The organism is Xenococcus sp. PCC 7305 (assembly GCF_000332055.1).
Lineage (GTDB): Bacteria > Cyanobacteriota > Cyanobacteriia > Cyanobacteriales > Xenococcaceae > Xenococcus.
In genome coordinates this window covers 1-82,758 of the sequence record NZ_ALVZ01000222.1, presented here as the reverse complement: position 1 = coordinate 82,758, position 82,758 = coordinate 1, and the positions used below count along the sequence as shown (strand labels likewise).

The following is an 82,758-nucleotide window of genomic DNA, read 5'->3' as shown; positions in this document are numbered from 1 at the left end:
ACTGATAACTGATAACTGATAACTGATAACTGTCTAATTTATGCTGCAACCTCCAGATTTTAAGTGATCATTCACCGCATTAAGGTAATCGCGATCGCTAATTGCCGATTGAGGTAATCGATTATTTGTGATCGCGCTACTGACCAAAATCTGTGCATCCACTTTTCCTGAACGAATAGCACTAATAAACCTGGCGTGACTGGGGACTCCTTGAGCTTTAAATTTTCCCTGACGTCCTAGGTTAATCAAATTCCTGGGTGTGAGATTATAAGCTGGTTCATCAATAGTTTGGGCTTGAGCTGGTGCAATGCTAGTTAAAACAATAGCCAAGCTACCAATAATAAAAGATCTGATCATTGAACTATATTTCCTGTGAAATTGGTCATAGCTCAAATCTAAATTTTCTATCTGAGGATTAATTGATCGCAATCTAAAATCTTGCTGAGAGTTTATTTACACGACTTGGCAAAATTAAGTGAATTGCGAGTAAAAGGTTTTAGGTGTTGGGTGTTAGGTGTTAGGGAAATCCCGAAAAACGATTAATCCAGCCATGATAGACATAAAAATTCTTTAGATCTAAAATATTCTCCGAGCTAAATCAAAATATGATTTTTTTGATTAAATTTCCCAAGTTGAACAACGAAGTGATGGGCTTTTTCCTAGATCCCCAAATCCCTAAATCCCCAAGTCCTTATTCAGAACTAGTAAATTTTGTAATCATCGAACTCACGTTTTTTTTCCTAAAACCTACTACCTAAAACCTAACACCAGTCCTGACTAGACCATAAAATTGCCAAGTTGTGTATTTACACTAACACCTAACACCTAAAACCCAATACCTAAGACCTTTCCCCTTATTCTTGCTCAAAAATATTAGGCTGAAAAGGTTGAACAACCAACCATTCCAAAGAATCCAGTGGTGCAGTCAATTCCACCTCTGCTTTGGGTGCTGGGCCTTCATCATAGGTAACCGAGACAATTTTTCCGATCGCCATTCCAGGCGGATATAAATTACTCAAAGGAGAGATTGAAACCGCGTCTCCAGTTTTAATGTCAGTCACTTTAGCAAAAAAATGCATAGTTGCCGTTTTGCCCTCATGGCCTTGCAGATATCCTAGATGACGAGATCTAGTGACAACCACTCCCACACGACTGCTGGGATGACTCACCAACTGGACACGACTAGTATTGGGCGTCACGGCGACAATTCTGCCGACAATACCGCCAATTCCCGTCACGACATAGCCTTCTTGGATACTGTCGTTACTCCCGCGACCAATAATAATTTGATGCCACCAGCCATCTTGATATCGGCCAATAATCGGTGCGGGAATAGCTGATGCTGATTTTGGTCCAATATAATCTAAAAGCTCTTTAAATTGAGAATTTTGATGTTCTAGCTCCTCATTTTTTTGCTCTAGCTCTAAAATACGAGCATTGGTCAACTTATCTTCCAAAAGTAGCTGTCTCTGGGATTGTAAAGGAGAGGTTGCCAAATAATAAGCCTCCAAGACTGGAGACATTTGGGTTTGCTTGAGCAACCAAGAACATCCCAAAACGACCATAGTAACGGCTATGGATAAGCTATGTTTTTCACTCCAAGAACTCATAAGAATTAATTTCAGTCCAGTATCTTACGCTAATACAGAGCGATCTCGGAAAACCCGATCCAAGGTCTTATCTTCTAAAACTTTACCTGTTCCCAAGACAACACATCTAAGGGGATCAGCGGCTATATGAGTCACAATTCCTGTTTCTTGACTGACAAGAGTATCCAACCCTCGCAGCAAAGCCCCACCACCAGCTAACATAATCCCGCGATCTATAATATCGGCAGCTAAGTCTGGAGGAGTTTGTTCTAAAGTGCTTTTAATTGTCTTAATGATTGACGCTACAGGTTCGGCCAAACATTCGCGAATTTCTACCCCAGAGATAGTTACTGTTCTGGGTAATCCTGATAAAAGATGTAAACCACTAACTTCGATCGTCTCTTGTTCAGAATCCATAGGATAGGCAGATCCTAATTGCAATTTAAGATTTTCAGCAGAATTATCTCCCACTGCTAGTTTATGTTCCCTTTTTATATATTGAATGATAGCGCCGGTCAATTCGTCCCCAGCTATTTTAATCGATTCGCTAACGACTTTGCCTTGGGAACTAATTACTGCGACTTCTGTAGTCCCGCCCCCAATATCGACAATCATATTTCCTGTTGGTTCGGCAACGGGCAATCCTGCACCGATCGCCGCAGCTAGAGGCTCGTCAATCAAATCCACTTCCCTCGCTCCGGCTTGAGATGCCGCTTCCATAACCGCTCGTCGCTCCAGCTTGGTGACTCCACTAGGAATCCCAATCACCATTCGTGGATTGACCAAGGGCTTCCCTTCATAGGCGCGCTTAATAAATTCTTGGAGCATCAATTCTGTGGCATCAAAATCGGCAATCACACCATCTTTTAGTGGGCGCACCGCCTCAACGCTCTCAGGAGATCTGCCCAGCATCAGCTTAGCCTCTGTCCCCACAGCTCTGGGCTCACCAGTGCTTTTTTCGATCGCAACAACTGATGGTTCTTCGAGAACGATGCCTTTGCCGGATATGTAGACCAAGGTATTAGCTGTGCCTAGATCTATCCCCATGTCCCTCGAAAGGTTAAAACGGTTAAAAAAGCCCACTATTATTAACGTCTCCTCACAATAAAGATTGTTTTGCTCGGTGCTAGTCAAGTCTATAATTTACCCTCAACATAATAATAATGTCGAGTTAGATTTTTTTCAGTATATTTTTATAGATTTGAATTTTGATTTCTTGTCTCTCTAGTTGATAACTTCCTGAAGCCGTTTACGGAATTCGCCTTTAGGATGTCCACCTTTAACTTCCCCAATAATTTGGAAATCACCTTCTGGAGAATCACATACTAGATAGGTCGGCCAGCCCATTTCTTCCTTGTTGGGATATTGAGTAAGTAAAATTTTGCGATATTTGCGATAAGTGGCAGTATCTTGCATTTTTACATCAATAAAATCTAACTCTAATTCTTGAGATACCTTCTTGTCATAAAAGGACATCTTGTGACAAATTCCGCAATCTTCGGAAGAAAATTTAATAACTGCTCTATTCATATTTCACTTTTAACGACGACGCACAACCAAATGGTAAATTATTAAGGCTGTAAAAATATTGTAAATAATTTTCCTACTGATCATGACTAAACAATATCGCATTACCTTACTTCCTGGTGATGGCATTGGCCCCGAGATTATCGCGGTAGCGACAGATGTCCTAAAAGTGGTAGGGCAAAAATGCGATCTTGAGTTTAGTTTTGAGGAAGCCTTAATCGGTGGTGCGGCTATTGACGCCACCGGCGAACCTCTTCCCGAGGAAACTCTAGCTACATGTCGCCAGAGTGATTCGGTCTTACTCGCGGCGATCGGTGGTTATAAATGGGACAATCTGCCCCGAGAAAAACGTCCTGAGACTGGTTTGTTAGGACTCAGAGCAGGATTGGATTTATTTGCTAATTTGCGCCCGGCAACGATTTTGCCCCAATTAATTGATGCTTCATCCCTCAAGCGAGAAATCGTTGAAGGAGTAGATATTATGGTGGTTCGAGAATTAACTGGGGGCGTTTATTTTGGCAAGCCCAAGGGGATTTTTGCGACGGAAACAGGGGAAAAACGCGGTGTCAATACTATGGCCTACAATCAATCGGAAATAGATCGCATCGCTAAACTGGGATTTGAAACAGCTCAAAAACGTCGAGGTAGATTATGTTCTGTGGATAAGGCTAATGTCCTAGATGTTTCACAACTTTGGCGCGATCGCGTTACTGCGATCGCCGAAGACTATCCCAATGTAGAATTGTCCCATCTCTATGTTGATAATGCTGCCATGCAATTAGTCCGCGCCCCGAAGCAATTTGATACTATTGTGACAGGTAATCTTTTTGGAGATATTCTTTCCGATGCTGCGGCAATGTTGACCGGGAGTATTGGCATGTTACCTTCTGCCAGCTTAAGTTCCGATGGCCCTGGAGTTTACGAGCCAGTTCATGGTTCTGCCCCAGATATTGCAGGACAAGATAAGGCCAATCCATTAGCGCAGGTTCTCAGTGCGGCCATGATGTTGCGTTATGGATTAAATGAACCATCCGCAGCAACCATGATTGAAGAAGCGGTAACTAAGGTATTAGATGCTGGTTATCGTACTGGGGATATTATGTCTGAGGGCATGACAGCTACTGGATGCCAAGGTATGGGTGAGGCATTACTCAATATTTTGTAATAGGTTTTAGGTTTTAGGTGTTAGGTGGTAGGTGGTAGGTGGTAGGTGGTAGGTTTTAGGTGGTAGGTGATAGGTTTTAGGTTCAAAAGAGTTATAAAACCTTTCTTTAAAAATCTGCTTCGGTAATGAGGCTAGCATCAACTCCTGATACTATAGCTATCACAGTATTGCTTCTCTTGTCCTCAATGATGGTGCCGGGACTAGTGGGGTCATTAAATATCTCCAAATTGCCAAAAGATAGATCTCCTGATAAAACAATGCGATCGATACCATCTTCAAAGTCTTCAATCGTATCGCGATCGCCAGTAGTAGCAGACATTATCACAAAGCGATCACTACCAGAGCCACCGGTTAAACTATTTAAGCCGAAGCCACCATAAAAACTATCATTGCCATCATTTCCTACTAGTTGGTCATTACCATTTTGACCCAAAAGGATATCATCACCAGCGCCTCCATAGAGACTGTCATTGTCATCAGCCCCAATTAACCTATCATCATCATTCTGGCCCGAAAGGATATCAGCGCCAGCTTCTCCGTAGAGAGTGTCATTGCCATCACCTCCAATTAGGCTGTCATTGTTATTCTGTCCAAAAAGGACATCAGCACCAGCTTCTCCATAGAGAGTGTCATCACCATTACCTCCCAGGAGAATATCATCACCATTACCTCCCATGAGAAGATCACGACCCTTGTCTCCAATTAGACGATCATTATCACCTTGACCGTAAAGACTATCATCTCCAGCGTTGCCACGAAGAGTGTCATTGCCGTTAGCACCAATTAAGCTATCATTATCATCTTTCCCGTAAAGAATATCATCTCCAATTCCGCCATTGAGGGTGTCATTGCCATCATTTCCCAGGAGAAAATCATGACCATCACCCCCCATGAGCATGTCATTCCCGCTAGCCCCAATTAAGCGATCATCATCATCTTTCCCGTAAAGAATATCATCTCCAGTTCCGCCATTGAGGGTGTCATTGCCATCATTTCCTAGTAGACTATCATCGCCACCTTGACCGTAAAGAATATCATCTCCAGCACCACCATAAAGAGTGTCATGACCATCACTTCCTAGGAGAATATCATTCCCCTCATCTCCTTTAAGAAGATCATGACCATCATTGCCAATTAGTTTGTCATCATTCCCCTGACCATAGAGACTGTCATCTTTAATTCCACCACGAAGTGTATCTTTATCCTGTCCGCCACGAATCAGCTCTCCATCATCTACGATAACTGGACTACTTTCTTCTGGTAATGTCCCTAGATTACTAGTATCGAGATCGAGTTTAACGTTTTGAGAATTAATTGTAATAGTATAACTATTGCCAATGATTGTGCCATTTTCAGCAAAAGTCACATCATAAGTTCCGGCGTCTAAAGCTATTTTATAACCTCCAGCATCGAGGGTATGAGTCGTAAAACTTTTATCATCAGATTGTCTGGTTGCTGTAATTTCAATGCCACTTAATCCTTCGCCAACATTATAAAAAGCATCCTCAGCTACTAAATCATCAAAAGCCACTCCAGTTAAAAAAACTGAGGAACCAGAATAGGCAAATTTTTGAGTAGTAATAACAGCGTTATAAGTTCTAACAGAAGTCGTAAAAGTATCTTGTATCACTCCAACGCCAATTTCTCGAAAACTACTCTTGAGAATATTTTTACGATGACCGTCACTAAGAAACAAGCCTTCATGTTCATCGGCAACAAAGTTGGTAATATTCGGAGTTCCTGTGGTGCCCTGCCAAGCAATATTCTCTCCCCAACTCCAAGAGCCAGTAAAATCATAACCAGCAGCCGCCATGCGGTCACCAGGACTGCTACCACCTGCTCCTGTATGGCTAAAGGTATTGGTATCACTTATCCATTGACTATGATCCCTAGCAGCATCTGTTAGTGAAAAATTGAAAGCCAAAGGTTGTTTGGGAGCGCTACTAATAGTCCCAGAAGATAATCCACGATTTAAATCACTGAGGCCATAGCGTGTCGCTTCGGCGTTGGGGTTGGCACGAGCTCGATTAATCAATTCCAACATATACTGCTCGTGAGCACTAGGTTGCAGCAGAAGATTATTGTCCATTTTTCTCTAAATTATCAATGTTTAAAATATTTTTGTATTTCTTGTATATTATTAGCGAATTATGTAGCGAATGTCAGTGAATAGAATTTAGTTTTAAAGATAAAATAAACTAATTCTAAATAATATTTTAAATTTCAGTAAAATCATTTATTCTATTAAATCATTAGCCAACATTTTTACGCGAAAATACCTAATGCAATTAACTTTTATAGTTTGACACTGAGAAACATTTGATTCATTTCGATTAGCCAAAATATAACAATGTGCGATCGCCAAATTATATAATAGATGTGAGCGTAAATAAGCTATCTATTAATAGATAGCAAAAAGCTGATAGATCAATACTTATGATCTTGATCTCACGAAGATAGGACTCATTACTTATTACTCATTACTTATTACTTATTACTTATTACTTCCGCTATACTGAGTTCTACCTTCAGTTCCTAGTGAGCAAAATTTTTCTTTAATCTTTCTTTATGGCCTACGAACCTCTTCATCATAAATATCGACCTCAAACTTTTGGGGATTTAGTCGGTCAAGAGGCGATCGCCAATACTTTGGTTAATGCAATTGAACAGGAAAAAATAGCTCCAGCATATCTTTTTACGGGGCCAAGGGGAACGGGGAAAACTTCTAGCGCGCGTATTTTGGCCAAGTCTTTAAACTGTTTGGCAGTGCCTAAACCGACAGCAACGCCTTGTGGTCAATGTGCCGTTTGTCAGGCGATCGCGGTCGGAACAGCTTTAGATGTGATTGAGATTGATGCCGCTAGCAATACGGGAGTCGATAATATCCGCGAGATTATCGAAAGAGCTAAGTTTGCACCCGTGCAATCTCGTTACAAGGTTTATGCTATTGATGAGTGTCATATGCTCAGTACAGCAGCTTTTAATGCGTTACTAAAAACATTGGAAGAGCCGCCACCTCAAGTAGTTTTTATTTTGGCAACAACCGATCCACAAAGGGTTCTTTCCACGATTATTTCTCGTTGCCAAAGATTTGATTATCGCCGTATTCCCCTGGGAGAGATGACTCGTCATCTTGAATATATTGCTGCAACAGAAAAAATCGCGATCGCGAAAGAGGCAATTACTCTTGTAGCGCAAATTGCCAATGGCGGGTTGCGAGATGCCGAAAGCTTATTAGATCAATTAAGTTTATTTCCTGACACCATAACTATCGATCAAGTTTGGGATTTGGTCGGTGCAGTTCCCGAACAAGATTTATTGGGTTTACTAAAGTCAATTAGAAGCAAAAATCTGGAGCATATTTTAGAAAAATGCCGTAATTTACTCGATCGCGGCAGAGAACCTCTAGTCGTTTTGCAAAATTTGGCAAGTTTCTATCTCAATCTTGTGATCGCCAAGACTTCTCCCCAGCGTAATGATTTGGTCGCGGTAACGGAAACCTGTTGGCAGGAATTGCAAACAGAAGCAGCTCATTGGGAAATTGCCCTGATTCTACAAGGTCAACAACAACTCAAAGATGCGGAAGTGCAACTGAAAAATACGACGCAACCTCGTTTATGGTTGGAGGTAACGTTATTGGGTTTGGTTTCAACTCAGGAAGGAGGAACGAGGAAGGAGGAACAAGGAAATAAAGAAAAGAAACAAGTAAGGAATGATGGGATAAGAGAAAATATTGTTGCTCAACAACCAAACTCTTTACCTTCTCAAGCTACTGAAAGCAAAACTGTTGCACCAAGTGCCAATTCTTCTACTATTGCCCACACTCAAGAAATTTCAGTTACTGAATCACCAGTCAAGGAACCAGTTGAAGTTGAGTCAATTAGTAATGCTGCTACTGTATTTCAACCACAAACTTCTCAACCGCTTCCAAGCAAACCAATTGAGCCGATTGCAGAAACTGAAACGACCTCTGTTGCTGCAACATCTACGACCGATATTAATCCAGACACCATTTGGCAAAAAGCGATCGCTTTAGCTCAGCCGCCCACGACTCAAACCTTACTATCGCAAAAATGCCATCTCATTAGCATCAATGGCTCAATGGTCACCATTGGCGTTGTGTCTCCTCCCCTGATTAAGTTAATTCAAGGAAAAATATCCAATATTGAAACTGCTTTTTCCCAGGCTTGCCAACGCAAAATCAAAGTAACTCTCGAAGTTGCCAAAAAGAGTTCACAACAATCTGATAATAATCATAGTTCTTCTGTTGCCAGCAAACCGCCCTCAAAACCGCATTCCAACGGTAGTGATTCTTCTGCGAAAGCGGAAATCGCAGCCATTAAGACACCAGAAAATCCCCCCAACATTCCGACTTCCAATGGTCATTCTGTTGCCTCTACACTTCCCTCATCTTCACCTGCTATCGCAGATCCGCCTCCCCAGATTGCGAAACCTGTTGTCGCTCATGAAACTTCGCGATCGCATACAGAAACTCCAAAGTCGAACCCAACTATTGCAACTTCTAAGCCCCCAGCAATTACTGACACTCAAATTCCCATAGCTAATGGACAATTAGAGCATCACAATCAAGATATCATAGCTAATCCTGATAATATGCCAGCAGTGGGAGAGTTCCAGAAAGCGGTAGAATTATTAGCCAAAAGTTTTGATGGAGAAGTTATTGACCTCGGAAACGCAGAAGAGAATTCACCATTAGACGAGACAGTAGCAGAGACAGCAATATCTAATAGCTTAAATTCTCAAAATGATCAAAACCAATCACGAGAAGAATCTACTACGACAATTCTCAATCGACCAGATTTAACTGCATATGAAGATGATGAGGACGTCCCATTTTGACAAGAGGAAGAGAATTTTATGGTTTTGCGCCCCAAGGTTCTGATAACTTTTCTTATTGACTTAAATCTAAGATCTTCCTGGTCACTGCCATACTTTCTTCATACAAAACCTCTCTTCCCCAACGCTGTAATTGTTGTCCCAAAAGGTCTTCTGTTTTTTGGTCAAATAGAGGTGCAACTTGCTGAATATAACAAGATTGGGCACCACCACCAGCTTCCATTCGCATGCATCCAGTAGTGCTAGAACATAACACAGTACAGCAATCCGCATCAAGATTAGTCGAGGATAGGCGCAAACTAATCAAGTCTCCTGGTACTTCCTGATTATCAGCGGTAGGAATAGCTGCTAATTCCGCTTCAATCTCCTGCTGATCGCGATCGCTGATAAATTTAACTCGGCGAATATCATAGTCTCCTCCTTCTTGATCATAGGAAACAGGATTCCAGTTGAGGCGAGAAGCTAGCCAACCAAGAAACATTAATGCTTGGGTTTGATTTCCCTTCTGGTAGTCGATAGTCACTTTATCCACTTCGTAAATTTCAGATCGTCTTTCAGGAGGATCAAAAGCTTCGGCAGATAATTCCTGCCAGGGAGCTAATCTTCGCCAGTTAAGATCCGCTATGGGGACATCTTGTTGAATAATTTGGCCGACGCAATCCAAATCCGATTCGGGATCATTAAAACTACTAGAGTCTAGAATTGTGCTATCACAATAACTTGTGAGACGCTTAAAAAGAGGATGGTCTCCTCTAGGAGTTGCTTTCCACCAGAGGAATGTGGGTAAATCAACAATGGTTAATTCGTTAATAATTCCGCCAATTCTTTCTAAAGCTTCTGAGGTACCACTTAGGGTGATATATTCGCAACAGATTAGGGTATCTTTACTTTTTTTATTAACAGGACAATATGCAGATACTTGGGCTTTAACCCCTTCATCCTGACCCAAGCTGGGAACCAGTGCAATGATTCGACAGGGATTGGCCGATGCGATCGCGTCGGCGATCGCGCCTTGAGAGTCAGGAGAATATTGCATTGAGGAAGTTTGATTTTCCGCTGTTAGCTGATCTTCAGCTTTGGCTTTTGCATATTCTGTTTGCAATCTAGCTAGCAGTTCAGGACTAGATTTGCCTGTGACTTCCATCTTGTAAGCTTTCTGAGCCGCAGTAATTGCCGATTCATTTCTCGGCCCGGCAATCCCATCAATAGGGCCAGTATAGAATCCCAAGGCTGCTAGTAATTGCTGTGTCCCATCGGGTTCGTATACTACTAAGGTAAACGTTGCGGCACGAGAAGCGGATGCTTCTTCTACCGATGTCCATAGTAATCTCAATTCTGCTTCAATCTCTTCGATGGAGACATCTTTGGGAGCTTGCAAGGATACTATTGGAGATGATTTTGTACTAACCATAATCTTCAGTTATAAGTTTTTAGTTATTAGTTATCAGTTATTTCAGTTATCAATTTTTTATGAGCATCAACGTTCTGATGACAAATTTGTAAGCTTTTTCATATACTAATCTGTTGCTTATCATAGAATTAATGCTCGCTGCTAAATGTTCACTGCTAACTCTTGATTGCCTACTGATTAAAGTCTTCGCCAGCGTCTTCCTTCTCGTTCTAATAGAAATTCCGCTTCTGTCGGTTGCCAAGTACCAGCTTCGTATTCAGGAATTAAACTAGGATTGCTAGGTGATTCCCAAGCATTAATCACAGGAGTCACAATCCGCCAAGCCTCTTCTACTTCATCCGCACGGGTAAATAAGGTTTGATCTCCCAACATGCAGTCTAATAACAAACGATGGTAAGCATCCGAGGTTGCCATGCCAAAAGAGGAACCATAGCTAAAGTCCATATTTACTGTGCGTGTGCGCAAATCGGGGCCAGGCATTTTGGCCTCAAAGTTTAAAGAAATACCTTCATTAGGTTGTATCCGCATTGTCAAAATATTGGGATTTGTCTGTTGGGCTGCGGATTTAAAAATTAACAGAGGAACTTCCTTGAAATGTATTGAAATTTCTGAAACCTTTTTGGGCATGCGCTTCCCAGTGCGAAGATAGAAAGGGACCCCTTTCCACCGCCAGTTGTCCACCATTAGTTTCATCGCGACAAATGTTGGCGTAGTGGATTCGGGAGCAACGCCTTCTTCTTCTCGATATCCTTTTACCGGTTTGCCTTTCATCCATCCTGCCGAATATTGACCTCTGATGGCAGATTTTTCGAGATTATTCACATCGGCAATATGAGTCGCCTGTAATACCTTGGTTTTTTCACTGCGAATACTATCAGCATCCAGGGCATTCGGTGCTTCCATTGCGGTAATGGCAAAAAGCTGCATCAAATGATTTTGCAGCATGTCTCGCAAGGCACCAGAAGTTTCATAGTAACCAGCTCGATCTTCCACTCCTACTGTTTCGGCTACAGTAATTTGGACGTGATCAACAAATTGCCGATTCCACAGAGGTTCAAATATAGCATTCCCAAAACGGAATACCAAACCATTCTGAACTGTTTCTTTGCCTAAATAATGATCGATGCGATAGACTTGTTGTTCCTGACAGACCCTCTGTACTGCGCGATTGAGAGATTTAGCCGAACTTAAGTCTTTGCCAAAGGGTTTTTCGATGACCAAACGATGCTTAATTGGGTCAGCAAGCATTCCTGCAGCACCGAGTTGAGTAAGAGCTGGCTTGAAGAATCGAGGCGAAACCGAAAGGTAGAATACTCTATTGCCACGAGTTCCCCTTCTACCATCTAATTCGGCTAAAAATGCCTTTAATTTTTCATAACTTGCGGCTTCATCCATGTTACCAGAACAATAGAATAGGCCCTCAGAGAAAGAATTCCACAATTCTTCGTTACTAATACCATCGCTAAATTTCTCAATGCCCTCTTTGAGATGGGCGCGGAAATATTCGTGACTCCAATCACGACGGGCAACACCGACAACAGTCAATTCTGGAGGTAAGCGGCGCTCTTTTTTAAGTTGATAGATTGCAGGAATTAATTTTCTTTGAGTGAGATCTCCTGATGCGCCAAAGATGATCAGGATGAGAGGTTCGGGAGTTTTTTCCTGTTGTAAGCCAACTCTTAAAGGGTTTTCTAATATTGCAGGCATACTTTTAAATGATGAGGGATGAGGGATGAGGGATGAGGAATAAGGGATGAGCGGTCAGACCCCGCGTCGAACCTCTCTAAATCTCTCCTGAAAGGAGAGACCATATTGTCCTCCTTCCTGTAGGAAGTGTTTAGGGGTAGGTGGCGCAAGGGAACGCTGACCAAGAGGGGGATGAGGATACTTGTGTAGTAACTACGAGCTACTAGTTACCATTTAGTATCTAGCAGCTTGTAGCATGTCGTCCTAGTCTTTGGTTTTTCTTAAACAGTTGCTAGTTGTTTGATTTTGGCTTCAAGAGATGCCATCAGAGATTCGAAAGGCTTGATAAATTTGTCAATCCCTTCTTCTAGCAATTCGCTCATCACTTCAGCAAGCGCGATCGCAACGTCGTCATCTTCCAAGCTACCAATAACTTGATATGCTTCATCGATATTGCTTTCAATACGATTAGCTGGATCGCAGTGATCAGCACAGGCTTCAATAGTCTTAGGAGGCAAGGTATTAACTGTATCCGTTCCTACCAAATAATCCACATACATCACATCGCTATATTCAGGATTTTTGGTACCAGTCGAAGCCCATAATAGCCTTTGTACCTTTGCGCCCTTAGCTGCCAAAGCTTGCCATCTTTCACTACCAGAGATTTCTTTGTATTTCTGATAGGCGATTTTGGCATTTGCGATCGCAACTTTACCTTTTAACCCAATGAGTTTAGCTCCAGTATCTGAGCCGACGCCCGACTTAATTTTAGCGTCGAGGCGATTATCAACATTCGTGTCAATGCGACTGAGGAAGAAACTGGCAACCGAAGCGATTTTACTCACATCTCCTCCCGAGTCGGCCAGCTTTTCTAAGCCGCGAATATATGCCCACGCCGTATCAACATAACTTTCTACCGAAAACAGCAAAGTTACATTAACATTAATTCCCGCAGCAATAGTCGCTTCCACCGCCGGCAACCCTTCGGGCGTACCAGGAATTTTGATCATCACATTTGGTCGATCTATGGCTTTGTAGTAACGCTGGGCTTCGGATATAGTACTGGCGGTATCTTTGGCGATCGTCGGTGGCACTTCTACGCTCACATAGCCATCTAAGCCATTGGTTTTTTCGTAAACAGGCAAGAAAACATCGCAAGCATCACGAATATCTTTAAAGACCAAATCCTCGTAAATCTTGTCTACTGACTTCTCGGCTTTGATCCCAGCGGTAATCTGCTCATCATAAATCTGATTTCCCGCGATCGCCTTTTCAAAAATCGCCGGATTAGAAGTAATCCCAAGAATTCCTCTAGTTTCAATCAGTTGAGCCAGTTCTCCAGACGAGATAATATCTCGACTAAGATTATCCATCCAGATACTTTGGCCATAGGTATTTTCAATTTCTTGAATAGGGGTTGCTGTCACGATTATTTACTCCTTAATTTAATTTTTAATTTTTAAACTCGCGCCTTCCCTTGCGTCACCTACCCCTAACCCCTTCCTACAGGAAGGGGAACAATATAGTCTCTCCTTTCAGGAGAGATTTAGAGAGGTTCGGCACGGGGTCGAGACCCTTCGGGTAGAGCTCCGCAAGCGTTAATTTTCAATTTTCAATTTTCAATTAACTAAGAAACTGTCACTGATTCAGTCTCTAGTTGTCTTCTAGTCCAATCTTGAATAAAAGACTCTACCAATTCCACATCTTTAGTGCTGCCGATGACTAAAGGGGTTCGCGCATGTAACTTATCGGGGATCACATCCAATATCCTTTGCTCTCCTGTACTAGCTTTCCCTCCTGCCTGTTCAGTCAAAAATGCTAGGGGGGAACTTTCGTATAGTAATCGCAACTTTCCTTCAGGCTTTTGCACTGTACCGGGATAGAGAAAAACCCCACCTTGTAGCAAAATACGATGAAAATCTCCCACTAAAGCCCCGCTATAACGAGCGGTATAACCTTCATGACGATGAACATAACGGATATATTCCCGTATCGATTCATTCCATTGCCAATAATTACCTTCATTAACACTGTAGACCGGTCCATGGTGGGGAATCTTGATATTTTCGCCAGCTAAAATAAATTCTCCCAAACTAGGATCGAGAATAAATGAATGTACTCCTTTGCCCAACGAATAAACCAATACGGTGGAAGGACCATATAAAACGTAACCTGCGGCAATTTGTCGATCTCCCGATTGCAGCAAATCCTGAGCTTCTCCATCTAAATCTTCCCCTTGTTGTTGACGCAAGGAGAAAATAGAACCGACATTGAGATTAATATCGACATTAGAAGAGCCATCAATAGGGTCGTACAGCAATGTGTAGCGTCCTACAGGGCAATTTTCAGGAATGTAATAGGGTTTTTCCATCTCTTCCGAGGCTAAGCGACAGACCAAGCCGCTTTGCTTAAATACAGAGATAAACACCTCGTTGGCATAGATATCCATCTTTTTGACAGATTCCCCTTGGACATTGGTTTCTCCGGTAAAACCTAACGCCCCGGCCATTAATCCCGCCTTACTAAGACGACGAGAAACTAGCTTCGCTGCCAAAGCAATGCGATTCATAATCGCACTAATATCTTGTGCTTCTGGATTAAAACTAGATAATTGTTGGAGTACATGCCGAGATAGGGTTGTACAATCGCGATCTAAACTATGCTCATTAACAATTGGTGGTTCTGGATGCTGCATAAATAAAAACCTCCCTAGAGGAGAGTTTTAAGGAAAGGAAATATTGGAAAATTTATAATTTATTTGTGCTACTTATTTATTTTAGAAAAAAATTTTGCTGACCCACGTCAAGCTTAAGATCCACTTAAACAATTAGTCATGAGCCTTAGCTTCAAGTATGGGATTTTGGGATTGCAATAGTTTAGTAACGAAGTCTTGCCGGTTCAACCCATTCATCCCAAGAACTATCATAGCCATCATAGGTGATTCGATAACTATTTCTACTAGCATCTAAAATGCGTCCAGGGTACCATTGGCCTTTCCACTTAATTTTGACAGCTTGACCGATGTAAAAGGTTGCACGAAAGCGAGTCAGTTCAACCCATTCATTCCAGGAACTATCATAGCCATCATAGGTGATATAACAACTATTTCCACTAGTATCTAAGACTTGCGCTGAATACCATGCGCCTTTCCAAAGAACTTCCCCTCTCTGACCTACAGAGCAAGGGATTGCTGCACTGGCATGGGAAACAAGTATACTAAGAAAAAAAGTTATAGAACTCCAAAACCAGGCTTGTTTGAGTTTCATAATTATATTTCCTCAAGATTATCGTTTTTATTCTTTAGATTTCCCAAAAACGACCAAATATTGCTTATTTACCCATACGAGCCATTTTTTCTTTAACTACTAAACTCATAAGAGACCGCATTAACAGTAAAAACCAGAGTCCTGATAAGCCGAACATGACAAAAGACAAAACCCGATAAGAATTCACAAAAAACATCGTGCCTGACAGTAGGGTAAAGCCTGTTAAGCAGGTAAAGATTAAACTTTTAATCCCTAGTTGAATTAGTTTTAAACTGCGATCGCTCTCAACAGAACGCACCCGAACTTGCAGCTCTCCTAATTCCAATCGAGATTCCAATCTTTGAATAGATAATTCAGTAGGATTAGGCTGATTAAATTTGTATTGAACTAAATCTTTAGCTTGTCTGGCTACCGCACCCAAAATATTAGTTGGTTTTTGCGAAAAAGCCATATTTTTAAAAAACGGTTGGGCGGCAGCCAACAGGTTGTATTGAGGATCGAGAACCCGCGCAATACCATCTAGAGTGGTCAGAGATTTGATGATAAAAGTCATCTGAGGCGGCAAGCGAAAAGGCTGTTGCTCGAACATCAGATAAATTTCGTCAGTTAGTTGTTCAAAGGCTCTAACATCTATTGGTTTATCTCGAAATTCGCTTAAGAGAAAAGACACCATCCTTTTAATGGGAGTCATATCGGAAACAGGTTCGATTAACCCCATATAGATTAAAGTTTGCACCACCTCATCAGCATCATTTTTGAGTACAGCAAAAAAAGTTTTGACCATCTGATCCTGCGCGATCGCCTTGACCTCGGCCATGGTCCCAAAATCATAAAAAATAATTTCACCTTGGGGGGTAACAGCCATATTCCCTGGATGAGGATCGGATTGGAAAAATCCATCTTCCAATAATTGTTTAAGATAGCAAGTAATTCCCAATTGAATTACTTCTTTAGGATTAACTTTATTCGCTTCTAAAGTTGATAGGTCATCAATTTTAATGCCAGGTAAATATTCTAAACTCAAAATTTTGCGAGTTGTATATTTCCAATATACTTTGGGTGCAATTACTTTATGATATTTTTGGAAGTTTTCCCGAAAACGTTCGGCATTTTTGCCCTCATGAATATAATCTATTTCTTGAAATAATAGTTCAAAAAATTCTTGATAAATCGCCTCCAAATTATATTTTCGTAGATTTCGCGAAAAGCGATTAATTAGCCTAACTAAACGGTGCAAAATCTCAAAATCTAGATTAAATAACTTCTCTAATCCTGGACGTTGTACCTTAACAACAATGTCTTCGCCCGTATGCAATCTGGCTTTATGTACTTGTCCTAAGCTAGCTGCGGCGATCGGTTTAGGGTCAAAATCACGAAATGTGCTATAAATCGGCTTACCTAATTCTTTTTCAATAGCTGCGATCGCTTTTTCTGAGGCGAATGGCGGTACTCGATCTTGTAATTGACTAAATTCTTGCACATATTCCAAAGGAATGAGATCCGCACGGGTTGAGAGGGCTTGACCGATTTTAATAAATGTCGGGCCTAGATTTAATAAATTGCCGACTAGCCATTTTGCTCGCCGAGTTTTTTGCTGGGAAGAATTGTTTCCCACTAAATTATCCCACCAGAGAGATAAGAAGAATTGAGAAGCAATAAAAAAAGTTTTGACTTGTCTGAAAAAGGGTGAATAGTTATTGTTGGACCAGGATAATAGACGTTTTTTTCTCATTTAGAATTCAAAATATAGAATTCAAAAATATTTTAAGCTTGTTTAATCTGAGGTAATTTTACTGTAAAAACTGTTCTAAAAATTTCTGGGTTTTCCAACGGTTCACTGGTGACAGAAATACTACCATTAAGATGTTCGACTAAATACTTCACTAAAGCTAAGCCCAAACCCGTACCGGGAACGGCGCGATCGGTTACACCTTTGCCGCGACGAAATTTATCAAAGATATGAGGCAATTCTTCTTCTGCGATTCCCGGCCCATCATTGGCGATCGCAATTTCGATTTCTTTACCCTTCATCGTAGAATGACTATTGGCAAAGAGAGTGACTGCCGTATCCGGCTCAGCATATTTACCGGCATTTAACAGCAACTCATTAAGAATATGATTGAGGCTATCTAAATCAGAATAAAAATTCAAATTAGGTTCAGAGAAATGAGTTTCCAAAGTTAGTCCGCGATCGCTATGCCATTTTTTGGAGAAAGATGCCGCCAACTCATCAGCAATTTGAATAAAATCCAACTCTTGAGGAGCAAACGTGAGCTCTCCCGATTCTACCTGTTGTAAAGTCAATAAATCTTTAATTAAATTAAATTCGCGATCCCATTCTTGTTCGAGAATATTGAGGTATTTATCTCGCATATCATCAGGTAAAGGTTGGCGTAGCATTTTAATTGCCATTTTCATGCTAGTCAAAGGAGTCTTCAACTCATGGGACATGCTACTGAGAAAATCATCTTTCAACTCATTAAGTTGTCGCAACTGCTGAATTTGCTGACGCATTTTCTCCGAGAGTTTAGCTTGAACATCCAAGCTCCATTTTAGTTGCGCGGTTCGTTCTTCGACTATTGATTGTACTTGATTAAGCGTTTGGTGATGGATCATCGCAATACTCATCTGAACTGCGATCCAGTTAACCACTTCCACTTCTTCGGTGGTCCAATCATGGTCTTGCTTGCTTTCTAAAACCAGAAAACCCAAAACCAAAGCTGGCTGCGATGGGCTCGTATTTTTGCCCATTAAAGGAACAATTAATAGAGCTGCTGACTTTTCTGGTGCTCCCCCATCAGTCAAAGACTCAGTTGCGAAATCAGGAAAATTGGCCTGCCGACTTGTCATCAAAGCTTCTGGAGCTTGGGCAAAAGCTTGGCGCAACCAACTAGAATCGGCTAATTGAAACGAAAAATCTTTCCCTAATGTCGAATCTTGTGTTTCTTTTGACCAATTATAGGCAACTTTGGCGGTGGCTTTTACTGTTTGTTGACGAGTACGATGACTAAAAAAAGGATCTTTATATTTAAGAGTCAAAACTTTGCCTCGATCAACTTGTAGCACTTGTCCAATTTCTGACAACACCAGACTGAATAAACAATCTAAGTCAGAATTGCGACTAATCTCTCGACTTAAACGACTCAGTAAATTTTGATGCTGAGTTTTAATTTGAGCTTGTTGTTGTAATTGAATATGGGAGATTGCGATCGCCATTGAGTCTGCAACTGTTTCTAATAATTGTTGTTCGGAATTAGTCCATTTGTAGCTATGGGGTTGCAGTAAGATCAGCGCTCCATTAGCTTTACCTTGAAAACTCGTCACTATATTGAGTGAGGTTTTAGCAAAACAATTCCCATTTAATATATCCGCACTAAAAGAAAAATGGGATTTTGAATGAGTTCTAGATAATACCGATTTTGAGCATACAGCTTCAGATATCACAGTTGATAGATGCTCTTTTTCCGCCGCAGTGAAAAACCCGTTCCGCCATAAGCCAAATTCTAGGTTTTTAGCAGAATCTATATCACCAGAAAGAATGCCACAAGCATCTACTTGGAACAACTCCGCCATTATTGCGGCTAGATCATTGAGAATTACTGAAGCATGAGAGTTCGAGATAACTTTCAATATCTGTTTTTCGATCTGATGAGACTTTAGTAAATGTTGCATCTTCTACGCTAAGTATTCCTGATTCATAGGCAAGGAAAGTAAGATATTGATTAACTTAAACGGATTCATCTTTGACCCAAATTAATCGACTTTTATTGTCAGTCGTGATGTTACCAATCATCTTTAATACCTGCTCCATAAAAAGGAAAGATACTAATCAGCTGTTCTAAACGACTTCCTTATAGAGTTAGCATTCCCATTTTCGTCAAATTTATACCAAAATCATCATAGTACATTTGTTTTATTGTAAACATACTAAGAGTTTCACTTTGAATATATTGTTTATGAAACATAACAAAAAATAATATATTGTTTACGAAATATAATAAATGATTAATTATTGTTCACTGTTTTCTCGATGAGATGGCAAAAGTTCAGTATTTCCTTTGGTAAATGGCAATAGTTTAGTGACTTCTTCCGCAGCTAAGGGACGACTGAACCAGAAACCTTGCATTTGTATACATTCTTGACTTCGCAAGATTTCAATTTGTTCTTCTGTTTCTACCCCTTCAGCGACAATTCTTAAATTAAAGCCTTTTCCTAAAACCACCATAGCCGAAACAATTGCTAAATCCTGAGGATTATTCGTTAGATTTTGAATAAAACCTCGATCAAGTTTTAAAGTATCAAAAGGAATTTTTCTCAATCTTTCTAGAGAGGCAAACCCAGTGGCAAAGTCATCAATAGAAATATGGAGACCAATATCTTGTAATTGAGAGAGAATACCCCGAGAATACTCGATATCTTGCATTACCGTACTAGCTGATATTTCCAATTCTAGTAACTGGGGTTCTAATTGAGTTTCATCCAAGATTTCTTTGATTACTAACGGCAAATTAGGTTGTTTAAATTGTAGAGGAGAAAGATTAACTGATATTTTTAGCGGTGGTAATCCTTCAACATGCCATTGTTTATTCTGTCGGCAAGCAGTTCTAATAACCCATTCGCCAATAGAAATAATTAATCCTGTTTGTTCTGCAATAGTAAGAAAACTGCTGGGGGAGACTAGTCCTAGTTCGGGATGCTGCCAGCGCAAAAGAGCTTCTATTCCCTGAATATTACCATTATTAACATCAACCTGAGGTTGATAATAAAGTACAAACTCTTCTTTTTCTAAAGCCTGATGTAAAAAATGCTCTAATTTTAGCTGTACCATAGCTTGCGAATTCATGTTCTCACTGTAGAATTGATAGCTAAGGTCACTAGTATTTTTAATACGAGATAAGGCAATATCCGCATTCTTGAGTAATAATTCGATATTATCTCCGTCCTGAGGGTAAATTGAAATTCCCATTTTGACGTTAATATGTAATTGATGAGCTTTCAGTTTGAAGTCTTGTGCCAAAGAGTCTAAAATTCTAATGCTAACCTTAGCAGCTTCTTCAATAGCAGTAATCGTAGGCATCAGAATAATAAAGTTATCTTCTTCCCAATGAACAAGAGTATCTCCCGAACTCAAAGCAGACTTAATTCTCTCAGAAAAACTTGCCAGCAATAAATTACTCAGCTCAATATTTAGAGAATTTTTGATAACTGGAAACTCATTTATTTTGATTGATATTACAGCAAGTAATTTGTCATGGTTTGCCGCATTTTTGATTGCATCATTTAATTGCTCCAAAAATTTTATAGGCTTGGGAACAACAGCAAAGACATTATTACTTTCTTGTAAATCTTGCTCATTACTGTTATTTTCATTAATAATAAGAAGTAAGATTGTTGGTTCATCTTGATGCTCTATTGCCTGGATATATAGACTGACTGTGACAATATCTCTATTCTTTTTACACAGGCAATATTCTTCGACAAACAATGTTTCTTTTGCAACGATATCCGATAAATTTTTTAAAATACCCGATTTGTCAAAAATCAAATTGTCAATTGAAATCGAAGTTAATTCTTCTTGGGAATAGTCTAAAATATCACAGACAGCTTCATTTACTTCTAATATTCTTTTACTGCCATAATCTACGAGGATTATTCCCTCAGTATTTTTTTGAGCAATAGTCTTATAGAGAGAGTTTTTGATGAATAATTTTCCTTCAATGCTTTTATAATCAGTTATATTCTCTATATAGCTTCTGATTAGTTTGTTTTCTGGCAAATAATGAGAAGTTTGGCGAAAATACTGATTATTTATTTTTAATTCTCTAACTAAAATATCTTGCTCCGCAGTCACCTTAGAAGTCAATTCTTCTAGTAAAGGATGTTCTTCGCGTTTTCTTGTCAAATTTTTGAAACTGTTTAAAGCTTGAGAATTTAGAAAAGTAATATTCCCATGAAGATCAATTTCAATAATAGATTGTGGGCTTAAATCAGCAACAGAAGTCAAACGAATCAACTCAGCATTGTCAAGTTTTTCAACCTGATTGGGAATTTCATCCTCAGAGGCTATTAGCGTTTCTTTATTAATTAGAGTTTGCTTGCTATAATCTTCCGATCCTGTAGCTCTAGAAGATTCAAGAATAGAATTGCCAGAGTTTTTAAGTATACCAGAATCATCATCAGTAATTTGATATTTTGCTTTTAAATCTGCACTAAACTTAATAACATCGCCATGTTTTAGCTCATGAACCAAACATTTTTTTTCATTAATAATAATTCCATTACGGCTTCTATTTCCTTGCAAGTCTCCATCTAGAATCCAGTAAGAATAACTATTATTTTTAACGTCGGTTCTTCTCAGTAAAGTAGCATGATTGCGAGATACTTTTTGAGAATTAAGAACAATATTATTGCTAGAATGTCTGCCGATAGAATAAGTTGCTTCGTTTAAAGTAATTGCCTTACTAAAAGTTGCATTGTCTATAGTTAATACATGATGCTTAATGCCTAATTCATTCATTATTCTTCATGAAATATTTAGCTATCTTTGTTGATTGACCTCGTACTGCTAATAATATTTTCTTGTAAAAATAAAAATCTAAATAGCATGCCATAAATCTCAATAAGAAAAATCGCCGAAGGTTCTAAGCGCAGGGTTTAGATCTTTAGCAGTCTCTAAAATAAGAAATAGCTTCGTTTAGAAATAGCATTGTATTAAGTACTTACTGCGTTCTAATATGCGGGCTCAGTCTATAGTTCCCCAAAATAGTTTTGAAAATATCATTATTCGGAATTAGAAAATATTCTGATAAGTCTGCTTAAGATGAAAGATAAAAAAAGAGGGGAATATAGCTTTCCTCTCTTTAGTGATCGCTTTTTGTGATGAATTTACAGATTGAGATCTGTTACGGCTCCTAAACTACTCGAAGAAACTAACTTGGCATATTTGGCTAATACTCCTCTGGTATAGCGAGGGTTTGGAGCTTGCCAATTAGCCTTGCGCTCAGTTAATTCTGCTTCAGAAACATTGAGTTGTAATAATTTTTGATGGGCATCGATAGTAATACTGTCGCCCTCTTCCACAAGGGCAATGGTGCCACCAACTGCTGCTTCTGGGGCAACATGACCGACAACTAATCCATAGGTCCCACCAGAAAACCGACCATCGGTAATTAACCCAACAGAATCTCCTAATCCCGCGCCGATAATAGCTGAGGTGGGAGCCAACATTTCCCGCATTCCCGGGCCCCCTTTGGGGCCTTCATAGCGAACTAGAATAACATCTCCTGGGTTTATTTTGCCCTGTAAAATGGCATCGAGACAGGATTCCTCGGATTCAAAAACTCTAGCGGGCCCAGTAAGTTGGGGATTTTTGACGCCACTGATTTTGGCCACAGAACCTTCGGCTGCCAGATTTCCCTTAAGTACAGCTAAATGTCCTTCCGTATATACAGGCTTACTCCAAGGACGTACTACATCTTGATTGGCTGGGGGAATATCATCCACTTCGGCTAAAACTTCGGCAATGGTTTGACCGGAGATAGTTAGAGCATCACCATGAAGCAAACCTTGTTGCAGTAACATTTTCATCACTAAGGGAATACCACCTACTTTATGTAGATCTGTGGCTACATAGCGACCAGAGGGTTTGAGATCGCAGAGCACCGGTACTCGTTGACGAATTGTTTCAAAATCATCAATGGTTAGTTTGACTCCAATGGTATTTGCGATCGCGAGTAAATGTAAAACGGCATTGGTGGAGCCGCCAACTGCCATAATCACAGAGATGGCATTCTCAAAGGCTTTACGAGTTAAAAGCTGGCTGGGAAGAATTTGCTTTCTGACCGCTTCTACAAGCACAAAAGCTGATTTTTCGGTACTCTCGGCTTTTTCTTCGTCTTCTGCTGCCATGGTTGAGGAGTAAGGTAAACTCAATCCCATTGCTTCGATCGCCGATGACATGGTATTGGCGGTAAACATCCCACCACAAGATCCGGCTCCCGGACAAGCATTCCGTTCGATCGCTGTTAATTCTGCCTCATCAATTTTTCCGGCACTAAATTGGCCTACGGCCTCAAAAGCGCTAACTACGGTTAAATCTTGACCATTGTAATGTCCAGGCTTAATCGTGCCTCCATAGACGAAAATTCCTGGAATATTCATTCTCGCGATCGCAATAATAGCCCCAGGCATATTTTTATCACAACCACCAATGGCCATCACGCCGTCCATACTTTGCCCATTACAAGCGGTTTCAATCGAGTCGGCAATCACATCGCGGGATACTAGAGAATATTTCATGCCTTCTGTGCCCATCGAGATGCCATCGCTGATGGTGATCGTGCCAAACATTTGCGGCATCGCGCCTGCTTCAGTTAGGGCAGTTTCTCCCCGTTTTGCCAGGACATTAATGCCCATGTTACAGGGGGTAATTGTACTATAACCATTAGCTAAACCAATTATGGGCTTGGTAAAGTCTTCATCTCCAAAACCCGTTGCCCTTAACATGGCACGGTTAGGTGATCTTTGATGTCCTTGGGTTACAACTTGGCTTCTGCGATTGTTTGACATAAATTTTTTCTCCTTCTGGTTCTTACCCTCTGTATATGATGAACTATTGAGTGTTCATCATTAAATAAAATTACTGGTCTTCTGCCCTCTCTCTTGGTGAGCGTTCCCTTGCGCCTGACGGCGGCGCGGGGTCTCACCGCTGCCCTCTGCCTTCCTCAAAGCCCTATCCAAATTTTTTCATAAATCAGTTAAAAGACAATCATGGCTCAACATCATGATACAAAGCAAAATTTATTGCAATTTATTGAGATAAAATCTCAAACAATTATTGTCTTGAGTAGTTTCATTATTTTGTTTGTTACTCTATTACCCTTTGATTTTAGTTATCCTGATAGTTTTTCTTGGAATGATCTTAAAACCATTGCGACAACAGTTTCTCCTCCTGGAGACATTGCGGTTAACTTGGTTTTATTTATGCCTTTCGGCTGGGGTTTAGCTACCTTATTTTCGACAAAAAGGTTTAATCTTACAAAGACTATCTTACTGACCCTAATTGTTAGTTTTAGTTTTTCGACAACAATCGAAATTTTACAAATATTTTTACTTTTGCGGAGAACAACCCCGACAGATGTTGTTAACAATAGTCTGAGTGGAGTTTTAGGGGGGGTATTTTTTTTATTAGTTCGCAATAGATTAAAAGGATGTTATTTCTCTTTCTCTAAAAAGCTTTTTTTGAAAATATTTCTGATTGTCTGGCTAATTTATTTAATAAGCATAGGTTGGGCCTTAATATCCTTGAAAGATGCCACAAAACTTAGCAATTGGGAGCCTCAGTTTCCCTTGATGATTGGTAACGAACAGACCGGTAATCGACCCTGGAAAGGTGAAATGTCATATTTCTATCTTAGCGATCGCTTCTTGCCTCAGTCAATTATCGAAAAATTTTTAACAGCTGACAACCAACCTCAACTACTTCAAGATTATTTGCTAGGATACTATAGCTTTGAGGAACCAAAATTACAATATTTTGATCAATTAGGTAATTTACCAAGTTTAATATGGCAAGAAAAAAATATCAAAAAGATAACTAAATCAGCAAGTTCAAGCATTGTTTTAGATGAAAATAATTGGTTGCAAACTGAAATTCCCCCCAAGCAATTGACCAAGAAAGTCCAAAATAATTCTCAATTTACCATTGTTACCAAAATTAAAAGTAATGATAAAAAACAACAAGGAGCTGCCAGAATTTTTTCTCTTTCAGAAAATATTTATCAGCGTAATCTTAGTTTGGAGCAATTAGGATCAGATTTGAAGTTGCGTTTGCGTACTACCTTGACAGGAAATAATGGCAGAAATCCTGAACTAATTTTAAGAAATTTTTTTGATGATCTAGCATTTCATCAAATCGCGATCGCCTATAACGCTCAACAATTAAAAATTTATCTAGATAGCGTCGAAAATATTTATACTTTAAAGCTAAATTCAGAAGCAGCTTTTTTTTGGTCAATTCTCTATTTTATGGGAAGTAAAACTCCGATCTATATGGACAAGAGTAAGTTCTACAATTTTCTTTATCATAACTTGCTGTTTATGCCGTTTGGCTTTTTACTCGCTTTAATACTGATTATGTCGCCCAAGAAAAAAATGAGTTTTCTCCTTATATTCCTTTTGGGTACAATACTGCCTAGTTTAATTATTGAGACAATCTTATTGCTTACTGATAATGCAACAGGAAATTTGTCTTATAAATTATTGGATATTCCAACAATTGCTATTACAAGCCTAATTTTTAGAGCTCTTATGACATTAAAATTCAAAAAAAACATTTCTCCTAGATTTAAGCTGTAAAATTATGACCTTAACTTATACTCGTGCCTATATTGCGATCGCGGCTCTAGATATAACCAAAACCATCGATTTTTATACTAAGTTATTGCAATTAAACCCAACCAAATATATTCCTAATACTTATGCGGAGTTCGAGTTCTCTCAATTACGATTAGCTATTTTTCAACCCAAAGGCGATAATATTGACGAGTTCAACCGTCCCCAAGGTAGTAGTATGAGCCTTTGCCTAGAAGTGATTGATCTAGAAAATGCGATCGCCTTTTTAGCAGAGATTGGCTATCCGACATCCTGTCATATTATTACTGCTTCTCATGGCCAAGAAATTTATGCTTGCGACCCGTCGGGAAATCGACTGATTTTATACCAGAAAAATTGATAATAACCAAAAAATTAGGAATATAGGCAATAGATAAGCTTTAATCTCTTCCTAATCCGGCTTATGTTGCGTATAGCCATTGCTCCGGAATATTATCCCCGAAATATTGAGCTCAAATTAGATATTTCACGATAGCCTAAATTAAAGACTTCACAGGAAAAAATTATGTGTTAGTCTATAACTCTCATAATCCCAATTTGCGAAAAGATTGGGTAAGATTAGATGGAGTCAAGCCATATTGTGGTCTCCTCCAACAGGCATTGCTCCCTTCTTTAACTATTGTGTTACTTTCATTAACCAAAAAATAAATGATATTTATTTTTTAATTTGGATTAAGAATTCACATAAATGATTTTTTGATAGAAACCGAGAGAGAACTTGTTCATTTATATAACTAAAGTAAAGCAAAACCTTGATATAAGGAGAATCCTAATTCATGATGTTACTAACTAGTCAAGATGTTAAATATTGTCAAGCAACAGCTAATATCCAAGGTCAAGTAAAAAACAAGCCTGGAATTATTTACAATAACAGCCTATTCACCCTGGTACAGAAATACGCCCTAGAAGAACTAGAAGCTGCGATCAAAGAATATAGAGAAGATTTTTTGGATAATGAAGAGGTTCAATCCGCCACCTTGATGGTCAAAGAACAGAAAGCCGTTGGTATTTGGATGCATGATGATCGTTACCAACAATCAACGAAGTCCCAAGAAAAAGTAGAAGAATCTTCAGTCACTGCTACTTCAAGTAACACAAAAGAAAATAAATCTAGACATTTAGACCTCAATTATATTGTTTCTAAAATGCGAGGAGAAGATGGCTTAAAAATCAAAACTCGTCGTCACAAATTAAAATTACATCCCCATTGTTTTTTAGGGAATGAAGCAGTAGATTGGCTAGTTGCCCACTTTAATATAACTCGACAGAAAGCAGTAACAATTGGTCAGAATCTCGTGACCAAGAAAATTATTCATCATGTTTTGGATGAACATTTTTTTAAAGATGAAGTATTACTGTACAGATTTTATCAGGATGAAGATAAGAGCATGTGGACAAGTGGTTTGTAGTTGAGGGGTCAAGCGATCAGTTGTTTAGTTATGATTAACTTTTTATACCCCGTTTCTCGGATTTATCCGACGTATTTTGTCGTTTCCTGTTCTCCGTTCCCTATTGCCCAACGTTAGTTCGACGAATTTTTTTTTGATTAAATTTACCAAGTTGAACAACGAAGTAATCGGCTTTTCCCTAAATCCCCAAATCCCCAAACCCCCAAATTCTTATTCAGAACTAGTAAATTTTGTACTCATCGAACTCACTCTGCCCAGCGCGTAGCGCTTTATTTAATTAAATTGAGACTGTTCTGGAATTTATATCCAGGGAAAACATTTGTGAGTTCTCCAGAAGAAATTGCCAGATGATTTACGAGAATTGAGGCTATGGCTTCCCTAAAATCTGTGGTAACAGGTAGATCTCGTCCCTCATACAAAATAGAGTCTCCCAAACCTTCCCATTTTCCATAGATCTGTCCCCCGCGAATGGCTCCTCCCAATAACCAGAGAACATTGCCATGTCCATGGTCAGTGCCCTGGCTCCCATTCTCTTTGACTGTGCGACCAAACTCCGAAATCACAGCGATCGCAGTATTATTATAAACAGCACCTAGTTCTTGAACTAAAGTGGCTAGACCTTTCCCTAAATGGGGTAAAGAACGGTTCAAGAGAGTTTTTTCCCTAATATGAGTGTCCCAACCTCCAATATTCATAAAGGCTAGTTGTGTTCTGGCGTCGCCGCGCATCAGTTTGCCAACCTCTTTGGCATCATCAACAAAACCATTAACTGGAGCAGCATTGCCTGAGGCTGAGAGCATCTCTTGTTCCAGCTCCTTCATAATGATCTTTCTCGCTTCCACCCCCTTTCTATAAGCTTGAGCAAGCTCACTATTATTATTGTATAGCTTATTAAAAGCTCTAGTGATGGGGGGGTTATCTATGGGCAACCTATTGACTGAATTTTTTCCTGGGCGGATACTGGCGATCGCCATTTTACCCTGTAATATTCTCGGAGTTGTTATTCCTACATTGAGGGCTTGGGTAAGTCTATCCGCTGGCAATCCCGATAATAAACGATTCATCCAACCATCTTGAGTGGACTTAACTCCTGGTGTGCCACTTTCCATATAATCTTGAGCATCAAAATGAGAACGGGTATCATTTGGCGAACCACAGTTATAGATAAATGCTAGGTTTTTCCGTTGCCAAAAAGGCATAAGATCTGACAATGCCGGATGTAGGCCAAAAAAACCATCAAGATCAATTACTCCTTCTTGCTCTCCAGGATAGGAAATAGCAATCGAGGGTCTGACTCTGTAATAATCTGGGTCTTGGTGAGGAACAACCACATTTAAGCCATCGAGCCCCCCTCGCAGAAAAATCACAACCAAGCGTTGAGGATTAGTGGCTTGAGCCGCACCTCTGGCAATCCAGCTTTGACGACCCACAGGAATCAACATTCCCCCTGTTGCCAAAGCCATCTGAGCTAAAAACTTTCTTCTCTGCATTTTGACTTCCTATTACTTATTACCTATTACCTATTACCTATTACCTATTACCTATTACCTATTACCCATTACTTATTACTCATTACCCTATTTGTTCATCATTTCTGGACTACCTAAAGCCAATGCTGAACGTAAATGAGGTGGACTTTTCGCGATCGCATTTTTCGTATGTTGAGAGAAATTGTTACCCAAAGTAACTTTGAGTCGGGGAAATTTGACCGGTTGTTTTTTATTTAATATTCCATTAGAAATTGATGTCGCAATACTAACCCGTCTTAACATCGCTTCGGGATTTAGCCAAGCCTGTTTAGTATTTTTATAACCATCGGGAGTCTCACATCTATAAATTGGCATTGATAATTGATGAAGCATCCCTTTCATTCGTCTGATATCAGGAGTAATATCGCCTGCTCTGACCAAAGAGACTAGATACTGATAAGGGGTTTTAAATTTCTGCTCATAATATTGGGGATTGTTAAATTCTTCAGAATGAAACAAAACATTAAGTACCGCTGTAATATTACCCTGACTTTCTAGGAACTTGTTCTGTAACTTTTTTACTAGGGTTTCTGGTGGTTGATCTGCGACAAAATATTGTGCCAATTTGTAGCTGATAAATCTAGCAGTTGCTGGATGATTCGCTAAGATATCTAGAGCTTGTTCTCCCTCTTCAAGACCACTGCCTTGGATCGCATTTCCTAAAAAGGTCTTGTCCTGATTATCATGCCATACTTTGAAAAATCGGAAGCCATTTTCATCAGCGTTCTTGCCAGAGTAATCCACAGACCAACCGGTAAAAATTCTGGCTAAAGTAATTACATCTTCTTGGGTATAACCGCCATTAACTCCCAACGTATGTAGCTCCATCAGCTCACGAGCATAATTCTCATTGAGCCCTTTGTTCTTTTTCTGAGCGGCAGGACTATTGGGGTTTATATTCAAATCATTATCTAGATACAATAACATTGCTGGATGATGAGCCGTAACGTCTAATAAATCACGGAAATTTCCCAAAGCATGTTCTCGAATCTCCTGTTCGTAATCTGCTAGCCAAATATAAATTATTTTTTTTTGCCCATAAACGTTAAAGTGATTGAACCAAAAATCCACCATCACTTCTTGCAATTGATTAGGAGAAAATATTCCTTTTATTAAATGAGCATCTTGCGCCTGGTGCATGGTTTTTCTTTTGAAGGAACCTAGTTTTTTTTGTAATTTTTTCTGCTCCTCTGTGGTAGGGTTGACACCGTTTCGCCTCAGAAAATTAGCATTGTATTGTTGAGATTCCTTTAATAAACTCATCGGACTTCTCTTGACGGTATCTAATTTTGCCCAATAACTTTGTATCGCAGGATTTTTTTGGCCTTTTTTAGGATGAAGTTGCGATTGCAGATAATTTTCAAAACCCATCTGCTTAACCTTTGTGATATCTCCTGGTGCTAGCCCAAAACTCAGACGTTCTACTCCATGAATGAGTCGAGTATTCTCTGTACTCCCAGTTGTTTGCTGATGGTTCAACAAACCAAACCAGAACATTACAACACAAGTCAAGATTAAAGACCAATTTAGAAGTTTTTTCTTCATGGAAGCCTGTCGGTATTTGTTCAGCCACTATTATTACTTTACAAAATTAGAAAATACATTGGCATACTTTTTTATTTCAAAATTCTAGTGTTGAATATGAACCTAGTTTATGGAACTAAACATATTTGTTAAGATTCGGTAATAATGCTGTTTTTTTGCGGCAATAAACATGGTAGAGAGCTGAAGCATTGTAGTATATGTACTTAATGTTTTAATGTTTATTTTTTATTAATCGGTTGTTTTAGTGTTTATTTTTTATTAAGCGATTTTTGAATATCTAGAAGTTAGTATTTTTACATAGAAAAAAGAATTGAGAATCCGAGGGAAGAGTGATTATTTAAGCCTGGTTAATTTTGGGGATATAAGGTTCAAATAAAATTTTTAATTACCATCTAATCGGAAGTTTACGAATCTTGGAGTCCACTGAAGCCAATCCTTATCAAGCCTGGATCTGAATTTGATTAGCAAATAGCAAAAAGAGGAAGAAGTATGATTCCTAGCGCACCAGTAATTCGTGTAGTTTTAATAGAAGAGCAGAAGGTGATTCGAGAAGGGTTGAAAATCTTACTTGAATCCAACTCGGATATTAAAATAGTTGGTAGTTTTAGTGAAGGTCGTAATGCCATTGCGAATATTCAGGAGCTTAAGCCAAATATCGTACTAATCAGCACCGCATTGTCTGAAGTTAATGGGTTTGATTTAATTAAGCAGATACAAAAAAAACTAGATCACATAAAAATAATAGTTTTTTGTAACGATATTGACGCAGCAGATTTTGTTCAATATTTGGAGTTGGGAGTAAAAGGTTGTCTTCTCAAGAATGTTTCGGCCAAAAAAATTAGGGAAATAGTCCGCTATATTGACAAAGGTTATACACATATAGAAGATAATATTTTTAAAATAGTATTACCTCATTTATCTGATGCGATTTCCACTTTAGCGATCGCGGATGCTGAATTTCAAGATTCTCTGAAAAATCAAAACTCAGAGATTATTTTTAGTGATAATTTTCTGCTATCAAATTCTTCTTTAGACGCGACCCCAACTTTTTTTACTGAAAATAAAATTGCTCCACCTTATTTGCCTTTACCAGATAATATCTCCACAGCAGATTCCTTATCGGTTTCTAGCTCGGAAACCTCTCCTCAAAAAAATTGGTGGCAACAAACTGTTTCTAAGATAACTCTAATTGGATTAGGTATGGCTGTGATCGCAGCCGGCCTGATATCCTATCGACAGGGAACTGCTATTGTCATTAAAGACGCGGTTGTCAACGGAAAAATGGTTGCCATTGAGAGTCCTGTAGCAGGAACATTGCAAGAAATAGCTTATCTTGAGGGCATGAATCTGGCAGCTGAGCAACCTTTTGCTTCTATTAAGTCCTTAGAAGATAGCAAGGTATCTGAGAAAATTTCCCAGTTAGAAAAGGATATTATTCTTAAACAAGAGCAAATTGATAATGCCCAAAAGTTCTCCTCTTTTCTAGAAAAGCAATTGGAAGTTCTACCGCAGAAAAGTATAATTGCCCTTGATATTCCCCAGATTTCTGAAAATACTACAATCTCCATCGATAATTCTCGCGAAATTGCTAATGTGGAACAGCAAATATTCAATCAAAGATCTACTATTGATTTTTTGGGTAAAGAATTAGCCAATTTGCAAGATAGCTTAAAGGAAACACAAGCAAACTTGGTTGACAATCAAATAATTTCCCTAAAAGCTCCAATATCAGGAGCAATTTATCGTATTAACCATCAAGAAGGAGAGTTAGTCTCTGCAGGACAAGAGATTGCAACTGTTCTTGATTGTCAGCAGCTTTGGGTTGAGGCGATCGTTGATGAAAAAACTGCGGCAAAAATTAATTTGCAAAATGATGTTTCTGTTCAATTGGAAAACCGAGAATCTTTGATCGTCGGCCAGGTTAGTCGTATTTCTGCCTTAAGTCAAGATAGCCCCCAAACAACAACGAATCCCCCGTCCGTTACTTGGACTACCAATGCTTCTGTTGCCAATCAGATTAAAGAAAATTCCTATCGGCTGATTATTAATGTAGATTTTGCGACTTCAGAACTGGTGCTACAGGATTTGTGTCATGTCGGATTGACTGCCCAAATATCAATTAATAATTGAATATAGGTTATAGCATTTCTCAGATTAACAAGATACAGTTCCCGATTCCCGATTCCCTAAAGCAGAGCCTTGTATATCTCACTAATTTGATAAGTGCTATATAAATTATAAAATAATAATATTTGATAAAAATGATTCGCATATTAATAGTCGACGACCAAAATTTTACTAGAGAAGCTGTCAAATCTATCTTGGAACAAGAATCAGATTTTGAGATTATTGGTCAAGCTGAAAATGGGGTCAAAGCTTTGGCCAAAATTGACGAAATGCGTCCTGATGTGGCAGTCATAGATCTAGAGATGCCTGAAATGAATGGATTTGTCCTGACTCAAAAGATTAATCAACAATTTTCTCAGACCAAAGTGGTGATTCTCAGTTCCTGTGAAGATCATGACAGCATTAATGCCGCGGTGAAAGCTGGAGCTAAAGGTTATCTCCTCAAAAGTACTTCTGGTTCGGAATTGACTGATACAATTCGCTATGTTCAACGAGGATATTTTCAGCTGGGACCAGGATTGTTTGAAAAACTATTATCGGGTTTTATTCAAGACAATAGTGACACCACAAAAAATTTATTTCAGTTAGAAAATAAAGCTCAAGATAACTTTGCTCGTTTAGAGCAAGAAATTAAATCCAAAAATGAACAAACCCGCAATGAAATGTTTCTGGAGTTGAATAAACAAATTAAACATCTCAAAAATGAATTCCGTCAGGGGTTAGGGACTTTTCAGTACCAAGTAACCAATCAAATGAGACAGGGACTGGAGTCTTTAAGCGATCGCATCAACCATAAAACTGTTGATACCAATAATTTAGAGGAAAAGATCCAAGCTTGGGATTTTGAAAGACAGCAACAAATCAATAATATGCTGACAGGAACAAAAAAAACAGTTAGTAGTTTGGAGAAACAAGTTACGATTTTGCGTTATTGTCTAATTTTCCTGGCTATGAGCTTTTTCGTCGAGAAACTCGCCGTGTTTGTATTTTGAAGGCAGAGGGCAGAAAGATCGGTCTTTGTTGAAGCTATTGAGCGAAATATTAGCCATTTTTGTAAGATCGCTTTAGGATTAATAAAGATTTGTTACTGCTCATTTGTTTACTGTTGACTGAATTTGATGAATCAAGCTGATCTGCCCAAGACTTCCATGACAGAGTTAAACGGTGACTTAGCGGTTGCTCAGGCGATCGCGTTGATTAAAAGTTATAGCTTTGAGACCAATGGCAATTCTGTGGAAAATTTGGTTCAAAAATGGCTTCACGATTATCAGGGAAATTGGGTTCGTTTGGCTGCGATAGAAGCTTTATATTTGGGAAGGTATAAGTCTGTCTCGATTGAGCAAATTATGGCAGTCTGGTTGCGTATTGGCACTCCAAACATTCATTTCAAAGGGGAGTTTGAAAGATTAATCTGTCGTAAATTGCCCAAATATCTCATACCGAATCCTTTTTGGCTTGAAACAGAAAATTCTCTTTTCCCAGATAGGACAGAGGTTAAGGTCAATTCGGGTTCTAATTATTTGCCGTCTTCCCAGACTAGTTATTCTTCTTCCGAAACATATTTCAATACAGAATCTTCATCCATACATTCTCAATATTCTTCGTTAAGTCTCTCTGAAAAGGAGCAGCAACCAAAGACCAAATTTGGGGACAATCATCAATCTTCCAATCAATCCGCAACAATTACGAACTTTAATCCTATTTTTGATGACTCTGCTTTCTTTGACAAACTAAAATCTTTAGCATTGGCTGGAATTTCCCCAGAAGATAATGAAAAATAGGGCAAAATCAAGATATCTCAATGGTTTACTGTTGATTGCTCTCTGTGCAGTAGGAGGCTGTAGTCTTAATTCTCTGAGCTCTAGTTCTGCTTCTTCTGATAATCAAACTGTTTCCTCGACAGAGAAATCGCAATTTGCTCAATCACAACTTACTAAGGTAGATGTGGTGATCGCGAAGTTAGGGACTCTTCGTGATGCTAGAGAGTATATTGGCACCAGCGAAGCGATCAGAGAAACTTTATTGCGATCGCAAGTTGAGGGGAAGTTATTAGATTTAACCGTAGAAGTAGGACAGAGAGTTACCAAAGGCCAAGTAATCGGCAGACTAGATAGTAGTTTATTGACTGCGGCGGTCAATCGAGAAAAAGCAGAGCTTGCCAGTCTAGAATCGGAATTAGCCAGTGCCAAAATTAGAGTGAAAAACTCAGAAATCGCCTTAGAAGAATCTTTGCTGAGATTAGAACAGGCAAAAAACGATGCTCAGCGATATAGTAACTTGGCAAGTCAAGGACTCATCTCATCCCAGGAAGCCGAATCTTTTCAAACCACCGCCGAACTTGCTCAGAAAACGGTTTTAGTTGCCACCGAGTCAATTAAAATTGCCCAGCAAGCAGTCACAACCAGTATGGGGCAAGTAGCTTCCCAAATGGAGGCGATCGCCGAGGCTACTCAACGTCAGTCCTATAGCCAATTAATTGCCCCCGCAACGGGAATTGTGATCACAAAAATCAATGAACCAGGTAATTTAATCAGACAAGGGGAAGAAATTATTGAGATTGGCGACTTTAGCCAGATTAAAGTAGTTGTTCCACTCTCTGAATTGGATTTGGGACAAATTAGGTTAGGAAAATCTGTTACTGTCACCTTTGATGCTTTTGGCGATCGCAAATTCACTGGCAGAATTAGTCGGATAGCGCCTGCTGCTGATTCTAGTACTCGCAAAATCCCTATAGAAGTAATAGTTTCTAATCCCCAAAGCCAAATAAAAGGGGGGCTTCTTGCTAGAGTCACTCTAGTTGCCAATATTGCTACTGACGTTATTATCCCTGAGTTCGCCATTGTCGAAGAAGCGGAAAAAAACTATATTTTTGTTGTGAGCCAAGAAGAGCTTGCCGTTAATCAAGGAGTTGTCAGTAAAAGAGAAATTCGTATTCGCGATCGCTCGAAGGGAAAAGTTGCGATTAAAACAGGAATCAAATCCCAGGAAAAATTCGTTCTTCGTGCAGGCGAAACTCTGACCGATGGAGAAACAGTTTCTCTCAGTATTCTCTCAGAATAAACTGAATTGGCACAACAACAAACCGGTCGCTATTGATCGTTAATCTGTTCGGCTTCAGGGCAATCTTCAGACACCGTAATTTCCGTGCCATCTTTGGGGACAGAAGCTAGTTTTCGGGTGACAGCACCAATACTATCCAGTCTTACCATTTCTTCCCAGGAACTAACTTCATCATCATCATCGATTTCATAGCGGATGGTAACAAGATCGCCCTCGAAATCAACAATTGTGCCGTTTTCAATCCATCTTTGTTGATCCCGCAAAAAAAGACAAACCTCACGACCATCTTGATAAAGTTGATAAATCTTGCGATGCAGCATGGGTTCTCCTATAAAAAATGACTCCTCTAAGTTGGGAATTCAACTTCAAATATACTTATATTATTGTGACATAATTCTGTGAGCAAATTATTCACAATTGATTGGATGACAATAGTATAACTAGGATTTTAAATTATGCAGCTTCCGCGAGATCTGCTTCTGCTGTTCGGGCAAAGCAACTTGCCATTTTTTTTCCAATTCAAATCTAAATTAGTTATCGGGTCAGATATATATATAATTGACTACGGTTTGTATAGAAAAAAGTAACATAATTTTTATAGTTAAATGATTTACCAACCCCCAGCAGGAGCAAGGGATTTACTTCCTTTAGAGGTAGCCCAAAAGGCTTGGATCAATGATCATATACAGCAGGTGTTTCAAAAATGGGGCTATCAAAGAATAGTTACTTCTACTCTAGAATTGCTTGACACTTTGACTGCTGGTGGTGCAATTGATCCTGCCAATGTCATTCAGTTAAGAGATAATTCTCAGGGAACTTTAGGCTTAAGACCGGAAGTGACTGCCTCCATTGCCCGTGCAGCAGTCACTCGGATGGCAGGAAATACTTATCCGCAAAGACTTTGCTATCGAGCTAATATATTCCGCAATCTCACCCAAGCCCATCATGGTGGGCAAATGGAATATTATCAAGCAGGTGTTGAGCTCCTATTTGCCGGAGGAGTTTTAGCTGATGCGGAAATGATTCTCCTCTTGGCCGATTGCTTACAAGAGTTGGGTGTGCCCAATTGGCAAATTTTGATGGGTCAAGCTGAATTAACACGCTCTCTTTTGGCTATATTCCCCCAAGAAATTCTACCCCAGATACATCATTGTATTGCCAATTTAGATCGCATTACTTTAGAAAGCTTGGCTCTAGAGCCACAATTACAACAAAGAGCATTCTTTCTCTTCGATCTTCGCGGCCAGCCGGAAACAGTCCTCACTAAAGTTGCAACTCTTGATTTAGATGTAGCGACGATGAATACTGTCAATAATCTTAAATCTTTAGTCGATTTGATTAAACGCAGTTCGACTCATCCGATTCCCCTAACTCTTGATCTTAGCTTGTTACAAACTTTTGACTATTATACAGGGATGGTTTTTGAGGCTGTGAGTTTTGAGCAGAATCAATCTTATCTGTTAGGACAAGGTGGACGCTATGATCAATTATTGGGATTGTATAGTCCCCAAAATGAAACTGCCCCTGGCATTGGGTTCTCCCTTAATATTGAAGATATTCATGCTTCTTTGGCCTCCACTAATAAATTACCCCAACAAGTGAAGGCTAGTGATTGGCTAGTAATTCCCGAAACTGCTGCTGCGGCAATAGCGGCCTTTGATTATGCAGATAAGTTACGCAATTCTCAACCGGGAATTCGAGTCGAGACCGAGTTAGGCGATCGCAGCCCCGAAGAAATCCGTAATTATGCCAAAACCTGTCGGATTGAGAACCTAGTCTGGGTAAAACCTGATGGGACTGTGGTCAAAGAGCAAAAAACCTAAAACCTAAAAACTTCAATCTGATTCAACAACCTTTGTTGCTGGGGTTGCTTCTTGGAGGATATTGGGATCTTCGATCAAAGAGGCTGTTTGGGAAATAACATCTTGATCCATCTTGAGATAGGGTTTTATAAATGCCATAATGCCCTTCTCATAGTTCGATGCGATCGCGAGAAAAGCCCCACCCAAAATATAAACAGGTAAAGGTAAAATGAAGTTTTTTATCCATAAAACAGCTTCTGCAATGACAAACAAAATCCCAACAATAATCAACCAAGACTTCATAATCTAATTTTCAATTTTTAATTAATTACCATCCCCAAGTTCCTGGTGCGCCCTTAAATGGCCCAGTAATATCTTTAGTAATCCAACCACCATAAAAGTTACCTGGTTGGGGTGTTACTTTTTCTCCATCAACATAACAAGCATCCATGGGACTTGCATCAAAAGCAACATAATTTTTAATTGGAGCAAAATCAGGAGTGGAATTATGATAAAACCAACCAACATTGGCAACCTGTTTATTTTAACTGAATAACTGATAACTGAAATAAAGGTATAATTATTGAACTTGAATTAATAGTTAAAGTTGACTTACAGTAACTCTTCTCTCCCGCAATTTTTCAAAGGCATTGTCTTATTTACTCCAGGAGGCGATCTTGTCTACGGAATAGATGCCGACAAAAAAGCCCGCTGGCATTTGCATCTTTGTCTCGCCTTACAAGAAGCTTTTGGACTCTTAGAACCTCCCTATTTTTTATTGCCAGGACATACCGCTACTATTGATCGTTGGCAAAACCAACAAACAGGTGAGATCGAGGTCTGTGCGGAAGTTTATCCCGCAGTCACCCGTTATTTACCTTTGTTGCAAGTTTTATTTGACACCGAAGTTTCTTGGCAAGTTGTGCCTTGGAGAGAAGAATATTGTAATCCGGCCATATTAGAAACTTACCGTCAAGAATTTCCTCAATTATGGGAAGAAAGAGATTTAATTATTCGCTTAGATTCTGATAATCCCTATCGTGATGTCAGGAATTTTGCCCCAGATTTAGTGCCCTTACCTTCTCCAAAGAGAGCACGCGGATCAAATCAGAATGATCGTGGTTATGTCTTACGTTTGTTTATCGCGAGCAATAATATAAATACCAATCAAACCTTAGATCATATTCACTATATTCTTGAAAAGGGTTTATCCACTTCCTATACCCTCAAAATCATTGATATTACTAAAAATCCTGAGCAAGCAGAGATGAATCAAGTCTCGGCAACTCCTACGTTAATCAGAACTTGGCCCAAGCCTGTTAAAAGAATAGTCGGCGAATTGACAGATGTAGAAAGAATTATCAAAATTATCTCCAGTTAGCGATCGTGAAAAGCGCAGCAAAAGTCCAGAACCCAAAGCTAAATCCTCATCTTAGAGTTGCGAGAACTGTCTTTTCTCCCCATAATTCAATAAACGCTCCAAAGTCTTTAACCGATTATTCCATACGTCTATTTGATAGTCACTAACTGCCTGATTATCATCTATCCAACGGGGGAATCCACGGCGAAAAGAGCTTAAACTCATTTGAGCCAACGATAAATTTTTTTGTGATGGCTTTTGGGCAAGTTTTTCTAAATTACGAGCCAACTCATCAGCCCTCTTTCCCCATTCTTTGAGGTCATCATCATTTATTTCCCCTTGATTACTTGTAATGAAAAAATTCCATTCTTTTTGTAAACTCTGGTAGCGAGATGCCGTTGCCAGAAAGGGTTGGCGATAAGGTAAGGGTTTTGTGGTTGGAGCCAAACTATTATGAGTACGACTCAAAATCTTTTCTAAATTGAGATTTAAGTTTTCCGCGGCGAATAAAGCGAAACCTTCTGTCGACATTCCTCGCAAGAGTTGCATTTGATCCACCGCAACAATATCAGGAATATTCAAAAGACGAATGCCAGGCAAAAGCAAGGCTTTTTCTTCAATAAAACTATCGAATAAAGGACGAGTTAATTGATACAATCCTTCAGTATCCTCAGCATAGGTCATCGGCACCAATAAATCGATTGAGCCTTCACGAACCCATTTTTCCCAATGCTGTTGTATTGTGTTAAGTCTTTCCTGGCGGGGCATCGGAAATACCGCCGTAGATAAAATTAGATCTGGATGTTTTGCCTTCAATCTTTGGGAAACAGCAGCCACAAAATCATCTATTTGTGTCAGACGAAATCCCGTCCATTGTGACCATAGTTCTCCTCCTACATGAAGCTCTATAGGATCTATTCCCGTCATTTGCTTAAATTTATATCGAGACGACTTCCCATAACCGTAGTTATATTCTCCTGTGGAGTTTTGGAAAGGATAACGAATATAGTCGAGATGAATGCCATCTACGTCATAGTTGGTCGCAATTTCTTCTAGTAGTAAAGATAAATAGCGTCGTACCCCTGGATTTGCCGGATCGAGGAAAGCTTTTCCTGAACTGTGGTGGAAAGAATTGCCTTCTTGGTCGGTAGTTCCCCAATCAGGATAGCGAGACAAAACGGGGCCAGGATATTCCTTAGGAAGATTGAGGATTTCATTGTGCCGTTGATTTACCACGGCAAAAGTCCACACCCAAGCATGTAACTCCATATCCCGCTCTTTCGCCAATTTGACTGCTGCTTTGAGGGGGTCCCAGCCCCTAGCCAAGGGGTTTTGTTGGGGGGCAACTCGACTAGGATAGATAGGATATCCTGAATTAATAGTTTCAAAAAATACCGTATTAATTCCAGCTTTGGCCATTCGATCAAAGGTTGGGATTAAATCAGCTTCTGAGCGAGCTTTCACAATTGTTCCGCGATCAAACCAGATGGCTCGTACTTCTGAGGATGCAACGGGACGGTCTATTGGGTAGCTATCCCAAAGGCTACGCTTGGTTTCTAGCCATTTGGTTTGTGCTTGAGTGTAACGACCTTGTTTGACTAATCCTAAAAAACTAACTAATTCAGTTTTAGCCTTTTGTAATACTTGATGGGAATTATGGTTGATTAATTTGCTTAACTTTTGAGGAGATTTTTTATTACCTTGTGCTCTTTGAGAGATTGATTGCTCAATAACCTGACTGGTCGAAAGCTCTATGTTGCTTTCTTGAGCATCTGCAGTGAGTAAGGTACTTTCGAAACGGCTAATAAGACCCTGAAATTCCCGAGTCATATCCTGAATATCTTCAGTGGTTAATATCGGTTCAAAGATTCTATTTCTTTGCTCTAGAGGAGATTCTTGACGCTCAAATCGCCAAAGAGGTAGTAAGGGTTGGGAATTGTCTATCGGAGCTAAATTTTCCTGGAGGTTGTTCCGATCAGCAATCCAGGTTTTGATATTATCTCGATTGATCGCAGCTTCCTCCATTTCTTTGGTTGCATTAGCTGGATTAACAACAAGGATCATGAAACCCAGACAGGACAGAAGAGAAAGTAAATATTTTTCGGGTTTAAAACTAGGTAATATGCTAAGTTTTAAAAATATGTGTTTCCCATTACTAGCATTCACCAAGGTTCGATTCTCCTGTATATTCCCTAAATTATATTCCCTAAATTCTTGTTTATTCTGCTAACAATATTTAGCCGTTAAAACCACAAACTCATTATAGTCCTCGACGGTTATGATCGTAATCAGTAACTTTAATGAGATTATTTTGCTAGTATAACTAAGGAAATTCACTGTTTGTATTGTAATCGTTAAGTTAAGCAAGGTTTAGATATCAAGTGCCGTCGATTGCATCAGGAATGATTAATTATTGCCTAATGAAGCCACCAAAATCAAGAAAGAAATTGCTTTTAAAAACTACTATAGTGACAAGTTTAATCCTCAATGCCCTGGGCTATTCAGGAGCTTATTTTTTAACTCATAATCTCAATCCTGATGAATTTGGGATTGGGCTTCCACGATCTCAGATTTACAGTGTTCCAACAGAAGTGGGCTTAAAATATACCAAGCAAAAGATTGCAATTAATAACAATGAATGGTTATCAACTTGGCTGATTAAGGCTGACAATCCGCAAGGAACAGTTATCTTATTTCATGGGAAAGAAAGTAGTAAAAGCAGCTTGCTTGCCCCAGCCAAAATATTTAACGATCTCAATTATAATGCTCTCTTGGTAGATTTTCGCGGTGCGGGGAATTCTAGTGGAAACACTAGTACGGTGGGATTTCAAGAGGGAGAAGATGTTGCCGTAGCTTTCAAATATATTAAGGAATTAAATATTAATCAGCCCATAATTCTCTATGGAATTTCCATGGGAAGTGCCTCCATTTTACAAGCGATCGCAGATAGACAAGTCAAGCCAAATGGTATTATTTTGGAACTCCCCTTTGCTCGCCTTTTAGATGCAGTCAGAAACAGACTGGGGACTCTGAATCTACCTTCTTTTATTTTGGGGGAATTGATAGTTTTGTGGGGTGGCATTCAACATGGTTTTAATGGTTTTACTCATAATCCGATTGAATACGTAAAAGCCGTAAATTGTCCGACTTTAATCTTTGCTGGAGATCGCGATCCTTTGGTTGAGGTATCTGATGTTAAGCAAATGCACAATAACTTAAATGTTCAGAAAAAATTAGTGTTTTTTCCCGATGCAGGACATCAGTTATTGGTCAAAGTAGATCCTAAACTTTGGCAAGAAAATGTCAAAAATCTGATGGATTCTCTTTAATGAAGGCAGAAGGTATTATGCCCCTGCAAGCTAAACATCTAAGCTCAACTGTAAAAAGTTATTATCAATTTCTGGAGCTGAATTTCTTTTAGCTTTAAATTTGTCTTGTTCCCAAAATAAGGAACTACCAGGAACGGCTTGATCTCTTTTAATCCAATGAGCAAAAACTTGTTGCCGGGCATCTTCTGGCGACATTATTTGATAGATACGAATTCTCTTTCTGCCTTTATCTTGACTTTCACAACGCAGATATTTAAGTCCATAATTAATTTTTTCTAAGAAGCGCCGCAAAATTAGAATCGGACTGGAATTTTTGGCCAATCCAATATCCATCACAGTTTTGATTTCTTTTCTATTCGCGATCGCGATCGCGGCCATTTCCTGAAGATCGAGATCCGTATTACGTAATTCCCGCGTCTGATCTTCCAGTAGAGTCGTAATTCCCAGGATCTCCATGGTGCCGACAACTGCACCTAATTGAGAAATATTAAAGTCTGGAATAAAGAGACTCCCATTGCCATTTTGAATGAGTTTTTGGGCAACTTGGGTATCTCGATCAGCAAGAAAAGAACGACCGATTGTCAAGAAATAATGTAGTTGGATTTTTTCATACCAACCATCATCATCGAGGGTCACCAGTTGAGGCGTAACTGGCAGATGGTAGCGTTGCCGCAGTTCGTATTTTCGAATACTACGTCTTTGGGCAATATTTTTTACCAGACGTTTTTTGAGTTTTTGATATTTATCTTTAGTTAATAAGGTCGCATTTGCGATCGCATCACATTCTGAGTGATAATTTTGCTGTCGAATTTCAGTGATAGCTTCTAATAGACAATGGTTTTCTGCTTTTTCCTGCTGACTGCTTTTTGGCTGATCAAGCTGAAAATTAATAGTATTGGCATCAAGTATTTCATGCCCTTCTTCTTTGAGGGCCGCTAAAATGGATTCACGATATTTAATAGTACTAGCATTGTAGCGAACAGCCATTTTTGCCCAACATAAAAGCGATTCTGCCTGGAAACCAGTATCGATATCGTCTAGGGTTTCTAGGTCAGACTGTTGCAGAAGACGAATATTTAATTGAGTTAAACGATGTCCCGAGGTAATTAAATTGGGAATAGAAGTGGACCCATTGCCAATTTTGAGAAAACTATAACTAGCACACCAAAGATGACGAGGCACATTGGTCCGTAAACGGGCTAGGGTTTGCCTGACTGTATTTTCCCCTTGAATTCCCTGGGCGATCGCCCAGACAGAGGTAAAATGATTTTCGAGTTCAATGGAAATTCCCGTTTCAATCGAAGGACTCGCTAGGACAATATCGAAATTAACTAAAATGCGATCGAGATTGCTCATGCAATCGTAGGCGGGGTGGGCAGGATCAACTAAGGATTCAGAATCAATACGGAGAATCCTTTTATCAGGAAATTTCTGACATAGATAGGATTCTAAAGTTTGTGTGCCCCATTTGCTAGTAAGCTTTTGCGCGGAAAGACAAACTAAAGGCTTCCCCCCTTGTTGAATATGGGTTTCTAAATTATTAACTAATTTCTTAGGACTTTTACCATCGTAGTTATATACCGGCCAAGATGATTCGTGATCGGGCTTCCATTTATTTTCAATAATGAAAGGTTGAACCTCAATACCCGTTAAAGCAATTAAATAATCGATCGCAATATTACTTAAATCAGCATCGGCAACATATACCTGTCCCGAGCCTAAGATGACATTTTGCATCAAGGCTTTTAGTGATTTCAAAATTGCGACTCTTTGATCTTTACAAGTTGCCGAATTCAAACCATGCCATAATACTTGCTCGACTTCATCGATAATGACAATACTATCGGACCAGTCATCAGGATTAAATTCTGCTTGGGAATTACCATGGAGTGAATCAATACATAAACCATATCCGAGATGACCAAGTTCTGGATTATCTCGCACCTGCGTCACATAGGGCAACCCAAAACGGTGGCACAAAGCTTTTACTAACTGAACTCGATGACCAATAACTAGGATTTTCTGTGACTTTTCTAAAGCTTTACTGACAAAATTCTCTAGAAGCTTAGTTTTACCTGTTCCTTTAGGTGATTTGATCCCGATTAATTTATGTTCTGATTCAACATCAATATTTAATAGGTAGGGAGAATTGACTCTCACATTAGGAGCGTAGGTTAATTGAGTCCAGGCTTTGGCTTGCCAAATTTCTAAGGAAAGGGCATTTTTGTATGCTTGGGCAAAACCTTCTTGTCCCTGATGGATAATTAGATCATCAACGCCTTTACCTAATTGACTATCCCAAGTGACAACTTTAACTTCGCATTCCCGTTGCTGAAATAGATATCCAATTTTCTTGGTCGCAGCATTCACAGCTTTGATGCTATGGGGTTTCGTATCGCAATCAAAAACAATATAGATTTCTCTTTTAGTCTCCCCGATCTCTCTACCACCTGAGCTTGCCGTGAAAATCTCTAATTGAGGAATCAAGCAAGACTTGCCAATTCTTTTTCCTGTTTCGTCTTTTGGCGTCCGATAACCATTATTAATTCCTGGAAGTGCGATCGCAGCGTAGCCAGCAGACAATAAAGCTCCTGCTTTTTTTGCCCCTTCTGTCAAGCATAAGGGGATTTCTGAATGATTCAACACCCATCGCCAAAAACCCAAATCTGGTAGACTATGGTCTGGATCTGTTTCTGAAAAACCTATTCCATAACGACTAGCAATTTTAGCCCAAATACTAGTTGTTACCTTAAGGGCAAATACCCCTGTGTTTGTTTTCGGTGGATGTTCGTATTTAATTGGTTTTGGTCGATCTTTGCTCTGACGGGGATGGTTGGGTTTAAAACAACCCCAAATATCTTCTGCTCCCGTAAGCAGATCAATCCCTGAGCACCACCAACCACCCTGTCCTGTGTGGGAATAAAGTTGTAGAAACCCTTCACTAATTCTCCCGTCATTACGTCTGGGAATGGCGTCGGAATATAGCAGGTATTCTGAGGCAGCGCTCCCTTCTAGAGGAACTACATTTAAACGGGTCAACCCTTCATCTACTCCACTAGCCGACCATTCTTCCAGACAATTCATACTTACACCATTTCATCTTCGGGTCTGTATGATAACACTAGATATAGCGTAATGTAACGTAAATTTAAACAAAAAACACTATTTATGGATTTTGGGAACTAGGGAACGGGGAACGGGGAACAGGGAATAGGGAACGGGGAACAGGGGACAGTAAAGTCATCATAACCCTTAAGAACTTTATACTTGATCGATCAATTGCAATTGGTCAATCTCAAAATATTGGTGGAATTTATCGGTAACTTCCAGCCAATATGACCGGCCATCGGCCTGGGGTTTTTTACTGATAAAGTCTTGTTCCACTAATTCTGCTACTTGTTGGTAAGCACTACTACCTCTTAATTCGATTAATTCATTTTGCAGAATAGGATTTTTTAATGCGATCGCGGCTAAAGTTCGTAAGGCACCTTTTCCCAATTCTGTGGGGATTAATGCCTGAAGCAAAGTACTATAGCTCGATTTTAGCTGCAAGCTATAGCCTAGGTTAGTTTCCAAGATTTCTAGCGCCGTATCTCGATGGGCATAGTCATTCATTAAATCAATCAGACCATCTTCAACTTCTGCCCGTTCACATTCTAAACAAGCAGCAAGCTCATCTAAAGATAGAGGTTGTCCTTTGATATAGAGAATTGCCTCGATTTTCGTTGCTAGTTTCATGGAAAAAAAGGTTTTAGGTTTTAGGTGTTAGGTTTTAGGTTAAATTTGGATGTTCCTAGTCCCCAACGCCTAAATACTAATTACTTATTACTCATTACTTATTACTCATTACAGCGGCACTAGTTTTTGGGAAAACGTCTTTTTTGCAAAAAGTCAGGAATTTCAATGCGATTATTATCCCGCCGCGGTTCAGGTTTTTTGCTCTCCTCACGACGTTCTGTAATCCTAACCCCAGAATTGCGCTTGACTTGATTCCGCTTGGCTGACTCGGCAAATACTTGGGGTCCATCCTCCAGACCAGGAATCTCCTCTTCTTCTGAATCTCCCGTAAATCCAGTCGCAATCACAGTAATTCGTATTTCACCGTCCATACTGTCATCGATCACTGCACCGAAGATAATATTGGCATCTTGATCAACTACCTCATAAACACTATCTGCTGCGGCATTAACCTCATGGAGAGTCAAATCATAACCACCAGTAATATTTAAGACAACTCCTCTAGCCCCATAAATCGAAGATTCTAATAAAGGAGAAGAAACTGCTGCGATCGCAGCTTCGCGAGCGCGAGATTTACCCGATGCTACCCCAATTCCCATCAGAGCTGAACCGGCATCAGCCATAATAGCTCTCACATCAGCAAAATCAACATTAATTAAGCCAGGAATTGTAATAATATCGGAAATCCCCTGGACGCCCTGTCTTAAAACATCATCAGCCACCTGGAAAGCCTGCTGAACTGGTGTCTCTGGAGAAATCACTGTTAACAATTGATTGTTGGGAATTACAATCATCGTGTCAACTCGACTCCGCAGAGCATTAATTCCCTCTTCTGCCTGATTGGTTCGTCTTCGGCCTTCAAAGGAAAAAGGACGAGTTACCACTCCCACAGTCAAACAACCCATTTCTTTGGCAACTTCTGCGGCAATGGGAGCGGCTCCGGTTCCAGTTCCTCCGCCCATTCCTGCGGTGATAAAGACCAAATCTGTATTTTCTAAAGCATGGGCAATCTCATCCCGTGACTCCTCGGCTGCTTTTTGCCCAATTGCGGGATTTCCCCCCGCACCCAATCCCCTGGTGATTTTATGTCCAATTTGCAATTTCTGCTCAGCATCAGACTTTTCTAGGGCCTGGGCATCAGTGTTAATCGCCCAAAACTCAATGCCTGAAATTTGGCTCTCAATCATGCGATTAACAGCGTTACAGCCGCCACCGCCTACTCCCATTACTTTGATATTGGCAACATTACTAGGCACAATTTTATTCCTCCTTACTTCCTCTTTGGCGGAAAATTTATTATTTTGAACTGGAAAAGGAGCTGGAGAACTGACTTTACCATAGGAACTATTAACAGGTTTTAAAGATGATTCTGTCGTTTGGCGATCGCTTTCTGACTTTGGGGGGTATTCAAAATTATGCCTAGAAGTCATGGGAATAAATATTTTTAGATGTTTATGATGTTTATAAGGTTTCTACTATAAGAAATCACACCCAATTATGGTCGATACTTTCAAAAACCCCCAGAAACCTTTAAAGTTTTGTAACTATTGGACACATAAGTTTGGTGTATGGTCTTACAAGGAATCATTTCACCCGAGTATCTTGTTGAATAAACGGAATTTTGGGATTACTTAAATCAAGATAATCGATATCTGTTAAATTGTCCTGTGTTGATAATTTAGGGAAACGAGCCAAAGCTTGAAATTGTTCAGTCAGAATAGAGCGATCCGAACCTAGATAAACCCGCCCAATATTGGTTTTGAGGTACAACTGGTCAATTTCATTCCAGCGCAATTCTAAAAGTTTAATGCCTGGATACATAGCCGATAAACGATAAATTTCTGCCCAGGTCTCACTATATTTAGGTTGAAAATTAATGACCTTGATTTGAGGAAGCGAAAAGTTCGAGTTCTCTTCGCTATTTTCTTCACTATGGCTATAGTAAATAGGGTCTAACCAAACACCATCAGCATCCAAAAATCCAATTTTTCCTTGAGTTGAAACCGTGGCAACAGGAACTCTTTCTTGCAACCTCACCTTCACTTGGGGGGGGAAGAGTTGTTTTGTGACGACAGCATCGACAATAGGGGAAATTGATTTGAGCTTGTTACTTAATTGATGACCGGAAATTGTCCAGAGCGATTGAGGGTAATTCAGCTTCAACAATGAATATATCGTAGACTTCGTGACCATGATTTCTTCTTCAAGGCTAATCTGAGCAGAGTTTTTGATCTGCCAGTAGGGTGAAAGTATCATGGCTATAGCAGTTGCAATTAAGCTACTAACCAACAAACAGCGCCAGATGGCAATTTGCACTCGTTTGCGGTTTTGTCGTTGTAATAAGATTATTCTTTGTTGCAGTTTTGGGTCGTAAAATGCAGACATAAATATTACTTCACCTTAATTTTGTGTGTTACCTTTGTGGTAATTCTTAAATCTTATTAATTACTAGAGAAAACACATATGCTAGAGTAGGCTCTATCATTACAATAGAATAAGCAAATATTCTTGAATCGGCACTATATATTCACATTATTCGCAATTATGGTAATTACAAAAAGCAGAATTTTCCTTGGAGCAACTGCGTTGGCCTTATCTACAGTGGCAGTTACCGCAGCCGGAATTCATTTTTCCCGAAGTCAAGCCCATATCCAGAATAGTCCCAAAGAATTGGTTGATGAGGTTTGGCAAATTATTAATCATCAATATGTGGATACTAATTTTAACAATCTCAACTGGCAAGAAGTTCGCCAAGAATATTTGGAGCGCTCTTATACTGACCAGGAGCAGGTATACGATGCCGTTAGGGAAATGTTGGAGCAGCTAGGCGATCCCTACACCAGATTTATGGACCCCGAAGAATTTCAAAATATGCAAATTGATACTTCTGGCGAATTAACTGGCGTTGGTATTCAAATTGCCAAAGATGAAGAGAGCGATCGCTTGATTGTGGTTTCGCCTATCGAAGATACCCCTGCCTTTGCTGCGGGTATTCTAGCTCAAGATATTATCCAGGAAATTGACGGTACTGACACCAAAGGCATGGACGTTAATGAAGCCGTTAAGTTGATAAGAGGCAAGCCGGGTAGTAGTGTAATCTTAACCATCGATAGACAGGGTACAGCTAAAGATTACGAGATCGTGAGGGCCAGAATACAAATTCATCCTGTCCGTGCGCGAGTTTCTAGCACTCCCATTGGAGATGTAGGTTATATTAGGCTAACTCAATTTAGTGCCCAGGCTTCCAAGGAAATGCGAGATGCGATTAAAGATCTCGAAAAAGAGGATATAACCGGCTATGTGCTGGATTTGCGTTCTAATCCCGGAGGATTGCTCTATTCAAGTATTGATATTGCGCGTATGTGGCTAGAAGAGGGGACAATTGTCTCTACTGTTGATCGGGTAGGAGAACAAGAGCGAAAATCTGCTAACAATAGTTCTTTAACTGACAAACCATTGACTATTTTGGTCGATGGCGGTTCAGCTAGCGCCAGTGAAATTTTGTCGGGAGCCTTGCAGGATAATGACAGAGCAATTTTAATTGGCACCCAAACCTTTGGTAAGGGTTTGGTTCAGTCGGTACGTCGTTTAGGAAATGGTTCTGGTTTGGCCGTAACGATCGCCAAATATTTAACCCCCAGTGGTCGGGATATTAATAAAGAAGGGATTTCTCCAGATTTCGTAGTGGAATTAGAGGAAACAGAAAGAAAGAAATTGCAGAGCGATCGCGATTTGATTGGAACTCTTGACGATCCTCAATTTTCTAAGGCAATAGAAATTTTGGGACAGGAAGTTCGAGCCCAGAAAAGCTTGGTTAAATAATTGGTTCACTAAAACAGGAAGTGTCTAGTAAGCGTAATGTTTTATTTTTAACAACAGTGCACCTGTCAAAAACATTTGAGAGAATCGGAACTGAGCCCTTAGAGAGCGTCTCTTTGGCGATCGCTAGTTCGGTTGGGTATTTGTGCAGCCAACTGTTTTGAGCCAATTCATCTAGAGTAAAAGCGGATTCACCAATTAACCAAAAATCAATTTCATATTCCTCTACAAAATCAGTCACGGTTCGCCAATCAGTGCTGTACTGAGCATGGATTAATGCTGCGGTGCGTTGCTTGAGTTCTTGGTAATAGCCCTGATGATAGGGCAATAAATAACCTTCCCCACCAACAAATATTGATCGCTGAGCGAAGGTGGGTAAATTATTCGCTTCCCTATTTAAAGAAGCAATCAAAATATCTTTGGGCTGTTCCTGTAAAAATTCATAGATGTGAGGGGCTTCCCCAATTACATAGCCTGTTTTCAAGTAAAAATTATTGCGCAAAGTAATCGGGTAGATCAACAGGCATAAAAGCATGACAATTCCCAGTCCTTTGGCAAATAGGGAAAAACGAGGAATCCTGGCACAATGAATGAGTCCATCAAGAACAATAGTTAGAGCAATCGCTCCTGCGATCGCTGCAATAAGTCGCCAGGAATTGGCAGTGTAACGATTGGGCAGATGCAATGCAAAAATCAGAGCATGGGAGATGCCAAACCAGATCACAGAAACCAACAACCATTGCCATAAAATATTGATTTTAGAGTTAACAAAACGAACTAAGGGTAAACGCTGGGGGAATTTCATCAACAGCGGCAGCGAAAGGCCAAACCAAATTTGCGGAGGAAAAAGCCAGAAGTCTCGCTTAAGCAAGATTTTGCACCATTCACCAGGTAACATACCACTCCGTTTGCCGCAAAACCAAAAATACCAGGGATTCGGGTCGAAAAAATGCGACCAGCCATGAACGGAGAATGCTGCCAAATTTCTGGCTTCACTAGCAGTGACCACTGGCCCAAAAGCAGAATTGCGCCCCAGATAGGGTAGAAGGACTAGAACTAAAACCCCCAACACAGACCCCACTTGAGCATAATTATGAACGTTGCGCAATTTTTTTGTTGATAAATCAACCAGACTAGCCACAGCTAATCCCCCAGCGACTAGTGCTGATTGAGGATAAAAACTGCCCAACAATGCGATCGCAAGTAGACTGGGAATTAGCGATCGCTTTAGCCAATAATAGACGAATGCCAGCAGCAAGGGATAGGCAAATGCCACAGGAGTTGCGGATACCACATCATCCCGCATCCATAGGCTAATATTCAGTAGCATTGCTGCGAGAAATCCGGCAAAAGGAACCCGCAACAATTGCCAACAAATCTCAAAAACATAGGCAGTAGATAGGAGCATCAGCGGTAGAGGCAGCAGTTTATGGAGTAATATTGGGTCTACTCCCAGTCCAGCAAAGCCCTGATAAAGCCAGCTATAGCCAGTCGGCGCCACTGATTGAAAGTAATTTGCCAGCAAATCATGGGGAAATAGCTCCGGATCAATAAACCGCTGCATCCAAAATATATGCTGTCGGGCATCATCTTGCACTAGATACTCATGGCTTAGTGCTTTTTGTAGAGGAGCCCAGGCCATATAGACAGCAAACAATAGACTGAGATAGAACCAACGCCATAATCGATTATCCGATTTTTCAGGTAGGGGACTAACTAAGAGGGAACGGATTCGCGATCTAAGCATTATTATTGGTTAAAGTATGAGAAATAATTTACTAGTGTAAGGGGTTTGATGACTCAGGAAAATATGAGCGATATTAAGGCAATACTCTGTGGTTATTATGGCAAGGGCAATGGTGGAGATGAAGCGTTGTTGGTGTCTCTGCTGCAAATGTTACCAAGCCAAATCAAACCGATAGTGCTCTCCGGCAATCCCGCTCAAACTAGTAAATTATATGGTGTGACTAGCTGCGATCGCAAGTCAGCTTTTCCCATTCTCAAGGCACTGCGCGCTTCTGACCTTTTTATTTGGGGTGGCGGCAGCTTGATGCAAGATGCTACTAGTATGCTGAGTCCGCTCTATTATGCGGGATTGATGGCCTTGGCACAGCAACAAGGATTAAAAACTATTGCCTGGGCTCAGGGGATTGGTCCGTTACGAAGATCTTGGAACCGAAAAATCACCAAGCAAGTTTTATATGGTTGTGAGGGTATTAGTGTGCGGGATTATCGTTCGGCGAAGATGCTAGAGGAATGGCAGATTGCGCCTTTGATTGCCCCCGATCCAGTATGGTCTTTAGAGGGAACAGAAGTTGCCGCGCTCCAGGATTTACCCGAATCAAGAGTTGCTGTTGTGTTACGCTCCCATACTCTATTAACGAAACCAAGACTGGAAATCTTAACGGGTGCCCTGCAAGATTTTCAAAAGGCAACAGGTTCTTATATTGTGATTGTGCCGTTTCAGCCGCTTCAAGATCTCGCGATCGCAGAATCCTTACAAAAAAAGCTGGGAGACCAAAGCCAAATCCTATCTTTGTCCGATCCTAGAGAGTTAAAAGGACTATTTAGGAATATCAAAATGACAATTGGCATGCGTCTACATAGTTTGATCATGGCAGCAGCTGAAGGTTGTCCTTGTTTTGCCCTCAGTTATGATCCTAAAGTTAGTCAATTAATGACAGAATTAAATTTATCTGGTTGGGAATTAGAAAATCTACCAACAAGTTCGCAGACGATTAGTGAAACTTGGCAACAATTCTATCATCATGGTCAAGCATTGAATCCTGACACTATTAAATCACTCCAAGATCGCTCCTTAATGCATCGAGATATTATTCTCAATTGCCTTTAATGACTACTTAAACCGCGTCTAGTTTGAACCCTGTAGTTTTTGTAATTGTTTCGGGAACAGGGAATAGGGAATGGGGAATAGGGAATGGGGAATAGGGTTTGAGATATCTGTCACTTTATTTCAAAACTCCAGTTCTGAATGTGGACGCGGTTTAGTTATTGAGATTTTGAGAATCAATAGTAATAAAAGGCAATGCCCCTTCTCCTGTCAATACTTGGGGAAACTTCCCATCCCATTTTTCAATAGCTTGTTTTTGGAGTAACTCTGGGGTTAAGGTTGCTCGCTGAAGTCTTTGGGCTTCTGCTGAACCCTTAGCTCGGTTAATCTCCGCTTGAGCCTGTTGTTCGGCTCTTTGGGCTTCAAACTTTGCTCGTTTAGCTTCTTGTTCTGCGATTTGTTTAGCTTCGATCGCCTTAGCAAATTCATCACTAAAAGAGATATTAACTAAAGAAACATCATCAACCACTACACCATAGCTACCAAGTCTTTCTCGGAGTTGATTATCAATTTCTTGTTTCAGCTCAGTCCGTTTGGCAATGATTTCTTCAGCCGTTTTCTTGGCTGTTGCGGCTTTGACTACTTCTGACACCGCAGGAGAAATAATCCGAAAGACGATTTGTTCTTCATCACCAACTTCCTGGTAAATTCTATTTACTGTAGTCGGTTCAATATGCCAATTGACCGCAATATCAGTTTGAATATCTTGTAAATCTCGGGAAAAAGCATCTGCTTGGATAGAATCTTTCTGAATTCGCACTGTGATTCTTTTAACTGTAGTGATGATTGGCATGATGGGATGAATGCCTTCGTCGAATACTTTGTCCTGGACTTTCCCAAAACGCATGACAACACCCCGTTCCCCTGCATTTATGATCGTAAATGGTCTGAGGAAAGCCAAAATAATTAACAGAACCAGACCTCCGATAAAGTAGTATCCTAGCTTGTTAAATTGGTTAAATTGATTAAATTGATTATTTGAGCGCATGATCTTTGGATGAGCAATCGAGCCTTTAACAAATGTTTGCCCCATTAATTATGCAGACTGCTGTCGCAGACGGCTACTTCCATTTTAGAAAACCCAGAAAATTTATTTACAACTCATTGCCAAATCTTTGTACGGGGGTAAATTCAAACGGCCCGGCGACTGAACCCCAAACCAATTCATCGGTTTCAGGATCTCGACCGCGATCATAGCTAATCAGTTTTTCTTGATCAATTTCAAAACTATTGTCTAGATAGGTGATTTTGCCTTTGCGCTCAACAATGCAGGCTTTTCCGGGTTTGATTTTGCCCTGAAAATGATTGCCCATCCAGTTTACGGTCATATCGCAGCCAGGCATTTTTTCGAGTAGCTCAGGAGTTAATTTTTGTAACTGTTCGCGATCGCGAGATGCCCCAAAGAATTGTTCTTGTTCTTGAACCTTGTAATTTTCTAGTTCTATATGATCATCTAAGATACTGAACTTTAATACCCTGACCCGATAGGGATTAGTAAGCATAAAATCATAGGCCTGTTCTAAGAATAAACTGGGGCTCCCCAAAAGTTCGTCGGGCAAAGGACGCATACAGACGCGGATACTGGCGAAAAATGGGGGATTGGCGTAAGCCTGAGCTTGATTGCTAAAATCGGCCGCCATCCAATTTACTAGAGTTTTAATATCTTGAGAATCAGTCATGAGTATTTTTTGTAAAAAATCAATTGCTTAGTCAAAATCAGTCATAGCGCTATGAAAATCGGGAGCAGTAAAGGGAAAACCTGCTAACTCTTCGCTCTAAAAACCAGGCATTGCTATAAAATAACATAGTAAAAAGATACTAAAAAATAATGTCCGATTTAATTTTATTCTGGCATCGACGAGATCTTCGGCTTACTGATAATCTGGGTTTAGCCGCAGCAAAAGAACAAACCGTTAAAGTTGTAGGAGTATTCTGCCTTGATCGCGACATTTTAACTAGAGATGACATCGCACCTGCCAGAGTAAAATATATGATGGGCTGTTTGCAAGAACTTAGCCAAAGCTATGGGCAAATTGGCAGTCAATTATTAATCACTCAAGGAACACCCTCTCAAGTAATTCCCCAACTTGCTAGTACATTAAGCGCTAAAGCTGTGTATTGGAATTTGGATGTCGAACCCTATGCTCGAAAGCGCGATCGCGAAGTAACCATCGCGTTACAGGATAAAGACATTACTGTGCAAAATTTCTGGGATCAGCTCTTACATCCGCCAGGAGCAGTTTTAACCCAATCGGAACAACCCTACAAAGTTTATACTCCCTTTTGGCGTAACTGGAGTCTGCAAGACAAACCTACAATTTCTCCGCAGATAAAAAATTTACAAGGCTTAACAGCAACAGAACTCGCCACAGTAGACCAAATTTATGTAAGTGAGCTGCCAACAGCCGAGGATCTCGGCTATAGCTGGGAAACCCCTTTATTACTGGCTCCTGGGGAAACCGCAGCTCAGGCACGACTCGAAGAATTTTCCCACTCCGCTATTTATCAATATGATGAGCAGAGAAACTTTCCCTTTAATCAAGGAACATCCCTTCTTAGTGCCGCTCTCAAGTTTGGCGTAATTTCCCTTCGTGCTATCTGGCAAACTACCGTCGAAGCTCTGGAAAATTGTCGCAGTGAAGAAGCGAGAGTGAATGTGATTACTTGGCAAAAAGAACTGGCCTGGCGGGAATTTTACCAACATTGTCTCTACTTTTTCCCCGAACTAGAGCAAGGGCCCTATCGCCCAGCATTTAAAAACTTTCCTTGGGACAACAACCCCGAACATTTTCAAGCTTGGTGTCAAGGCAAAACTGGCTACCCTATCGTAGATGCCGCTATGAGACAGTTGCAGAGCACTGGCTGGATGCATAATCGTTGTCGGATGATCGTTGCAAGTTTTTTAACTAAAGACTTGATTATCGATTGGCGCTGGGGAGAGAAATACTTTATGCAAACCCTGTTCGATGGAGATCTCGCCTCAAATAATGGGGGTTGGCAATGGAGTGCGTCTAGTGGCATGGACCCCAAGCCTTTACGGATTTTTAATCCTGCTTCCCAAGCTCAAAAATTTGACTCAGAAGCTGAATATATTCGGCAATGGTTGCCCGAAATAAGTTCTATTGATACTGAATATTTAGTGACAGGTAAAATACCCGAGCTGGAAAGATATCGTTGTAATTATCCTCAGCAAATTGTTGACCATAAAATCCAACAACGGAAATTTAAAGCATTGTACGCCCAGTGCAAGTAATACTAAGTTGCACTTCATAGCGTAACTTTCAATTGAGTCGATTGGGGAGATGGGGAAGTTTAGGGATTTGGGGATATTTAGGAAAATTCTCACTCCGCAATCTACAACTACCTCATTTGAGAATTATAGTTTAGAACGCAAGTTGGGGTAAGAAATTATGAAATGGAAATTGACGATTAGCAAAAGACAGAGGGCGCAGCTTTATTGGATCTTAACCGCGATCGCCGTTTGCCTGACAATAGTTTTTACCCATCCCAATTTGCGACCAGAACCAAGGGCTAATGTTCAACTGGCACAACTTGATTCGCCAACTAAGCCTAGTGAAATAGCCCAAAAAGTCGAAGACTTGCTCGCCCAAATGACCTTGCCAGAAAAAGTTGGGCAAATGACTCAAATAACGCTGCAAGCTGTTTCTAAAACTGAGGGTAAACTTGACCAAAAGTATGAAGTAGATCTCAAAAAATTACGCGAAGCAATTGTCAAATATCATGTTGGCTCGATTCTCAATGTTCATAGTAGCGCCTTAACCCTAGGGGAATGGCAGCAGTTAATTACGCAAATCCAAAATCTCGCAACCCAAGAAACCCGTACTGGCATCCCGATTCTCTACGGCATTGATGCTATTCATGGCGCGAATTATACTCTAGAGGCAACCTTATTTCCCCAGAATCTGGCGATCGCAGCAACTCGTAATCTCTCACTAGCAAGGGAATCTGCGGCTATTACTGCCTACGAAATGCGAGCTTCGGGAATTCCTTGGAATTTTAATCCTGTATTGGATGTGGGACGCCATCCTTTATGGCCCAGGCTCTATGAAACCTATGGGGAAGATCCCTATTTAGTATCAAATATGGGCGTAGCTTATATTCAAGGTCTATCGGGAGAAAAGCAACAGATTATTGCCGCAGATAAAGTTGCGGGTTGTGCTAAACATTATCTGGGCTACAGCTTTCCGTTGTCGGGTAAGGATCGCACCCCGGCCTGGATACCAGAAAGAATGCTGCGGGACTATTTTTTGCCGCCCTTTGCTGAAGCGATCGCAGCAGGAGTTCCGACTGTGATGGTCAATTCTTCCGAGATTAATGGCATTCCTGTCCATAGCGATCGCAATTTGCTGACAGATGTTTTACGAGGAGAACTAGGTTTTCAAGGCTTTGTGGTTAGTGATTGGGAAGATGTGAAAAATCTCTATCAGCGCGATCGCGTTGCTTCTTCCCCCAAGGAGGCTGTCTATCTAGCAGTGATGGCAGGACTCGATATGAGCATGGTTCCCTACGATTTTAGTTTCTATAATTATTTAATTGAATTGGTTCAAGAAGGAAGAATTGCTGAATCGCGCATTGATGAGTCGGTACGCCGAATTTTGCATGTTAAATTTATGCTCAATCTTTTTGCCAATCCCTATCCCGATCTGGCAATGACAAGTCAAGTGGGCAGTCCTGAGTTTGCTCAAGTGAGTTTGCAAGCAGCCCGAGAATCTTTGACGCTACTGAAAAATGATCAGGATCTATTGCCCCTCAATAAAAATCAAAAAATCCTAGTTACAGGGCCCAATGCCAATTTACGTTCTGTGCTCAATGGGGGTTGGACTTATACTTGGCAAGGCAATGAAGAGTCTCTTTATCCCACAAGTCAAAACACAATCTTATCGGCATTACAGGAAAAATTAGACGCAGCCAATATAACTTACATCCCAGGGACTAAATTTGACGAAGCGGTAAATATTCCCGAGGCAGTGACCGCTGCTCGCAATGTTGATGTGGCAGTTGTTGTGCTGGGAGAGAAGACCTATACTGAGACCCCAGGAAATATCGACGATTTGGCATTGCCTGCTGCCCAATTACAATTAGCTTCTGCGATCGCAAATACGGGAACTCCTGTGGTCTTGGTTTTAGTCGAAGGCCGACCGCGTCTGATTACGCCTATTGTCGAGGATGCTGAGGCAATTTTGATGGCCTATTTACCAGGTGCTTTTGGGGGAGATGCGATCGCAGATGTGCTATTCGGCGACTATAATCCTTCAGGAAAGCTACCGATGACCTATCCTCGTAGTCCCAATGATTTGGTTACCTACGACCATAAACCAATAGAAACAGACACCCCTAATAAACTCAATCCCCTATTTTCCTTTGGTTTCGGCTTAAGTTACACGTATTTTAAATATAGTAATTTGCAGGTAAATCCGCAGCAAATTCGTCCTGGCGAATCTACAAATATTAACGTGACTGTAAAAAACACTGGCAAAAGAACTGGCAAAGAAATTGTCGAGCTATATCTCAGTGATTTGTACCGTTCTGTGTCTCCTCCAGTAAGGCAGTTAAGAAGATTTCGAGGTGTAACTCTAGAGCCTGGGGAAAGTCAAACTATTGAGTTTACTCTTGAGCAAGATGATTTTGCTTTTCATGGTCGTGACAATCAGCGCATTGTTGAGCCTGGAGAATTTAAAGTTGCGATTAGCAATTTAGCCAATGTATTTACACTTCTTGCAGATTGACTAGGAAAGATATATAGCGATTCTTCTGTTCGTGAGTTACAGCAAATCCAGGCTTTTAGGTAATAGGAAAATGTGTCTCATGACTTTAAGAGCTGCTATAAACTATTTGTTTTTTGTCAACTGTATTTTTTCTAGCATCATTCAATTTTCATCCAAGATTTAAATAATTATCTAAATAGCTCATAAGTATATGAAATTTTGACTAGTTTGCTCTTTTAAAAGAGACATTCAGATAAAGGAAAAATATATTTGAAATATACTTTTCAGCGGTCAGATACTATGAGTAATTTCGATGATTTTTTAGGAAATGAAACAATTTTTGGCTCGGATATTTTAGAAACTAATCTCGGAGAAGAGGATACAAATATTGGGATTAACTCAAAGGATGGAACTTTTAATGATCCCTTTGGTAATGAATTAGAATTTCTATCGATTGTCGAAAAAGAAGTTCAGTCTGAGCAAGCAGGAAATAATAACAGTAGTAATAATGATTTTTCTCCTGTAGACACAGGAATTGATCTCCTAACTGGAAATAATACTGATAATGCTAGTGAATCTAATAAAGAATCTGAAATAGCTAATCTAGAACTGGATGATACTTCTTTTGCTCCTCCTAAAGATGAATTGCAATTTGCGGGAGAGTTTGGTGATTTTGAGGGTGGTGATGATGTCACTTTAGAAATTAAAAACACTGATGAAAACGTCGTAGAAACCTATTGTTTAACAGGAAAAGGACAAGCCAGCTTATATAGAGATGATGAGGATGGGAAAGCTTATATTTTCTTTTCTGGGACAGATGAAACAACTTCTGTAAAAATATTTGCTAAAAGTAATATCCAATTTAGTAGCTATATTGGTGACTCATTAAAAATAGAAACTACAGGAAGTATTGATGCAGGAAGTGTAACTCTTAGCAATCCCGATGAAACTGGATTGGTTCTTAAATCAGGTATTCAAGGAGAAGATGAAACCTTAGAAGTTCTTGGTTATGATGCAATACATTTGGGGGAAGGTGTAGCAAAAGGAATTAATAATAAAGGTGAAGTAGTAGTTGACGGAGATGGTGCATCTCTTTCATATATATATAGTGATGGAGAAATAAATTATTTAGGTTCTGATAATAGCATTACTCCTAATGACATTAATGATTCAGGGCAAGTAGTAGGATATTTTGTTAATTCTGATAATAATCAGCACGCTTTTGTTTCCAGTGGGGGGGCGATTAGCGATTTGGGAGTTTTACCAGAAGCTGAAACATACATAACTCGTGATGATTCTGGTGATTTGGTGGAAGTACCATACGATCATGCTCGTAGCCTTGGTTATGCAATTAATAACAATGGGCAAATAGTCGGTCTATCTAGCTCCAAATATTCCCGTGGGTACGATCAATTCCGTTGGCGCGCATTTATTTCAGACGGAGGTTCAATGACCGAATTTCATAATGATTTGAATAGTTTGTTTGGCTATGAATGGGACTTTGCTGAAAACCCTGATGCCTACTGGGCTACTGACAGTCGTGCATATGGAATCAACGATTTAGGACAGGTAGTAGGTTCAATTTTTGATGGTTTTAATAAAGCATTTGTTTATGATGGTGGTCAAAATATAAATTTACATGCTCTATTACATAGTTCATCAGAATATAAGGTAAATAGTAGTATTGCTCGTCATATTAATAATGAAGGTCAGATAATTATTACAAGCGGAGGAAGTACGTTTGCCTACAACAATGGCGAAATAAATACCGTGAGTGGTTCTGTATTCGATCTTAATAACAACGGTATTACTGTAGGTTCATCAAGTGCATATGGTGGGACAGCTACATTATACGACATTGAAAATAATACAATTATAAATCTCAATATTGATAGCAACATTGATTCTGAGGAAGCTATTTTGCTAAGTTCAGCACGAGGAATTAATGACAAAGGACAAATAGCAGCTACTGGTTATTTTACAGAAGATACTGAGCGTACTAACCATGCTTTTCTCCTCAATCCTCAATTTGCCGAACCCGAACTAGATGATTACATAAGTATCGGCAACATCTCCACATTTGGTGATACTGTTCTCTTACAAGGTAATGAAATAACCTTGGCTGGAAGTGCCATGACTACGACTGGTGGTGAGATAAAGATTGATGGTGCAGCGAAAGTCAATAGTAATCTCACTATTGATACTTCTGTGATTGATGATGAAACTGTTGGCGGAGATATTACTTTTTCTGAGACTCTTGATGGTGTTGATGCTGGTAGTCAAAGTATCGCAATAAGGGCGGGGAAAGGGAATCTATTATTTGAGCAAGCAGTTGGTGGCGAAAATCCTTTTCTGGATCTCAAAGTTGAAGGCGCTAATACTGTTAAAGCTAGTGAAGATATCACTATAAATGGCAACCTAGATCTAGAAGTCATCGACGATATTGCCACAGCGAACATCACTGCTGATGGTCTAACAACTATTAACCTTGGCAAAGTTGGCGAGCAAATTTACGATTCTACAGGGAATGTCATCACAGGAAATATAACTACTCAAGGATTAGATGTATCAAACAATGGGAATTTCTTAGCCACAGAAATTACAACTACAGATGGTGACATTGAAATTATTTCCCTTAACAATCTTACTCTTGATAAATTAACAGCCGTAAATGGAGAAATTACTCTAATTAGCGGGACTGGAGAAATTGCTGTCAACAACTCAATTCAAGGAGACAAAGGATTGGTCGCTTTAGCTCAACTTGATATCATTACCAATGAGATTCAGTCTAGTCAAGGTGCTGTCATTCTCAAGTCTGGTGGTGTAGTAACTGTTAATGGTTCAGTTATTGCTGATGATGATATTTCTTTAGCTGGGGTCAACAATGTATCAGTAGGGGCTGTTACTTCTAATGATAGTGGTGTTGCTTTAATCAGTGCTACTGGGATAGTTAATCTTGGTGGGGCAATTTCTAGCATGGAGGATGTTACTCTGGCTTCAGCATTAAGCCTGATAGTCAATCAAGAAATCACTGCTAAATTAGGCTCAGTGGCTTTGGTCAGTACTGAAGGCTCAGTGAGTACTTCCGCAGCTATTGATAGTGGGATAGAGGCGGTTATTGCCGCCAAACAGAATGTTGCCACAAAGAAAATCCGTACTCACGGAGGCGCTATCCTTATCGATGCTGAACAGGGCACTGCTACTGTAGGCGGTAAAGTTAGAAGTGATGGCGGAGATATTTACATCTCTGCTTTAAGCAAAGCTAAAACCAAAAAGATTATTTCTAAAGGCGGGGATGTTTACGTTACGAGTGAACAAGGATTAGTAAGAACAGGATATATTCGCACCGATCAAGGAAATAGTGGCGGTAAAGTTTATCTACAAGCAGCTAAAAAAATTAAGGTTGCTGGTTCGGTAAATATTGATGGGAATGACTACAGTATCTATACAGGGGTAAATGAAACAGATTGGGTGAATATTGGTTATGAACTCAATAAGAGTGAAGCTAAGAAAAATGAGTTTGTTATAGGTGACCTTACAAAAAGTGGGACTAAAGCAGAAATCTATGGCGAATATGCTTTCTTAGACGGTGACAAACCTAAATCGCCAATCCCATTATTCCCGATTATAGAGTTTATAAGAGGTCTTATTGAGTCTCTACAAGGCCCACCTGAAATTGAACCACCTCACGCTGATGATATTAATCCAGTTACAGGAAATCCTTACCGCAATCCTCAAGATCGTGAATTAGTAGAGCAAATGACAAATCCTCAAAGAAGAAAAATCAGAGATTGGATTGTTAATGCAGAGCGAAAGGTATTACTGGAGGAAAATGAGGTTTTTGACAATGGAAAGATTGATGATGATGGTTGCTTTACAGCAGAGCTAGGTCTTCATTACGGTGATCGCTATGACCAAAGTATTGGAGAAGTAGACATAACTCATAGCGTGTATGCTACACAAATAACTGGTGCACTTGGAGATTATTTTGTTGTGACTCCTTCAGAAGGACTGGCTGCTTTATTTGATGGATTAGTTAACGAATCTGGACGGATTGTTATAGAAAATTTGGAAGTAGCTGGTTCGGTTGCAGAAGTAAAAACTGGAAAGCAATATTTTCTGAGAAAAGCACTAAATCCCGATCATCCATCTTATTTAGGCTGGAAAATAACTCTTGAAGATCAACGAAATCTTAAAAGATTTGAGAATCAGCTTAAAAGAGAATACGATGTGGCTACAATTTGTAATTTAGATTATTTTATGTCTTTTAGTAATATTGATGCTGGGCTGGCTGCTATTGAGCTTTATGGCGATAAGTACAATATAAATATATACACAATTCCGATCAAAGTTTCTTAGAGCTCAATCAAAATTTTTGTTCAAGATTAAGGAGAGTAAATAAGAAGTGGATGGTTACTATTGTAATTTTGCTTACTGTATAAATTCTAGCGATACAATCGCTATTGCCAATGCAATATCCAAATTATTAAGGCAAGAGCAGGGTATTACTCAAATACCTCAACTTCCTTATTTAATCTTTAACTTCCAAGAATTAAGACAGATTAGGTTTTGGGAACGACCGCCATTAGCGATTGTGGGGATTGGTTCAGGAAATAACGGTTGGTCAATAATAAAGTCTTATCCTAACGAATGGCTAATTCTTCGAGCGTTAAATAACAATCGTCTGAGGTTATGGAACCTGGCTACAGAATTAAAATCTGATGCTTTTTTCTATCGTGTCATTGATGATATCGATGGCTTTCTTCTAGAAATTTCTCGAGGAAGAATCCATTACAACTTTTATTCTGAACCAAAGTTTTCTCTAATCAAAGTCCCTGAATCCTTTCGACGAGCGATAAAAGTTAATCCAGAATTCGCTAGACGAATCAGTGAATTATATAAAGATCTTGATCAGCAAGAAAAAGACGGGGAAGAGTATTTTTCCGTCTTAACAAAAATAGTGATTGAAGAAAGAGAAGGTGATGCTGAAAGAAGCAATAGAGCTTTGGGTAAATTAATTGATCCCTCACAATATTTTTGGGGATGTTGCGATTTTTTTAGTCGAGTATATATTGACTTTGATTTGTTAAATAGCATGGATATTAAGCTTCTATACTTTCAGCTTCCTGATAATTATTCTGAGTATATTCGTTTATTCATCAAAAACCGACAAGAATATTTTGATAATGAAAGTTTTTAAGACCTAATGTAAATATCTAATTACTAAATCTGGTAATAAACTAATGTAAAACAAATTTAGAAAGTTTATTATGGCTAACTTAGATTATCGGTTTGAAAAACCGAGTTATAATAATAGTACAGCCTGTATTCGAACAGATAACCTTGATGTGATTGAGCAGGCTTTGACTCTTGTGTTGGAGAAAGAAGGTTGTCGTCTCATATCTAAAACACCTCTACCTCAAAACCCCAAACCACTTATTCAACAACGCAGAATTTTATTGAAGCAGAATTTTTTGGCATAACTTCATACTTTTTTGGCAAATATATGAAGTTTCTTTATCAAAATTTCATCTAGTTGAAAAAGATCACGGATATGATGATACAGAATCTTCGTAAATTAACTGAATTTAAAGATTATGAAACCAATGCCATTAACCATTACTTATCTCAAAAAAATTGGCAAACAAATCTTGGTTGTTTTCTACGATTTGACAGAAAAATGGCAGTTTCGTGTCATCGACAATAATAGAGAAGTCTCTGGTCAATTTCTGAATTTTAGTTCTTTTGAATCTGCCCTAACAGAAGCTGTTGAGTGGCTGGAATGCCCGACAGCTAATATTTTTCCCCTGGAACAGCATCAAGAATTGGCGGTGGCGAAACTACTCCTCGCAGAAAGTAAGTTAGCTGTTTCCAATTGGTTTGATGCCAATATCCAGGTTAGTCGCAAATATCAAGTTGAAGCTGAGCTAGCACGATCTCTTTAATTAAGAACTGGAGAGAGTTCCAGTTCTGGAACTAGCTTGTCTGAAACCACCACAGTTTCTGTTGCAACGGTGCGAGAACGTTGGGTTTTTAGCAAAGAAACATTGTTTGTTAACAAGAGACTAGTAAAACTCGCGATCGCAACTATCGGTAAAATCGACGTATCGGTCAGTACCCCAAGAATAATTGAAGTACTAATGGGAGTCTTGGTGATTGCCACATTAATCGCCGCCATACAACATAACATTGCAATTGTGGGGTGAATATCAGGGCGCGCTAAAGAAATCGCCAACCCCAAATTAGCCCCTGTGAAAAAGAGGGGAAAAATGAAACCGCCGCGAAATCCACCATGAATCGTAAAACTAATAGCGAACATCTTCGCTAAGGTAATACAAAGTAAGGTAACAACACCCAAGGCAGCTCCAGCCTCAATTACCTCTGTTTGGATTTGTTGTTCACTAAAGAAGAGAGTTTGGGGAAACAATACAGCTATCCAACCAATACCTAAACCGCCTAACACTGCCAGCAGAATATGGTTATCTTCCAGCTTGGCAATTAACCAGCCCATGCAGCGAAAAATCCCCACAAATAGAACCCCCGCAGCAGCCCCAATAGCACCTAAAGCTAAACCCTGCAACATATTGATATAGGTTAAAGGTGGCAGAGTATCAAACAACTCGAAACGGTAGATACCTCCCACTTCTAAGCCAGTACCAAAACGGAACATAGCAAAGCTAAAGATAGAAGCAATAACCGCAGGAACAATCGCCTCATAATATTCAAGACTACGACGATGGGGAATTTCTAAGGCAAATAAAGCCCCTCCGATAGGAGCACCAAAAAATGCACCCAAAGCCGCACTCATCCCACAAAAGGTCAGGATACGAATTGACTTCATGGAAAGATTCAAGCGATCGCCCAACCAACTTCCCAAGCTACCATTAACCTGTACTAACGGTGCTTCTGGGCCCAAGCTGCCCCCTGCGGTAATGGAAACCAAAGAGGTGATAATCATCCCAGGGGTTTGACGAGGTTCCAGACGACCAGGATCATGAACTTTATCAATTACCATCGCCATTTCTCCAGGTAAACCCAGAAAGTATAGGCATAAACCTACCAATAGACCGCCGATAGTTGCAATAATCCAGGTATAGTTCCAAGCTGGCAGCCAAGTGGGAAATAAGGGTAACCAAAATTCTTTGCCTTCTTCCCAAACAATATCTAAGAGATTTTCTAAGACAAAGTAATAGATAGTCGCCACTAAACCGCCAATCGTCCCAATTAGAATTCCATATAGGATCGTTTGAAAGTAAGTTAAATCTGACTTTTTATCGGAGATAGGAGGTGAGGCCAATCCGTCTTTCTGATTGATAGTTGTCATTAAATCTCATAGAGGTAAATTGATTCACGAAGTCAGAGGAAGCCTCGTCGTTTTACGGCAGGGTCTCCCTGACAAAGCTTGACACCCAAAACATTACTTCTTTTCTAGTTCTCAAAAAATATGTCTTGAGGATGAATAAGGCTTCTGAATTATCAATTTATAAATTTACCTTGGGAAAAAATGTGACTATAAATACTGTTGCTAAAGTTGGAGCATTATTTTTACATTAAATAAATGCAGTTTTTTCATCCCGCAATTATTCACGATAATATTCAGGATCAAATACGGAAGCGATCGCCCAGGTAATATTGTCTAACCAAAGAATTATCATAAAGTTCTTCAGAAGTTCCTGAAGCTAAAATCTGACCATCTCGCATAATGTAGGAACGATTAGTAATTGCTAGGGTCTCTCGAACATTGTGATCAGTAATTAAAATACCAATTTGGCGATCGCGTAAACGAGCAATCATTTCTTGGATTTCCGCCACTGCGATCGGATCAACCCCCGCAAAAGGCTCATCTAACAGTAAAAACTTAGGACCATCCATCCCGACAGCCAAAGCTCTAGCTAATTCGGTACGTCGTCGTTCCCCACCAGAAACTTGATAGCCCAAAGTATTCGCTGCTTTTTCTAGACGAAATTCCTGCAAAAGTTGATTGAGGCGAATTGGTCTTACGGGACGAGGTATTTTGGTTTGCTCTAATACTAATTGAATATTCTCCCGAACGGTAAGATTGCGAAAGATACTTGCCTGTTGCGTGAGATAACCAACTCCCATTCGGGCTCTTTCATGAAGCGGAACAGAAGTAATATCTTTACCATTAAACAAAACTTGACCCTGGTTGGGCTTAACTAAACCAGTAGCGATATAGAAAGTAGTCGTCTTGCCCGCACCATTAGGCCCCAGTAAACCAACAATTTCTCCTGGCAATACTCTGATATTAACTCTACTAACAATATTTTTTTTGCCGTAGGATTTATGAATATTGTCTAAAATTAAACTCATACACTTAAACGATGAATTATCCCCATTCGAGGACAAGCTAAGGATAAATCATGAGGATAACAATTTCTCACTTTACTTTTAAGATTATGATCTCTTTTCTTCACTATGGCATCACAATTTATAATTCCTCATCTTTTATCCCTCATCCTTTATCCTTTAAAAATCACTGTTCAGAGATTGGTTCTGTGACAATGTAATTTGATTCTACCTGACGATCTGATCGAGGAGTGGCAATAAAGCGACCTTCATCAATTAAATAAGTCATACTTTCTGCTCGCATACTATTTCCTTGCTGGATCACATACACATTGCCATTGAGAACCAAACGACGTTCCCGACTATAGTATTGCGCTTGAGCTGAGGTCGCTTGGATTTGTCTACTAGGATAATTTATCTGGACATTTCCTTGCGCCGTAATCACCCCTGTTTCAGAATTAGCCTCTTGGGAATCAGAACGGATCGTAATTGAACCATTATCCGAAAGATTTTGTGCGGTTAGGTTTTGAGGACTTGCCAGAATAGAGAGCGCGCTGATCAAAGTGGCAGAAAAAATAGGAATAAATTTTAGGCGTAAAACCGAATCAAACGCAGAAAAAATATGAGGCATAATTAAAATACTTGTGCGAGGTCAAATGGGTTTTAGGAGTTAGGTTTTTCAGTATATCCACATTATCTGAAAGTCAGAAGTTGGGAAATATCCTCATAATGTTAGACGACACTTATCGAAACAAGTTTCAAAATAAAATTATATTATACTTGTAACTATTTTTAACCATCGTTAAATCCGTTACTGACTCGTAAAGTCGGATAAATCAGAGCTTTCGGGAATGGGGAACGGGGAACGGGGAACGGGGAGAAAAACTAGAGGTGACGAGGCTATAATAATTTAAAATAGGTTGTTAGGGGAATTTTAAAACCCATAATCTGCGGATAACTGAGATTTAGAAGGCTCTTGAATATTGATTTCGGTTGCTGCCCATTCCTGATAGTCTTGCAGCAATTGAGTTACAAGTCTTTGCTTGATTCTCCCCAAAATGCTCTTGAGCAGACCATTCCCAGTCATTTCAACTAGAGCCTTGGGGGTAAATACCAAAGCAGCAGGAACATCTACTCCTACTTCGAGATCTGCTTGACCATGTAGCATGGTTTTGTTTTCTATAGTTTTCGGATAGAGAATCCCTTTGAGCTTGAGGGAAAAACGACGATTAATATAATCTATACCTTCAATATGACATTCTTGGGAACTCAAGAACACTGTGCCTTTGGCGTCGGATTTGACTTTCAGTTTGACTGTTGGTTGAAAATGATAAATCTCCATAAAGTTAATGGGACGCATTTTAAGGTTGTATAAATTCTCAGCTTCTTTGGTCATGAGCTGGGGGTTTGTGATGGCAGTGACCAAGCGATGGGGCTGGCGCAGATAATGTTGGATCGGAATTTGAGCTTCTGGTGCTAGTATCTTTACTAATTCTGTGGCCTTAAAACGAGCGTACATAAGTGAGATTACTTAAAATTTGGAGATCTTTATCAATTTTAGGTTACATTTCTTCAAAAACGATTATGTACACAGAACTTTATAGTTTGTATCTTTAAAGTAAAGATTTTTTTTCTATGACAATTTCTATTGCCCATCTTGGCCCTACTGGAACTTATTCGGAAACCGCAGCTTTAGCCTATGCAAAATGGTTACGAGATAATCAAGGCCAGGAAGTTAGCTTTAAGCTTCACCCTAGTATTGCTGTTGCCCTAAAAGCCGTGGCCAATCAAGAATGTGATTGTGCGGTGGTGCCCATAGAAAATTCTGTTGAGGGCAGTGTAACCATGACATTAGACAGTTTGTGGCAAAGGACAAATCTCAAGATTTTACGGGGTTTTACCATTCCCATTTGTCATATGTTGTTGTCTCGCAATAATTCCCTCGAAGAGCTCACCACAGTTTATTCCCATCCTCAAGCCTTGGGTCAATGTCAAAAATGGTTAGAAACCAATGTACCTCAGGTCAAATTAATGCCGACTAATTCAACGGCAGAAGCTTTAAAATTTCCCCAACAGGATTCACAGGTTGCCGCGATCGCATCTGCTAGAGCAGCCCAGCTATATCAAGTCCCTATTGTGAAATCCCAGATTAACGATCGCCCTGATAATTGCACGCGTTTTTTGGTTGTTGGGGTGGAAAATATTAATCAAGGTAATTGTCTTTCTCTAGCTTTTAGTTTGCCGCAAAATGTTCCTGGTGCTCTAGTAAAGCCATTACAAATTTTCGCCGAAAGGAATATTAATCTGAGTAAAATTGAATCTCGACCGACAAAAAGGTCTTTGGGGGAATATCTTTTTTATATGGATTTGGAAGGAAACGTGGGAGATCCTAAAGTTGAATCAGCATTACAAGAATTACAAGGATATACAGAAGTTTTAAATATCTTTGGTAATTATGATTTTATAACTGTTGATACAAGTTTAAATAATTGATTGTTTATCTCAGGGGACAGCCTATAGGGAAACAAGGACAGTGAACAAGAAAATATAAGTTATGATTCCGAGAAACGCTACAAATTATGATCGAACCCCAGTGAATCAAAAATAATATTAACAGTAATATGTAATATAGGAATATAAGAATATAGGAAAAAGAAAAGCAAAACATGACCAATCCCACAATTGAGACTGACTTAGCCGACATACTCAGAGAAATAAAGTCGGATCAAAGAGAAATCTTAAAAGAAATTTCTAATTTTAAAAGAGAAGTTGACTCTGATCAAAAAGCAATATTAAAAGAAATCTCTGATTTTAAAAAAGAAGTTGACTCTGATCAAAAAGCAATATTAAAAGAAATCTCTGATGTAAAAGTAGAATTGGCCGAAGTTAGAGGTGACATTAAATCATTGGATACCAAAGTAGAACAGCTCGATAAAAGAATAGCTAATCAAGAATTTATTAATCGTGGTGTTTTAGTAGGTCTGATTTTAGTTATGCTGGGAGGATTGGCGAAAATATTTGAATTGGGAATCTTTAAGTAGTTGCAAAGGATTAATGCCTTTATTTTTAACCTAACATCTAAAACCTAACACCATTTTTGACTAGAACATAAGCTACCAAGTTGTGTAACTAATCGCACAAACAATGCCTAACGGCGGGACTGAGTTCTGATTAAAATACGAACAACATAATAAAAAAGCAACATCACAGAAGAAAATAGGGAAAAAGCCGCTGCAACATATTGATGGGTTTGATATCTGTGAATCACCTTAGAAGTGTCCCGCAAAATAGCAGCAGAAGCAAAAATAATCATGCTCGCAGAGAACCAAATTCCCAAACTAAAGCCAAAGAGTAAACTACAAATAATCAAACCTAAAGCGACAAAACCACCAACTTTTAAAATACTATTTAAAAAAGAAAAATCTTGGCGAGAAGTAAAAGCAATGGTTGTCAAACCAGCAAACAAAAATAAGGTGAGAATAGTTGCGGTGGGAATCAAATTGGAGTCTCCGGTATAGTTGGCCGCAATATAGAGTATGGGAGCAAAAATAATCGCCTTACCGATGATATATATTCCAAAGGCTTTGTATTGAGTTTCCCGATCATCATTCTGCGAAAGCAACTCCCGAGCAAACCACCCGAGCAAGGACATGCCACCCAAAATTGCAAACCAAGCCATTCTGGTGGAAAAAATAAAATCGGCAATAGCTCTGGCTAATCCAATCTGAAAAAAAATAAACTCAACAATAATAAAAGCAATGATCGCACCAGCTAAGTGAGTATAGGTCTGCTGGATAAATTTAGCGCGCTCATCAACACTGGCATAGGCAACACTAACCATAGATAATACTCCGATAGATTTCGCCCCCAGCTTAGCCAAGTTTTAGCTAAATTAGGTAATACTCTTAATGTCGCTTCGCATAATTGCATAAGGTTTAGCTTTACTTCTAACTTCTGCCCTCTGCCCTCTGCCTTCTGCCTTCGGTGTAATGTAAACAAAAGTAAAAAAGTAACAAATTATACATTTTCTTGATCTTTAATGGAGATATGAGTCTCATTCGCATCGGGAGCTGTCGTGATGGCTAAACTAATTCAAGAAAATGATCTTAATAATTCTGCGGTTGATGATACCCAATCCCCACCATTAGCTAGCAAGAACGCCTCTCTACTATCTGATGCCGGGAAAAGATTAGAAAAAGCCTTAAAACATATCGATATCTCGGAAGATGCGATCGCGCGATTACGCTATCCCAAGGCAACTCTTTCGGTTCATATTCCCGTGAGAATGGATGATGGCTCCTTAAAAGTATTCGCTGGTTACCGAGTCCGCTACGACGATACAAGAGGGCCTGGCAAAGGCGGAGTTCGCTATCATCCTGGAGTTAACCTCGATGAAGTCCAATCCTTGGCATTTTGGATGACTTTTAAATGTGCTTTATTAGATTTGCCCTTTGGTGGGGCGAAAGGTGGCATTACGGTTAATCCCAAGGAATTATCCAAATCAGAATTGGAAAGATTGAGTCGCGGTTATGTAGATGCGATCGCAGGTTTCATTGGCCCCAATATTGATATTCTGGCTCCCGATGTTTATACCAACTCCACCATTATGGGTTGGATGATGGATCAATATAGTATCATTAATCGGCAACTCGTTAGAGGTGTTGTCACAGGAAAACCCCTAACTTTAGGCGGAAGCCAGGGAAGAAATGAAGCTACTGCCACAGGAGCTTTTTACGTAATCGAAGCTATTTTACCCAAATTCGACATCAAGCCAGAACAGACCACCGTAGCAGTTCAAGGTTTTGGAAATGCAGGAGCAATTATTGCCGAACTATTATTTAAGGCTGGTTATAAAGTAGTAGCGGTTAGTGATTCTCAAGGGGGGATCTATGCACCTCAAGGTCTAGATATCCCCAGTATTCGACATCATAAAGCCCAAAGTCGTCGCATCAAAGCTGTTTACTGCGATGACAGTGTTTGCAGCATTGTGGAACATCAAAACATTAGCAACGCAGAATTACTGGCGTTAGATGTTGACATTCTCGTTCCCGCGGCTTTGGAAAATCAGATTACCGCGGCTAATGCTTCAGACATTAAAGCAAAATTTATCTTTGAAGTTGCCAATGGCCCGATTGATTCAGCGGCGGATGAAATATTGTTAGCCAAGGGCATCAAGATCTTTCCTGATATTTTGGTTAATGCAGGAGGAGTAACCGTTAGTTATTTTGAATGGGTACAAAATCGTAATGGCTGGTATTGGGAGCTCGAAGAAATAAATCAACGCCTGAAAACTAAAATGGAAACAGAAGTTGAGAAGACCTGGGCGATCGCCCAAAAGCTGGAAGTAGATATGCGTACAGCTGCTTATATTCATGGTTTGAACCGTCTGGGAGAAGCCCTAGATGCCAAGGGAACAAGAGATTATTTTAAACAGTAGAAAAAAGTTTTAGCTTTTATGCAAAAAGTATGGGGTTTAGGGCAATAAAATTAGGATAGTTGAGCAAAACTTGAGCGATTTTATGACTAACACTGAATCTAAAATACTTGATGGAAAAACTTTAGCGAAAAAAATTCAAGCCCGGCTGAAAGAGCAAATTGCCGTCTTGGAGCCAAAAATTGGTCGTCCTCCAGGGTTGGCAGTGCTCATGGTGGGAGATAATCCAGCTAGTGCTGTTTATGTTCGGAACAAAGAAAAATCCTGTGCCAGAGTAGGAATTGCTTCCTTTGGTCGACATTTTCCTGAAAATACAACTCAAGAAATTTTAGAACAGGAAATCCTCAAATTAAATCAGGACGATCGCGTAGATGGCATTCTCGTACAGTTACCCTTGCCAAAACACCTTGATTCAGTAGGTTTGTTGCTGAAAATAGACCCAGATAAAGATGCTGATGGCTTGCACCCGACTAATTTAGGTAGACTAGTGCGATCGGAAACAGGATTGCGAAGTTGTACCCCCGCAGGCGTCATGAGACTTTTGGAAGAATATAATATCGCGATCGCAGGAAAGAAAGCAGTGGTAGTAGGCAGAAGCATTTTAGTTGGCAAGCCCTTAGCGCTCATGTTATTAGAACAAAATGCCACGGTAACCATTGCCCATTCTCGGACTCAAGACCTAGGCGCAGTTTGTCGAGAAGCCGATATTTTGGTTGCAGCAGTTGGGAAACCAGAGTTTATAACCGCGGAGATGGTGAAACCCAATGCTGTAGTTATTGATGTAGGCATCAACCGCATCGAAGCCGAAGGCAAATCTCGTCTGGTGGGAGATGTTGATTTTGAGTCTGTCTCCCAGGTTGCCAGCTATATCACCCCCGTTCCCGGAGGCATTGGCCCCATGACAGTGGCCATGTTATTACATAATACTGTTTTAAGCTATAGTTAGGTTTTAGATGTTAGGTGTTAGGTGTTAGGTTTTAGGTTTTAGGTTAAAGACAAAACTACCATCTGCCCTCTGCCATCTGCCCTCTGCCTTCATTTCGCCCTCTGCCTTCGAAATTATGAAACAATCACTTGATCCTAAAAAGATTAATAGTCTGCGTCGTCTTTCTCAGATTCTCGACAATGCGATCGCAATTCCTGGAACTAAATATCGTCTAGGTTTAGATCCTATTTTAGGATTAATTCCTGGGGGTGGAGATACGATCGCGGGGGCGCTAGGTGCTTACATTATCATCGAAGCGGCGAGAATGGGCATTTCCCGTGAAATCCTCTGGCAAATGGTGGCCAATCTCTTGTTTGATTCTGTTGCGGGGACTGTTCCTGTTGTCGGGGATGTATTCGATGTTGCTTGGAAAGCCAATGTCAGGAATATGGATCTTTTAGAAAGTCAGGTGTCAGTGCCCCAAGATGAGTCGAATCGCCAGAACAGTCTGTTATTTTTAATTGGTCTAACAATTCTACTATTGCTGATGGTTGTCGGATTTGCCACCCTGACATTTTTTATATTTCGCTGGGTTTGGAGCCTGTTTAATTAGAGCCCGTAAGTCTAAAACAACCAAGGATGGATAACATCTATAACATTGATGGGGGCTGGAATCATGGCACCTCTTGAATCCAATATTTGCACCAAAATCAGATAGGCGATCGCGATCGCAATTGAGATTGCTCCAGTAATAATTGCCACAATTTTGCCTCGGTCCATATTGTTAACCCTTAATCTTTTGTAATATTCTCTTCATATTATGCAACAAAAAACCCCAATCTCAGAATAATGCGATCGGGGATTTTAAGATATTAAAGAGTAAATTTAATTGTGGTAAAAACTACAATCTACCAACCAGCTTCTGCTTGGGATAGAACATATGCTGCGACCTCTTCAATTTGCGCATCAGTCAATCTGCCGCCAAAGGCAGGCATCGGTGCTTTACCATAGGTCACTTGAGTGACAATGGCCTCAAGGGAGTCTTTTCCATTCTTCTGCAAATCAGCTAAGCTAAGAGTCGCTGTAGGGTTGATAACATTACCCCCACCAGAATGACAAGCAGCACAATTAGCACTGAAAGTTGCTGCACCATCAGCTAAAGCAGGATTAGCGAAACCAAGAGTGGCCACAGTGATGATAGCAAAAGCCATTGCCAATAATTTCTTAAACATTGATTCTCCTTCTCAATTTGTTGAATAAACCCAATCGCTATCTTATCCTGCATTAGTTTTCCAAGACAAGTCAAGACCCGACTTGGCAAAATTAAGTTAATTGCGAGCAAAAGGTTTTAGGTGTTGGGTGTTAGGTGTTAGGGAAATCCCGAAAGACGAACCGTAAAACTCTTGTAGTAAGATCCTTTGTAACAAAGATTAACCGCATAACAAATAATGCGCGTTTGGCAATTCTATAACCGATGATAAAAAAACTAACTTTACTCCTCTCTACTGCATTGCTAGTGCTTACTAGTTTCTTGATAAATATCAATCCGGTCTTAGCCGCTACTTACAAAGTTAAGATGGGAACAGATAATGGCTTGTTACAATTTGACCCCAACTCGATAACCATCAACGTGGGGGATACTGTGGAATGGGTCAACAACAAAATGTACCCTCACAACGTGGTTTTTTCTGATAGCGATATCGAATCCCATAAACAAATGGTATTTTCGCCAGGAAATACCTATGAAACAACCTTTACGAGTCCTGGGATCTATCCTTATTACTGTCAACCTCATCGTGGAGCCGGCATGCTCGGAGAGGTTATTGTGGAATAAAACAAAAGCTCCAGTTCAGATTCCTGTTCTTCAAATGCGATCGCTCGGGGTCAGAGCTCTTGCGATCGCGTTTAGATGGAAGATATGACAAAAAATCTAATCAGTTAGGTTTATATATTTTGCTGTAGTTATGATTTTTATCAATTTTGATCACTAAGTCGACGACATCAGGTTGTCGAATCAAAATTTTAATAAATAGTTCCGGGTGCAAGGATCGCCAAAAATAATCAACGAAATTCTCAATTTCTTGATCGCTCATGCCAGTTTTTCCTTCAGCAATCATTTGATGTTCCGCTTCTTTGCGCCATTGTTTGCTATAACGATAGTCTTCAGGGTAAAGCACAAAAAGACTGTCCAATTTTTCCCATAAAATGGCGTAGGTTTTGAGTCTTTCATTATTATCCTTGGCAAATCGAACATCTTTCTGACTGATAATAGGCGGCAAAGGATGCTCAGCCAGATTGTCGAAAATACTCTCGTTTATCGGCCTAAGCCCCACAAACCAACCTTCAAACAAAACAATATCTACTTGGGCAACAGTTTCTGGTTTTCCCCTATCTCCTTCTCCATTGTGGGCAGATTTATCAAACCGAGGAATCTCAATTGGTTCCCCATAGTCTTCTTGTAGACAATTTTCCAGAGTCTTTAGGCCTAAATAAATATCGTGAGTACCTGGAGGACCTCGCCAAATTAGCCGAGGATCTGTTTTTTGTAAACGAAAGCGTTCTGTATGGGTTTTATAAAGATCGTCAAGAGACAGATTGACAGTTGTGTAACCAAGGTGATTCAGGAGCAGACGTAAAATCGACGTCAAAAAACTTTTTCCTGTTCCCTGACCACCTAAGATGCCTTGAATAGGAGTACGACCTAATTTTTGACGCAGCTCTGCTAAATTGACCGCCAAAGGCAGCCAAAGATTCCACATCAAATTGAGAATCTTATTACCCGTATCTTTTATGCCATGAAGATGACACCATTCTATGACATTAGAATGAGCCGAACAGAAAAGCTGTGCCCTAGCTTCAATCAACTGTTGAGCATTATCTTGATTGACTCCAAATGCTTGGGCTTTCTCTGTATTTGCTAATTCTTTTTTGATGAGTTCTTCTAGCTCAATTGCGTTAGGCTGTTTTCCATGAGCCCAATTCAGCAAGATACTGGTAGTGGTCAAATCAAGTTTTTGCATCATACTACGAGTTTAGTTTGAATGCCTCTAAGAATAGGCTATAAGTAATGCCGATCTTAAATTTATTTAAAATATCCAGGAAAAGAGATTGCCTGATGATAGCAGAGGATTTTTTATTTTGCCCATAAATCCACCTACTTGACAATTCTGCGAAAATTAAGAGGACAGCTGCGCCGGTAATATCCCAGACGGCATCCTGACCTGCACTAGATACGATCGCCGATCCCATAAAAAAGCCCATCAATAGAGCAATGATATTCAGAGAAATTCTGCGCCAAGGATTATTGAACAGCAGTTCTATTTGACCAGCTGCGGTATCGACTAATTCATTTAAACGAGTTTGTTGCATCTTAGTCAATTGAAAATTGAAAAAATTATGAGGCTTTTTATTCTATTTATTGATGCGTTCGAGTAGGATTAATCCAAGAGTTATCCCGGCGAAATGGGAGAATATAGTATGAATATTGGCAAGTAGAGCCATAATCTCCACGGAATTAATTAATTGACTAGGTTGAAAAATAGTAGTTGAACCAGTGGGGATTAAAGAAGCTTTCTGATATAGCAAACCAGCAAAAGCTTCTGCTCCAATAATTGCAATGAACATTCCCGCGAGATTAGAGGTTAGTCCCAATCTAATTAATCTAATAGTAAATTTCTTGTTTGGGCGATCGCTACTAGAACGGGCATTCTTCAAAGATTTGCCAATAGAAATATAACGGCGGAAAAAGAAAAATATACTTAGAGCTAGAGTTAAAACACCGATCGTGGCACAAAAAAGAGCCAGATTTTCGTTGCCACTGGTTTTGCTATTACTACCCAATAGAGGGGTAGAAAATAAGAGCAACATCAAAGAGACAATCCCTAACAGCAACTGCAACCAAAATCCGAGGTTTCCCAACAAGATTAAAGTTGAGGCAACTTTTTTGACTGCAGGAGAGCTTGGGGAAAAGGAAGTAATTTCAGAATCTTTGTTCATGAATAATTTTGTCGTGGGGGAAACCCCTAATGTTCCGGTTGGATATGATTACTCCATATTAAAATAAACTAGAGATAGAGAGAGTAGGTGAGGTGGTTGCACTTTTTGTCACAAAAATTGTCAATGAGTGAGGAAAGTCCGGACTCCCGAAAGACCAAACTTGCTGGGTAACTCCCAGTGCAGGCGACTGTGAGGATAGTGCCACAGAAAAATACCGCCTTTTTCAGTGAACAGAAGTGCGACCCTGCTGATGTCTCATCAGCTAAGGAACGCGCACTTCCCGAAGGGTTAACAGTTAACAGTGAACAGTAAATGAAAACTGATAACTGATGACTGATAATTGATTGAGGTAAGGGTGCAAAGGTGCGGTAAGAGCGCACCAGCAGTATCGAGAGGTGCTGGCTAGGTAAACCCCGGTTGGGAGCAAGGCCGAAGGGATTAGGGTTGGTCTTTTTCCAATCCCGCTAAAGGTGAGCCGCAAGAGGTGGTTGGTAACAGCCATCCCAGATAGATAACCGCCCTTAGAAGAATGTGTAGTACACTTATACATCCTCATCTAAGAACAGAATCCGGCTTATGTGCCGACTCTCTCTATTTTTTTTAGAAAATTTTAATGTTTGAAGATCCTCGACGCCAAAGACAATTACAACAACTTACTCAGAAGTTAGGGTTACCTGCCAATGCTCCTGTTGATTGGTCTTTGCTAGATTTAGCTCTTATTCATCCTAGTGCTTCTGAGCAGAGAAATTATGAACAGTTAGAGTTTGTGGGCGATGCCGTAGTCAGATTGATTTCTGCTGAGATTTTGTTGGAAACCTATCCCGAAGAGACTGTAGGAGAATTTGCGGCTGTTCGTTCCATCGTGGTCAGCGATCGCGTTTTAGCAGAGTTAGCAATATATTATGGAATTGAACCTTACTTAATTATTGGCCCTAATGCCAAAGGGAACAGCACGGGTAGGCAGTCTTGGTTGGCAGATGCTTTTGAGGCCATCCTGGGCGCTCTATACTTGAGTACTCATAATATGGATTTGATTCGACCTTGGTTGGATGAAGCTTTGCAAAAACAATCGGCCAAGGTGAGAAGCGATCCAGCAAGGGGAAATTATAAAGATGCACTCCAAGAATGGACTCAGGGAAAATATAAAATCCTACCGAAATATAAGGTCTCAGAAAATACAAAATCCGCGACCAGAGACAAGCGTTTTGTTGCAGAAGTATGGTTGCCTAAAGTTGGGGCACAGGAAGCCAGTCTTCTAGGAAAGGGTGTCGGGCGCTCCAAAAAATCAGCAGAGCAAGCAGCAGCCAAAGCAGCCTTCTATTCAGTTGTTACTTAAGATTTTCTTGACAAATTGCCAGAGTTTGACAAATTGTTTTTCGAGCCACCAGGTTATTTTATCGAGAAATTCTAAGATTTTTTCCAGAATGCTTTTAGCATAGCCAACGCTAATCACTTCAGCTTCCCAGAAATCTGAGGAAAATTCTAAGGGAATATTGGCCAAATTTTCTTGGGGTGTTTGATTGATAGATAAGGTACTTTCTGAGCAGATATTAAGAGAAACTGTTGCGGCTCCCATCAATTTACGATCAATTATGGGTAAATTATTCACCGAATCATCAGACAAAAGTAAATTCTTTTGGAGAGAACTAGGTAATCTTAAGTTCCATGACGTAAAAGGTAAACTAACAGATAGAGTATTCGATTCTGACGCTAGACTAAAAGTTGAAAAAGGTAAGGCCACCGAATAATTGCGCTTCAAGCCAGGAGAGCTAGATATAACTCCTTGAGTTTTGCCAGATATTGATTTTTGCTTATTACCAAAGAAATGTGCGATCGCACGACGAATTAACACTTGCACAGCAAAAGAGTCTGGTTCTGATGATTCAATATCGGAACGAGAAGAATCATTCAGAGTTGATTTTATTTTTTCAAGCCAAATATTGACTTTGGAGAAAAAAGTCAGTTTAGATTCTGTCGTCTCAGGAGAAGCAATAACAGAAAGGTTGACTGGCCTTGATTGAATTATTGCTGTTTCTGGAGATTGAGAACTGGGTAAAGCTTCTTTCGTTTCGCCAGATATTGATTTTCGTTTGTTGCCAAAGAAGTACGCGATCGCCCTATGAATTAACTCTTGAATGGCAGAAGATTCTTTTTCCGACGAGAGAGAAGAAGATAGTAGTAGGCTCAAGGAATTGTCAGAAGTGCTAGTTGGCGATGAAATAGTAGGGTTCGCGGCAACAATATTCGCCCTACCGAAAAGGTTAAGCTTAGTTGCAACAGGAGTAGTTTTTGCCCAATTCCACATTTTGCGGAAAAATCTGATGGGGGCAGTTGCCGGGGAATTCCTCGAATCATCTTGTCCTTGTTGAGATAATCGAGAACTCATTCGATCTGCTTTCGTGGAGGCCAGAACAGCATTGGCTCGATCTGTCTTGCTTACTAGATTATCCTCTTCATTGTCCGCCCAAAGATCATCCCCTAACATGGGAATTCCTGAGTTACGTTTGACTTGAGTTTTTGACGGTCTAGAATCCGACTCAAGTTGCTGTCGCTTAGACATCCCAGTCCTAGTAATTAAATAAACAGGATACAGTAATATGTTTACTCCCGTTTCCGCAGCCAATTGAAAGTTCCGTAATGCGATACCAAATTGATTGCTAAAACGAATCTTTTGGCGATTGAGAAAATTAAACAATCGGCTTTTATAAATACCAGACATTTTTTTAGGGATGAGGGATGAGGGATGAGGGATGAGGAATGAGGGATGAGGGATGAGGGATGAGGAGGCAACAAGATACTTTTGCTGACTTCATAACTCCTAATTTCCTAAATATTATCCCGATCTGGCTGAGAGATAACACAACATGTACTGCAAATGTTAACTAATTTAAAACTTCTGCCCTCTGACCTCTACCATCTACCGTCAAGGGCGAAGCCCAATAATTTTTAGTTTGCTTAAGTTAGAGGAAATTGATTAATATAAGTTAACAAGTAAAGTTTTGTAAAAATAATTTAATTAATTCAATTTATAGACCAATGACTCAAATTCAACCAACAGTTACTCCAAAATTGGAAGATCCTAAATTTGGTTTTAACAAATATGCCGAACGTCTTAATGGTAGAGCAGCGATGATTGGTTTTACTTTAGCCATCGTAATCGAGTATCTTACAGGGAAAGGCTTACTTGCTTGGCTCGGCCTTCAATAAATAACATTTAAATCATTACAAACCATGTTTTCTCCTACTATCCAATGGTATCCAGGTCATATTGCCAAGGCAGAAAGGCAACTGAAAGAGCAATTAAAAAGGGTGGATGTGGTCTTGGAGGTGAGAGATGCGCGGATTCCTTTAGCATCCCATCATCCGCAAGTGGCCGATTGGATTGGGGAGAAACCCAAGGTTTCTATTCTCAACCGCATGGATATGATCCCCGAGTCGGTTCAGAAACAATGGTTGGAATGGTTTAAAGCTCAAGAAACCAAAACTTATTTTACTAATGCCAAAAAAGGTAAAGGTATTAAGGCGGTCAAAACTGCTGCTCAAGCTGCCGGGGTAGCCATGAATCAGCGGCGGCGCGATCGCGGAATGCGTCCTCGTCCTGTGCGAGCGGTAGTTATTGGGTTTCCCAATGTAGGGAAATCAGCGTTAATCAATCGTTTGGTAGGAAAAAAAGCTGTAGTTAGTGAACGCAGAGCAGGGGTCACTCGCCAGTTGCGATGGGTGCGAATGTCCCAAGAAATTGAACTTTTAGACGCGCCTGGAGTGATCCCCTGGAAATTATATAATCAGGAAAATGCCGTCAAATTGGCGATTTGCGAAGATATTGGCCAGGCTTCCTATGATAATCAATTAGTTGCTGCGGCAATGGTTGATTTGATCATGAAATTAGATTTTGGCAAGATTCTACAATCCCGTTATGGTGTAGAGCCAGAAGCTCTCACTGGAGAGTCTTATTTGCATACCGTGGCCCAAAAGCGCTATCAAGGCGATAAAGAACGAGTAGCGCGTCAATTTCTACAGGATTTTCGGACAGGTGCTATTGGTTCAATTCCTCTAGAATTACCTAGTTTATGAGATTTGGGCTGACTTAATACCGAATAATTGTCTGAAAATGCCAAATATTTTTGATTTCCCCCCATCTTTGCCTAATAAAGAATTATTTGAGACTTTAGCCTCTACCGATAATATTTTAGTTGAACGGATTATCTCCACCGGACAAACGACACCATCTAGGCAATGGTATGACCAGGATAGAGATGAATGGGTCATGTTGTTGCAGGGAAAGGCCATTTTGGCTTATGTTGACGGTTCTCAAATTCGATTAAAAGCAGGGGATTATTTGTTGATCCCGGCCCATCAAAAGCATCGCGTTGTCTATACCAGTTCGGAACCTCCCTGTATCTGGTTAGCGATACATGCCAATCTGGCAAAATAGTTGATTTGCCTACTCTAACCTAAAAACTACCACCTAAAAACCAACGCCAGTCATGATTGGAGCAGAAAGTTTTAAGTCGTGTAATTTATCTAGGTTCCCTGACATGCGTAGTATTTCTTCTCAAGATCTTCAATTTAGTAATTATTTTTTAAGGTTTCCTCCCGTCAAAAAAATAGAACATGCATTTTAATAATAGGGAGGCCCCCTCTACAGAAAAATAAGGAAGTAAAAATATAACAGTTTCCATAAGAGTATTTGCAAACATTATAAATAGGGAGTAATAACTATGCCGCCAATTAAAGTAGCAATTAATGGTTTCGGTCGCATTGGTAGATTGGTATTTCGCGCGGGAATTAATAATCCCAATCTAGAATTCGTTTGTATTAACGATCTCGTCGCAGCGAAAGCGATCGCGTATTTGCTCAAATACGATTCGACTCATGGTCGTTTTCCTGGCATTATCGAGGCGACAGAAGAAGCAATTATCGTCAACGGCAAGACTATTCCTTGTGTCTCCATCAAAAACCCTGAAGAGTTACCTTGGAAACAATATGATGTGGACTTTGTGGTCGAAGCAACAGGACTATTTACGAACTACGAAGGTGCCGCCAAACATCTCACCGCAGGAGCGAAAAGAGTTGTCATCTCCGCACCCACCAAAGATCCCGAGAAAGTAAAAACTCTTTTAGTGGGAGTAAACCATCATAGCTACGATCCCCGTAAAGATGAGATCGTCTCGAATGCCAGTTGCACAACAAACTGCTTGGCGCCGATCGCCAAGGTAATTAATGACAACTTTGGTTTGAGCGAAGGTCTGATGACCACGATCCATGCGATGACAGCAACCCAACCTACAGTAGATGGCCCCAGCAAAAAAGCGTTGAGAGCAGGCCGTAGTGCCACCCAAAATATTATTCCTGCTTCGACCGGTGCGGCTAAGGCTGTGGCCCTAGTGTTACCAGAATTAAAAGGCCGACTCACAGGCATGGCAATGCGAGTTCCGACCCCTGATGTGTCTGTCGTTGATCTGACGTTCCGTACCGAAAAGGCTACCAGCTATCAAGAAATCTGTGCAGCAATGAAACGGGCCGCAGAAGGCGAAATGAGAGGTGTTCTTGGCTATACAGATGATCCCGTGGTTTCGACCGACTTCACTAGCGATGCCCATTCTAGTATTTTCGATGCCGAGGCAGGCATGGAATTGAATGGTAACTTCTTTAAAGTTGTCGCTTGGTACGACAATGAATGGGGTTATTCCAATCGCGCGATCGATTTAATTTTATCCATGGCCCAGAAAGAAGCCGAAATGACTGTTGGGGTTTAAATAAGGTTAATGGGTAATGGGTCAATACTTCTCGCTTAGGGAAATAGGGGTGTAGGGAATTAGGGAAATCTAGCTATTATTATTCCCCAAACCCCTAAAACCCCAAATCCCAAATCGTTAGGTTTTTAAAGTCAATCTTTAAACGAGAA

68 protein-coding genes, 1 other RNA gene and 1 pseudogene are annotated in these 82,758 nt (G+C 40.0%); 32 read left to right on the top strand and 38 right to left on the bottom strand.

Annotated elements, in window-relative coordinates:
- Positions 1 to 33: 33 nt before the first annotated feature.
- The 4 genes from XEN7305_RS20900 to XEN7305_RS20885 all read right to left on the bottom strand — a co-directional run bounded on the left by XEN7305_RS20900 (position 34) and on the right by XEN7305_RS20885 (position 3,119).
- Positions 34 to 357, bottom strand: coding sequence for a hypothetical protein (locus XEN7305_RS20900; protein WP_006511510.1), 324 nt, complete (start codon positions 355 to 357; stop codon positions 34 to 36).
- A gap of 497 nt (positions 358 to 854) precedes the next feature.
- Complete coding sequence (gene mreC / locus XEN7305_RS20895; protein WP_006511509.1) at positions 855 to 1,610, bottom strand: rod shape-determining protein MreC; 756 nt, start codon at positions 1,608 to 1,610, stop codon at positions 855 to 857.
- Positions 1,611 to 1,634: 24 nt separating this feature from the next.
- On the bottom strand, positions 1,635 to 2,672 hold the full coding sequence (locus XEN7305_RS20890) for a rod shape-determining protein (RefSeq protein WP_071591377.1): 1,038 nt from the start codon (positions 2,670 to 2,672) through the stop codon (positions 1,635 to 1,637).
- Positions 2,673 to 2,813: 141 nt separating this feature from the next.
- Positions 2,814 to 3,119 carry a hypothetical protein gene (locus XEN7305_RS20885; RefSeq protein ID WP_006511507.1) on the bottom strand — a complete coding sequence of 102 codons (306 nt, stop codon included), beginning with the start codon at positions 3,117 to 3,119 and terminating at the stop codon, positions 2,814 to 2,816.
- Positions 3,120 to 3,201: 82 nt separating this feature from the next.
- Between XEN7305_RS20885 and leuB the strand changes: the two genes are divergently transcribed.
- Entirely contained in the window at positions 3,202 to 4,281 is a 1,080-nt protein-coding gene (gene leuB / locus XEN7305_RS20880) for a 3-isopropylmalate dehydrogenase (RefSeq protein ID WP_006511506.1), read from the top strand.
- 106 nt (positions 4,282 to 4,387) lie between these two features.
- Here leuB and XEN7305_RS26975 read toward each other — a convergent pair whose 3' ends face one another.
- A complete protein-coding gene (locus XEN7305_RS26975; RefSeq protein ID WP_006511505.1) occupies positions 4,388 to 6,370 on the bottom strand; it encodes a CAP domain-containing protein in 1,983 nt (660 codons plus the stop codon).
- 479 nt (positions 6,371 to 6,849) lie between these two features.
- Here XEN7305_RS26975 and XEN7305_RS20870 point away from each other — a divergent pair, with 479 nt between their 5' ends.
- Positions 6,850 to 9,141 (top strand): DNA polymerase III subunit gamma/tau, encoded by a 2,292-nt coding sequence (locus XEN7305_RS20870; protein WP_006511504.1) that lies wholly within the window; start codon positions 6,850 to 6,852, stop codon positions 9,139 to 9,141.
- Positions 9,142 to 9,193: 52 nt separating this feature from the next.
- Here XEN7305_RS20870 and opcA read toward each other — a convergent pair whose 3' ends face one another.
- The 9 genes from opcA to ilvD form a co-directional block, all read right to left on the bottom strand.
- The gene (gene opcA / locus XEN7305_RS20865) at positions 9,194 to 10,549 is read right to left on the bottom strand and encodes a glucose-6-phosphate dehydrogenase assembly protein OpcA (protein ID WP_006511503.1); all 1,356 of its coding nucleotides are present in this window, start codon (positions 10,547 to 10,549) and stop codon (positions 9,194 to 9,196) included.
- 177 nt (positions 10,550 to 10,726) lie between these two features.
- Complete coding sequence (zwf, locus tag XEN7305_RS20860) at positions 10,727 to 12,256, bottom strand: glucose-6-phosphate dehydrogenase (RefSeq protein WP_006511502.1); 1,530 nt, start codon at positions 12,254 to 12,256, stop codon at positions 10,727 to 10,729.
- 260 nt (positions 12,257 to 12,516) lie between these two features.
- Entirely contained in the window at positions 12,517 to 13,665 is a 1,149-nt protein-coding gene (gene tal / locus XEN7305_RS20855; RefSeq protein ID WP_040898908.1) for a transaldolase, read from the bottom strand.
- 197 nt (positions 13,666 to 13,862) lie between these two features.
- Positions 13,863 to 14,930: a class 1 fructose-bisphosphatase gene (gene fbp / locus XEN7305_RS20850; RefSeq protein WP_006511500.1), complete on the bottom strand. Its 1,068-nt coding sequence runs from the start codon at positions 14,928 to 14,930 to the stop codon at positions 13,863 to 13,865.
- 181 nt (positions 14,931 to 15,111) lie between these two features.
- On the bottom strand, positions 15,112 to 15,501 hold the full coding sequence (locus XEN7305_RS20845; RefSeq protein WP_006511499.1) for an agenet domain-containing protein: 390 nt from the start codon (positions 15,499 to 15,501) through the stop codon (positions 15,112 to 15,114).
- A gap of 64 nt (positions 15,502 to 15,565) precedes the next feature.
- Positions 15,566 to 17,233: an AarF/ABC1/UbiB kinase family protein gene (locus XEN7305_RS20840; protein ID WP_006511498.1), complete on the bottom strand. Its 1,668-nt coding sequence runs from the start codon at positions 17,231 to 17,233 to the stop codon at positions 15,566 to 15,568.
- Positions 17,234 to 17,265: 32 nt separating this feature from the next.
- On the bottom strand, positions 17,266 to 19,173 hold the full coding sequence (locus XEN7305_RS20835) for an ATP-binding protein (protein ID WP_006511497.1): 1,908 nt from the start codon (positions 19,171 to 19,173) through the stop codon (positions 17,266 to 17,268).
- 337 nt (positions 19,174 to 19,510) lie between these two features.
- Positions 19,511 to 22,018, bottom strand: a complete 2,508-nt coding sequence (locus tag XEN7305_RS20830; protein ID WP_006511495.1) for an EAL domain-containing protein — start codon at positions 22,016 to 22,018, stop codon at positions 19,511 to 19,513.
- Between the two features lie 368 nt (positions 22,019 to 22,386).
- Positions 22,387 to 24,069, bottom strand: coding sequence for a dihydroxy-acid dehydratase (gene ilvD / locus XEN7305_RS20825; protein WP_006511494.1), 1,683 nt, complete (start codon positions 24,067 to 24,069; stop codon positions 22,387 to 22,389).
- 201 nt (positions 24,070 to 24,270) lie between these two features.
- On the opposite strand from ilvD, the gene XEN7305_RS20820 reads away from it, so the two are divergent.
- The 3 genes from XEN7305_RS20820 (at position 24,271) to XEN7305_RS26970 (ending at position 27,302) form a co-directional block, all read left to right on the top strand.
- Positions 24,271 to 25,857 (top strand): VanZ family protein, encoded by a 1,587-nt coding sequence (locus XEN7305_RS20820; RefSeq protein ID WP_006511493.1) that lies wholly within the window; start codon positions 24,271 to 24,273, stop codon positions 25,855 to 25,857.
- 4 nt (positions 25,858 to 25,861) lie between these two features.
- Complete coding sequence (locus XEN7305_RS20815) at positions 25,862 to 26,233, top strand: VOC family protein (protein ID WP_006511492.1); 372 nt, start codon at positions 25,862 to 25,864, stop codon at positions 26,231 to 26,233.
- Between the two features lie 436 nt (positions 26,234 to 26,669).
- Positions 26,670 to 27,302 carry a DEP domain-containing protein gene (locus XEN7305_RS26970; protein WP_006511491.1) on the top strand — a complete coding sequence of 211 codons (633 nt, stop codon included), beginning with the start codon at positions 26,670 to 26,672 and terminating at the stop codon, positions 27,300 to 27,302.
- Between the two features lie 269 nt (positions 27,303 to 27,571).
- Here the strand turns inward: XEN7305_RS26970 and XEN7305_RS20805 are convergent, their stop codons facing one another.
- Together XEN7305_RS20805 and XEN7305_RS20800 are read right to left on the bottom strand one after the other, a co-directional pair.
- Positions 27,572 to 28,792, bottom strand: a complete 1,221-nt coding sequence (locus tag XEN7305_RS20805; RefSeq protein ID WP_006511490.1) for a DUF1501 domain-containing protein — start codon at positions 28,790 to 28,792, stop codon at positions 27,572 to 27,574.
- Positions 28,793 to 28,879: 87 nt separating this feature from the next.
- Positions 28,880 to 30,376: a DUF1800 domain-containing protein gene (locus tag XEN7305_RS20800; protein WP_006511489.1), complete on the bottom strand. Its 1,497-nt coding sequence runs from the start codon at positions 30,374 to 30,376 to the stop codon at positions 28,880 to 28,882.
- A gap of 489 nt (positions 30,377 to 30,865) precedes the next feature.
- Between XEN7305_RS20800 and XEN7305_RS20795 the strand changes: the two genes are divergently transcribed.
- The 4 genes from XEN7305_RS20795 (at position 30,866) to XEN7305_RS20780 (ending at position 35,563) form a co-directional block, all read left to right on the top strand.
- On the top strand, positions 30,866 to 32,506 hold the full coding sequence (locus XEN7305_RS20795) for a response regulator (RefSeq protein WP_006511488.1): 1,641 nt from the start codon (positions 30,866 to 30,868) through the stop codon (positions 32,504 to 32,506).
- A 131-nt stretch (positions 32,507 to 32,637) separates the two neighbouring features.
- Positions 32,638 to 33,495: a response regulator transcription factor gene (locus XEN7305_RS20790; protein ID WP_006511487.1), complete on the top strand. Its 858-nt coding sequence runs from the start codon at positions 32,638 to 32,640 to the stop codon at positions 33,493 to 33,495.
- 126 nt (positions 33,496 to 33,621) lie between these two features.
- Positions 33,622 to 34,284, top strand: coding sequence for a hypothetical protein (locus tag XEN7305_RS26965; RefSeq protein ID WP_006511486.1), 663 nt, complete (start codon positions 33,622 to 33,624; stop codon positions 34,282 to 34,284).
- On the top strand, positions 34,274 to 35,563 hold the full coding sequence (locus tag XEN7305_RS20780; protein ID WP_006511485.1) for an efflux RND transporter periplasmic adaptor subunit: 1,290 nt from the start codon (positions 34,274 to 34,276) through the stop codon (positions 35,561 to 35,563). The genes XEN7305_RS26965 and XEN7305_RS20780 overlap by 11 nt, the downstream gene beginning before the upstream one ends.
- A gap of 29 nt (positions 35,564 to 35,592) precedes the next feature.
- Here XEN7305_RS20780 and XEN7305_RS20775 read toward each other — a convergent pair whose 3' ends face one another.
- Positions 35,593 to 35,883 (bottom strand): DUF6679 family protein, encoded by a 291-nt coding sequence (locus XEN7305_RS20775; protein ID WP_006511484.1) that lies wholly within the window; start codon positions 35,881 to 35,883, stop codon positions 35,593 to 35,595.
- A gap of 285 nt (positions 35,884 to 36,168) precedes the next feature.
- Between XEN7305_RS20775 and XEN7305_RS20770 the strand changes: the two genes are divergently transcribed.
- Entirely contained in the window at positions 36,169 to 37,386 is a 1,218-nt protein-coding gene (locus XEN7305_RS20770; RefSeq protein ID WP_006511483.1) for an ATP phosphoribosyltransferase regulatory subunit, read from the top strand.
- Between the two features lie 12 nt (positions 37,387 to 37,398).
- On the opposite strand, the gene XEN7305_RS20765 is transcribed toward XEN7305_RS20770, so the two are convergent.
- Together XEN7305_RS20765 and XEN7305_RS30400 are read right to left on the bottom strand one after the other, a co-directional pair.
- Positions 37,399 to 37,668: a hypothetical protein gene (locus tag XEN7305_RS20765; RefSeq protein ID WP_006511482.1), complete on the bottom strand. Its 270-nt coding sequence runs from the start codon at positions 37,666 to 37,668 to the stop codon at positions 37,399 to 37,401.
- A 25-nt stretch (positions 37,669 to 37,693) separates the two neighbouring features.
- Positions 37,694 to 37,894, bottom strand: a pseudogene (locus tag XEN7305_RS30400) (hypothetical protein); the annotation flags it as partial.
- 78 nt (positions 37,895 to 37,972) lie between these two features.
- On the opposite strand from XEN7305_RS30400, the gene XEN7305_RS20755 reads away from it, so the two are divergent.
- A complete protein-coding gene (locus XEN7305_RS20755) occupies positions 37,973 to 38,746 on the top strand; it encodes a circadian clock KaiB family protein (RefSeq protein ID WP_006511480.1) in 774 nt (257 codons plus the stop codon).
- Positions 38,747 to 38,797: 51 nt separating this feature from the next.
- Here XEN7305_RS20755 and XEN7305_RS20750 read toward each other — a convergent pair whose 3' ends face one another.
- A complete protein-coding gene (locus XEN7305_RS20750; protein WP_144053335.1) occupies positions 38,798 to 40,789 on the bottom strand; it encodes a glycoside hydrolase family 10 protein in 1,992 nt (663 codons plus the stop codon).
- Positions 40,790 to 41,193: 404 nt separating this feature from the next.
- Here XEN7305_RS20750 and XEN7305_RS20745 point away from each other — a divergent pair, with 404 nt between their 5' ends.
- Positions 41,194 to 42,054 carry an alpha/beta hydrolase gene (locus XEN7305_RS20745; RefSeq protein ID WP_202951309.1) on the top strand — a complete coding sequence of 287 codons (861 nt, stop codon included), beginning with the start codon at positions 41,194 to 41,196 and terminating at the stop codon, positions 42,052 to 42,054.
- Positions 42,055 to 42,084: 30 nt separating this feature from the next.
- On the opposite strand, the gene XEN7305_RS20740 is transcribed toward XEN7305_RS20745, so the two are convergent.
- The 4 genes from XEN7305_RS20740 to XEN7305_RS20725 all read right to left on the bottom strand — a co-directional run bounded on the left by XEN7305_RS20740 (position 42,085) and on the right by XEN7305_RS20725 (position 48,177).
- On the bottom strand, positions 42,085 to 45,138 hold the full coding sequence (locus XEN7305_RS20740; protein WP_006511477.1) for a plasmid replication protein, CyRepA1 family: 3,054 nt from the start codon (positions 45,136 to 45,138) through the stop codon (positions 42,085 to 42,087).
- A gap of 177 nt (positions 45,139 to 45,315) precedes the next feature.
- Positions 45,316 to 45,792, bottom strand: a complete 477-nt coding sequence (scpB, locus tag XEN7305_RS20735; RefSeq protein WP_006511476.1) for an SMC-Scp complex subunit ScpB — start codon at positions 45,790 to 45,792, stop codon at positions 45,316 to 45,318.
- A 119-nt stretch (positions 45,793 to 45,911) separates the two neighbouring features.
- Positions 45,912 to 47,222: a cell division protein FtsZ gene (ftsZ, locus tag XEN7305_RS20730; RefSeq protein ID WP_006511475.1), complete on the bottom strand. Its 1,311-nt coding sequence runs from the start codon at positions 47,220 to 47,222 to the stop codon at positions 45,912 to 45,914.
- Positions 47,223 to 47,376: 154 nt separating this feature from the next.
- Positions 47,377 to 48,177: a cell division protein FtsQ/DivIB gene (locus XEN7305_RS20725; protein WP_006511474.1), complete on the bottom strand. Its 801-nt coding sequence runs from the start codon at positions 48,175 to 48,177 to the stop codon at positions 47,377 to 47,379.
- A 159-nt stretch (positions 48,178 to 48,336) separates the two neighbouring features.
- On the opposite strand from XEN7305_RS20725, the gene ctpC reads away from it, so the two are divergent.
- Complete coding sequence (ctpC, locus tag XEN7305_RS20720) at positions 48,337 to 49,614, top strand: carboxyl-terminal processing protease CtpC (RefSeq protein ID WP_006511473.1); 1,278 nt, start codon at positions 48,337 to 48,339, stop codon at positions 49,612 to 49,614.
- Here the strand turns inward: ctpC and XEN7305_RS20715 are convergent.
- A complete protein-coding gene (locus XEN7305_RS20715) occupies positions 49,607 to 51,358 on the bottom strand; it encodes a hypothetical protein (RefSeq protein WP_006511472.1) in 1,752 nt (583 codons plus the stop codon). The genes ctpC and XEN7305_RS20715 overlap by 8 nt on opposite strands.
- Before the next feature lie 48 nt (positions 51,359 to 51,406).
- On the opposite strand from XEN7305_RS20715, the gene csaB reads away from it, so the two are divergent.
- Positions 51,407 to 52,465 carry a polysaccharide pyruvyl transferase CsaB gene (gene csaB, locus XEN7305_RS20710; protein WP_006511471.1) on the top strand — a complete coding sequence of 353 codons (1,059 nt, stop codon included), beginning with the start codon at positions 51,407 to 51,409 and terminating at the stop codon, positions 52,463 to 52,465.
- A gap of 151 nt (positions 52,466 to 52,616) precedes the next feature.
- Here the strand turns inward: csaB and XEN7305_RS20705 are convergent, their stop codons facing one another.
- Both XEN7305_RS20705 and XEN7305_RS20700 read right to left on the bottom strand, forming a co-directional pair.
- Positions 52,617 to 53,495, bottom strand: coding sequence for a prohibitin family protein (locus XEN7305_RS20705; protein WP_006511470.1), 879 nt, complete (start codon positions 53,493 to 53,495; stop codon positions 52,617 to 52,619).
- A 61-nt stretch (positions 53,496 to 53,556) separates the two neighbouring features.
- Positions 53,557 to 54,141 carry a chromophore lyase CpcT/CpeT gene (locus XEN7305_RS20700; protein ID WP_006511469.1) on the bottom strand — a complete coding sequence of 195 codons (585 nt, stop codon included), beginning with the start codon at positions 54,139 to 54,141 and terminating at the stop codon, positions 53,557 to 53,559.
- Between the two features lie 149 nt (positions 54,142 to 54,290).
- Between XEN7305_RS20700 and XEN7305_RS20695 the strand changes: the two genes are divergently transcribed.
- The 6 genes from XEN7305_RS20695 (at position 54,291) to XEN7305_RS20670 (ending at position 64,133) form a co-directional block, all read left to right on the top strand.
- Positions 54,291 to 55,715: an FAD-binding domain-containing protein gene (locus XEN7305_RS20695; RefSeq protein ID WP_006511468.1), complete on the top strand. Its 1,425-nt coding sequence runs from the start codon at positions 54,291 to 54,293 to the stop codon at positions 55,713 to 55,715.
- A gap of 157 nt (positions 55,716 to 55,872) precedes the next feature.
- Positions 55,873 to 58,209, top strand: coding sequence for a glycoside hydrolase family 3 N-terminal domain-containing protein (locus XEN7305_RS20690; protein ID WP_006511467.1), 2,337 nt, complete (start codon positions 55,873 to 55,875; stop codon positions 58,207 to 58,209).
- 279 nt (positions 58,210 to 58,488) lie between these two features.
- Positions 58,489 to 62,547, top strand: a complete 4,059-nt coding sequence (locus tag XEN7305_RS20685; protein ID WP_006511466.1) for a hypothetical protein — start codon at positions 58,489 to 58,491, stop codon at positions 62,545 to 62,547.
- Positions 62,548 to 62,593: 46 nt separating this feature from the next.
- Positions 62,594 to 63,388, top strand: coding sequence for a hypothetical protein (locus tag XEN7305_RS20680; RefSeq protein WP_006511465.1), 795 nt, complete (start codon positions 62,594 to 62,596; stop codon positions 63,386 to 63,388).
- Positions 63,389 to 63,458: 70 nt separating this feature from the next.
- Positions 63,459 to 63,671: a hypothetical protein gene (locus tag XEN7305_RS20675; RefSeq protein WP_006511464.1), complete on the top strand. Its 213-nt coding sequence runs from the start codon at positions 63,459 to 63,461 to the stop codon at positions 63,669 to 63,671.
- 114 nt (positions 63,672 to 63,785) lie between these two features.
- Positions 63,786 to 64,133: a hypothetical protein gene (locus XEN7305_RS20670; protein ID WP_040898901.1), complete on the top strand. Its 348-nt coding sequence runs from the start codon at positions 63,786 to 63,788 to the stop codon at positions 64,131 to 64,133.
- Here the strand turns inward: XEN7305_RS20670 and XEN7305_RS20665 are convergent.
- The 4 genes from XEN7305_RS20665 to XEN7305_RS20650 all read right to left on the bottom strand — a co-directional run bounded on the left by XEN7305_RS20665 (position 64,130) and on the right by XEN7305_RS20650 (position 68,014).
- On the bottom strand, positions 64,130 to 65,512 hold the full coding sequence (locus tag XEN7305_RS20665; protein WP_006511462.1) for a chloride channel protein: 1,383 nt from the start codon (positions 65,510 to 65,512) through the stop codon (positions 64,130 to 64,132). The two genes, XEN7305_RS20670 and XEN7305_RS20665, sit on opposite strands and share 4 nt — an antisense overlap.
- Positions 65,513 to 65,790: 278 nt before the next feature.
- Positions 65,791 to 66,519 (bottom strand): LPS export ABC transporter ATP-binding protein, encoded by a 729-nt coding sequence (gene lptB / locus XEN7305_RS20660; RefSeq protein ID WP_006511460.1) that lies wholly within the window; start codon positions 66,517 to 66,519, stop codon positions 65,791 to 65,793.
- 163 nt (positions 66,520 to 66,682) lie between these two features.
- Positions 66,683 to 67,126 (bottom strand): LptA/OstA family protein, encoded by a 444-nt coding sequence (locus XEN7305_RS20655; RefSeq protein ID WP_006511459.1) that lies wholly within the window; start codon positions 67,124 to 67,126, stop codon positions 66,683 to 66,685.
- Between the two features lie 303 nt (positions 67,127 to 67,429).
- Complete coding sequence (locus XEN7305_RS20650) at positions 67,430 to 68,014, bottom strand: DUF1997 domain-containing protein (protein WP_006511458.1); 585 nt, start codon at positions 68,012 to 68,014, stop codon at positions 67,430 to 67,432.
- Positions 68,015 to 68,130: 116 nt separating this feature from the next.
- Here XEN7305_RS20650 and pheA point away from each other — a divergent pair, with 116 nt between their 5' ends.
- Together pheA and XEN7305_RS20640 are read left to right on the top strand one after the other, a co-directional pair.
- A complete protein-coding gene (pheA, locus tag XEN7305_RS20645) occupies positions 68,131 to 68,988 on the top strand; it encodes a prephenate dehydratase (protein WP_006511457.1) in 858 nt (285 codons plus the stop codon).
- 173 nt (positions 68,989 to 69,161) lie between these two features.
- Positions 69,162 to 69,536 (top strand): hypothetical protein, encoded by a 375-nt coding sequence (locus XEN7305_RS20640; RefSeq protein WP_006511456.1) that lies wholly within the window; start codon positions 69,162 to 69,164, stop codon positions 69,534 to 69,536.
- A gap of 107 nt (positions 69,537 to 69,643) precedes the next feature.
- On the opposite strand, the gene XEN7305_RS20635 is transcribed toward XEN7305_RS20640, so the two are convergent.
- Positions 69,644 to 70,336 carry a Bax inhibitor-1 family protein gene (locus XEN7305_RS20635; protein ID WP_006511455.1) on the bottom strand — a complete coding sequence of 231 codons (693 nt, stop codon included), beginning with the start codon at positions 70,334 to 70,336 and terminating at the stop codon, positions 69,644 to 69,646.
- 237 nt (positions 70,337 to 70,573) lie between these two features.
- Between XEN7305_RS20635 and XEN7305_RS20630 the strand changes: the two genes are divergently transcribed.
- From XEN7305_RS20630 to XEN7305_RS20620, 3 genes are all read left to right on the top strand, one after another.
- Entirely contained in the window at positions 70,574 to 71,932 is a 1,359-nt protein-coding gene (locus tag XEN7305_RS20630) for a Glu/Leu/Phe/Val dehydrogenase (RefSeq protein WP_006511454.1), read from the top strand.
- An 82-nt stretch (positions 71,933 to 72,014) separates the two neighbouring features.
- Complete coding sequence (gene folD, locus XEN7305_RS20625) at positions 72,015 to 72,875, top strand: bifunctional methylenetetrahydrofolate dehydrogenase/methenyltetrahydrofolate cyclohydrolase FolD (protein WP_006511453.1); 861 nt, start codon at positions 72,015 to 72,017, stop codon at positions 72,873 to 72,875.
- A 115-nt stretch (positions 72,876 to 72,990) separates the two neighbouring features.
- Entirely contained in the window at positions 72,991 to 73,467 is a 477-nt protein-coding gene (locus tag XEN7305_RS20620; RefSeq protein WP_006511452.1) for a DUF4112 domain-containing protein, read from the top strand.
- Between the two features lie 11 nt (positions 73,468 to 73,478).
- On the opposite strand, the gene XEN7305_RS29380 is transcribed toward XEN7305_RS20620, so the two are convergent.
- Together XEN7305_RS29380 and XEN7305_RS20615 are read right to left on the bottom strand one after the other, a co-directional pair.
- On the bottom strand, positions 73,479 to 73,634 hold the full coding sequence (locus XEN7305_RS29380) for a hypothetical protein (RefSeq protein ID WP_006511451.1): 156 nt from the start codon (positions 73,632 to 73,634) through the stop codon (positions 73,479 to 73,481).
- Between the two features lie 128 nt (positions 73,635 to 73,762).
- The gene (locus XEN7305_RS20615; RefSeq protein ID WP_006511450.1) at positions 73,763 to 74,086 is read right to left on the bottom strand and encodes a c-type cytochrome; all 324 of its coding nucleotides are present in this window, start codon (positions 74,084 to 74,086) and stop codon (positions 73,763 to 73,765) included.
- Positions 74,087 to 74,328: 242 nt separating this feature from the next.
- Between XEN7305_RS20615 and petE the strand changes: the two genes are divergently transcribed.
- Positions 74,329 to 74,688 carry a plastocyanin gene (petE, locus tag XEN7305_RS20610; protein ID WP_006511449.1) on the top strand — a complete coding sequence of 120 codons (360 nt, stop codon included), beginning with the start codon at positions 74,329 to 74,331 and terminating at the stop codon, positions 74,686 to 74,688.
- 100 nt (positions 74,689 to 74,788) lie between these two features.
- On the opposite strand, the gene XEN7305_RS20605 is transcribed toward petE, so the two are convergent.
- Genes XEN7305_RS20605 through XEN7305_RS20595 form a run of 3 tightly spaced genes read right to left on the bottom strand, consistent with a single transcriptional unit; the run spans position 74,789 to position 76,850 of the window.
- On the bottom strand, positions 74,789 to 75,874 hold the full coding sequence (locus XEN7305_RS20605) for a hypothetical protein (RefSeq protein ID WP_006511448.1): 1,086 nt from the start codon (positions 75,872 to 75,874) through the stop codon (positions 74,789 to 74,791).
- A gap of 4 nt (positions 75,875 to 75,878) precedes the next feature.
- Positions 75,879 to 76,223, bottom strand: coding sequence for a DUF565 domain-containing protein (locus XEN7305_RS20600; protein ID WP_006511447.1), 345 nt, complete (start codon positions 76,221 to 76,223; stop codon positions 75,879 to 75,881).
- Between the two features lie 42 nt (positions 76,224 to 76,265).
- Entirely contained in the window at positions 76,266 to 76,850 is a 585-nt protein-coding gene (locus XEN7305_RS20595; protein WP_006511446.1) for a DUF3611 family protein, read from the bottom strand.
- A gap of 80 nt (positions 76,851 to 76,930) precedes the next feature.
- Here XEN7305_RS20595 and rnpB point away from each other — a divergent pair.
- Positions 76,931 to 77,443: RNase P RNA component class A (gene rnpB / locus XEN7305_RS26980), an RNA gene on the top strand.
- A 20-nt stretch (positions 77,444 to 77,463) separates the two neighbouring features.
- Complete coding sequence (rnc, locus tag XEN7305_RS20590) at positions 77,464 to 78,186, top strand: ribonuclease III (protein WP_006511445.1); 723 nt, start codon at positions 77,464 to 77,466, stop codon at positions 78,184 to 78,186.
- Here the strand turns inward: rnc and XEN7305_RS20585 are convergent.
- On the bottom strand, positions 78,172 to 79,569 hold the full coding sequence (locus tag XEN7305_RS20585; protein ID WP_006511444.1) for a hypothetical protein: 1,398 nt from the start codon (positions 79,567 to 79,569) through the stop codon (positions 78,172 to 78,174). The genes rnc and XEN7305_RS20585 overlap by 15 nt on opposite strands.
- Positions 79,570 to 79,886: 317 nt before the next feature.
- Between XEN7305_RS20585 and XEN7305_RS28405 the strand changes: the two genes are divergently transcribed.
- The 4 genes from XEN7305_RS28405 to gap all read left to right on the top strand — a co-directional run bounded on the left by XEN7305_RS28405 (position 79,887) and on the right by gap (position 82,609).
- The gene (locus XEN7305_RS28405) at positions 79,887 to 80,057 is read left to right on the top strand and encodes a chlorophyll a/b-binding protein (protein WP_006511443.1); all 171 of its coding nucleotides are present in this window, start codon (positions 79,887 to 79,889) and stop codon (positions 80,055 to 80,057) included.
- 24 nt (positions 80,058 to 80,081) lie between these two features.
- On the top strand, positions 80,082 to 80,924 hold the full coding sequence (gene ylqF, locus XEN7305_RS20575) for a ribosome biogenesis GTPase YlqF (RefSeq protein ID WP_006511442.1): 843 nt from the start codon (positions 80,082 to 80,084) through the stop codon (positions 80,922 to 80,924).
- Positions 80,925 to 80,961: 37 nt separating this feature from the next.
- The gene (locus XEN7305_RS20570) at positions 80,962 to 81,285 is read left to right on the top strand and encodes a cupin domain-containing protein (protein ID WP_006511441.1); all 324 of its coding nucleotides are present in this window, start codon (positions 80,962 to 80,964) and stop codon (positions 81,283 to 81,285) included.
- A 286-nt stretch (positions 81,286 to 81,571) separates the two neighbouring features.
- A complete protein-coding gene (gene gap / locus XEN7305_RS20565) occupies positions 81,572 to 82,609 on the top strand; it encodes a type I glyceraldehyde-3-phosphate dehydrogenase (RefSeq protein WP_006511439.1) in 1,038 nt (345 codons plus the stop codon).
- Positions 82,610 to 82,758: the final 149 nt, after the last annotated feature.

Bases quoted from the DNA above. Each gene is read 5' to 3' on its own strand.
- XEN7305_RS20635 (WP_006511455.1), bottom strand. From the start codon at position 70,336: ATGGTTAGTGTTGCCTATGCCAGTGTTGATGAGCGCGCTAAATTTATC.
- XEN7305_RS20640 (WP_006511456.1), top strand. From the start codon at position 69,162: ATGACCAATCCCACAATTGAGACTGACTTAGCCGACATACTCAGAGAA.
- XEN7305_RS20835 (WP_006511497.1), bottom strand. From the start codon at position 19,173: ATGCAACATTTACTAAAGTCTCATCAGATCGAAAAACAGATATTGAAA.
- XEN7305_RS20780 (WP_006511485.1), top strand. From the start codon at position 34,274: ATGAAAAATAGGGCAAAATCAAGATATCTCAATGGTTTACTGTTGATT.
- fbp (WP_006511500.1), bottom strand. From the start codon at position 14,930: ATGCAGCATCCAGAACCACCAATTGTTAATGAGCATAGTTTAGATCGC.
- XEN7305_RS20790 (WP_006511487.1), top strand. From the start codon at position 32,638: ATGATTCGCATATTAATAGTCGACGACCAAAATTTTACTAGAGAAGCT.
- XEN7305_RS20770 (WP_006511483.1), top strand. From the start codon at position 36,169: ATGATTTACCAACCCCCAGCAGGAGCAAGGGATTTACTTCCTTTAGAG.
- XEN7305_RS26970 (WP_006511491.1), top strand. From the start codon at position 26,670: ATGATGTTACTAACTAGTCAAGATGTTAAATATTGTCAAGCAACAGCT.
- XEN7305_RS26965 (WP_006511486.1), top strand. From the start codon at position 33,622: ATGAATCAAGCTGATCTGCCCAAGACTTCCATGACAGAGTTAAACGGT.
- XEN7305_RS20620 (WP_006511452.1), top strand. From the start codon at position 72,991: ATGAAACAATCACTTGATCCTAAAAAGATTAATAGTCTGCGTCGTCTT.
- leuB (WP_006511506.1), top strand. From the start codon at position 3,202: ATGACTAAACAATATCGCATTACCTTACTTCCTGGTGATGGCATTGGC.
- XEN7305_RS20740 (WP_006511477.1), bottom strand. From the start codon at position 45,138: ATGAATTGTCTGGAAGAATGGTCGGCTAGTGGAGTAGATGAAGGGTTG.
- ylqF (WP_006511442.1), top strand. From the start codon at position 80,082: ATGTTTTCTCCTACTATCCAATGGTATCCAGGTCATATTGCCAAGGCA.
- lptB (WP_006511460.1), bottom strand. From the start codon at position 66,519: ATGAGTTTAATTTTAGACAATATTCATAAATCCTACGGCAAAAAAAAT.
- XEN7305_RS20655 (WP_006511459.1), bottom strand. From the start codon at position 67,126: ATGCCTCATATTTTTTCTGCGTTTGATTCGGTTTTACGCCTAAAATTT.
- gap (WP_006511439.1), top strand. From the start codon at position 81,572: ATGCCGCCAATTAAAGTAGCAATTAATGGTTTCGGTCGCATTGGTAGA.
- ftsZ (WP_006511475.1), bottom strand. From the start codon at position 47,222: ATGACTTCTAGGCATAATTTTGAATACCCCCCAAAGTCAGAAAGCGAT.
- XEN7305_RS20595 (WP_006511446.1), bottom strand. From the start codon at position 76,850: ATGAACAAAGATTCTGAAATTACTTCCTTTTCCCCAAGCTCTCCTGCA.
- XEN7305_RS20800 (WP_006511489.1), bottom strand. From the start codon at position 30,376: ATGAAGAAAAAACTTCTAAATTGGTCTTTAATCTTGACTTGTGTTGTA.
- XEN7305_RS20750 (WP_144053335.1), bottom strand. From the start codon at position 40,789: ATGATCCTTGTTGTTAATCCAGCTAATGCAACCAAAGAAATGGAGGAA.
- XEN7305_RS20615 (WP_006511450.1), bottom strand. From the start codon at position 74,086: ATGTTTAAGAAATTATTGGCAATGGCTTTTGCTATCATCACTGTGGCC.
- ilvD (WP_006511494.1), bottom strand. From the start codon at position 24,069: ATGTCAAACAATCGCAGAAGCCAAGTTGTAACCCAAGGACATCAAAGA.
- XEN7305_RS20605 (WP_006511448.1), bottom strand. From the start codon at position 75,874: ATGCAAAAACTTGATTTGACCACTACCAGTATCTTGCTGAATTGGGCT.
- ctpC (WP_006511473.1), top strand. From the start codon at position 48,337: ATGGTAATTACAAAAAGCAGAATTTTCCTTGGAGCAACTGCGTTGGCC.
- XEN7305_RS20665 (WP_006511462.1), bottom strand. From the start codon at position 65,512: ATGACAACTATCAATCAGAAAGACGGATTGGCCTCACCTCCTATCTCC.
- XEN7305_RS20600 (WP_006511447.1), bottom strand. From the start codon at position 76,223: ATGCAACAAACTCGTTTAAATGAATTAGTCGATACCGCAGCTGGTCAA.
- XEN7305_RS20695 (WP_006511468.1), top strand. From the start codon at position 54,291: ATGTCCGATTTAATTTTATTCTGGCATCGACGAGATCTTCGGCTTACT.
- XEN7305_RS20840 (WP_006511498.1), bottom strand. From the start codon at position 17,233: ATGAGAAAAAAACGTCTATTATCCTGGTCCAACAATAACTATTCACCC.
- XEN7305_RS20815 (WP_006511492.1), top strand. From the start codon at position 25,862: ATGACCTTAACTTATACTCGTGCCTATATTGCGATCGCGGCTCTAGAT.
- mreC (WP_006511509.1), bottom strand. From the start codon at position 1,610: ATGAGTTCTTGGAGTGAAAAACATAGCTTATCCATAGCCGTTACTATG.
- XEN7305_RS20845 (WP_006511499.1), bottom strand. From the start codon at position 15,501: ATGAAACTCAAACAAGCCTGGTTTTGGAGTTCTATAACTTTTTTTCTT.
- XEN7305_RS20885 (WP_006511507.1), bottom strand. From the start codon at position 3,119: ATGAATAGAGCAGTTATTAAATTTTCTTCCGAAGATTGCGGAATTTGT.
- XEN7305_RS20570 (WP_006511441.1), top strand. From the start codon at position 80,962: ATGCCAAATATTTTTGATTTCCCCCCATCTTTGCCTAATAAAGAATTA.
- opcA (WP_006511503.1), bottom strand. From the start codon at position 10,549: ATGGTTAGTACAAAATCATCTCCAATAGTATCCTTGCAAGCTCCCAAA.
- XEN7305_RS20650 (WP_006511458.1), bottom strand. From the start codon at position 68,014: ATGTACGCTCGTTTTAAGGCCACAGAATTAGTAAAGATACTAGCACCA.
- XEN7305_RS20685 (WP_006511466.1), top strand. From the start codon at position 58,489: ATGAGTAATTTCGATGATTTTTTAGGAAATGAAACAATTTTTGGCTCG.
- XEN7305_RS20765 (WP_006511482.1), bottom strand. From the start codon at position 37,668: ATGAAGTCTTGGTTGATTATTGTTGGGATTTTGTTTGTCATTGCAGAA.
- XEN7305_RS28405 (WP_006511443.1), top strand. From the start codon at position 79,887: ATGACTCAAATTCAACCAACAGTTACTCCAAAATTGGAAGATCCTAAA.
- XEN7305_RS20870 (WP_006511504.1), top strand. From the start codon at position 6,850: ATGGCCTACGAACCTCTTCATCATAAATATCGACCTCAAACTTTTGGG.
- XEN7305_RS20805 (WP_006511490.1), bottom strand. From the start codon at position 28,792: ATGCAGAGAAGAAAGTTTTTAGCTCAGATGGCTTTGGCAACAGGGGGA.
- petE (WP_006511449.1), top strand. From the start codon at position 74,329: ATGATAAAAAAACTAACTTTACTCCTCTCTACTGCATTGCTAGTGCTT.
- XEN7305_RS20775 (WP_006511484.1), bottom strand. From the start codon at position 35,883: ATGCTGCATCGCAAGATTTATCAACTTTATCAAGATGGTCGTGAGGTT.
- XEN7305_RS20795 (WP_006511488.1), top strand. From the start codon at position 30,866: ATGATTCCTAGCGCACCAGTAATTCGTGTAGTTTTAATAGAAGAGCAG.
- pheA (WP_006511457.1), top strand. From the start codon at position 68,131: ATGACAATTTCTATTGCCCATCTTGGCCCTACTGGAACTTATTCGGAA.
- XEN7305_RS20715 (WP_006511472.1), bottom strand. From the start codon at position 51,358: ATGCTTAGATCGCGAATCCGTTCCCTCTTAGTTAGTCCCCTACCTGAA.
- XEN7305_RS20700 (WP_006511469.1), bottom strand. From the start codon at position 54,141: ATGACTGATTCTCAAGATATTAAAACTCTAGTAAATTGGATGGCGGCC.
- XEN7305_RS20820 (WP_006511493.1), top strand. From the start codon at position 24,271: ATGGCTCAACATCATGATACAAAGCAAAATTTATTGCAATTTATTGAG.
- rnc (WP_006511445.1), top strand. From the start codon at position 77,464: ATGTTTGAAGATCCTCGACGCCAAAGACAATTACAACAACTTACTCAG.
- XEN7305_RS20630 (WP_006511454.1), top strand. From the start codon at position 70,574: ATGGCTAAACTAATTCAAGAAAATGATCTTAATAATTCTGCGGTTGAT.
- XEN7305_RS20675 (WP_006511464.1), top strand. From the start codon at position 63,459: ATGGCTAACTTAGATTATCGGTTTGAAAAACCGAGTTATAATAATAGT.
- XEN7305_RS20725 (WP_006511474.1), bottom strand. From the start codon at position 48,177: ATGTCTGCATTTTACGACCCAAAACTGCAACAAAGAATAATCTTATTA.
- XEN7305_RS20705 (WP_006511470.1), bottom strand. From the start codon at position 53,495: ATGGGGCAAACATTTGTTAAAGGCTCGATTGCTCATCCAAAGATCATG.
- XEN7305_RS20670 (WP_040898901.1), top strand. From the start codon at position 63,786: ATGAAACCAATGCCATTAACCATTACTTATCTCAAAAAAATTGGCAAA.
- scpB (WP_006511476.1), bottom strand. From the start codon at position 45,792: ATGAAACTAGCAACGAAAATCGAGGCAATTCTCTATATCAAAGGACAA.
- XEN7305_RS26975 (WP_006511505.1), bottom strand. From the start codon at position 6,370: ATGGACAATAATCTTCTGCTGCAACCTAGTGCTCACGAGCAGTATATG.
- zwf (WP_006511502.1), bottom strand. From the start codon at position 12,256: ATGCCTGCAATATTAGAAAACCCTTTAAGAGTTGGCTTACAACAGGAA.
- XEN7305_RS29380 (WP_006511451.1), bottom strand. From the start codon at position 73,634: ATGGACCGAGGCAAAATTGTGGCAATTATTACTGGAGCAATCTCAATT.
- folD (WP_006511453.1), top strand. From the start codon at position 72,015: ATGACTAACACTGAATCTAAAATACTTGATGGAAAAACTTTAGCGAAA.
- XEN7305_RS20900 (WP_006511510.1), bottom strand. From the start codon at position 357: ATGATCAGATCTTTTATTATTGGTAGCTTGGCTATTGTTTTAACTAGC.
- XEN7305_RS20690 (WP_006511467.1), top strand. From the start codon at position 55,873: ATGAAATGGAAATTGACGATTAGCAAAAGACAGAGGGCGCAGCTTTAT.
- csaB (WP_006511471.1), top strand. From the start codon at position 51,407: ATGACTCAGGAAAATATGAGCGATATTAAGGCAATACTCTGTGGTTAT.
- XEN7305_RS20585 (WP_006511444.1), bottom strand. From the start codon at position 79,569: ATGTCTGGTATTTATAAAAGCCGATTGTTTAATTTTCTCAATCGCCAA.
- XEN7305_RS20830 (WP_006511495.1), bottom strand. From the start codon at position 22,018: ATGAATGAATTAGGCATTAAGCATCATGTATTAACTATAGACAATGCA.